The organism is Acidovorax sp. Root219, assembly GCF_001428665.1.
GTDB lineage: Bacteria > Pseudomonadota > Gammaproteobacteria > Burkholderiales > Burkholderiaceae_C > Acidovorax.
The window spans coordinates 36,700-125,044 of the sequence record NZ_LMIJ01000027.1; the positions used below are offsets into that span (position 1 = coordinate 36,700).

Here is an 88,345-nt window from a genome sequence, read left to right on the forward strand (position 1 = left end):
ACTCCTAGTGAAACCGGTGGTGGTCCAGCCGCCAGCGCCCCAGCACCCGGTAGGGGCCGCCCGAGCCCAGCCGGTTGTAGAGCAGCTGGAACTCGCGCACCGTCCAGCACAGCGGCTCCACGGGGTGCTCTGCCACGTCGCGGGGGCTGTAGTACAAGGTCATGTGGGGGGTGATGACCGGCGCGGCACGCACGGGGTGCGGGCCCGGCCAGGATGCTTGCAGCGCATCGTGCAGTGCCTGGTACAGCGCCAGAAAGCCGGCCACCCCTTCGCCGTCGCCGCACAGCACCTGCGGGCGATTGCCCCGGCGCCGGTGAAAGCTCAGGAAGCGGTCGAGCCGGATGTTGAAGGCCGGCATGTCCACCCCGCTTGCTGCACGCGCCGCCCACAGGGCCATGGCTTCAGAAAACTCTGCATGCCAATCCAGCGAGACCAGGGTCAGGTGCAGGCGCTCGGTGCGCACCTCGCTGCCGGCCAGTTGGTGGCGTGCGATCAGGTCGCGGCGCAGGCGGTCTGCACACCACGCGGCCGCAGGCTCGGCCAGCACCGCAAAGAAGAGGTGGTGGGGCCGCGCGCGCTGCTCTGGCGCGGGCCTGGAGGGCGGCCGGGAGGGACGTGGCTCGGCGGGTTCCACCCCTGGCAAGGACAGCTGGTGTGGCATGGCGTGGCTCCATGGACTGGTCACCACACTAGCGCTCGCGGGCCCGCTTGTCCAGTGCGGTGCAGGAACAGATGCAACCGTGCCATGGTCCCTCAGTCCATGCCGGCCTTTCCCGGCGCCCAGTACGCCTTGGACACGATGCGCGAGCCCGGCACGCCGCGCGCCTTGAGTGCCTGGCGTGCCTGCTGGATCGACTGCGCCCGGCCCGTGAGCACGAACAGCGTGCCGTCGCCGCTGCACTGCGACCAGAGTTCGCTGGCCGCCTGCATGCGCAGCGCCTCGTCGCGTCGCTCCACCAGCACTGCGGTCGCTACGCCCAGCGCCTGCAGCGCCAGTGCGGATTCAGCGCGGGACTCCACCTCGAACACGCAGCGGGGCCCCTCCCTGCCCGCCATGGCGGCCACCACAGCGGCGGCCAGACCGAACGAGGTTTCGTCGCCATGCAGCACCACCGGCCCCGCGAGATCACCCAGCGCCAGCGAGCGGTGCGGCCCGAAGACCTGGCAGGCATCGCCCACCTGCACGCGCCGCAGCCAGTCGCTGCCGGGACCGGCGCCGTGCGCATAGCCGAGCAGTCGCGTGCGCCCTCGCATCACATCGAACACGATGGGCGTGAAGGTGCGCGCCGTGAACGGCCCGGCCACCTTGACCTGCAGCTTGTGCCCAGGCGCCCAGGCCGCGCCCTTTAGCGCCTCGCCCTCCAGGTCGATGAGCCGAAAGCGCTCCGACACCTGCTGCACGGCAGCAACCCGCGTGTTGCGCAGCAGCAGCCGGTCGAAGGTGCGCTCCAGCAGGCCCGGCCTGCGCTCCTCCTCAGTAGAGGGCATGCCGCACCTCATGGTCATAGTGCGCGTTGATCTGCCACACCTGCTCGTCGCCGATCTGCGTGGTGGCACCACCCAGCCGCGTCAGCTCCGCCAGCATCTGCCCCACCGTGGGCACGCTGGCGCGGTCCACCTGCGAGGCCGGGGCCCACAGCTTGGCGCGGTTCACCGCCTTGCCGCAGTGCATGAGCACTTCGGTGATGGCCACCACGGTGGCAGTCTTGGGCGTGCGCCCCTGCTCCGCCAACTCGGCCAACAGCTCGGGGGCGGTGGACACCCTGCCGTGGCCGTTGATGCGCAGGAACACCTCCAGCCCCGGAAAGATGAAGAGCATGCCCACGCGGTCATCGCGCTCCAGGTTGCGCAGGGACTCGATGCGGTTGTTGCCGGGCCAGTCGGCAAAGGCCACCGTGTGTTCGTCGAGCACGTGCACGAAGCCCGGCGGCCCGCCGCGCGGCGAGGCATCGAGCCCCTGGGCGCTGCCCGTGGCCAGGCAGAAGAAGGTCGCGGCCTTGAGGTAGCTTTCGTGCGAACCGATGAGGCGGTCGAGCACCGCCTTCTGGATCATCTCGGACGGCGGCGAATACAGCGCATCGAGATCGGGGGCATCTGCCGCCACCGGCTCTGGCACAGGCGGCTCGACCAGGGCGCGCAACTGCGGGTCCCGCACCTCCAGCACGTCGAACAGCCCCAGCGCGCGCAGCGCCGGCGCCAATGCCCCGATGTCGTCCGCGGCGGCCGCGCGTGCCCCGGCGGATGCGCCGGGGTGTTGCAGCACCCGTGCATTGGCGAGGAAGGCCCCCACCGATCTCTTGCGGACGGTGACGCCGCCCACCTCCACTTCGTTGACATGGTGAAGCGCGGCGCGAAAACTCGACCGCTAGCGCTGCGATAAGTTTCCCTTGCTGCTGTTTCAACGAGCGTAAGGGAATTACAAGGGCGCCCAGAGCAGCGTCCTAGAAGCTATAGCCGGAGCTTGAAGCACCACCGCGACTGCCTGCGCCCTAGCGGTCTCCGTGCCAGCGCCAGGGCTTGACGATCCAGGTCCACCCCTTCAGGAATCGTGCTTCCGCTCTAGCTTGTAGCTTTGGCATTAGCAGGTCAGCGCGGGCCATGACCTCCTCAAGCGATTCAGCGGTTAGGCGGCACCGCAACTGAAATTCCACATCTGGCATGTCCTTGAAATGGCGATGCAAGATATCGACGGATATTGAGATCCCATTCAGCCTGGAATAGACATGAACCGTGTCTTCCACCAGCCCCACGCCAAGGAGGCCAACTTTTCCCACCGCCGCTTCCCAGACTGGCATCCCAGTCAACTCAATTGATCGGAAGCCCAGCGAATCCTTCTGCTTTGCAAGGCTCGCTTGTTCCCAGTCTTTCGCGGCATCGCGCACCGCATCAAACCCCTGACGGTACGCCCTCAGTTCGCCAAGAAGTGCCGCTGCCAATGCAGAACCATCCTTGAAACGCCTGAAGTTCTCTGCCACAAACTGCGTTAGATAGACGCCGAGGACGGCCACCAAGCCGCCCAACACAGCGGTGAACAATGCTCCTCCCAAAGCGAACGCTGCCGCGACCAGTGGATCTGTCATGGACCTCTCCTTCATTTTTTGCCGGGCTATGGTCGCACGAATTGCTTAGAACAGCCCTGCAGGCTCGGAAGTACGGTCCCAGCTGTAGATAACCAGTTCCCCCCGCTCCACCCGGTTGGCGCCGCCGCCCACGGTGTAGTCGATGCGCAGCTCCTCCATGTCGTAGGCGGCGAAGCACTGGCGGATGGCGGGGTGGTCGTTGATGCTGATCACGGCCTTGCCCTTTATGGTCTTGAGCCTGGCCGCCATCAGCTCGTACTGGGCCCAGGGGAATGGGACGCCATAGCCCTCGGTCTCCCAGTACGGGGGGTCGAGGTAGAACAGGGTGTGAGGGCGGTCGTAGCGGTCGACGCAGGCGGCCCAGTCGAGCTGCTCGATGTAGACGCCGTTCGCCAGGCGGAGGTGGGCGGCTGAGAGGTTCTCCTCGATGCGCAGCAAATTGATGCTGGGGGCGGTGGTGGCGGTACCCCAGGTCTGGCCGGACACGCGGCCGCCAAAGCTCTCCTGCTGGAGGTAGAAGAACCTGGCCGCGCGCTGGACGTCGGTCAGGGTCTCGGGGCGGGTCTCCTGCATCCATTTGAAGATCTGGCGGCTGGAGAGTGCCCACTTGAACTGGCGGACGAACTCCTCGAGGTGGTGGGTGACCACCCGGTACAGGTTGACCAGGTCGCCGTTGACGTCGTTGAGCACCTCGACCTCGGCGGGATGCCTGGTGAAGAACACCGCTGCGCCGCCCGCGAAGACCTCGACGTAGCAGCTGTGGGCGGGAAAGCGGCTGAGCAGCAGCTCAGCCAAGCGGCGTTTGCCGCCGATCCAGGGAATGATGGGGTTGGGGGCCATGAGAGGGTCCGTTTGGCGCTCTGTGGCGCTCGGGTGGGGGGCTCATGGCCCTCAATGTGTTGACAGCCCCGCAGCGGGGGCACTTGATGGTGAGGACGGTGTATTCGCCCTCGCCGAGCTTCTTGCGGCACTCGCCGCACCTTATTTCAGTCATTGCAAGCCGGTTTCTCTGGTTGAAACTTCCGATAGACTCGCCGCACTCTGTACAGGGTGGCGGGTCTTGCCGGGCTTGCAGGTCTACTCTGCGGGTTCGGGGCTCGGGCTGGTGTTAGCGCACCAGCACGGGTCGCCCGTCTTTTTTCTTCAGTAAGCCGCCTCCTCCCCTGCGGCCGCGAGCCACAGCAGCGAGCGGAAATGGCGGTCCTCGGCCGCGACGATCTGGTGCAGGGTGCATGGGTCCACGCGGTGGCCTTCAAGCTGGCCGCCTGCCTCGGTGCACACCTCAGAGCACGTGTCGCGCGAGGCCTTGTGGCGGAAGAGCCAGGCCACGAAGCCCAGGATCAGCTGCCAGTCGTACAGCGCCCCCTCCCGCCGCTTGAAATGCTGGGCGGCCGCCAGCGGATCGCGGCGGTACTTGACTAGGTCCCAATGGGCTGGGTCCAGCTTGATGCGCTTGAAGCGCACGCCCCCTCGGTGGCCAGGCCGGCGCGGCGACGTCGCCGGCAGGCGCTCCCAGGCCACGCTGCTGGCGCACCACAGGGCACCCGAGGCGTCTGGCTCGCAGGTGCCGTCGGGCATCAGGTGGTCCACGCCATCGCCGGGCTCGAACACCACCTCGTTGTGGCTGTAGTCGCCGTCCAGGCGCCAGCGGATCAGGCGGTTGGCGATGCCCTGCATGCCTGGGCGGATGGCTTTGTACGAGGCCAGCAGCATCACGCACCCCCTATGCCCAGCTGGGCGCGTACGGCGGCAACAAAGCCCGCCCAGGTAGCCATGGTCGCGGCCAGGCCGGCTGGCCCCAGCGCAGCCCGGGCTTGTTCCTTGCGCAGCAGGCGCTGCGCGCGGATCAGCTCCTGGGCGCCGCGCCACTGGGCAGCGACGGCCAGGACGTCATCGGCGGCGGCCTGGGCGGTCCAGCCCTTGGCGATGGCCCAGCTCTGGACCATGCCAGGCACAGGCGGCTCGTAGCCGGCATCGGCGAAGGTTTGCGCCTGGCGCTCAGCCATCTCGTACTCCGCCTGGCGAAGGCCGATGGCAGAACCGTAGATGGCGTCGACGTCGGCGTCGATGCGCGCCACGGCCGCCGCAATGGCTGCGGGCATGTCCACCAGCTGCAGGTCCCGGTCGGGATCGGCGTAGACCGTCTCCGAGGTTTCCCAGCCGCCCCTGTCGGTGCTGTAGGCCACAGGGCCGGTGCCGGTCACAACGGTGCTGCCGTCATTGGTTTGAAGCTGCCACATGATCACCTCCCCGGTCACGCCACGATGCCGAGGAGCACGGCAGACGTGCCCCCGGTGATGATGGCTTTGCAACCCACTGGCACCGACGAACGCCGGTCGAAGCTGGCGGCGGGCATGGTCTGGTTGGCGCGCCACCGGCCGGCGGTGGCAACGCTCACGGCCTGGCCGTCGCTGCCGGCCGTGATGGCCAGGCCCAGCAGCGATGCAGCCTGCGGCGCCAGGCGCCCATGCACGGACACGCCGGTGACGGCGGTAGAGCAAAAGGTGTAGGCCAGCAAGCCGCACGGCATCAACTCGGCCCACAGTCCGAAAGTGGTGGTGGTGGTCGCCTGCACGGTCAGCGCAGTGGCCTCGGCAGTCAGCGAGGCGTCCCATGCCATTGCCGAAACAGAGCCGGTACTGGATGAGTCGAAGTTGGTGTAGAAAAGCACGGGGCCAGTGGCGACGCGCTCGATCAGAAGCCCCTGGTTGCTGCCTGGGAGTGCTGTGGGCGCCGTCCCAGAAACCAACCGATTGCCGGCGTTGTCGTACTGCGCAATCAGGCCGTTAAAGGTTGCGATGTAGAAACCGCCGCCAGACTTGGCACGCGGCATGGTGTTGTTGGGACCCAAGCCTGAACCCAAGCCGGTGTTGTTGGTGACGGTGGCCAGAAACGTGCCGGCGCCGTCGTACAGGCGCACTGCAGACACTGTGCCTGTGGTCGGGTCCACCAGGGCCACGTTGCCATTGGAAAGCTCGATGGCGTAGTTTTCGGACAGCCCGGCGGTCAGGTTGGCGCTGCCTGTGAAAACGGTGGTCAGAGCACCCTGCAGCACGCCTGCCGCGTTGTACCGGGCGAACTTGTATGCAGCAGTCGCCGTGCTGCGGTAGTAGTAGACCCAGAAGCCACCAGCGGCCAGGGGCAGCACGCACACATAATCGGCGGCCACGGCGGCCTCCACGGTGGTCTCTGCCCCCTGCAACGCACCTGAGGCGTTGTACCGGCTGAAGAACATTCCGCCCGTGGCCGTCTTGTCATAAGCGAGCAGCAGATCGCCGTTGGCGAGCGCTGCAGCATTCCAGCGCGACATGGCGCCAGAGCCCAAGGTGGCCACAGTGATAGCCGCCGACACTACGGCGCCTGCATTGCTGTACACGGCCATTTTCAGCGCCGAGGTTTCCACCCAGCAAACAGCAAAGTTGTTGGCGCCGAGCTTGAACACCCGGAACACCGAGATGCTCGCCGCAGCCGTGACCGCAACGACTGCCACCTGGGCTTTGAGCGGGCTGTAGATTCGGCAAGTCAGTGCGTTGCTGGCGCTCGTGCCATCGCCCGCGTGCAGGCAAGCAACGTTGCCGTTGCCCAGCACAGCAAGCAGCCGGCCCGGCTGGACTGAACCGCCATAGTTGGTCGCTGCAACATGGGCTGTAGCGCCCAGGCCCGCCAGCGCAGTGACGCCCGTCCCGGTGTTCTGCGCCGCCAGAGACAGGCCGTCCACGGCGCGCCGGCCAGCGCCCGAGGCCTCCACGCGCACGTAGTCGCCCACGGTGACCGCGTCGCCCGTGATGGTGACGGCCAGGGGTTCGTGCAGCGCGGCTGCGGTCGTTGTGATGTTGCGTCCCATGGATGCTCCTTACTCCTCGAAACCGAAAGCCACGGCCGACACGCTGGCGGCCGAGGATTGAACGACCAGGTACTGCCCCGGACCGACCACGATGGCCGCCCGCTCCAGCACGCCAGCGGTGGGCAGATAAGCGTCGTACTCCAGCCACTCGGCTGCGGTGGGTGCTGCCGTAGCGGCCAGCGCCAGGCGCACCAGCGCACCGCTCGCGTTCCTGTTGACCACTGAAACGGTGACGGTCCCAGTGGCGCCCGTGGGGTTGTAGAGGGTGGTGTTTGTGTTGGCGGCGAGGTCCGCCGCGCCCAATCGTCCGTTGGCCATATGTCAGGCTCCTGCGTAGTAGAAAAGCTTGTTGCGTGGGAATCGGGCCGGTGGGCCGCTGACAGCCACGGTCCACTGCGAATAGGTGCCCGCGCCCTCTGTATGGGACACAAACACCTCGATGTCGCCGGTGGCGTTGTCATAGAACTGGATGCGCCCGTACATCACCTGGCCGCCGGGCGCGCTGATGGTCACGAACATGCCCGCACGCAGGTTCTTGTCGGCCTCGATCAGGAAAGCCGGCTCGCCCTGGGCGACGGTCATGCTGGTGGTGCTGGTGGCCAGGGTGCCTGGTGCGTTGATTGCGGTGATCGCGGCCGCCTGCGCGTCTTCTCTGGCAGCGACCGCCGTTACTGCGGCGGGCACTGCCACTTGGGCGGCAAGGTAGGACGCCTGGGCGTTGTGGTGGACGTTGGCGTTGGCTGCGTTCTGCAGGGGCACCTGCGCCACCACCTCGGCCACGTGCACGTCCGCCCGTTCGGCGAAGTTCACGGGGTTGGTGAGACTCGGGGGCGTCGACAGCGCCGGCAGCGCCGTGGGCTCAACAGGGGCGATCAGGTCGGAGAGTCCTGGCATGGTCACATTTCCTCGATTTCAAGGTCGGCAGAGGCGTACAGCTTGTTGCTGGGCCGGATGGGGAAGCGGCGGTAGATGCCGTACAGAAGGAACGCTTCGGCATAGGGGCTGTTGGGGTAGCGGGTCCACCCTGCCCAGAGCGCCGGCACGGCGTTGAGCTGCTCGCGCAGCCTGAGCATGCGGGGGACATTGGCCGCGTCGATCCGCACTCGCAGGTTGGCCTTGGGCACCGAGCGGCGGGCGATCAGCGTCACGTCGGGGGTCAGGGCGCCGTCGAAGTCGCGCTCGATGCGGCTGAAGTTGAGGGCGTCGTTCTCGGGGTTCCACTCCACTTCGCCCACGTTCACGCCCATGCCCACGGACAGCCGGCCGCAGGAGGCCACGCCCGAGGCGGGCTCGATGGTCACGGTGATCTTGGCGTCGCGGAACGGCGGCAGGTCCCACACCACCAGGCTGGGGCGCTGCTCGGGGTCGCCAGTGAAGTACTCGTACCAGTTCTGTACGGTGTGCTGGATCAGGCTCTGCTCGCGCTCGGTGATCAGCGTGGAGCCCTGGTGGACCTGGATCTTGGCCCGCGAGCCCACCAGGTTGAGTAGGCCCAAACTGTCGGCGCGCTGCCCGGGCTGCAGCACCACCGTGAGGGGCCCGCCCGACACCGTGGTCTGCGTAGACCTCAGGTGGTCGAACATGGCCCATTTGTTGGTGGGCCGGATGGCTTTCCAGTTGGCCGGGTCCAACTCGGGAGCCGTGGCCGTCGTGCCGGCAGTAATGCGGCGGTACACCAGGTGCGTTTCCACACGGTGGCACAGGTCGTCCTTGGCCCAGGCGGTGGCTGCAGCCCACACGGGCGATGGATCTTCCAGAGCCACTGTGGTGGACAGCAACATGGCCGGCGTGACGGTGAGGGATGGGAGGACGCGCATCATGATGTGGTCACCGAGAGCTTGAGTTCGCCCCGTGCTGCGGCTTCCATGACATCGCGCGTGCGACGGGCGGCATCGCGGGTCTGCAGGGCTGCGTCCGTGAGGGAGCCGATACCAGCGCCGAGCTGGTCGACGCTGCGGCCGAGGGTGGTGATGACCGAGGAGACTGCCGCCTCGCCGGCTGCACTGCCGCCCGACTGCTGCAGGCGCGCGCTGATGGCTTGTGCCCCCGTCCACATGCCGGGGTTGGCGTCGGGGTTGTACTTCTTGGGAACGACGCGCTCGCCCTCGTGAATCAGGGCCAGCATGTCGTGGGGCACGTAGTTGGTGCCGACGTCCAGCGAGGCCAGGCCGTTGGCCTTCGCCCAGTCGTTGATGGTGGTGGTGTTGCTGCCAGTCCACTCGGCCAGCATGGCGGCGGTGACGCCGTGGGCCTTGGCGATGTCGTACAGGTCCTTGGCCTGGCCGGCGTTGACCATGTCTATAGCCGCAGCGCCCAGGTCGGCGGCCAGGTAAGGCAGTCCCGTGCTGCCGGCGTAGAAGATGCCGCTGCTGCTGTCGTACTGGGCTCCGTTGGGGCCGTCGAGCACCGTTCGGGGCTTCGTGGCGCCGGGCTTGGTCGCCCCGCCCGGCGTCGCGACCGCAGCAGGCGCACCCTGATAGGGTGCGAGCTGGGCCAGGGCCGATGCAAAGTTGGCGGTGGCCTTGTCAATGTTCTTCAGCGAAAGGTCCATGCCGCGCGCCACGGCGAGCTGTTCCTCGGCGTTGCGCAGCTGGTCATCCAGTGCCTTGAGGCTCCTGTCGGTGCTCTGCTGGATGGCATCGATCTCCTCCTCCAGCAGCTTGGCCTGGTCCTCGGTCGCCTGCAGGTGGCGCTCGGCCACAGACTTTTGGCGCATGCCGAGCTGCTCGAGCTGGGCCAACTGGTTGGCCTGGTCGAGTTGGGCGATCTCCCAGTCGACGGCCGAGGCATAGCGCTGCTGGTCGTCGTTGGTGACCGATTCCAGGGCGCGGGACAGGGCATCAGCGTCAGGCATGGCGCCTGTGGCATTGGCGGCGACCAGGGCGTCAGCAATGAAGCGGCGGGCGGCGGCGAGGTCCTGCAGCTTGGTGCTTTCGACCTGGCCGCGCAGTGAACGCACAGCGCTGGCAAGCGTCTCGGTCATGGACGTGAGCGTCGACACAGCCTCGCTAGCAGCCTCGTGGGCTTTCTGCTGGGCTTGGCCCTCCTTGGTGAGGGCGTCGATGCGGGCCTGGGCGGCCTCGCTGATGGCGGTTTTCTGGGCGTCGATGGCGTTGCTCAGCACGCCCAATGCGGTGTCGGCCGCCGCTTCCTTGAGGTCGGACAGCGACGCGGCTGCTCGCAGCAGCGCCAGGCGGGTCGCGTCGGAGGTGGTGCCCATGGCGTGCACAGCCATCACCGCGCCCGCGATCTGGTCCTTGGAGGCACCGGCCAGCGCTGCGGCCGACACGTTGATGCCGGCGTCGGCCAGGCCGGCGCTCACGCCCTCATAAGCGAGCGCCTGGCGCTGCGCCGGGGTGCGGTACCGGTCGAGCACGGCCGGGGCTTCTGCAGCCACCTGCACGCGCGCCTCGGCGGCTTTGACCTGGTCCCACAGAGCGCGGTTGCTTTCATGGATGGCGTTGCGCTCCTTTTCGAGGAGCTGCACGCGGGTCATGGTCAGGGCGTCGAGCTGGTCCTGCAGGCCCTTGCGCTCGTCGGCAATGCGTTTGGCCTCGTCTGCTGCCTCGCGCTGCGCCTGGGTGCCATCCTTGGTCGCATCGGTATTGTCTTTGACGGCCTGGGTGTACTTCGGCACGTAGGTCAGGGCGGCGCCCGCGCTGCCCAGGGCACCGCCCACGCCGGTGCGGATCTGCTCCAGGGCCGCCTGGAAGCGCGGATCGTTAAACAGCGTGTTGAGGGCTGCGGCCTGCTCCGTCGCGCGCTGGATCACCCGGTCGATGGACTCCTGGCTCAGCAGCTCCGAAAGAGATGCCCCCGTGGTGATGGCGTCCAGCATCGGAGTGACGATGCCCTGGTTGACCGTGTCGAAGATCTTGCCCGCTGCATCGGTGTACAGGCTCTGCTCGACGCTGGCCACCAGGGTATCGGCAACGGCCTGGCCCGCCCCGGTTGCATCGCCTTTGGCAAGGCCTTCGGCGAACTGCTGCACCAGCTCGTCGCGAGAGGTGCCCACAGCCTCCAGCATCGCATTGGGATAGGCGGCCACGTCCTTGAGCAACTGCTCCAGTACCTTGGCGGTCTCATCCCCCGAAGTGTCGGCCGCCGCAATGATGCGGTTCGCCCATGCGGGCAGCTCTTTGGAGGATGCCTTGAACGTGTCGATGGTGGCATCGCTGATGGCGTCCAGGTATTGCTTCCAGCCCTCGTCACCATTGGCGAATTCCTTGGGCGCCCACTTGCTTGTCTGGGTGTCTTTCCAGTCAAGCACCTTGTTGCCAGCGGAGTCATCCACGCGGAAGCTTCCCCAGGCGCCGTCCTTGCTGATGTCGTCGGCAAAGGCCGTCTGCACCTTGAAGCCGGACTTCAGACCGAAAGCATCAAAAAAGCCGTCCAGCGTGCCGCCCACCGCCTTGGCGACCTCGTTGATAGCGGGCTGCGCGCTGGCCGCGTACTCGCGCGGGTCACCCATGTTGAAGCGGTCATAGGTGTAGTTTTCGCGGCCGCCGACCACCGTGCCGTTCTGGTAGATCGCGCCGGCTCCGGTGTGCGCTGTGGCTTGTATCCCCAGCTTCGACGCAATTTTGCCGATCAGGGCGCCGCCCGTGATGATGTTGGCCGAGCGCTCGCTGAATCCGATCTTCTCGAAGAAGCCGGTGAGCTTGTTCATCTGGGGAAAGATGAGCCCGTAGCTCTTGCGAATCGTGCTGTCCTCCAGGCGGTAGCCCTGGTCATAGGCGCTGCCCGACGCCATCATGCCCATGATGATTGCGCCAATGATGGGGACCATCTTCAAGCCAGCGCTGATCAAGGTAGGCGCGGTGGTGGCGGCGCCTCCTTCCGCAGCCGCAGCGGCCAACGTGCCCGCAGGCAGCGCAGGCGCGGTGCCTGGCGCCATGGCCGCCGCCGCATTGACAGCAGAAGTAGCAGAGGTGCCGAATGCGCCATTGGTAGCCAACAAGCCGTTGAGGCCCGTGCCCGTCGCATTGGCGTACACCGTGCCCGCCACGTTTGCCGAGGACATGCTGCCGCTCAACCACTGAGAGCCGAGCTGCCAAGCGGTCTTGCCAGCGCTGAGAAGGTTGACCGCTCCGGATGCCGTGCCAAGCGCACCCATGCCACCACCACCACCGCCGCCACCGGCCGCACCCATGATGGTCGCCAGGATGCCGCCCAGGCCCTCCATCACAGGCGTGAGCACGATCTCCCAGGCCTTGCGCTTGAGCATGTTGGTGATGTAGTTTTTCAGGCTGTCACCGCCCTGCATGGCGGCGTTGACCAGGCCCTGGGTGTACTGGTCCGTGGCGCGCTGCAGTTCGGCCTGCGCCTCCACCCCGGCCTTGCGGGCTGCGTTGGTGGTGTCGTTGCTGCCGATCTGGGCGGCCAGGCGGCGCCGGGCCTCGATCTCCTGGGTGGCCTGATTCCAGCCGTCGCTGCCCTCGTAGTACTTCGCCGCGCGCTGCTCTTCCAGGCGGGCGATGGTCACCAGCTCGATGGCCTGGGCGAGGCTGATGTTCTTGGCGGCGGCAAGGTCGGCCGCCTTCTGCTCATCGGCAAGCGAAGTGATGCGCTGCTCGATGCTGGCCAGGTTCTCGCGCTGGGCGGTCTGCTGCTGCTCCATCCACTGTTCGATGCCTTGAGTCTCCTGGCGGCGCGCCTGCATGCGCGCCTGGGCTGCGCGGGCCTGCAGCTCGGTCAGCTTGTCCTGGTAGTCGGACTCGATGGTCAGCTCGTTCTGAGCCAGCTTCGCCAGCTCCTGGCCGTACTTTTCCCGGGCCTTGGCCTTGTCGGCGGCCGACGCCTTGGAGGTTTCCACCGCTTCCAGTTCCAGCTCCACGATGGCCATCTGGTCGGTGTTGGCGTTGAGGGCCATCTGGCGCCGCTGGGCGTAGTACTGTGCCTCGCTGACCAGGCCGGCCTGGTGCTGGGCTTCGAGTTGCTTCGCCGCCCGGTCTGCGATGCCTGCGGCTTCCGTTTGCAGCTGCTCCAGCTCGGCGATCTCGGCGGAAATGGCCAGCTTGGCCGCAGACGGGCCTGTGCCCTTGTTGGCGTGCTTGGCCTTGATGGCGTCGGTGTCCGCCTTGTACTGCGCATCACTGACCTTGCCCTTGAACTCGGCGTCATAGGCCTTGAGCGCCTGGGCCATCTTGTCAGCCTGGTCCTTGTAGTCCGCCATGAACTTCTCGCGGGCTTCACGCGTCTTGTTCTTGGCGTCCTCGGTCATTGCATCCGCGAGGTCGGTGTACCGCTGGAAGGCCTGCCCCATTGCAACGCCTGCGCTCTTCAACAGGTCGGAACGGGCCGCAGCGGGCAGATTTGCAAACTGGCCCTCACCGTTCACGATGGATTGATAGCGGTTATAGGCGTCCGTGTACTGCTTCGCTGCATCCAGGGAGGTTTGATCCTCTGACTTGGGCAAAGGTGCGCCCGACAGGCGGTTTCGCTCGCGCAGCTTGGCGATCTGGGCGTCGATGCGTTTGATGATCTCCTCGTGGGACTCAGCCACCTGGGCTTGAACGGCCTTCTCGCTACTGGTGCCGGCCGCCTTCCAGGCAACCCATGCGGTGGCGGCAATACCCAGCGCGGTCACCACCAGCCCGATGGGGCCGCCGAGGGCCCCGGTGGCAACGTTCAGGGCGGTGGTGGCCGCCGCCGCCACGGTGGCCGAGCGGGAAATGGCGATGTAGGCGGTCGCAACCAGGCCGGCAGCAACCACTGCTGTGTCCATGTTGCGGGCTACGACGAGAAGCCCTTCCGCGAAGCCGCGGCTGATGCCGTTGGCCTGGTCGAACACGCCAATGGTCTGCATCAGGCTGTTGCTGATGACGGTGAAGGCCTGGCCGATGGTGGCGGGCAGCTGTGCGAACTCGCTGTCGATCTTGCCTTTCATGCGCTCAAGCGCGACGAAGATGGCGTCGGTGGTGATCTGGCCTTGCTCGGCCATGGCCTTGAGCGCGCCGACTGGCTTGCCGAGGCCTTCAGCAAGCGCCTGGGCCAGGCGGGGTGCCTGCTCCAACACGCTGTTGAGTTCGTCGCCGCGTAACGTTCCCGCCTGCAGTCCCTGCCCGAACTGCACCATTGCCGCCGATGCGCTGGCCGCGCTGCCGCCCGACAGCGTCATCGACTTGGACAAGGTCTCAGTGACGCCGAGCACCCGCTGCTGGCTGAAGCCCAGCTCTGCTCCTGCCTTGGACAGCACACCGTAGGTTTCCGCAAGACCGGTTACGTCCACACGCGCCTCGGCCGCGATGCGGGTCACCCCGGCCAGGCCGACCTGCGCGCTGCCGAGGCCTTGGCTTGCAAGGCCGATGCGTGCGGTCAGGTTTGTCCACCCATCCGCCAGCCCGGTGAGCTTGTTCACAGCAAACGCGCCGGCGGCAGCCTGGCCGAGGCGCAGCAGGTTGCCGTTGAGCCCATCCACCGCGCTGGTGGCCTTGCTGGCGCTTGAGGAGACTGCACCGCCCAGCTGCTCGGCCTGGCGGCTGGCGGCAAGCAATGCAGCGCCCGTGGCGCCCGCTGCAGCGGTGGTGGACGCAAGGGAAGTCCGAGACTGGTCCAACTGGCGGCCGAAGCCGGCCACGGCGGCCTGGGAGTTCTTGAACTGCGCTGCGACGCCCTGGAGCTGTTGCGGGATGACGCTGACTGCGCTGCTGGCCTGGCTGGCCGATTTGGCGGCCTGGTCGAGCGCCGAGGCGGCAGAGGTTGCACTGCCCGCAGCGGCACCAACGGCCTTCAACTGCCCGGCGACCGCGCCCAGGCTTGAGGACGCAGCCGTCGCGCTGGTGGACACCTGGGCGCTGAATGCCTGGTGCTCGGCGCCCGTGGCCTTGAGGTCGGCCACGTACTCGCCGCGCTCAAGCCGGAGAACAACCTTGACTTCTGACATGCCGCCCTATCTGTCGTTGAGAATCTCTGCCGCCTCGTCTTCGAGGACCTGGACCTGGGAGCGCACCGTGCGCCAGTCCTTGCGGGGCACCCCTTGAATGCGGAAGCTGGACTCCACTGCGGTGGCTTCCAGCCCTTGGAAATACACCCCACCCTGGCCGGCGATCACGCGCCACTGGCGGCCGCAATCGAGGAACACTTCCCAGGCCTGCTGGTGCTCGGGCCACAGCTCGAAATCACCCGTGGCGTTCTCGTCGCTGGTGGCGCTGGCGGTGGCCGCCAGGCGGGCCCCTTCTGCATCCACCCCCAGCAGCGCGAAGTCCGCCTCCATCTCCTCGCTGCTGGCCTGGCGCCTGCTGCCGCCCGTCAGGTGGTGGCGGGCAGCGCCTCGGAGTTTTTTTCCGCGTCCTTGAGCACCTGATCGGGATTGCGGTTCTTGAGGTACGAACGCGCAAAGGCGGTGTCCATGCCTGCGTAGTCGGCAAACAGCTGGTCGCGCGTCGCGGGGGTATAGGGAACGCTGCCGCCATGCGCGTCAGTCATGCCCTCCCAGTCCACCAGTACCTGGTTGACCAGCTCGGCGTCTGTGATGGCCGGCACGAACTCGGGAACAGGCTTCTTCGCAACCATGGCATCCACCTGGGCCTGCAGGCGCTCCTGGTTCAGGTGCAGGCGCTTGTCCAGGGCTTTGGATTCCTCGGTGTTGAGGCGCTTGAAGCGGGCCTTGAACTTGAACTCGCTCGGCTGGCCGGGCTCGTCGGGCAGCACCAGAAAGCAGTCCGCCCAGAATGCGGGCTTGCCAATGACTACGGACATGGATGGGTCTCCTTGGATGAAACGGGTTTGCAGGGAATGAAAGAAGAAGGCGGCCGGGGCCGCCTGGTGGTCAGACGGTGATGACCAGCTCGTCGTTGCCGGCGTCGCTCGGGATGAAGCGCAGCGGCAGCGTGACCATCTGGATGCCGTCCGCCTCCGCGAAGGTGGGCTTGCCGATCTGGGCCCGGGCCGCCTCGACCTTCACGGTGTTGGTGGCGGCCAGGCCGTGCACCAGCTCGAAGGGCACGGTCTTGTTCACCATGCCGACCCAGTCCTGGGTGCTTGCCAAGGTGTCGCGGATGGTGATCGAGCCCACAGACTTGCGGCCGGTGATCTCGGTCTCGTCGACCTCGGTCAAGTCTTGCTTGACCACCTCATTGCCCAGGTCGACGGTGAAGGCGTTGCAGGCCCAGTACGCGCTGTCCAGCTTGATGCGGGTGTTGGCCTTGTTCACGCCCAGCGGCAGCATGAATGCGGCCGTGTTCTGCGTGGGCATGGTGGGCACGGTCTCCACCGGTACGAAGGCCCCCGTGAACTCGAAATTCATCCACGGCAGCTGCTTGCCCGAGCCTTCGATCTTGCAGGTGCCGGCAGCGCCGGGCATCTTGTAGACGTTGCGGCCGACCACGGCATACAGCGACAGGCTCTCGATGGCATCGTCCACCGGCTCGAAGACGGTGTCCGTGCCCACGGTGTTGGTCACGCTCATGGCGCAGCCGCGCAGCAGCTTGGAGTAGCCGGGAATGGCACCGGCAGTGCCCACGCCGGCAAAACCCACGCGGAAGGCCATCTTGCGGTACTGGGTGACCAGCACGGACTCGACGGAACCAAAGTGCGCGCGCACGATGTCGTAGTCCACCTCATCGCCCTCAATGGGCGTGATGGTGACGTTGCTGACCTCAAGGGCGTCGGCCGCCACAGGGACCACAAAGGTGCCCTTGACGGTTTCGATGGCGGCCAGGACGGCCATCTTGCGCAAACGGATGACATCAGCCATTGGTGCTTTCTCCTTCGGTGGTGGTGCCGGCGTCCGTCAGGGGAACGCGTACGCCGTTGACACGGGTGTAGGCGCCGCCGCGACCGTGGTGCTGGTCGGGCGCTTTGGCCTGGCTGGCCGGCGCGGACTGAACCACGGTTCCGGCGCTATCGGCAGGGGCGGCAGCTGCGGTGCTGGTCTGCGCCCCGTCCGGGTGGGTGGAATTGGTGGCCGCAGGTGTTTGCTTGCCATTGGTTTTGCTCACGGGGTGCTCCTGTAGTAGCTCTTCACAAAAAACTCATCGGCCCACCACAGCTGGCCGGGTTTGAGGTCGACCAGCTCGCCGCCCAGGAACAGTACGGGCTCGCCCAGTTCCTCATCGGGCTCCCAACCCACCAGGGCTGCGCGGGTCTGGCGGCGGCACTCGACCAGGCCGGGCACGCCGGGCACGGGCTTGGGATGCACGACCTGGATCACGGCAAAGACCTGGTGCAGTTCTTGGTCGACGTCGCCCGTGTGGCGCATCTCGGCGCCGCGCTCGGACATCGGCACCACGAAGGCGGCCGGCGTTGCGCCCCGAAACTCCTGCATGACCTGTTCCAGACCCGCAGCAGAGTCGAGCAGCCGGAAGGCGGTGCTCTCGGCCTTGAGGCGGTCGAGGAAGGGCTGGACGTCCATGGCGGGCGATCAGCGGAAGGCGCGCAGCTCGCTGCGGCCGAAAACATTGGGAGCGCCATCAAAGCGCACGTCGGTGCTGCTGCCGGCGCCGGCACTTGTGGACGGGTCCTCTGCGCCCAGCTTGAGCTTGCCCTGGGCGACCTGGCCGAGCAGCCGCAGCGCGTCGCGGTAGTCGCGCACGACGGGGTCTTTGGACTCCTCGGACACGCGGTTGCGGTTGAGCAGGTAGCGGCTGATGGCGCGGGCCCAGGCGGTGAGCATGGTCTTGCCGGCGCTGCCCGACGACAGGTCCAGCGGCAGCGCGTAGCCGCCCTGGGCCAGGTGGCCATCGATCAGTGCGCCGGCTTCGGCCACGGCGTCCTGGACGCGGGCCAGCGCCGCATCAGCCCCCGCGACCTGGTCGGGCGCCCACGCGCTGCGGTCGGTGCCGCGCAGCGTGGCGTCCATGAGCGCGACTTCGACCAGGGGTTGCCCGTCGCTGCTGGCGACCTGGGACAGCTCCTGGGCGCCGGGGCGCTCGGCCAGTTCGAGGGGGGTGATGTAGGGCATGGGGCAGTTCAGGCAGTGCGGGCGGGGGCAGCGGCGCGCAGGCGTTGCGCCAGGTTGGCCATGCCTGCCTGGCTGACCACCAGGCGGGCGCCCTGGCGGGCTTGCGGCTGCGCTGGCACGCGCTCGGCGGCCGATGGATCACGCCAGCGCTGCTGGCCGAATGCGAGGAGCTTCTTTTTCATGGCGGGATCCAAGGTTGGGTTGATCAAACAGGCCGGGGCTTTCCTGCAGTGGTCCCGTTGTCCAGCCCCGGCGAGAGAGGTTGGCGGGGTGGGCGGCGCCCTTCGCTTCGCTGGTGGGAGTTCAGTCCTGCGCCTGGCTGGCGCCTTCGGCCGGCAGGTCGACCAGGTGGGTGACCAGGGCGGGCTCGGTGGTGAGGGCCCCGTATTGCTGGTCGTCCAGATCGGCCAGCGGGATGACGTCGCCCTCGGGGTTGTCGAAGGCGTAGCCCGCGCGACGGAAGCCCGGTCGCTTGGGCACCACCTTGAGGCCCTGGGCCTTGTCGGCCGTGGGTTTGGTGACGGGGACTGCAGTTGGCGCCTTGGCGGCCTGGCCGCGCTTGGTGGTGGTCTTGGTGGTTGCCATGGGTGATGGGCTCCGTTGGGTGGTGATGGGGCGACAGGCCTGGTCGGGTCAGGTCAGATCAGCCAGGGGCAGACGACGACCTTGGACAGGTTGCGCATGACGTTGGTGGCGCCGTTGGCCAGGCGCTCGGCCTGCACGACTTCCAGGGCCTCCTGCTCCAGGCTCGGTGGCACCCACAGCTCGGTGCTGCGGATCGCCAGCGGCTTGCCGTTGTCGCCCACCAGGCTCTGGTGCGCGGCGCGGGCGTCGGCGTAGGAGGTGGTGCTGAGCGTTTCCTTACTGCCGTAGCCCAGCTGCCACAGGCCCAGGCCCACGTTGCCCCGGCCGTCGGCACCCCAGACGAACTCGTTCTGCTTGAAGACGTTCTCGTCGCTCAGGTTGGTCTTGGACTGGAAGGCGTAGTCGCGGCGCTTCTGGTAGATCAGGGGCTTGAGCACCTTGGACGTGTCGAACAGGTACCAGGCCGTGCCGCTGCCGCCCTGGAAGTTGCTCACGCTGACCTGCTTGCCGGGCGGGCCCACGGGGTGGTCGGTGTCGAAGAAGTACTGGCCGTCGTAGCACGGGGTGGTGAAGGCGGCCTTGAGCAGGCTGAACACCAGCTCGTCGGGGTGCTCGGCGGCGTCCTGGCCCAACTGCTGGATGACGGGCTTGTAGATGCCGTAGTGGTCGTCTTCGATCTCGTCGCGGGTGACCGTGACGGTGTTTTCCCAGGTCTTGTTCTTGACCGCGTAGTCGTGCTGGGCCAGGTTCTGGTACTGGCGCTCGCCGATCCACTCGCGGAACTTGGTGAACTTGCCCAGCCAGGCGTACTTCTGCTCGGCCGTGGCGCTGGGCACTAGGGTGGCGATCTGGCCCCACATGGGCTGGGCGCCGCCCAGGCCGATCTGGAAGGCCGCGCTGAACGACTGGTTCAGGATGGAAAGGTTGGCTGCATTGAGGATCATTGCGTGCTCTCGGAAGTTGGGGGGTGCTGCGGGCGGGTCAGGCGAAGTTGACCCAGACGCCGTCGGCGTCCACGTCGGCCACCTGGCCGGCCACGCTGCGCGTGTTGCTGCCGTTGGTCTTGGCGACGGTCTGGTCGTCGACGATGAAGCAGTCGGCGCCCACGTCGGCCAGGGTGATGGCGTCACCCGAGGCGCTGTTGGCGAACTGGTGCCAGCCCTTGCGCAGCGGCACGCGGATGGCGCCAGCGGCGCCGCCCGTGTTGTCTGCCCGGGCCTCGGCCACGCCGGCCGCCTTGAGGGTGGTGGAGGTGGCCCCGGGCACGGCGTAGCCCGCCGCGTTGATGGCCACGAGGGCCCCGGCGTAGATCAGGGTGGCGGCCGCGACGGGCGGCTCCATCTGCTTGCCGTCGCGGCGCAGGGTGTTGCGGTCTTTGGCGAGTGCTGCCATGGGTGGTGCTCCTGGGAAGTGAGGGACTGGGCCGGCCTGGTCAGGCGGCGGCTGCGACGGCGGTGGCGCCGGCCTTGTACTGCTCGGGCGTCAGGCCCATGGCAGAGCACACGGCCAGTTCGGGGGCGCTCAGCTGGGCGTCGCCCTTGGCAAGGCCACCAGGTGGCAGGCCACCCGTCTGGGTGCCGGCCAGGGCCGCGATGGGCTGGGCTGCGGCCAGGTAGGCGCTGAGCTGGACGATGCTGGTCTTGCCCAGGTCGCGGGCCCAGGTCTCCATGGCGGGCAGCAGCCGGCCGTCCTGCAGCGCCTTGCCGACCAGGCTGTCGACGTCGGCCTGCTGCTGGCGGGCCGTGAGCGCGGTGATGTTGGTGCGCAGCGCGTCCACCACGGCGATGGGCACGTACTTGGCCGGGTCGGGGGCGCCGGTGCCGGCAGTGCGCAGGCTGGTGCAGGCGGCCGTGACGGCATCAGGGGAGGCATCGGCTGGCAGGGCGAGGGCCGAGCAGGCGGCAACAGCGCGGCCCTGCAGGGCGGTCAGCGGGCCGAGGGCCGTGAGCGCCGTGATGGCGTTGGCTTCGGTGGTGGTCTCGGGCAGGCCGAGGGAGGCCAGCAAGGCCTTGAGCAATGGGTTCACGAATGGCTCCTGTTGGGGCGGGACGATGAATGCGGCCGTGGCGGCCGCGAGGAGGGAAAGCGGCTCCATGCCGTGGATGGCCGGGGCGTTGGTGAGCGCGCCCATGTGCAGGGCCAGCACCTGGCCGGTGGCCTTGGAGTACTCGAAGACGGGCGAGAAGTAGAGGTACTCGCCGTTGGCGATGTAGTCCTGGGCGCGCTGGGTCAGCTCGGCGACCGCAAACAGGCCCTTGCCGTCGATCCAGCGCAGCTCACGGAACCAGCCTGCAGCGGGCGCGGGCTGGCCGTTGGCGGCCTTGTTGAGGGTCTGGTGCTCATAGTCCAGCACCAGTGGCTGGCTGGCGGTTGCTGCGGCAAAGCGCTGGATGACGGCCTGGGCGCTGGCCGCGTCGATGTTCCATGGCGGCGAATCCATCTCGCGGCCGTCGCTGGGCGCGAAGCTGCCGGACGGGGTTACCTGCAGGAGGATCTGGCCGCCCTGCAGGCGGGTCTTGGCGGGCACCTGGTAGGTACAGGCCTGGATGGCCACGGCCGTGGCCGCAGCGAGGGCCGAGCACACGGCGATGCCGGTGCGGCCGAGGCGGTTACAGGAGGTGGTGCGCTGATGCATGCCGCAATGGTCTGCGGCGAAGCGCTGCGGGTCTTGTTCCCGCGTCCACTATTTGGGAGATCGCGTCTCCCGGTGTGCTTACCTTCCCGGCAGCGGGCCCGCGTCTTCCCGCTTCCGCGACTCTGTCAGATTGAGCCCTCGCACAAGACCGTCATGAACCTTGTACTCTTCAGACTCGACAAAACCCTGAGTGGGATAGAAACATTTGAACTTCCATTCTTGATTGGTACCAAGGCGAAATCCAATGACCGAATTCTCGAAAAGAAATTTCAGGTGCTCGCTCAGGGAAGAGGGCTCGATGCTCTGATCGATCTTCTTAAGTTCGCGCTCAAGATCTTCGCGAACGAAATTTGTCGAACCATTGTGCTGGAGCGCCTGGAACAGCTTTTCAATGATGGGGCGCTGCACCTTCCACTCGTCGAGCAACTCTTCCTTGAGCCATTCCGAATATGCGGGTTCAGCTCTGTAGATGGCCTCGCATTCCAACAGCGGGTAGCTTGTCACTTCGTCGGAGAAGGGGTCTTTAGCCTCCTCTTTCATGGTCTGCACCGTTTTGTTCAGCAAAGAGATCAGATCTCTCGGCCGCATCATTGTCCGACGAAGTAAGTACTTGGAAGGCTTCAGACCCTGGCGCATTTCTGAGCGGTCGAAAAGCGCGTCAATTTCCGCAACCGGCAAGGCACCACGCGCTGAGGCGAAGTAATTGACTCTTCGCATGATCAAGTGCGAGATCGTCTCTCGGTTCCAGTGAAGAAGAGCGCCGCAATCTTCCCTGAGTTTGTTTTTATCGTTGAGACTAAGGGTCTCGAAAATGTCCTCCCGAAGAAAGACGATTGGACGGAGCATGCCCCCATACTGCGAGTTGACGGAATCGCTCGCAGAAACCAGTCCGGCGATCACTTTTCTTGACAGATCGAACGAGTCAGCGTCCCATGCCTCGTCCACGCGATCGAAACAAATGAAGACTGTTGGCCAAGAACCGCGGGTACTGGACAACGCTCTATCGAGGGACGAAATCAAGTTGTCGATATTTTCTGAGAGCTTCGCCCGAAGAGAATCGTCGCCTTTCACTTCGTCGAACGACACCTCGCCAACATCGGCGGCCAGTCCTTCGACGCCATCAGTGGAAAGGTCCAGCCCCGCGCTTGGCAACTTCAACTTTGCGATGGACAGGAGTTTGGCACCCACTACAGCAAGAAGACCTGGGATCGCATCTCCATAGATCTTCTTCACCAATTTCATTGCATTCGCGATTGGCTTAGGACGGGAAAGACCACTCGACTCATACCACCCGTCGATGGCGAGAAGGCTTTGGACAAGAATGACAAAGCGCCACGAATGCTTGTATCGCAAGGACTCGGCCTTTGTATTGTCCGAAAGCAGTGAGTGGATGTTCCAGTTGTAGTCGTCGAACGACAGCGCCACCGTCAAATGGGGGGCCTTAACGAACTTGCCGCTGTTAGCCGTGAAGTGGCGGAACACTGCAGTCTTTCCTGCGCCCTTCCGACCCAGCACCAAAAACGACGTAGGGCTGCCACTGACCTTGTCCAAAACACCATTGTCAAAGAAGTAACTGGACAGCAATGCATCGCGCTCAGCTGCCACAGTTCCAAACTCGATCCAGTCCAGTATCGACGTCATCTTTCGCCCCCGTCTTCGTTTTGAAGGGCACAGCATAGCGCGTCAGCTCCTACCCGCGCCCTGCTACCCAATCCAAGATGACTTGCCGGATCTCCTGATCATCCGCCTGGCTGATGCCCAGGTACGGCCGCGCTGGCATCACCACCTGGTGCTTACCGATGCTGACCTGGCGCTCGGTGGCGCGCTTTTGCTTGCGGCTGGCAAACAGCGTGCGGCCGGCCACGCTGCGATATCGCACGGTGGACTGGCGCGCCGGCATGTCGATGGTGCCCCCGAGCTGGTGGATCGCGGCGTAGGCCAGGTTGGCGCCCACGTCGACCGAGCTGTCGCTGGTGACCTGGTGGCGGATGCCGCTGCGCAGGTAGCCGCGCAGGGTGAGCACCTTGTCCTGGTTGTACTTTTTGCGCCTGGCGTAACGCGCTTTCAGCGGTTGCCACGGCGTGCCGTCCGGCGCGGTTTGGGTCTTGAAGCGGTCTTGCGTGGACGCCTGCAGGTACTCGCCGAGGCGGTTCATGATGTCGCTGCCGGGCGGCTGCGCCTGGCGGGCGAGCATGTCCAGGACCTCGCGGTCGTTGACCTCTGCAGTAATGCGGGTTCCTGCCATGGCTTCGATCTCCTACAATTGCGGCAACATCAGGCGAGACGGCCGCGCCAGGCCCACCGACCCTTGCCCAGATGGGGGCCAGCACTTGGCGCAGTGCTGGCTCTGTCGTTTCTGGGTCATCACTCCACCAGGCGCTGGTACAGCAGCACGCCGATGCGCCACTCGTCCTCGGGCTGTGAGACGCCGTGGAAGGTGGTGACACCGCTCCACCCGTCGGCCCCCAGCTCGAACACGGCCAGGGCCGGCGTCTCCTGCCCCTCGACGGGAAAGCGCGCCACGTAGCGGCGCCGCACCACGGCCTTGGCTTGGCTGTGCAGCCACTCCACTCGCGCCCAGATCTCGTCGGGGTCGACCAGCGCCCGGGCGAGCAGGCGCATGTACTGCTCGCGGCCGCGCTTGGTGACCTTGAGATTGCCCCGCGCGTCCCGAAACAGCTCCTCGCCCACCACCAGGCGCTCGCCGATGGGATCGCGCACGATGGCCGGAGCGCCTGGCTGCACGCCCAGGGTCTGCAGGTAGGCACCGACATACTCACGCTCGGTCAGGCCCTGGGGCAACAGCTCGGACGCCGGCAGCGGCCGGGGCGGCGGTAGCGGATCGAGCGGGCGGCGGTTTGGCAGGCCGGGCCCGCCCGCGCTGCCGTGCAGGGGCGGGTCGGGCCGCTCGGGCGGTATGGCGCTGCGCAGGCGTGCGCTACCGGGGGAATACTCAAACCCCGGGTCGATGCCCTCGGGCACCCGCACGGTGCGCGGACCGATGGCGCTGCGCTGGCCGATGACACGCTCCACCAGGTTGATCTCGGGCGCCTGGTCGGGCCCGGACTTGCCCAGGCGCTGCAGGTCGCGTGGCCACAGCCCCCGCACCTTGCAGTGGCACCCCCAGCCGTTGGGCGGGAAGTGGGTTTGCCAGAACGGATTGCCCTGCTCCAGCACCAGACCGTCCCAGCTCTGGTGCTCGGGCCGGGGGGTCTGCACCCAGTCCTGGTGGTCGTACTGCCACAGCGGCGCCGCCTGCAGCTGTTGCCAGCGCCCGGCCGCGTAGCTGGTGGCGAGGTTGGTGTCGTAGATGACGCGGCTGCGCCAGTTGCGGCCGCCGTTGTAGTCCCACCCATGCTTGGCGACGATGCTGTCGAAGTCTTTGCGGAAATCCTCCAACGTGGCGCCGTCGTCGATGGCCTTGGCGACGGCCGCGCGGAAGTCGGTGACGATGGCGTCGCGGTTGGCCCCGGCGACCACGAATGCCCAGTCATGCTCCCGGGTGTAGATGTCGGTCCAGCCGTCGGTCGGCAGGTTGACCTTGCGACGGAAAAATTCCGATTGCTCGGCGAAGGGCAGAGATCCGTGGGCAGCTTGGGACATTGAAAGGGCCGACGAGGCGTTTATAAACGGCGAGAAGCCGGGGAAGGCGGCGCCGACGTCCGAAGGCCGCACCCCTGGGGGTCAGGGGCCTTGTCGGCGGGCAGGATTTCAGCGGGGGGATGCGGCTTCATCGAGCACGTCCGACCGGCCTGCGAGCTGGGCCGCGCGCAGAGCCTCGGCCATGAGGGTGGCGTACTGGTCGAGCGTCATGCCGGGCAGCAGCTGCTCCAGGCCATCGCGGATGGCTTCGAGCGACGTGGCGCTCTCCACCAGGTTGCGGATGGGCTCGATCCAGGCCTGCAGGGCCGGGGCCATGTTGCGGGCCAGCTGCGGCTGCATGAGCACGGGCGGCGGGAGGTCGACGCCAGCACCGGGCAGCGTTGCCGTCGCGGCCGCCTGGCCCACGGGTGGCGGTGGCGGGGTTGGTGGTACCGGTGCGCCTGCAGGCGGTTCTGGGGGCGGTGGTGGGGCTGGTGCACCGAGCACTGCCTCGCCAGCCTGGGCCTGGGGAATGCCCAGCTTCTCGTGCGCCCAGGCCACCGTGGGCCGCACGCCGACTGCCACCAGCTTGGGCAATGCGTCGGCGTACGCCGTGAGGTCTTCGGGTTCCTGGGCGTTGAGCTGCATGCGTGGGGCGCGGCGCAGGCCACCAGGCGCCAGGCCATTGAGGGCGGCCATGGGGTAGACCAGGTCGCGCGACAGCGTGGTGTTGGCCTGGCGCACGTCGCCGTCGCGCAGATCCTTGCGCACCTCGTTATGCACGTTGCCCAGGGCGTTGGTGCTGCTCTTGCCATCGGCGCCGCTGGTGAGGGTGCCGCCCAGGATGACCTTGGACTGAGTGCGCTCGCACCAGCTGATCATCAGCTCGAAGGCGGCCGGGTCGCCCGTGGCCGCGTCGAGAAAGTCCAGCTCCATGCCTTCGGGGATGATGCCGGCCGCGTTGTGGCCGATGCCCACTAGGGCGCGCAGCAGCGTTGCTTTGTCCTTCTCGCTGGCGCTGGATGGGTACTTGCCCAGGCGCAGCGGGATGCCGTAGATCTCCAGGAACTCGGCCAGGTCGCCCACCGAGTAGTTTTTGAAGAGGTATGGCCAGACCAGGGTGCGGAACAGTGAGGCGCGCTCCAGGTAGCCGCTCTTGGCCTTATGAACATGGGTGATCCAGCCGAAGGGCTGCAGCGGGTCGCCCACGGCGCCTTCGACCACATTGTTGGTGCGCAGGCGCAGTTCCTGCCGGTAGCCCCGGTGCAGGGTGAACCAGCTTTGGGGGCGGTGGGTGATGGTTTTGGGGAGCCAGTAGCGCTCGACCCGGTGCCATTCGATTTCCAGGCACGCATAGCCCTTGCCGATGGCGTCGGTCAGGTCGAACACCATGTCCTCGAAGTCGGGGATCTCCAGCATCATTTCGCTCAACTGGTCGGTCGCCTTCTGCTCGGCGGCGCTGGCGTTGACGGGCGCGGCCAGCTCCCAGTCCAGCACGCAGGCGCGGCGGCGCTTGCTCATCTCGCTTGCGATGTGGCCGTCCTTCTCTTCCATGTCCTCGAACAGCTCGAACTGGCTGATGAGGTCGCCTTCCTCTGCCTGGTCGAGGATGCGCGCCAGGCGCGAGGGCGTCAGGCCGCGCGTGGGGTGCCGCTGCAGCTCGCGCTGCAGGTGGGTGAGCCGCGAGGTCTGCGGCTCTGCCAGGTCGGGCGTGGTGATGGGCTGGCCGTCTGGGCCGAGGATGCGTGAAGTAGCCATGGGGGTCACCAGGTAGCGGAGTGCTCGGGCATCTGCAGGTCGTCGTCCTGCCCGCCGTCGCGGATGTTGTCGAAGCCACGGGGGAGCTGGGGCACAGGGATGAACTCGATGGCGCCGCTCATATTCAGGGTGGCGAACCAGCCGAGGCACAGCATGACGGCCGAGTCCCCGTGCCGGAACAGGTCGGGGTCCTTGACGTCGGCACGGCGGGCCTTGGTCACCATGGCGATGCCGTCGACCTCTTCGATGGCACGCAAGTCGCCCGCGATATCGGGGTCGGCTGGGATGTCGATCGCCTCGTCGGCAAAGCCCTGGACCAGCTTGGGCATCCAGGTGCCGTACCAGGCACGAGTGAGCTTGACCTGGTGCACGTGCGAGCGGCCGAACTTGTCCGCAGTCTCTTCGGCCAGCGCCTCGCCCGAGCCGGTGGCGTCCATGGCGCCGCCGCATCGCCTTGGCAGGTGCTCGATGGCGTACCAGATGATCTGCTTTTGCTGGGCGTAGGGCACCTTGTGCATGTCGATGACCAGGGCCAGCTGGCGGCGTAAGCCGATGCCAATGCTGAGGGCGCCCCAGCTTGAAAAGTCGCGGTGCCGTGCATAGTCCTGCGCGAAGACGTGGCGCAGCTGTGGGTCGAGCCGGGCCAGGGCCGGTACCAGGTAGCGCTGGATCCAGTCGTCGACCCAGGAGATGCGCTCCTCGGGTGACATGCTGACGAAGTCGTCATCGAGCGCCAGGCGCAGCACGCGCTCTGGCTCCAGCTTGGCGGCCTGCTCGATCCAAATGCCTGGCAGACAGACGCCATTGCCATCACGGGGGATGGCGTCCAGCTCTTCGCGCATGGCGGCCTTGCGCACGCCATAGCCGTTGCGGATCTTGGAGTACCAGGCCTTTTTCGCCTCCTCAGTGGGTACGGTGCCGGCCATCAGGCACACACGCTCGAACAGGCCGTTGGCGACCGCGTCGTCGAAGGTGACGGTGTAGACGACCGCGTCGGTGCCGTATCGGCCTGCCTCAATGTCGCGGCAGAACTGGGCGAACGGATTGTTCTTGCCGTTGTGCGAGCTGATGACCGTGATCTGGCCGCCCCAGATCAGCAGAGCGGCCGCTGCATCGAGCACGCCCTGCACGTCAGGATGGAAGGCCGCCTCGTCGATCACTACATGGCCCTGCAACCCGCGGATATTCGCCGGGCGGCTGGACAGCGCGCAGACCTGGAAGCCCGAGGCGAAGCGCACGCGATAGGCGGTGATCTGGCGCGTCTTGCCGGTCACCGGGTCCTGGTCCTCGAACAGGAACTCTTCGATGCCCGAGACCTCGCCCTGGGCCTTGGCGATCAGGCGGGAGAACTTCGCCACGTAGCCGATGGCTTCGAGGCCCTTTTCCTTGGTGTCGCCGATGTAGAAGACGTTGGCGCCGCCGAACTCCTTGCGGGCTGCGGCCACCAGCGTCTTGCGCAGCATGGTGCCGTAGGTGATGCCGGTGCGCCGCCCCTTGGGGATGGCGATGATGGCGTGCGGCAGCGCGGCGGCCTCGCGCTGGTGGAGCATGAGCACGCCCTCGGCCAGCAGGTTGAGGTCGGCCGGAATGGACCGCACGCTGGCTGGGAGGTCATCCCATTCCAGCGTGCGCAGGGTGGTGCCGAGAGGCTGGATGAGCGAGGCCATCAGCTGGTGCCCCCTGCTGGCTTGATGCCCAGGAAGTCGCGCATCCAGAAGTCGAGCTGCTCCTTGCCCATCCCCTGGGCCTTGGCGATCTCCTGCAGGTTGGCCTGCTGCTCGGACAGCAGCTTGGCGCGCGCCTCGCGCTCCACCTTCGCCTGGAACTCTTTCAGGTTGATGCTCGACCTGGTCAGCGTGGCGATGTTCTTGGCGGCCTTGGACAGCAGCGCCACACGCTCGCCATGGTCGGCATCGGCCGCGTCTTCGTTAGCCTCCTGCATCGCCAGGATGGCCTCGAACAGCTCGGTCTGCACCATGGCCGTGAGGGCCTCGCTGCGGGCGTCCTTGTCGTCACCGGCATGCGCCTGGATGATCTTGGCGGCCTCGGTGCTGGCGCGGATGGCGGCCAGGCGGCGCTCCAGCTTCTGGCCATACCGGCCCACCGCGCTGCGGCTGGGAAGATCACCGGAGGCCGACTCGATGGGAAAGCGCTCGCGCAGGTCGGCAATCAGCTCGTCCAGGGTCTGCGAGCCGGTGGCGAGCATGGCCTGGATATACGCCTTGACGTCCTCGGGCAGGCGGTCGATGCTGCTTTTGCGGGCCATGGCTACCAGTACTTGGCCGGGCGAGCGATGCCGGGCTCGCAGTCGATGGTGTACTCGGCGATGTCGGTACCGAAGCGCGTCAGGTCGGCATGCCAGCGGCCGCTGGGCTGCTTGTCCAGCTTCACCAACTCGCGGCCGGCCAGGTAGTCCAGGTTCACGCGCAGCTCCAAAGGCGTTGCGTCTGGGTACTCGCTCTGGGCCACGGACAGGATGGGCCCCTCGAAGGCACCCATCGGCCGCGCATTATTGAGCGTGAGCAGGATGAGCCAGCGCAGTGCCTCGCGGCGGATGCGGGCGGTGTCGAGGCCGGTGTTCATTTCATGGTTCCCTGGTTGATGATTCCGCGCAGCTGGGCGTTCTCAAGCTTGCCCGCCAGGCCGTCGAGCTTGGCTTCGATGATGGATTGGCCTCGGATGTAGTCGTCGCGCATGACGTACTTCATGGGCATGTCGGCCACGAGCTTGAGCATCTCGCGCTCGACCCGTTGCCACTGCACGGTCTCCTCGCGGTTGACCTGCTCCAGCCCGTCCAGACGGGACGACAGCTGGGCGGCCTGCTCGGCGCGTGCCTTCTCCTGGGTGACGAAGCGCTCGTCCAGGTGCCGCTGCGACTGGTCGAGCAGCAGCTTGCCGGCGCCGGCTACGGCCGCCAGGAAAGCAGTTAGGAGGCCGACCAGGTTCCAAAAATCTACGGTGACGTTCATCGGTTCAATCTTTCAACGCGCTCCCGGCACGTCACACACAGTTGGCAACCCGGTACGGCGCGGCGGCGCACGGCCGGTATCTCTTCATCGCACTCGGCGCAGTGGTGGGCCGAGTCGGCGGGGGTCTTGCCGGTCAGGCCGGCGCGGCGGGCCTGGGCGGCCAGCGCATCGGCCAGGATCTCGGCCTCGCGCGCACTGGCGCGGTCTACGTCATCGCTCAATCGCTCGCCCCCTGCATGGCTGGCGCGCCGATAACGCGGTGGACGAAGTCCTGCAGGCCTACGACCTGGTCGCGGAGTCCGTCAGCCTCTGCTGCCAGCTGCGCATACGCTCCAGCGCTCTCGCCGAATAGCTCCCGGGCGGTGGTGGCTTCGACAGCGCAGGCGGCAAGGCCGGCGTCTCCTGCTGGGTAGGGATCAGGGCGGGCGTTGAGGCGGGCGACCTGATCGCGCAGGCCGCGCACAGCAGTGGCAGCAGCAGCATCGCGAGCCTGGCGCTCGGTTTCACGTTGGGCGGTTTCATGGGTGACTCTCTCGGCGTTGCGGAACTTGGCGACGTTGTCGGCGGCCGTGGCGGTGGTGCGCTCGGCCTCCTGGCGGTCCCAGGCGGCCTGGACGCGGCTGGCGCCCTGGGCGTCGCCCTTGGCGATGAGGTGGCCCTCCCAGGTCTTCACCCCGAAGATCGCCGCGCAGATGGCGACGGCGATCAGAATCAGTCGGTATTGCGCGCTCACAGGCCCGGCCCCCATGACAGGTAGCGGGGCTGCAAGACCACCAGGATGCGGTGGGGGTAGCCCAGGTTTTCACGGCAGTGCAAGGCTGCGCGGCGGGCTTTGCCGCATGCCTCATCGACCTGGACGCGCGTGGGCTGGGCCAGCCCGGTACTGGCGGCCTCCGCTTGCCAGTGGCCTAGCCCGCCGTTGTAGCTGCGCAGGGCGACCCACATGCGGTCACGCGGCGTGTAGTGGCCTGGGGTGCGGGCGTACAACCAGTGGTTGTACGCCGCCAGGGCCTGCAGAGCCCAGGCCGGGTTGAAGGGCTCAGGGTTCGCCAGGCTCGGCTGCACCGAGGGCATCCAGCGGGCCGTGGCGGGCATGAACTGGGCGAGGCCAGCCGCGCCCACGTGCGACACCGCATCGGGGTTCCAGGCGCTTTCCTGGTGGACCTGGGCGGCGAACACGGCGACAGGGGCGTTCAGGCCCCATTCCGCCTGGGCCACCTTGATCAGCAGGGCGCGGTATGGCAGTGCTGCTTCGGGCACCTGGGCGCGGCAGCTCTCGGCTGCGCCCAGGGCCAGCAAGCAAGCGAGCACGGCCCAGGCCAGGGGCTTGCGCAGCAAGCGGGCGATGACGGGGCTGCGCACGTCAGATGCCCGCAGCCACGCCGGAGATCACGGCGGCCACGATGACCGCCCGCCGCAGCATGGCCGCTGCGAAGGGGACCACGTAGCCAGGTGCGATGGGGTGGTCGGCGTCGCCCTCGGGCTCAGTAGAGCCGAGCCGCCAGTCGCGCACCAGGTAGCCGTCGGGGCGCGCATAGGGGAACAGGGCGCGGTCGAGCCAGTACGCCATGACGGCGGCCAGCGAGACCAAAGAGGCCTTGTAGATCGTGAGCCCGAACTTCTGCGGGGCGATGACCGCGATGACCGCGATAAGTGCCAGCGCCAGCACGAGCCAGGTGGACGTGCGCGGAACGCGCAGCCAGGCGGGAACGGTGTCTCTGAGTTGCATGGGCCCCTCCAAGGGCAGGACAGTGATGGAACAGACCCCGTGAGGGGTGAGCCATCAGTGTCTGCAGGAGGGGACGCGCGGTCTTGTGGACGAGGGAACTATTTGCCGCTCAAGCGCCGCGCTACGGGAGGAAGCGCTTCACGAGCACGGGCAGGAGCTGAACGAGAAAAATCGCAGAGACGACCCACATAACGATGCTGGTCTTGGCATCGGAGATTGATGCTTTGGTCAGAGCCAAGTCCTCTTTCGACGCCAGTTGGTCGACTTTCGCCTTGAGAAGCGCGAGGTCCTCTTTGGAGATCAACTGCTCCAACCGGGCTTTGGTCAGTGCGACGTCTTCTTTAAGCGCCACGTGGTCGAGCTTGGCCTTGATAAGCGCTGTGTCTTTTTCGATGGCGGCCAGGCGCTCACCGGTTTTCTCGGCGAGTGCTTCAAGCTTTGCGACACGGGCTTCCATGCCACCATTGTCGGGCGGTTCGCCGTCGCCCCGCAACTGGCGAACGACGGGGGAAATATCGACCACGTTACTCATCTAAGCCTCCACGCCCCGAGTCAGTCGCGGCGAGTATCACCCTCTTCACAGCGTCGATCATTCGCTTCTCAGAGTCCGCGCGATGATCTTTCCCAGTCTCCTGTTCAAAAAAAACCCTTAGGCTTTCCTGCAATCGTTCTACATCTACGGCTTTGGAGCGCGCGACCTCTTGGGTGAGGATGGCCACCACTCCCAGCAATTGCGTGGAGAGGGTGGTGAGACTGATTAGGGGGCTATCGGTCTCATTGGTCATAGGTGAACTCCTTTTCGATACTCAACTTGCCGGCCTTTCGGCACAGCAAAACATCAAACCGCGTCTTGTCACTGTGCTGCTGGACCGTGAGCCACTGCAGATTCTCGACATGGTCCGCGCCGCCCGCGCACAGCGGCACGATATGGTCGACTTGGTGGCCTGGACAGGGCCCGCGCCGGGCGGCGTTCACAGGGCACGGGTTCAAACGTTTGAACTCGGCCACCACGGCAGACGAGCGGGGGATACGAGCTTGCACGCCAGTGGAGAGGAGCACCCCGGCCCCAATAGCTAGCCACAGGCCGGCCTGCTTCACAAGTCCTTCTTGGCGTTGCGGCGTTTGAATTCGCTGAGCTTGAGCTGCCACGCGTCCTGGATCGGCGAGTCAATGAACAGAAAAGCGGACGAGTCCGAGGAGAGGAAGCGCATGCTCGAATCTTCAAACTTCCAAGAGACGCCCGGGTACTTGCCCCCCTCCGCGACTGGCGCGCCGTACTTTTCAACCAATGCCTGTTGCACATCGTGGGCGTGGAAGTCATAAAAAACAACGTTCCAAGATCCAAGCCTGCCTTCGTAAAACAGGAACTGTGTGTCTCTGGCTGCCTTCGTCGCCAGCGTGAACCCAGGCACGTTGCAGGTGCGACGAGGGGGGACGGAACTGTCCCAACTCTTGTCGCGTGCGGAAAAGTCGCACCTTGCCTTCGGATTCGCCTTTTTGAAGTCCGCCTCGCTCATGCCAATCTGAAGACCCTTGATCTCCAGCTTCTCAGGCCCCGCCCAAGCTGCAAGGCTGGCGTGGGAGACCACCAACGCGATGGCCAGATTGATTGCTTTCATAGCTCCCTCTACGGTTGACTTTCTTGTGCGCCCGATTTCAAAGCTCTACAGGAGCCACAGCATGCGCTCGAGGGCATGACCAAGTTGACGACAGTTATGGTGCCCCGATTACATCCCACCAGAACCGAGCCCTCTGCCTCGTTTTTCATCTTGACCTTCGGCTTTAACCCGTCGACCAACCGCAGCACCCACTCCCATTCGATCAATTTGTATCTCCCTTTGTTACATCCATTGTCAACAAAGGAGGGCAAAAAGCCATCTTGGGTTCACCCAAATGGGGGGAATTGAGTACTGATCACCCGTTTGGGTGATCGACCTCGAAAGCGGCTTAGCGCTTCCCGGTCTTGATGGTCCCGCCTGACTGGATTCCAACCTGCACTCCGCCCGGGCTGGTGTTGTGCATGGTGAGGTCGCGGATGCGATTGGGTGCTTGCGCTGATGGTCCTGCGCCGATCAACGCGCCCATCGCTGCACGGCGCACCTCCGGGGTGGCTTCTCTGAAGTAGCTGAGCAGGGTGGATTCCTCAGCCCCCAGCGCGGGCGGTGCCATAGAGCCAGTCACCACGTACTGCACATCGACGCCCAGGCCAGCAAGCGCAGCGAGTTGGGCCGCAGTCGGTGAGGACACCCCTTTCTCCCAGTCAATCAAGGTGCGCTTCTTCGCTCCAGCCACCTCCGCAAATGCTGGTTGGGTTAGGCCCAGACGTTCGCGCTCAGCACGCAGTCGATCTCCGATCACGCAAATATCCGCACCTTTCTATTGCAAGGTGCGGATATCCGCACCATAATCGCACCCATGCCAGCCAAGCACCACCTAACTCCACCGGCCAAGGCAAAAAAAGGACGGGCCCTAGCGAGTGCGCAGCAACGCACTCGGCCGCTACGACGCCGCCCTTATTCGTACACACCAATTAACACCATTTTGGCACGCCATGAACGCGAACCCGACCCCGCTTCGAACGCCTGAACAGGCCCGCGCCTGGCTGGATTACCAGGGCATCTCCATCTCGCAATGGAGCCGCGAGAACAACGTGCACCACAGCCTGGTGCGCGAGATCCTGGCGGGCCGCAAAAAGTGCCTGCGCGGCATGAGCCACAACATCGCCGTGCTGCTCGGGATGAAGGCCGGCGTGCTGACCACGCGCCCCGCCCGAGTGGCGCCTACACGCGCCCCGATGCAGGCCAGCCAGGCAGGTGCAGCAGCGTGAGCGCCACCGTGCACCGCCTCACGCCCGAAGTGCTGCGCGACGCGCACGGCAGCTACCTGCCCGGCGACCGTTCGGTGGCCTTGGCGCACGCCATCGCCGCCGACATTCGTCGCCGCGCACTCACTGAACCAGGCTATCTGGATCACTGGAAGACTGGCGCAGCTTCCGTGCCACTTCCGTCAGCCCAAAAAACCAGACCGGAGAGTCAGGAGCACGCTGTGCATGCGCCTCCAGCCGCTGGGCAAGCGCCTCAGCGTTCAGCACGCCTTGCGCAGCCAGCGCGCGCGCCAGCTCCAGCCACATCTGCTCGATCACGGCGAGTTGCGTGCCGTGTGTTTCAAGCTGCTGGCCGCTGTATTGCTGGCGCGTTGCAGCCATCTCGGCCGGGGTTGGGTTCATGGTCTCTCTCCTTGCAGGTTGCGATGGGTGGACTGTATGCCTCGCAGGCCCTGGCGCGGCCGATCCAAACCGGCATTTGTTTGGCGCTGGATGCTGGAGGTGCTCAGCCATGAGTTCCAAGCCCACCCGCAATTGGAAGCGCCTGCAGCCCACCAGCCTGCGCAACGCGCTGGAGCTGTGCAAGGACCACGGCCGCGAGAAGCTCAACAAGTCGGTGGAGAAGATCGCCGAGGAGATGGGCCTCACTGATCACTGGACGCTCTACAAGTGGTTCCAGACCGGCCGCATCCCCGCCAACCTGATTCGCCCCTATGAGGTGGCCTGCGGCATCGACTTCGTCACCCGCTGGATCGCTGCGAGCAGCGGTCGGCTGCTGGTGGACGTGGCCACAGGCCGCAACCTGACGCCCGCCGACATCGCGGAAATGCACGAGCACTTCGGCGGCACGGTGAAGCTGCTCAGCGCCTTCTATGCCCGCCCCGGTGACCCAGCCGAGACGCTGGCCGCGCTGACCAAGCACATGGAACACATGGCCTGGCACCGCAGCAACGTGGTGCAGCACGCCAACCCTCAACTGGAGCTGTAACCCATGCTGAAAGCCCAATACACCCGCACGACGAAGCACGCCCCCCTGGTGGTGCTGGAAGGCGGCCCCTTCAACGGCATGGAGGCCACGCCAGCCCAGCTGCGTGCGCTGGCCGAGCTGTTGAACAAGGTGGCCGCGCATGCCGAAGCCCGGCCATGCGTTGGCCGCATGTGGGCGCCCGCGACCGAGCGCTACGCCACCACCGCCTGGAGGGCCGGCGCATGAGCACCGACGACACCAAGACAGGCGCCCAGGCGATGCGCGCCCTGGACATGCTGGAGACCCTGTCCGGCCGCGTGCTGGACGGCATGTCCAACAAAGACCTTGCCGAGGCCATGCGCTGCCCGCCGCCCTACGTGACCCGCACGGCCGAGACCCTGATCCGCAAGGGTTGGGTCGAGAAAGACGAGAGCACCGGCCGCTTTCGGATCACCACCCGTTTCAGCCGCCTGACGTTCCGCGTCATGGCGGACTTCGACCGCGCGAAGACTGCCCTGGAGCAGTCGCAGCGCAACTACACCCTGAGCAACTGAAACCACCAACGACATGGCACGCACCCCCAACAAGACAACGCCTCCCGCCGAGGCTCCGAAGCTCAACGAGGCCGCTCTGGAGACCCTGGAAGCCGCCCCTGCCCAACTGGTGGCCCAGCAGCAAGCCATGGAAGAGGTCCTGGCCGCTGGCATTGACCTCGGCCGGCTGGAAGCCATGGATTTTGTGGCGACGGTCGCCAACTCCGCGATCATCGCCATCTACGAAAACGTAAAGAAATCAAAGGGTTGGCGCCTTCTTCGCGATCCCAGGTTTGGCGACGGTCGCCAATTTCAAAGCCTGGACGACTTCTGCGAAGTCAAGCTCGGCAAGTCGTACAAGCGCCTGCGCGAACTGACACTGAACCGCAACACCCTCGGCCAGGAAGCCTTCGAGCAAGCCGAGCGCCTGGGCCTGCACCAGCGCGACTACAACGCCATCAAGGCGCTGCCAGCCCCCGACCAGGAGCTGGTGCGCCGGGCCGTGGACGAGGCCGCCACCCGCGAGCAGGTGCTGGATGTGCTGCACGACCTGGCCGCGCGCACCGTGCAGCGTGAGGCAGCCCTGAAGGGCGAGCTGCAAGACGCCCGCGATCAGGCCGAGGATCTGGCCGCCACCAAGAAGGAGATGGAGAGCACGGTGGCCGACCTGCGCAAGCAGGCGCGACTACTCGCCAAGGCTACGCCCGACGAGGTGGCTGCACATCTGCGCAAACAGGCGCAGGAGGCCGTCGAAGAGGCCGAGGCGGCGCTGCTGGGCGAAGTGCGCGATGGTTTGGAAAAGCTCGCGGCGCACGGCAAGGAAGCCGGCCACAGCGAGCTGGCCTGGGTGAAGGGCCAGCTGGAGCAGCTGATGGAACGGGTGCGCAACATTGCCGGCCGGGTGGGTGTGGAGCTGGACGGCGGCAACGGCACGCCGACTTGGCTGGATGCCGCTGCCATCCCTGCTGCAGGCACCAACGGGGCCGCGCACTGATGATGGCCGCACCCAACCCCGCTTTGACACAGCGGCTGGTCCACTTCGGCCAGGCCGCAGCGGCCGCCGGCTGGGGCGGCAAGACCGCGATATACGAGGAGGCTGCGCGCGAGCTGGGCCTCTCGACGCAGACGGTGGTGCGCAAGATCGCCGAGGTGACGGTCAAGACCGCCAAGCCGCGCAAGCGCCGCAGCGATGCGGGCACGTCGGCCCTGACCCAGCGCGAGGCCTCGCTGATCGCGCTGGACGTGATGGAGCACATGCGCAAGAACGGCAAGCGCCTGATGAGCATGGAAGCGGCGGTGGCAGAGATGCGCGCCAATGGCTTGATCAAGGCCGAGCGCACGACGGCCGATGGCGAGATAGTGCCGCTGTCCACCACGGCCATCGTAGCCGCGCTGCGCAAGTACCAGATGCACCCGGATCAGCTGCTGGCACCGCCCCCGGCCATTCGCATGGCGAGCCTGCACCCGAACCACTGCTGGCAGATCGACGCCAGCCGGTGCGTGATGTACTACCTGCCCGCCCAGGGCAGGGACAGCGGCCTGCGCGTGGCCGACTGGACCGAGTACTACGACAACAAGCCGGCCAACGTGGCGCGCCAGGTGATGGACAGCCTGTGGCGCTATGTGGTGACGGACCACACCAGCGGTGCCATCTTCGTTTGGTACGTGATCGGCGGCGAGACGGGCGGCAACCTGGCCGAGGTGTTCATCCAGTCCATCCACCAGCGCGGCAGCGAGCCGTTCTACGGCGTGCCACGCATGGCGATGCTGGACCCTGGTGGCGCCAACACTTCGCCCCCGTTCCTGAACCTGTGCAAGGCGCTGCGCGTGCATGTGCAGATCAACAAGCCCAAGAACCCGCGCGCCAAGGGTCAGGTGGAAAAGGCCCAGGACATCGTGGAGCGCAGCCTGGAAGCGGCCTTCAAGCTGCTGACGCTGGAGACGCTGGAGCAGATCAACGCGGTGGCGCTGCAGTGGGCGCGGTGGTTCAACGCCACCCAGGTGCACACGCGCCACAACATGGTGCGCTTTTCGGCCTGGATGCGGATCAGCCCCGACCAGCTGGTGCTGCCGCCTGGCATCGAGCTGTGCCGCGAGCTGGCTGTGTCGGCCCCCGAGTCGCGCGTGGTGAATGACTTCCTGGAGGTGGAGTTCCGGGGCACGACCTGGGACGTGTCGGACGTTCCGGGCGTGATCGTGGGGCAGAAGCTGCAGATCGTGCGCAACGCCTGGCGCCAGGACTCGGCCCAGGCGGTGGGCGTGGACGCCGAGGGACGCGAGTGCTTCTACGTGCTGGAGGCCAAGGTCAAGAACGACTTCGGGTTCCACGAGGGCGCGGCGGTGATCGGCGAATCCTACAAGCGGCACGCCGACACGCCTGCCCAGCGCAACCTGGCCGAGATCGAGATGCTGGCGACCGGCACCAGCACGCCCACCGAGGCCAAGGAGGCCCGCAAGGCCATGGCGAGGGGCAAAGGCCCCCAGGTGCTGGGCGGTGCCATCGACCCGCTCAAGCGGATGCGCGACGCGGAGATCCCGACGTACCTGCCGCGAAAGGGCACGGCGCTGGAGGTGGCGAACCCGCTCGCCAACGCCGAGGTGCTCGACCAGGTCGACACCAGCGTCGCGCTGCAGCGTATCTCGAAGCTGATCGGGCGCCCCATCACGCGGGAAGAAAACCGTTTCATCAAGGGCCGCTGGCCCGATGCGATGCCGGCCGACCAGGTCGACGCCCTGGTGGCGCAGTTCACGCGCGGCGATGACGCTGCGCCCGTTGAAACCTTTGGCGGCCTGCGTGCCGTTGGCGGAATGTGAGGCCGCCCGAATGCTGAACCTGCAACTGATCACCAAGGAACTGGGCATCAACCAGGCCGACTTCGCGCGCCAGCTCAAGGTGAGCACGGCGACGGTGTCCCTGATCTTCAAACACAACCGCTGGCCGGTGAAAACAGGCATGGAGTTCCGCCTGAAACGCGCCGCCACGGACATCCTGCTTCAACGCGGCGTTGACCCTGACCGGGTGAAAACCGCATTTGAAGAGTGCGCCGGGCAGCGCGCCAACGCTGCCCAGCTCACTGAGGCCAATGCCTCGACTCCAAGCCCTCAAACCACTCTTTCAAACCGACTCAAGGACGAGGATATGTTACTTCGCAAGCACACGATCACCCAGGACGCGCGGGATTACTTCGCGCTGCCCCGCGACCCTTTCACCAATGAGATGCGCGGCGTGGCCGACGTTTTCCTCAACGACAACATCCGCAAGGTGCGCGCTGCGGTGCGCAATGTGGCCGAGCACGGCGGCATGCTGGCGGTGATTGCCGAGAGCGGCGCGGGCAAGTCGACCGTGCGCAAGGATCTGGCGAAGTGGATCCAGGGGCAGCAAAAGTCCATCGTGGTGATCGAGCCCGGTATCGAGGGCCTGGACAACCAGGACCGCAAGAGCCGGCCGCTCAAGGCCAGCGACCTGGTGGAGATCATCATCACCACCGTCACGCCTGGCGCGGCCATCCGCCAGAGCTACCAGGCGCGCCTAAACCAGATGCGCGATGCGCTGCGCGCCAGCGCCAGCGCGGGCAACAAGCATGTGATGGTGATCGAGGAGGCCCACCGCCTGGCCACGCAGACCCTCAAGCACCTGAAGAACTTCTACGAGATGGATGACGGCGCGTTCACTCCTCTGCTGGCGATCATCCTGATCGGCCAGACCGAGCTGGACTGGAAGCTCGACGAGAAGTCTTTCGAGGTGCGCGAAGTGGTGCAGCGCTGCGAGAAGCGGTTCATTGAGCCACTGGACAACGATGTCGAGGCCTATCTGCGGCACAAGTTCGCTCGGGTGGACGGGGACTTCGACAAGGTGTTTGCCGCCGACGCGGCCGAGGCCATCGTGGCCCGCCTGCGGGTGTCGGTGGAGACCAAGATCCGTGGACAGCGTTCGCTGGGCCCGCGCTCGCTGTGCTATCCGCTCGCGATCAACAACCTGGTGTCGGGCGCGATGAACCTGGCGCACCAGGGCGGCGAGGAGCACGTCACGGCCAAGCTGGTGGCCCAGGTGGGGCGGGAGGAGTGATGCGCCGCTACCTCGTACTCATCTGCATGAGCGACGGCTCCATGGGCCGGCTGCGCGGTGAATTCGCCTCGGACTGGGAAGCCATCGACACGGTGCTCGGCTCGTTTGGCGATGCCGTCTCCGTCGTCGCGCGCCGGGAGGTCTCGGCATGAAGCGCGCTCACCCGATGACCCAACTGGTGATCTGGCTGGCCGTGAGTCTGGCCGCCGTGCTGCTGACCATGGTCTATGTGGTCAGCGAGATGCACGTGAGCGACGCCCGCCTGGACGCGGCGCACCTGGCCGGCATGGCCCAGGGCGCCACCATGTGCCCGGGAGGCCGCTGATGGGCGCCGAGTTCGTTACCACGTGCGCCAGTTGCGGGGCCGAGGAGAGCATCGACGCGCTGCTGGGCCGCATGATCGACGACGAAGAGGCGCGCCACCTGGTGGCCGACGTCATCAGCATGTCGCTGCCGGTGGGCCGGGAGCTGCTGCGCTACCTGCGGCTGCACAAGCCCGAGAAGCAGCGCCTGCGCATGTCGCGTGCCAAAACGATCCTGGCCGAGCTGGTGCCGGACATCATGGCCACGGCCATCACGCGCGGCGGGCGCACTTTCCTGGTGACCATGGGCGACTGGCAAGCCGGGTTCCATGCCGTGTTCGCAGCTGTCGACAAGGGCACGCTGGCCGTTCCCTTGGCGCACAACAACTACCTCTACACCGTCGTCACTCGCACGGTCGACCGCTTGGAGGCCCAGGCCGAGGCCGACCAGGAGCTGCAGCGGCGTGTGGCGCCGCTGCGCGGCGTGGTGCAGGTCGACCAGAAGGCGCCGGTACAGGTGGGGGCGACGCTGCTGGCCCACCTGGATCCGGCGCTGCTGGACCTGCAGGAGCGGGACCGCCAGGCGGCAGGCCCTTCGGAAGAGGTGCGGGCCAAGATGGCGAAGCTGCTGGGCAAGGCGCCAGCGGGAGGGCCCAAGCCATGATGCCCGCCGAAATGCAGTCGCTGCGCGTCGTGTTGCTGGCATTGCTGCCGACCTACGGCCAGGCCGCTGCCACACCCGAGCTGGCCGCTGCCGCCAACTGCAGCCGCAGCGACGTCCACGACGCCTTGTACGAGCCGCTGGTGGCCCACCAGGTGCGTTACGACCTGATGGCCGACACCTATGCGGCCGTGAAGCAGGGAGACGCCCTGTGAAAGAGATCAAGCCAGGCCGCCCCGAGGCCGAGCGTTCGGGCTTCACTTCGAAGCCCGCCGCCGACCTGGTCAAGCCGCAGCAGTACGACCTGATGCGGGCGCCCGTGTGGACGCCCCCAGCCGCCGCGCCCGCACGGGCCGGATCTTTGAACCACAAGCGCATCGAGAGCCGTGGCTTTCGGTGCTGAGCAGGAGCAAACCATGCCAACACCAAACGATGCAGCGCGCCAAGCCAGCGGCGTCCATATGCCCGATGGCTTCATGCGCAATGCGCAGGGCCACCTGGTGCCCCTCGACCTGGTCAAGCCCGTAGACCAGGAGCGCGACCGCCTGGTGCGCGAGCTGGTGCAGATCGCGCAGGACCTGAATGCCAAGCTGGTGGAGGCCAAGGGCAAGATCTTCGGCGACGTTGCCGCCTTTGCGGAGCTGAGCGCCGAGCAGTACGGCGTGAAACGCGGCGGGCAGAAGGGCAATATCACGCTCCACACCTTCGATGCGGCCTTCAAGCTGCAGCTGGCCACCGCCGACACCATCACCTTCGACGAGCGCCTACAGGCCGCCCAGGCCTTGGTGGACGCGTGCATCAAGGACTGGGCTCAAGGCAGCCGGCCCGAGATCATTGCGCTGGTGCAGCAGGCCTTTCAAACCGACAAGGAGGGCAAGCTCAACGTGGGGAAGATCCTGGCGCTGCGCCGCCTGGAGATCACCGATCCGCGCTGGCTGCAGGCCATGACGGCCATCGGGGACTCCATCCAGGTGATCGGCACCAAGCAATACATCCGCTTCTACAAGCGCGTGGGCCAGTCGGACCGCTACGAGGCGATTCCGCTGGACATGGTGGCGGTATGAGCCCCTCTATCGACTGATCTCGCAGCGGGATAAGCGGAGGGTGCCCGGGCTCTACAGCGCCATCAACTTCCGCAGCGTGTGAGCGCGTTCTCCGCCCTTGCCCAGGGCTGCGCGGTGCAAGCCGGTTTCCGGTGTTCGTCAACACCGGGTTGTTGTTTCAACCATTCATCTACGGACTTCTCAGACATGAACAAGACAGAACTTATCGAACAGATGGCCGACAAGGCTGGCATCTCGAAGGCCGCTGCAGGAGCTGCCCTCGAGGCCGCTACCGAAGCGATCAAGACCACCCTCAAGAAGGGCGGCGCCGTCACGCTGGTGGGCTTCGGCTCTTTCTCTGTGACCAAGCGGGCGGCCCGCACTGGCCGCAACCCGAAGACCGGCGAGCCTCTGAAGATCAAGGCACGCAAGTCCCCCAAGTTCACCGCAGGCAAGGGCTTGAAGGACGCCCTGAACTGAGCCAGCCGGCTTTCTGAAGCCCCCGCCTGGGGGCTTTGGTGAGCCACCTGGAGCACATGACCATGACCGCAGCCACCGCCACCACCACCGCCGCCCACCGCGCTACGCTGATCAAGCTGATCCACGTGGCGAAGCGCGAGCTGGGCCAATCGCAGGGCCTGGACGAGGTGGCGTACCGGCAGATACTGCTGAGCGTTGGAAAGGACTCCTCGCTCAAGACGATGGCTGTTCCAGGAATGGTGGCTGTCTTGGAACACCTCAAGTCGAAGGGCTTCAAGGTTCGTCCAAAGGCCGGCGACCGGCGCCAGGCCGTCAACCCAGGCGCCAGCAAGGTGCGGGCGCTTTGGCTGTTCTTGCACCAGCTCGGCGAGGTACGCGATCCTAGCGAGAAGGCCCTCGCGGCCTACGTAAAACGGATTGCCCATGTCGATGATCTGCACTGGGCGGGCAGCAAGGCGACCGACCTGCTGATCGAGACCTTGAAGAAGTGGGCGATGCGCCTGCTGCCAGGCGCCATCAAGGCGCTGGCCGACGAGGTGCTGGTGCGCCATCGCGTCCAGCCATTCGACGCGCTGCAGCTGGCCGTGTTCCTGCGTGCAGCGAACGCCTCGGTCAACTATGAAGGCTTCGACCACCACCTGTGGGCCTGGCAAGACCTCATGGAGCTGCTCGGCAGGCCCGTGGGGGGCGTTGCCCAGGCCCTGGAGGCCCAGCGGTGATCCGTCCTGAGACGCGGACGTCCATCAGACGCCACGAGCTGCTGGCCGACCTGGTCGACGTCGTTGCGCGTCGGCTCAAGGATCACGAGATCAGCGCCACGGCGTCGGAGATAATCGCCAACGACCTGGCCGACCACCTGGCGAAGCACTGGGGCGGGCAGATCATTTCCTTCCCGAAGGATCTGCGTCGCGAGCTGGTGCGGCTGGAGCTGGAGATCTACGGCAAGTTCCTGGGTGACAACTACGACGAACTGGCCCGCCAGTACGACATGACCGTCAGTGGCATGCGCAAGCTCATTACTCGCATCCGCGCGAAGCTGGCAGCGGACACCCAGCACGACCTTTTCGACCCTGCCCGGGTCGCTTGAGCGGCCGCAGCCGCTCGTTACAGGTAAGCGGATGGCCATTCCATGTTGACCGAAGGCTCTAGCAGAAAGCTAGACTTCCGCTTTGGGCAAGACTGAAAGGCAGCCTTGGGCCCATTGCAGCCGGTCGCTGGAGCGAATAGCGGACGTTCAATTCAGGAAGTATGTGCGGCCGATGTTGAGAATCTTTAATGCCGTCTGCAGGCCCCAGCGTGGAGATGGAGTGCTGGCAGTGACATCGCCTTCAACGATTTTTAGCTGCAATGCGAGTACCCCATAGGGACGAACGCTACGCCATTTGCCGTTTGCGGAGGAGTCTTGGCGACAAACCCAAGGCGTTGATATACCGGAACCGCGAACAATGATGAGTTGACGGTAAAGTTGAGGTTTCCCGATAGAGCCTTTGCATGCTCCCAAAGTGCGCGAGAAAGACCTTGCCCTTGGGCATCCACTCTGACAAAGAGATGATAAAGATGTGAGCCGTCCCGCAGCGCAATAACGCCGCAAACGCCGACGGAGTCTTCCGCGACGTAATGGTTGAATTTGGATGAACCGATCCGCTCTGTAAAGGAAGCTGGAGTGAGTCCAGCCAAGAACGGCTTAACTTCAGGGGATGATGGATCTGCAAGGAAAAAATGAGCTAAGCCAGCAACTAAGCGGCTTATTGCTTCCGCATCAGATGCTGTTGCTTGGCGAATTACGAAATTCATTGATGAAAGCTCACGGAAAGCGTTCGTCTTACGCCTGGCTCAAAAGCCAACGAAGGCCAAGACGTTACATAGATGGTGGATTGATCCGCTCGCCCTGCAGCCTGCGAGTTATGGGGATGCTAGGCGTAGAGCCTCGCAGGGGTGGGCAATTATGGGAACAACGACAAGGACGTACATCCCTCGGCCCACGAACGGCGGCTCATGGCCGATAGCGGAAGTCTAGCAACATGCCAAGGCTTTTAGGCGGAAGGGTTCACCGCTCACTTCACTTGCCGTTACAGCCTCTGTAACGCAATTTCACCGACCGGTTTCGGCTGATCCCGTTCTGTCCCGGCAAATCCCGATTTATCGCGACGTTTTTGGGTTGTTTATCTCAACTCCCTTCAACATGGTCTGGAAGAACATCCTGTGCGCGCATGGTCTGGCTCCTGTTGATGCGATGCAAACAAGAATAAGATGCATTTACCTGGCGGCTGTAAACTGCATAAGCCATTTGATTGCTCGATACCGCCATTTACGCCACCACCAACGCCCCATGTCCGACCTGAAGCTCGACCTCGCCACCATCGACGCGCCCGACGGCCCGCTGGTCATCGCCCTCGCCGGCACGCAGGACGGCGAGCGCATGACCGAGCCGCACCAGCACGCGCGCGGCCAGCTCTTCGGCTCGCTGCGCGGGCTGATCTCGGTGAAGGTGCAGGATGCGGTATGGGTGGTGCCCGCCATCCATGCCGTGTGGCTGCCGCCGCACCACCTGCACGCGGCACAATCGCATGGCCCCTTCCATGGCTGGAGCGTGTATGTCGAGCCCGCCGCCTGCCAGGGCCTGCCCGCCAGGCCCTGCACACTGCGCACCTCGGGCCTGCTGCGCGAGGCCGTGCTGCGCGCTGCCGAGTGGCCGCTGGGCCCGCTGGATGAAGGCCAGTCGCGCGTGGCCGGGGTGATCCTGGACGAAATCCGCAGCCTGCCGGTCGAGCCCCTGGGCCTGCCCCTGCCCAAGGACGTGCGCCTGCAGCGCATTGCGCGTGCGCTCATCGCCGACCCGGCCGACGGACGCGACCTGGAGGCCTGGGCCCGGTGGGCGGCCCTGAGCTCGCGCACGCTGAGCCGGCGTTTCGTGGAGGAAACCGGCTTCAACTTCACCGCCTGGCGGCAGCGCGCGCGCCTCGTGCGCTCGCTGGAGATGCTGGCCGCCAATGTGCCCGTGAACAGCATCGCGCTGGACCTGGGCTACGCCACGGCCAGTGCCTTCATCACCCTGTTCAAGCGCACCTTCGGGGAGACCCCTGCGGCCTACCGGCAGCGGCTATGAGGAGCTTCAGACCTGCACCGTGAGGTACACGCCCTCACGCCCCACCACCGGGTCGCGCGTGGGCATGAAGATGGTGCAGCCGTCGCAGGGCGAGCGGATCTCCTTGTCGACATCCACGGCGATCAGCTCGCCCTTGGCAAAGGTCTCGAAGCCGATGACCGGCCGCGTGAAGGCGAATTGCGGTGTCTGCACCAGGTGCACCTCCAGCAGCCGAAAGCGCCGCGCGGGCGCGCTGTCGGCGGGTGCAGGCAGGGCGTCGATGAGCCCGTGGTGCGCCAGAAAGCGCAGCGTGACGTCTGTGGCCAGGTCGGCTGCCGACTGGCTGAAATGCTGGCCGCACTCCACCACCACCGCGCCCCGGCTGTCGCTGGCCGGGTCGCCGTGGCGGGCATAGGACATCACCCCCGTGCCTGGTGCCGCGCCCGGTGGCATCACCAGGTGCACCAGCGGGTTGCCCACGGCCAGGGTCAATGCAGCATTGCGCGCGAACTCCGGGTACACCCAGAAGGGCTGCACCGGCGCGCGGGTGGAGTGGATGTCGAGAATGCTGTCGGCCGCAGCCAGCACCGGGCGCAGCTCGCGCGCGCGGCGCAGCTCGGGGCTTTGCTCAGCACCGTCCAGCATCTCGGGCAACCAGATGCGGTTGAGGTTGTGCACCAGTTGGCGGTTCTCGTAAGGCCGGTCGATGTCGAAGGCCTCGTAGGCCTCGACGTTCGCAAAGCCCACCGTGAGCGTGCCGACCTTCGGGCGCACGCCGGTATCGAGCAGGTGCGTGGCGGCCACCATGCCGCAGATCTCGTTGCCGTGCGTGAGCGCGTTGATCAGCACGTGCGGGCCGGGCCGGCCCGACTCGAAACGGTGTACGTAATCGATGCCGGTGTTGCCCTGGCGGTAGGCCGAGAGGTCGCGCGGCAGCACCTCCAGGGGCGAATCGTCGGGGGCGAAGGCGGCTTGCTGGGGCATGTGCAGCTTACTCACCGCGGATGCCCAGGCGCTTGACCAGGTCGCCATACACCGCCAGGCGCTCTCCCATCATCGCGGTGAACTGGGCGGACGACAGGGCCTCGGGCACCAGCGCGCCGCGTGTTTGCAGCGCTTCGATCATCGCGGGCTGCTCGGCCACCGAGCGCACGGCCTTGTACAGCGCGGCCAGCACCTCGGGCGGGGTCTTGGCGGGCGCGGCCAGGCCGATCCACGAGGTGGCGTTGACCACGGGGTAGTCCAACTCGGCAAACGTGGGCACATCGGGCAGCACCGACAGGCGCGTGGGCGCGGCCACGGCCAGCGCACGCAGCTTGCCGGCCTGAATCTGGGGCAGGAAGGGCGCGAGATTGTCCAGGCCGAACTGCACCTCATTGGCCATCAGCGCCGTGACCAGCGGGCCACCGCCCCGGTAGGGCACGTGCACCGCGTCGAGCTGCGCGGCGTTCTTGAACAACTCGGCATTGAGCTGGCCCATGCTGCCCGGCCCGGCGCTGCAGAAGTTGAGCTTGCCAGGGTTGGCCTTCACGTGCGCGATGAATTCCTTGAGGTTCTTCGCCGGCACGGCCGGGTTGACCACCAGCACGTTGGGCGTGCGCGCCAGCTGCGCGATGGAGGCAAAGTCCTTGATCGGGTCGTAGCCCACGTTGGCCTGTGTGAGCGGGTTGGCCAGGTGCGAGCTTTGCGAGGACACGACCAGCGTGTAGCCATCGGCCTTGGCGCGCGCCACCTGGGCGCTGGCGATAGAGCCGCCGGCACCGGCCCGGTTGTCGACCACCACCGAAGTGCCCAGCGCCTTGGCCAGCGGCTCGGCATAGAGCCGCGCGATCAGGTCCACCGAGCCGCCCGCAGGGAACGGCACCACTAGCGTCACCGGGCGGGAGGGAAAGGCCTGCGCATAGGCCGCAAAAGGCAATGCGGCAGCGGCGGCAGCAAGGCCTGCACCCAGGAGCTCGCGGCGGCGCAGGGTGGAGGCAGGGGATGTGGAGTTCATGGGCTTCCTGGGGTGGTAGAGCAGTGGCATGGATAAATTTGAAGATATTCTTGCAGTTTGATTTCAATTTTGCAACAACATATGCAAAATGGACATTCGCCAGATCTGCGCACAATCCCATGGCCATGAACCTGAACCAACGCATCGCCAGCTACGGCAAGAAGCTCACCAAGAGCGAGCAGCGCCTGGTCGCCGAGCTGCAGGCCCAGCACCCGCAGGGGCTGCTCGAATCGGCCACCCAGCTCGCGCGCAAGGTGAACACCAGCGCCTCCACCGTGGTGCGCCTGCTCGTCAAGCTGGGCTACGAAAGCTATGCCCAGGCGCAGATGGAAGCCCGCTCTGAGGTGACGGCCCTGCTTGCCACACCCGGCACGCGGGCCAGCGCCGTGATCGGCGACGACATCTCCATCCGCTCGTGCCTGGACAACGTGCTGCTGCACGACCAGCACAACCTGGCCACCACCTTCGCCGCGCTGGACGTGGCGGCCTTCGAGGCCACGGTGCGCCTGCTCACCCAGCGCAAGGCGCGCGTGCATGTGCTGGGCCAGCGCCACGGCGCCCCCATTGCCAGCCACCTGGCCCTGCACCTGAACCTGTGCCTGCCCGACGTGCGGTTGATGGCCGCGACCACCCCCCTGTTCGTGGAGGATGAAATGCTCTGGATCGGCGAGCACGACGTGCTGCTGGCCCCCACCTTCCGCCGCCACTCACTGGCCATCACGCGCGCCGCAAAATACTTCAAGGAGCAAGGCGCCCAGGTGGTGGTGATGACCGATGCGCCCACCGCGCCGCCCGTGGCCTCGGCGCACCAGGTGCTGCTGGTGCGCACCTCCAGCGCATCGCCGTTCGACTCTTACACCGCAGCCCTGTCGGTCTGCAACGCACTCATCATGGCCGTGGCCCAGCGCCGCAAGAAGGAACTGGGCGCGGCGCTGGAGCGCGGCGAGGCCCTATGGGCCAAGCACTGGAAGGAAAACCCGGGCTGACGGCACCTGTGCGGGAACTCGCGCCCCGCCCTGCGCTCACACGGCGATGCACACCACGCCAGCGCCCACCACCACCGCCCTGCCCCGGCGCACCGTCGCCGCGGCCCTGGTAGTCGCCCCTGCGCTCTGGCTGGGTGCCCGCGCGCAGCCTGCAGCGGCGCGCATCGCCACCCCATCGCAGACCGAGGGGCCTTTCTATCCCGTGCGCCTGCCCGACGATGCCGACCACGACCTGCTGCGCAACGGCCAGCTCAGCTACCGGGGCGGCCAACCGGCCTGGGTCGAGGGCACGGTGACCGACCTGGCCGGCAAGCCCGTGCGCGGCGCGCAGGTCGAGATCTGGCAGTGCGATGAACACGGCCACTACCACCACCCGGGTGACGGCGACAAGGCCGACGCGGCCTTCCAGGGCTTTGGCAAGGTCACCGTGGGGGGCGACGGCAGCTACCGCTTTCGCACCATCCGCCCCGTGCCCTACAGCGGGCGCACGCCTCACGTGCACTTCAAGGTGCGCCTGGCCCCGCGTGAGCTGCTGACCACGCAGCTCTACGTGGCCGGCGATGCAGGCAATGCGCGCGATTTTCTGTGGCGCAATCTGCCCGAGGCGGGGCGCGATGCGCTCACGGTGCCGTTCACGCGCGGTGCGGATGGGCTGCAGGCTCGCTTCCCCATCGTGGTGGCCGCCTGATACCGATTTGCCTTCAAACGTATAAAGTCGTTGACTCGCCTTGCCGTGCTAAAGCACTGTCCGCGGCTCCCCGCCTAGTTAACCGATTGAATGCAAATCCGTATGAGAGAGATGCTTCAGGCGCTACAGCACACGTGCAGCGCTAGCAGTGCCGAGGCAGGGGTCTTGGCGCCTCCCGCGATCAAGCCACCATGGCTCGCCGCACGACTTTCTGCTCCGCAGCCTGGGCGCCGGTGAAGGCCGGCGTTCCATAGTGCGCGCCCCAGGCGCATTAGGCGCTCGGTGTGCTGGACAGGGTCCACCCAACCCTCATGCGCCAGCGCCACCCGTTCTGGTACGCAGCGCAGCGCGTGCCTTCACTTCGGCATCACTTGCAACCTGTCCAGAGGCAATCTGCGCACGCGCCGTCTCGACTTTGGTGCGCAAAAACGCGTCGGACTCACGGGCCTGCCGTTGGCGCTCGATGAACTCGCGCATCAGTTCGCGCACCACCTGCGACGCCGGGCGGTGGCTGGCCTCGGCCTCTGCCATGAAGGCGTCGCGCAACTCCGGCTCCAGTTTCATGGTGAACACGGCTTCTTTGGACATGCCCGGCTCCGCAAACGTTGGTATCCATAAAGTATATACAACGTCAATACCAGCGTTCCACCTGTGACATTGCTTTGCCGATAGTGGGCCGACGCCAACAAGCAGCGCATCAACCTGAGCGGTTTTGCCACGCACGTGTATGGCAGTTCGCGCAATGCGTGGGTGAAGGCGAGCTACACGTTCTGCACCCGAGGCTGCGGGCTTGCAGGGTGATCGCCCAGAAGATCAGGCAGCACAATTTCTCGATTGTCATGAACTGGCGCAGCGCAATACGGGCCCATACCACCACCGACCCGCGCACTGGCCTCTAACCCCATACCCGAGCATCCGCTTCGGCGACTCCGGCTACGACAGGTATGCCGCCCCGCNCTCCAGGCTGGCGGCAGTGGTGAAGGTCGACAGCGTTGCCGGGTCGTCCAGCAGGCACAGGTGATTGGCCTTGCGCACCAGCGCCACACGCGTCCAGACCGGGGCCAACAAATGGCCGTATGGGAAGGCTTGGGTGTTGCCCCAGAACACCGCCAGTCCTGCCCCGGCCTCCGAGCGTTGCGGCTGGAACCAGAAGCTGCGGCGGCTGGAGGCTCTCGTGTCCGAAGCAACACCCTCGCCATCGCATTGCCCATTGGGGTAATTCACAGTGCCCACGTTCACGTCAACCGACGACCAACCCTCGCCCCGAATTGAAAGGCGCCAAAGGTCTCGCACGCCGCCACTGGCCGAGGCCTGGCACCGGTCCTGCTGCCATTCGCCGTCCGGCATCATGGCCAGCGGCGCACACCGCACCGCCACCGTGTTCACCGCAGCAGCGGCCACCACGCCAGAACCATTGCGCACCACGCAACCCGAGCCAACGGGGTGTTGGTGCCGATCCAATCTTGACCAGCTAAACCGCAAAGTGCCAATCCAATATTGACCAGGGTGTTCCACTGACCTGCTGAGAATTTCAGCAGGGATTCAAGGTGATCACCATGGACATGATTGGCAAGGTCAGGCGCATGAGGCTGCGCGACAAACTCTCTCTCAGCGAGATCGCAAAGCGCACGGGCCTGTCGCGCAACACGGTCAAGAAGTGGCTCAAGGCGCCGAGCGATGTTGTGCCGAAGTACGAGCGGGTGAAGCTCGATGGCAAGCTCACGGCGTTCGAGCCGGCCCTGCACCAGGCGCTCACGACCGACAGCCATCGTCCCAAGCAGGGACGGCGCAGCGGCCGAGCCTTGTTTGCTCAGATACAGGCCCAGGGATACCGCGGCGGGTACAGCGCCGTCACCGACTACATCCGTCGCTGGCGGGTAGAGTCGGCAGCCAGTCCGGCCAAGGCGTTCGTTCCGATGAGCTTCGAGCTGGGTGAGGCCTTCCAGTTCGACTGGAGCGTCGAAGCCATGGTCGTCGGCGGCGTGTTCTACAACGTGCAAGTGGCGCACCTGAAGCTGTGCGCCAGCCGGGCCTTCTGGCTGGTGGCCTATCCCAGCCAGGGCCACGAGATGCTGTTCGATGCCCACACTCGCTCGTTCCAGGCCCTGGGCGGCGTCACCCGGCGCGGCATCTACGACAACATGCGCACTGCCGTGGACAAGGTGCAACGCGGCAAGCAGCGCACGGTCAACGGGCGCTTCGCAGCCATGTGCAGTCACTACCTGTTCGACCCCGACTTCTGCAACGTCGCCTCCGGCTGGGAGAAGGGGGTGGTGGAAAAGAACGTGCAGGACAGCCGCAGGCGCATCTGGATCGAAGCCGCGACCCGTCGCTTCGGCTCGTTCATCGAACTCAATGCCTGGCTGAGCGAGCGGTGTCGTTCGGTGTGGAGCGACACCACGCATCCGATCCACCGACAGTTCACCGTGGCCGAGATGTGGGAGTTGGAGAAGCCTCACCTCATGTCCATGCCGGCCCCCTTCAACGGCTACGTCGAGCGGCTGGCCCGGGTCAGCAGCACCTGCCTGGTGGCCGCCGCGCGCAACCGTTACTCCGTGCCGTGCGAGTGGGCCGGCCACATCGTCAGCACCCGCGTCTATCCCGAACGAATCGATGTGGCGGCCGCGGACGCCGTCGTCGCGAGTCACGCCCGGCTGCCGGGCAGCGGCCAGACCAGCTACGACTGGCAGCACTACATCGAGTTGGTGCAGCGCAAGCCGGGCGCATTGCGCAACGGCACGCCGTTCCTGGACCTGCCGGCGCCGTTGCTGCGCTTGCGCCAGTCGCTGCTCAGGCACCCTGGAGGAGACCGGGTCATGGCACAGGTGCTGGCCGTGGTGCCGCAGGCTGGGCTGGATGCGGTGCTGGTGGCCGTCGAGTTGGTGCTCGAAGGCATGGCTCCCAGCGGCAGCATCAGCGTGGAGCACGTGCGCAACGTGCTGGCCCGCTTGAACAACCCGGCCACACCGGCACAGGCGCAGACGTCCTTGCGCCTCACCCAGGCGCCCAAGGCCGACACCGCGCGTTATGACCGGCTGCGCCCCACCCACCAAGATCATCTGGACGGACAGGAGGTCGGCCATGCGTGAGACCTCCATCAATGTACAGGCCCAACTGAAGGCGCTGCGGCTCAACGGCATGGCCACGGCCTGGGCCGACCTGACGGAGCAAGGCGGCGATACGACCCTGGCCGCATCACGATGGCTGGTGGAGCACCTGCTGCAGGCTGAAGATGCTGATCGGGCGATGCGCTCCATCGCCCACCAGATGAAGGCGGCACGCTTCCCGATGCACCGCGACCTGGCTGGGTTCGACTTCACCGTCGCGCAGGTCGACCGCGCGTTGATCCAGAAACTGGCGGACCTCTCGTTCACGCAGGATGCGCAGAACGTGGTGCTGGTCGGCGGCCCTGGCACTGGCAAGACCCACTTGGCCACGGCGCTGGGAATTGCCGGGCTCACTCGGCACGCCAAGCGAGTGCGGTTCTACTCCACGGTCGATCTGGTCAATGCCCTGGAGCATGAGAAGAGTCAGGGCCGTGCCGGACGCATCGCCATGAGTCTGGCGCGCATGGACCTGGTCGTGCTCGACGAGTTAGGTTACCTGCCCTTCAGCCAGGCCGGTGGTGCCTTGTTGTTCCACCTTCTGTCCAAGCTGTACGAGCACACCAGCGTGATGATCACCACCAACCTGACGTTCGCGGAGTGGTCCACGGTGTTCGGCGATGCCAAGATGACCACCGCGCTGCTGGACCGCCTGACCCATCACTGCCACATCATCGAGACCGGCAACGACTCCTACCGCTTCCGCCACAGCACGCACGAGGCCAAGGGGCGCATCAAGACCCGTGAGCAAACCAGGAAGGCAGCAGCGGCCCAGTTGAGCGAGGACTCGCAGGAGGGGCCCTCACCTGACGGCTCGGGAATACCAACTACCAGTTCAAAAAAAGGAGGACCTACCGAAGCATCCAACCTATAGTTATCCACAGCTGGCTTCTAATGGAACCAGCTCCAGCCCCTGGTCAATGTTCGACTGGCACTGCTGATCACGATTGCACTGGCGCTAACACCAACGGGGGCCATCTTCACCGTCACCGAGTAGCTTGCACCGTTCGCCAGCGGCCTGGCGAAGGTGAACGCACCGTCGGCAGCAACGGCAAGGTCTTCACCGCCCGCCGTGGTGAGCACCACGGCTTGGCCACCGGGCACGCCGCTCACCGTGCCACCCAGCGTGAAGCCGGCGCCTGCGCTCACACAGTCGACCCGTACGTTTGTGGGCATTGCCGCCAAGGTGCCCGTGCCCTGCCCAACGGTGCATTGCTGGCCAGCGGGCTGGGTCTTGACGGCCACGGCATAGGGTGCACCAGGCGCCACCGCGTGCGCGAACGCAAATGCGCCGTTGGCGCTGAGTGCCAGGTCATCACTACCGTTGTTCTGCAAGACCAGGGACTTGCCCTGCTCCAGGCCGGACAGCACCCCAGTTACAGAACCCAAGCCGCCGGAGGGATCGTCTCCACCTCCCCCGCCGCATGCCGCGAGCACACAGGCCGACAGGGCGCACAGCGCGGTGAGAGAAAGACGTGCAGGGGCGTGCTGGATCATGGGAGGCAGAGTGAAATGGATGAAGCGTTGTCTATCTGGGTGGGTGAAGGGCGAAACGGCGATACCGACCGCGTTCATTCACTCAGCAACGGTTCGCCGCGCGCAGCAAGGCGTTGCACGACGCGGGAGCGGGAGCAGGAGCAGCGCCACCCCCACCCTGCCCTGCCATGGCCGTGCAGATCGCATCCGACTGCGGAGTCTGGCCGAACGTCATCGCCTTCGTGAACTGCGAGGGCGAATACATGTAGCAGGAATAGCTGGCGCCCTCGCGCGTGCGAACGCGGTAGTTGATGCGGCCGTTGCTGCCTTCTTCCTTCTGCTGGTCGCTGATGGTGAAGGTGCCGACTTCGCGGCCAATGGCTTGCGACGTGCGCTGCTCGATGCCTTGCTGCGTGACGGTAGTGCCGCAGCCGCACAGTACCAGGAGGGATGCGGCGCAAGCAGAGGAAATTCGCGGAAAGGTCACGGGCATGATGTGGGAGGTAGAGATGGAGAATGGGCAGTTGCATTGCGCACTGCCCTGCGCGAGCGAGAGCAACACGGTCCAGGCCATTGTGGAAGCGCATCGCGGGCTCGGGAACCCTACTGAGGTATGGTTGCGTCGGTGGTTAGCATCCGTGCTGGAGATGTGCAAGCGGCTGCTTGTGTGCCTTGGTCGAACCCGTGCTTCGAAAGCCAGTGCCCGATCGATACCTTGTCTGACGTGTGCCTCTGACACCTCGCCCGCTCACAGTCGTGCGCGAAGTTAAGGACACGCAAAAGAGCTTGCTGCTGCGCGAAATATCAGCCCATTTCTTCGGCCCGCGCGTGGCCGCACGATCGCGTGTGGGCTTGGCGCCTTCAAGCCGGAGGCCGACGACGTGCGCGAAGCCCCTGGAGCGTGTTGGTGGCCGACCAACTGACCGCCGACGCTATCCCTACTCGAAAAGGCGAGACCGCTTGACGCTGTAGCCCGATGGCTTCGTCTGCTTCTCGATCATGCCTTCGTCGATAAGACGCTTCAACCACGCCTTCGCCTGAACGGTGGACACGTCTAGAGCAGCAGCAACCTCGGTGTCCTTCTTCGGTGACACCAACAACAGTTGGATCACGCCTCGGACAGTCGCGAACAGCGTATCCGCGGGTGTCGAGAGCGGTGTCACCATTGGGTCGGTTGCTTCGGAGGTGGCCTCAGGTGCCGGCGCGGCCGAGAGGATGGGCCCTGGCGTGAGTTCAATCCGTTCGTCGACGGGTGCACCGGCGGATGGCGGCACCCGCGCCGCCTCTATCGCTGGTGTTGTCTCGGGGAGCGAAGGCGCAACGCATGACGGACCGTCTTCGGAAGACAGTGCAAGGCCTGACTGCGGAGACGGCATCTGGGTGGGCGTAGCGGCCTCGAACACAGCTTCGAAAGCATCGATGTCTTGTGGGTTCGGCCAGATGAGCCCCCCCTTACTGCGCAGGGCGTCTAGTCCGGGAGACGAATCTCCCGGCGATCGAACGTACACGGGCACAAACGTGAGCTTTTCAAGCTGCTCGACGGCACCATTCCAGGTGCCGCCCTTGTTCAGATCGGAGCTGACAACCAGGGATGCATCGGAAAGCGCATAGATCAGCTTGTTACGCTGCATGGCGTTGCCGACGTTGAACCCTGCACTCGGGTCGTAGGGCGAAATCAGAACCAATTGACCATCGAGCAGCAGATTGCGGTGCTCGCGGTTCATAGTAGTCTTTTCGAGACTATCCGCGAGCACGCCACTGACCTTGCCGCCTGCTCCGAGCGCACCGCGCATGGCGGCCTGATCGATGCCCTTGGCGCCGCCCGATACGACCGTCCTCCCAGCCTGAGCCGCCAACCGACCCACCGCCATTGTGTAATCGATCAACGCGTCGTCCACATGGCGAGAGCCGACCACGGCGAGACCGCCTGACTCCAGTAAGGCCATGTCTCCACAGCCATAGATTACCGCCGGGGCGTCTTCGCGCAGGCGCACTTTCAGGCGGCGGGGGTACACGGCATCCGCGCGGCTGACTACCCAAATAGCGCGCGCTTGCCAGCGTTCGACGACTTGGCTCAGAAGAAAGCCTCGCCCCAGGAGGCGCTGCAGTCGAGCCTCATCGATCACAGGTTGGCAGGCTCGCATGAGATCAGACGAATCGGGTGACACGAAATCCGCGGGCTGGCGTTGCATCTCCCGCAGGTGACGGGCAAGGCGCTTGTATTCGCCAGGCGACAACAGGTCCGAGGAAGATGGGCCGCGTCCAACAATCAGCGGTGCCGTGAGCAGCAGGATCGCCTGGGTGTTGGGGGAAAGGGCGGGCGTCATTCGTCGTGTCCTGTTTGGGAGAGCGCCATGGGGTAGACCTCACCGCTACCGCTCTTGCGCAGTAGCCACGCGGCCACGGTCAACGTCCAGCGTGAGTCCACCATGTCATCGACAAGGATCACTGGCCCGGAGGGCACCTGCTGATCGTTGAGTGCCAGCGAGCCGTCAATGTTGCGTGCCTGCTGTGTGCTGTTTGCCATTGTTTTCTGTTCAGGCCTGTCGTCAGTTTTCTCGATGACCTTATGAAACGGCAAGCCCAGAGCTGCGGCCAAGCGATTCGCAAAGTTGAGGACGAGGTCGGGATGACGCAGCGAGGGCACACAGGTCACCCAGGTCGGGTTGGGCTGGGGGGACCATTCGCGAACCATCTTCGCGCACGCCCCAACTAGGTCGTCGGCAAACTTGCCATCGTGGTACTTGCCTCGCCGGACCAAGCCGCCCCACCCAGCGTCACCCCAGACGCAAAGGGCTTTGCCGGGCTGCGCTTGATGCCCAGACGCTATCAAGCCCTTGACGCCATACTGAGGCATGCCCCCATCAGGCCACTTCCTGCGGGGTTCGATGGGTAGGCTGGTTCGACGTAGGAATGCAATGGCTTCCCGAACCAGCGCCTCATCCACATCAGTTGGCAATGGAGGCAGCACAGGCCGAATGATGGTGCTGGGATTGCCGTCGAGCGCGTGGATCAAAAAGCCCATGTGATCACCAAATGGCAGATTGACATAGTCCTTCATTTGTTGATGCTCGTCACGCCGCAAGGCGGTGAGTCGCTCGGCACGCGCCCAGAAGCCCTCGCTCAGTGTTGCGGCCGTAAGCTGCCACTTAGTGCCTTGTTTGGCGATGGGCGCTGGTGCCTCGAGGGAAAGCAGCGCAATCGTCTTGTCGACGCGGCCCTTACTCAGGTTGACACGACTAAGCAGTTCGGGGACGGACAGGCCGTTCTCTTCTTCCTCCAATGCGCCCAAGACTTCGGCGACTTCTTGCCGGGTCGGGAACGCGCTTCGGATGAACCAGTCGGTGATGTCCGACTCTTCTTGGCCGCTGAGCAGTACGCCGTAGGCGGAGTCAAGTGCACGCCCTGCACGGCCCACTTGCTGGTAATAGGCGACAACCGAGCCCGGCATCTGGTAGTGGATGACGAAAGCAAGATCGGGCTTGTCGTAGCCCATGCCTAGCGCCGTCGTCGCAACTAGTGCCTTGACCCTATTGTTGAGCAGCGCCTGTTCTAGCGCTTCCCGCCGGTCGCCTGTTTCGCCGGTGTAGGCCTCGACGTTGAAGCCGCGGGTCTTGAGCCAGTCGGCTACCTGGTTGGCGTCGCGCACAGTGAGCGTGTAGATGATGCCGTGGCCTTGCAGCACAGCCATTTGCTGCGCCAACCAAGCCAAGCGCTCGGCTTGGCTGGGCAAGCGGATCGTTTGCAGGGAAAGCGAGGTCCGATTCAAGTCGCCACGCGAAACGTCCAGTTTCGGACCGAGCACAGCAGCAAGATCCTCCATCACGCGGTTGTTCGCTGTTGCCGTCGTAGCGAGGAGCCGCAGGTTGGGCGGCAGCGTCTTGACAATCCGCTCCAGCAGCCGGTAGTGAGGCCGGAAGTCGTGGCCCCAGTCGGAGATGCAGTGCGCCTCGTCAATGACCAGCATCGAAATCTGGGCGGCGATGCTTGCCAGAACCTGCGTGCGGAAGCGCTCGTTTGCCAGGCGCTCGGGTGAGATCAAGAGGATGTCGACTTCGCCCCGATTGAGCTTGGCCTCGACTTGGGTCCATTCGTCGACGTTATCGGAGTTGATTGTGACGGCGCGAACTCCCATGCGCTCTGCCGCAGCTACCTGGTTGCGCATCAACGCGAGCAACGGGGAGATCAGCAGTGCGGGACCGCTGCCCCCTTCGCGCAGCAGCTTCGTCGCGATGAAATAGACGAAGCTCTTCCCCCACCCGGTCTTCTGAACGACGAGAAGGCGGCCTCGCCCGTCCACAATGTGCCCGATCGCGTTTTCTTGACCCTCACGGAACGTGGCGTTCGAACTGCCAGAGCCGATCCGGAGTAACTCCAGTGCGCGTTGCGGGTTGTAAGTCATATCAATGATTTTCAATCTTCTCGGCTGTCCAGACACACACTTGCCCCTCAAAGGTCAGCGACATTTTGCAGTCTCGAACCTTCAGCCACAACTCGCACAAGGCGTCTACCTTGAGGGCAACCTGTGACTCTAGAGAGGCTCCGTGACGCCGGCCAGAGGTTGGTTTGGAAGCGTCTAGGTTGTTCAACTAAATTTTTTACTTTCGACACCACGCGCCTAACAGCGGTGGTGGCGCTGAAGCTGGCAAGCGGGACGCGGACGCAGCGCGACTCGGATTCGCCTAAACCAGGCGCAAACTTGGAACGACTCTCGATGTTGGCTCCATCTCGGCAGTTCCCGCAATCACCGACAACTTGGTTAGTTGGAAGGTAAGCGCATTGATCTCATCAACGCTGAGACTCAGACTCTCCGCAATTTCACGGCGTCCCTGCTTGCGGCTATGCAGGATGTCAAGTACCTTAGTCAGCAACTGCGAAGTCTCTCTCTCCATCGGTTCCGGCTCGTTCGTGCGGTATCCGCTCTTGGCAATCTCGATACACAGGCTTCGGTAGTTCCACTCACTAACCAGCCCCAAAGAGTTGAACCGATAAGCCAGAGCAGCCAGCGATACCCCCCAATAGTGCTTTAGCTTCATCAGGTACTTAATGGTGTACACCGGCGGCTGGTTGGCCACCACGCTTTCCTTCGGCATGAGAAACGCCGAGGCGAACGCATCAGCCTGCCGCTCCATCTCCGGTGCATGCGCCAAGCCGTGTTGCATTGTGTGGGTGTCTCTCACCAGGTGGCCCAGTTCGTGAGCAGCATCGAAGCGGCTGCGCTCAGCTGACTTGACAGTATTGAGGAAGATGAATGGCTTGCCTTCGTGCCAGGTACAGAAGGCGTCCACCTCACGCGTCTCCTCCGCCAGGGAAAAGACCCGAATACCTTTGGACTCCAGCAGATGGACCATATTGGGGATCGGGGCATTACCCAAGCCCCACAACCTACGCAGCGTCGCAGCAGCCTCCTCGGGAGCCAGATCGCCGAGGTCAGGCAGATCAGCCTGAGGCAGGCTGAAACGAACTTCAATCCATTGGTTGACCTTGAAGGCGATCGCGCCAGCAGCAAATGCGCACGCCTTCATAGCATCCGTCATTTTTGAGAGCTTACGGAAACTCACTGCATGCTCCCTGATCTCCGGCATATCTTCTTCAATGAAAAAAAACTGCTGAGGGAATTTCAGCAGTTTCGCGATACGGGCCAGAAGTTCAAGGTCAGGAGCAGATGCTCCAGTCTCGTAGTTTTGCAGGCTACGGCTGGTCACACCAAGCTCCTTGGCTAACTGCGCCTTGGTCAGGCGCCTTCTCACCCTGGCAAACGTGATCTGCTTGGGGTTGATTTCGGACATAGTCAACTATTCAAAACGTACCCGTCCTCGGCTCAACCTCCACCGTGGCAGGCGCGTTGGGCTCGTCCTTTCGGATGGTGAAGTCAGCCGGGTTGTTCGGGATGCTGCCCAAGATAAGGCGAACACCCCACTCCGTGATCTTCTTGTTGTCAAAACCCGTGGGCAGCGACAGCTCGAAACGGACCTCGTTCAGCACCTTGTCGTAGTGATACAGCAGCGCCCAGACCTGAGTCTCTTTCTGCTTCTCTTTGGCGAGGTTGAATGAGTCGCGGTTGAAGAGCTCCAACTGACTGTTCTGCTGAACAAAGTTTTCAGCCACAGCCCCCTTCTCAGCTTGGTTCGTGGGGTCTTCGAAGCCGTTCTTCCCCGTCTCGTTGCTCCCGGTCATCACGACAATGGAGATAGAGCGGTCTGGCGAACTGATGAAAGGACAGTTCTGCTGCTCGTGGATATGCCACCGAAGCGCAGCCAACAACGTTCTCAGATCCTCAACGGTCTTCAGCCACTGCTGCACACCAGCAGCTGTCGGAGCCGATGCTCGGGTTACATCATTGCGCCCGCCCAAGCCGCCTTTGATGGCATCGTGAAAGAGAGTAGCCTTCAAGTCTGGATTAAGCTCCTGAAGCCGTACTTGCACTAGCACCGGATCATCGATGATCGCGGCCCGGCGAATAAAGGCATTGGGGGCTGTTAGCTCAAATTTTCGCACGAAGTGTCCTTTGATTTTCCGCAAATTCTACCTCAAGTTGAGGTGAATAAAGCGGAAATTCAAAGTGCAGGGATCTTCTATCAGTCAACATGACAGAGAGACGCTCACCAACGAGGTTCCGCTGTTAGCCCACAAGAACTAAGCACCCCCCTCATTGACTCCTGTCACCCAATGCAGTTGGCCGAAAGTGCCCATGCATCGCCCGGAAGCGATCGGCGACACATGGGCCGAGAACAATCATCCAATTGACCAGCAACGCAGCGGAAGCGAATTTCGTCGACCACCGGACGCTCCACTACATGCGCGCTTGATTTCATGCCACTGGAGGCGCGACTCTGGTCACGCAATCAACAAGTTAGGTTGAGGGTTCCATGCTCTCCGATAAGGTCCCCTCACTCCCACTCAATCGTCGCCGGCGGCTTGCTGCTCACGTCGTACGTCACGCGGTTGATGCCCCGCACTTCGTTGATGATGCGCCCCGACACCTTCTTGAGAAGCGCATACGGCAGCTCGGCCCAGTCGGCAGTCATGAAGTCGCTGGTCTGCACGGCGCGCAGGGCGACCACGTAGTCGTAGGTGCGGCCATCGCCCATCACGCCCACGCTCTTGACCGGCAGGAAGACGGTGAAGGCCTGGCTGGTGAGGTCGTACCAGTTCTTGCCGGTGGCTTCGTCGACGTGGTTGCGCAGTTCTTCGATGAAGATGGCGTCGGCGCGGCGCAGCAGGTCGGCGTACTCTTTCTTCACCTCGCCCAGAATGCGCACGCCCAGGCCGGGGCCGGGGAAGGGGTGGCGGTAGACCATTTCGGGCGGCAGGCCCAGGGCCACGCCGAGCTCGCGCACTTCGTCCTTGAACAAATCGCGCAGGGGCTCCAGCAGTTTCAGGCCCAGCTGTTCGGGCAGGCCGCCCACGTTGTGGTGGCTCTTGATGGTGACGGCCTTCTTGCTCTTGGCGCCGCCGGATTCGATGACGTCGGGGTAGATGGTGCCTTGGGCCAGGAAGGTGGCGCCTTTGTGGCCGCCGTCGCCGGCCTTGAGCTTGGCGGCTTCGGCCTTGAACACGTCGACGAACAGGCCGCCAATGATCTTGCGCTTGGCTTCGGGCTCGCTCACGCCGGCCAGCTTGCCCAGGAACATGTCGCTCGCGTCTACGCGGATGACCTTGGCCTGCAGCTTGCCGACGAACATGTCCATGACCATGTCGCCTTCGTTCAGGCGCAGCAGGCCGTGGTCGACGAACACGCAGGTGAGCTGGTCGCCGATGGCGCGGTGAATAAGCGCTGCGGCCACGGACGAGTCGACGCCGCCGGAGAGGCCGAGGATCACTTCTTCATTGCCCACCTGCTGGCGGATAAGTTCCACAGCTTCGGCAATGTGGTCGCGCATGACCCAGTCGGGGCTGGTGCCGCAGATGCCGAGCACGAAGCGGTCGAGCAGCGCCCTGCCCTGCACGGTGTGCGTGACTTCGGGGTGGAATTGCAGGGCGTAGAAGCGGCGCTCTTCGTCGGCCATGCCGGCGATGGGGCAGCTGTCGGTGCTGGCCATGAGCTTGAAGCCCGGGGGCAGCTCGGTGACCTTGTCGCCGTGGCTCATCCACACGTTGAGCATGCCGTGGCCTTCGGGGGTGGTGAAGTCGGCAATGTCCTTGAGCAGTGCGGTGTGGCCGCGGGCGCGCACTGCCGCAAAGCCGAATTCCCGCTTGTGACCGCCCTCGACCTTGCCGCCCAGCTGGTGGGCCATGGTCTGCATGCCGTAGCAGATGCCGAGCACGGGCAGGCCGAGCGTAAACACGGCTTCGGGCGCCTTGTCGGTGGTGTCTTCGTACACGCTGGCGTGGCTGCCGGAGAGGATGATGCCCTTGAGCGAGCCGTCCTTGGCGTAGTCGCGCACCCACTCGTCCGTCACGTCGCAGGGGTGCACTTCGCAGTACACGTTGGCTTCGCGCACGCGGCGGGCGATGAGCTGGGTGACTTGCGAGCCGAAATCGAGGATGAGGATTTTCTGGTGTTGCATGGCGGTGGGTGGCGTCGAGGGGATGAAAAAGAAACGGGGCTGATCGAGGGGCTGCGGTCAGAGGGTGGACAGGTCCAGCAGTTGCACGCCACTACGCTTTGCGGCTGCGGCCTGCGCGGCATCGAACGTGGCAAGGGGCAGGCGCAGGGAGCGGGCGAGCCACAGGTAGGCGGCGTCGAAGGTGGGCAGGCCGGTGTCGAGCGCCACGTCGAGCACGGCTTTGTGCTGGGCGGGGGCCAGTTCGTGCAACTCCACGCGGTGGCGTATGGCTTCGAGCACGCCCCACAGGCCTTCGACCGATGCGGGCGGTATGCGGCCGCTGTGCACGCCGCTGCTGATGAGGTTGCTGCACTCCCACTGCCAGAGGTTGGGGGCCTGGGGCTCGACCTCGTCGCGGCGGATCAGGGTGTACAGGCGGCGCGTGTGCTCGCTGGCGGCGTCGGGCAGCAGCCAGGCGGCGGTGACGGAGGCGTCGAGGACGAAGGCGGTCATGCTGCTGCGGCCCTGCCCTTGCGGCGCAAGGTGTCGGGGGCGGCGGTAGTGGCGGCCTCGCTTGCGGGGCGGATGCTCGCGTGCAGGGCATCCATCTGGCCCAGCTCGCGGGCGATCTGCTCGTCGGTGATGACGGGGCGGCGGCGCACGGGCAGCAGGCGCACCACCTCTTTGCCGTGGCGGGTGATGCGCACCTCTTCACCCTGCTCGACCAACTCGATCAGGGCGGAGAACCTGCTCTTGGCTTCGTAGATACCGACGGACTGCATGGATGCGCGGACTCCAAAAAGAAAAAGTCTGGCCTGAATGGTGAATTCAGACCAGACTATATCATTCTGACCAGATATTTTCAATCAGGCCAGATTGCATCCACAACGATCAATCAGCGCGGTAGTTGGGCGCTTCCTTGGTGATCTGCACGTCGTGCACGTGGCTTTCGCGGATGCCGGCGGTGGTGATCTCGACGAACTCGGCCTTGTTGTTCATGTCGTCAATGGTGGCGCAACCGCAGTAGCCCATGGCGGCACGCACGCCACCCGCCATCTGGAACACGATGGAGACCATGGAGCCCTTGTAGGGCACGCGGCCTTCGATGCCTTCGGGCACGAGCTTGTCGGCGTTGGGGTTGCCGGTGGTCGACTCCTGGAAGTAGCGGTCGGCACTGCCCTGCTGCATGGCGCCGATGCTGCCCATGCCGCGGTAGCTCTTGTAGCTGCGGCCCTGGAACAGGATGACTTCGCCGGGTGCCTCTTCGGTGCCTGCGAACATGCCGCCCATCATGATGGTGCTGGCGCCTGCGGCGAGGGCCTTGGCGATGTCGCCGCTGTAGCGCACGCCGCCGTCCGCGATCAGCGGCACGCCGGTGCCCTGGAGGGCGGTGGCCACGCTGTCGATGGCCATGATCTGGGGCACGCCCACACCGGCGACGATGCGCGTGGTGCAGATGGAGCCGGGGCCAATGCCGACCTTGACCGCGTCGGCACCGGCCTCGACCAATGCCAGCGCTGCGGCGCCGGTGGCGATGTTGCCGCCGATGACGTCGATCTGCGGGTAGTTCTGCTTGACCCAGCGCACGCGCTCGATCACGCCGCGGCTGTGGCCGTGGGCGGTGTCGACCACGATGGCGTCGACACCGGCGCGCACCAGCGCTTCGACACGCTCTTCGGTGCCTTCGCCTACCCCTACCGCCGCGCCCACGCGCAGGCGGCCGGCGCTGTCGCGCGCGGCGTTGGGGAAGCTGGTCTGCTTGGTGATGTCCTTGACGGTGATCACGCCCTTGAGCTCGAAGTCGTCGTTGACGACCAGGATGCGCTCGAGCTTGAACTTGTTGAGCAGCGCCTTGGCTTCGGCCGGCGTGGTGCCGTCCTTTTCATTGACGGTGACCAGCTTTTCGCGAGGGGTCATGATCTGGTGGACCTTGACGTCGTAGCGCGTTTCAAAGCGCAGGTCGCGGCCGGTGACGATGCCCACCACCTTGCCGCCGTCGCACACCGGGAAGCCGGAGATGCCCAGTTGCTCGGACAGCTGCAGCACCTGCAGCACGGTGTGCTCGGGGGTGATGACCACGGGGTCGCGCAGCACGCCGGATTCGTAGCGCTTGACCTTGGCCACCTGGGCGGCCTGCTCTTGCGCCGTGAGGTTCTTGTGCACGATGCCGATGCCGCCCTCCTGGGCAATGGCAATGGCCAGGCGTGCTTCGGTCACGGTGTCCATGGCGGCGGACACGAGAGGCAGGTTCAGCTGGATGTTACGGGAGAGTTTCGTCGCGAGGGACGTGTCCTTGGGCAGGACCTGGGAGTACGCTGGCACCAGCAACACATCGTCGAAGGTGAGCGCTTTTCCAAGAAGGCGCATGAGAAGGCTCCAAAAGACGGATTGTACCCGCGTCCGTGCGACACTGCAGGGCGCGGGCGCCCTGCCTGGGCGTCGCCGCAGCGCACCCGGTGGTCCGGGCGCACTGGCGGCGGACTTGTTGCACGGCTAAACTTGTCTGCATGAAATTGCACAAGATTGTTTTACTGGCCGTCGCCTGCACTTGGGCCCTGGGTGCTGCCGCGCAATGGCAGTGGATCGACAAGGACGGCCGCAAGGTCTTCAGCGACCGCCCGCCGCCGCAGGACATTCCGGAAAAGAACATGCTCAAGCAGCCGAGCTTTGGGGCACCGCGCGTGACCACGCCGGCCAGCGCACCGGCCGCTGCAGCCGCACAGGCACCGGCCGGCGCCACGGCGGCGGCCCCTGGCGCAGCCGCCGCCCCCGCAGCAGCGGCCAGCGCCGCCAGCGGCAAGGACAAGGAGTTGGAGAAGCGCAAGGCCGAAGCCGAGGCCGCCGAAGCCGCCAAGAAGAAGGCCGAAGAAGACAAGGTGGCCAAGGCCAAGGCAGAAAACTGTGCCCGCGCCAAAGCATCCAAGACCATGTTCGAGTCGGGCACACCGCTCAGGCAGACCAATGCCCAGGGCGAGCGCATCTTCCTCGACGAGGCCCAGCGCAATGCCGAGGTCAAGCGCATAGACGCGGTGATTGCCTCCGACTGCAAGCGCTGAGCCCGCCAAAAGCCCATTCGTGGCAAAAAAACGGCGCCTTGGGCGCCGTTTTTGTTTCATTTAGTATCCTGATTTGCCGCCCGGCCGCTGCCGGGCAAAGAGGCCGGTGGCGCGTGCACCCTGGCGCGCAAAGCGCTCGCGGCGCGCCACCTTGGGGTCGACCTTCAGGCCCCGGTACAGCTCCACCCGATCCTGGTCCTTGAGCACGGTGGTCTCGGGCTGCACCCGGCCCCAGATGCCGCACACCATGCCCTCGCGCTGCGCAGCCATGGGCCCGGCGGCCTGCAGGGCGTCGACCAGGGTGCTGCCGGGGGGCAACTGCACCGTGCATTCGCTTACCTGCCGGGGCGCCAGCGAGACCACTACGGTGATTTGCAGGGCTGCCGCAGCCGCCGGTGCGGCACCTGCGCCATCAGCCATACACCTGCTCCGCGCGCTTCACGAAGGCGTCGACCATGCTGCCCGCGATGCGGTCGAACACGGGGCCCACCAGCGCGGCCAGGGCGGCGTTGTCAAAGCCGTAGTTCAGGCCCAGCTCGACCTTGCAGGCGCGCTGGCTGCCGTCGCCCACGGGGTGAAAGTGCCAATCGCCGTCGAGCTGCGAGAACGGGCCCTTGACCAGGCGCATCTGCACGCGCCGGCCTGCCTCGTGCGTGTTGCGGGTGACAAAGGTCTTGTGGATGCCGCCAAAGGCAATGCCCACCTCGGCCGTCATGCCCTCGTCCGACTTCTCCAGCACGGTGGCACTGTCGCACCAGGGCAGGAACTCGGGGTATTTTTCGACCCCCGTGACCAGGGCGAACATTTCTTCGGGGCTGTACCAGATGAGGACGGACTTGTTGACGGTTTTCATGCAGGAAAAGGGCTTTGGCCACGATCGTCGCCACATGCGGTGGCATGGGCCAAAGAAGATCGAGGACACACCCTAAAATGACAGGTGCGAGACACAAGCATTGTAGGGAGGCCTTTTATCTCCTCGTTTGCGCCTCAATTAATAACTCATGGCCAAGAAACCCGATCCAACCGCCCGCATTGCCGATAACAAGAAGGCGGCCTACAACTATTTCTTCGAAGAACGCCACGAGGCAGGCATGGTCCTGTACGGCTGGGAAGTGAAGGCGCTGCGCGAAGGCAAGGTGCAGCTGACCGACGGCTACGTGCTGATCCGCGATGGCGAGCTGTTCTTGCTGGGCTGCCAGATCAACCCGCTCAAGACCGCTTCGACCCACGTGAGCCCCGATGCCATACGCACCAAGAAGCTGCTGCTCAAGAAGGATGACATCAAGCACCTGATCATCAAGGTGGAGCAAAAGGGCTACACGCTGGTGCCGCTGAACCTGCACTGGAAGAACGGCTACGTGAAGTGCGAGGTCGCCCTGGCCAAGGGCAAGGCCGAGCACGACAAGCGCGACACCATCAAGGACCGCGAAGGCAAGCGCGAGGTGGAACGTGCGATGAAAAGTCGCAACCGCTGACGCCTGGCGGGCAGGCTCAACTTTTTTCATGCGCGGTGGAATAAACCACTGCGCCCCGGTGTTTGTGGAGGTGCAAGGCGGCATTTGCCGGTGCCTGCAACCCCCTTCTTCCACTTGGAGAAACCATGAAAAAGACCCTGTTGTCCATCGCCGCGTTCGTTGCCATTGCCGGCTGCTCCACCATGGCCGCCGATGGCCCCGTGAAAACCATGGACGGCGTGCTCGTGGGTGCCGGCGGCATGACGCTATACACCTTTGACCGCGACACCGCCGGCAGCGGCAAGTCGGTGTGCAACGGCCCCTGCGCCACCAACTGGCCGCCGCTGATGGCCGACAAAGCCCCTGGCAGCGACTACAGCGTGGTCACCCGTGACGACGGCAAGATGCAACTGGCCTACAAGGGCAAGCCGCTGTACTACTGGGTCAAGGATGCCAAGCCCGGCGACAAGACGGGCGACGGCGTGAACCAGGTGTGGCGCACGGCACGCCCCTGATCGCTACCCCGCCCCCTCGGCATGAACCGCACCCAGGTCGTCGAACAGCTGCCCGCACTGCGCCGCTATGCGCGCGTACTCACCGGCGATGCATGGGCGGCCGACGACCTGGTGCAGGACACGCTGGAGCGGGCCTGCAGCAAGTGGCTGCTGTGGCGCACGGGCAGCGACCTGCGCGCCTGGCTGTTCACGCTGATGCACAACCTGTACCTCAACCAGCTGCGCAGCCAGCCCCCGCTGCCGCACCTGGACCTGGATGACCTGCACGACAGCCTGCAGGGCAGCGCCGGCATGGGCGACGATGCGCTGGACCTGGAGCGCTGCCTGCAGCGCCTGCCGCCCGAGCAGCGCGCCGTGCTGCTGCTGGTGACGCTGGAGGACATCGACTATGGCGACACGGCGCGCATTCTGGGCATCCCCGTGGGCACGGTGATGTCGCGCCTGTCGCGCGCACGCAGCCGCCTGCGCCTGCTGATGGAGCGTGCGCCTGCCGCCTCGGCCACAGCGCCCCTGGCAGCCACCGAGAACCCCCCGGACCACGGTGCACCCGCCGGCCAGCCAACCACCTTGCGCCGCCTCAAATGATGAAGCCCGAGCGCCAGCCCGCCATGGACAAGCACCACCACCCTGCCCCACCCACCGACGACGAAGCCGCATGGCATGCGCTGGCGGATGGCCGCCTGTCGCCTGCGGATGAAACCGCCCTGCGCCACCGGCTTGAAGGCCAGGCCGGCGCGCAAGAGACCCTGGTGCACTGGCAGCAGCAGCGCCAGCAACTGCGCGCCCTGCACCAAGGCATGCTGGCCGAGCCGGTACCCGAGGCCCTGGTGGCCGCCGCACTGCGCACGTCGGCCCGCGGGGAGCGGCAGGACCAATGGTGGCGCTGGGGGGGCATGGCGGCGTCTGTGCTGCTGGCGTTTGCCCTGGGCTGGACCGGGCGCAGCCTGTGGCCCGCCACGGGCCGCACCGACAGCCAGGCCCTGGTGCTGGCCGCCACGGGGCAGCGCTTTGCCCAGCAGGCCGCCGTGGCGCATGCCGTGTACCAGCCCGAGGTGCGCCACCCCGTGGAGGTGCCTGCCGCGCAGCAGGAGCACCTGGTGCAGTGGCTGTCCAAGCGGCTGGGCCGCCCGCTCAAGCTGCCCGTGCTGGCCGATGAAGGCTATGAGCTGGTGGGTGGCCGCCTGCTGCCCGGTGATGCGGGCGCACGCGCGCAGTTCATGTACCAGAACACCAAGGGCGAGCGCATCACCCTGTACCTGGGCGCCATCGCGCGGCCCGGCGCCCCGGCAGCCCCCGTTGCTGCCAAGCCCGGTGCGCCAGCACCGCCCAGTGCGGCAGAGACCGCCTTCCAGTTCACCAGCGATGGCCCTGTGCCCGGCTTCTACTGGGTTGACCAGGGCTTTGGCTATGCCTTGAGCGGCCAGCTCTCGCGCCAGGAGTTGCTTACGCTGGCAGCGGCGGTGCACCGGCAGCTGTAGCCCTCACCCGATCCGCCGATCTGGCTCGGCTTCACCCCGCTTTTCCGGCGACCGGCCGGCACGGGTCCCCATCAGACTGTTGCGCGCAGCAAGCAACACTACCGATGGATCAATTCGCCATGACGACAGCACACAGCACCCGTTCTTCGGCCCCCACGCTGGAGCGCGCCGCCAGCCCATCGGGCCGTGAGCAGGTGCGGGCAGCCGACACACAGGCGGCACGTGCGCCTGCGCATACCGGGCTGACCAACGAAAAACTCGAGTCGATGCTGCTGCGCATGCATGCGCAGGCGCCAAAGGCCGTCGCAGCAGGGGCCTGACGGGAACCCGCTGACGAGGTCAGCGGGCCACGTTCTGGGTCACACCAAGGCTGCCAATGGATGCGAGTGCGCGGGCCAGGGGCTGGCGAAGAACGGTGCCACCATTGCGGGCGTGACGTCTTCGATGCGTGCGGGGTTCCACTTCGGCGCATGGTCCTTGTCCACGGCCAGGGCGCGGATGCCCTCCACCGTTTCGCTCTGGCCGGGGCGCAGGTAAAAGCAGTGGCGCACCATGTCGCGCTCCATGCGCAGGTCGTCGGCCAGGCCCATGCCGCGCGCGCGGCGGATCTGTTCGAGCACCACGTGCAGCATCAGCGGCGAGCGCTTGCGCAGCGTGGCGACGGTGGCACGCGCCCAGTCGGAATCAGCGGCTTCGAGGGCGCGCACGATCTCACCCACGGTGGGCAGCGCGAAGTAGGTATCCGCCTGGGCCAGTTCTGCCGCAACAGCCTGGTTCTTGGGCAGCAGGCGCGCCACGACAAAGGCCTTGACGGCTTCGGCATCGGCAAACTGCTGCGTGCCCAGGGCTTCCCACACGGGGGCCTGCTGGTCTACCGGGATGCAGCCATCGGCCAGGTTGCAGGCCACGGCCGCATCGGCACCGATGGTGTCGCCCGTGAGCGCCAGCCATTCGCCCGCGCTGCCGGGGCAGCGGGCCAGGAAGTAGCCACCACCCACGTCGGGGAACAGGCCGATGGCCGTCTCGGGCATGGCCATCTTCGTGCGCTCGGTCACCACGCGCAGCGCGGCGCCCTGGCTGATGCCCATGCCCCCGCCCATGACGATGCCGTCCATGAAGGCGATGTAGGGCTTGGCGTAGTTGTGGATCAGGTGGTTGAGGGCGTATTCCTCGGTGAAGAAGTCCTCGAGCTGCGGGTTGCCCTGGCTGCCGGCCTGGTGCAAAAAGCGGATGTCGCCACCGGCGCAGAAGGCGCCGAAGGGGCCTTCCTTGTTGCTGCCGCGGATGGCCACAGCCAGCACTGCATCGTCGTGCTGCCACGCGAGCAGGATGGCCATGAGGTCGCGCACCATGCCCAGCGACAGCGCATTGAGCGCGCGCGGGCGGTTCAGCGTGATGAAGCCCACCTGGCCGCGCACTTCGCTCAGCACTTCGGCAGCGGCAGCAGGCGCCGCCGTATTGGTTGCAGTCATGGTCGTCTCCGTCATTGTTGTTCCTTGAAAGCCAGTAATTCGTTGAAAACCAGCGCGCCGATCACCAGCGCGCCACCCGTCAGCACGGCGGCGGCGGGCTCTTCGCCCGCACCCAGCCATGCCAGCAAAATACCAAAGATCACTTCGAGCAGGCTCAGCAGAGCCAGTTCGGGGGCCTTGAGCACCTGTCCGCAGCGCACTGCCAGCACGCAGGGGATGGCCAATTGCACCACGCCCAGCAGGGCCAGCAGCCCAAGGTCATGCGCCGAGGCCTGGAACGGCAGCGCCAGGGGCAGCGTGGTCAGCACCGATATGACCGCCCCCACCAGCACGGCGGGCGCCAGGTCCACCGCATGGCCGTGGCGCTGCGCGTGCTGCACCACCGTCCAGTTGATGGCAGCGGCGACGGGCACGCACAAGGCCACCAGCGTGCCCACCACGGGCAGCCCGGCCATTTGCGAGCCGTACATCCAGGCGATACCCAAGCCTGCCACACCGATGGCGGCCCAGGTGCGCGGGGCGATGCGGTGGCCGATGAACACGCGCGCGAACAGCGCGGTGAGCAGGGGCCCTGCCGCCATGGTGACCAGCACGTTGGCCACCGGCATGAGCAGAATGGCCACCATGAAGGCGGTGAACATCACGCTCCAGCACAGGCCCGAGATCCACAGCGCCCGCCCGCTCTGGCGCATGGAGGCGAACACCGCGCGCCCCTGCAGCGCAGGCAGTATGACCAGCAGCGCAGCCAGCGTGAACAGGCTGCGCCAGAAGGTCACCTCGAAGCTGCGCGCCTGCTCCAGGTGGCGCGTGACCACGCCGGCGATGGACCACATCAGGGTCACGGCGACCATCAGGGCCACGGCCTTTGAGTGGGTGAGCTTCACCGGGTTACCGCCATCGCCTGCATCCTCGTCCATAAGCAGCCCCATGCAACGCGCCCAGCCCGAAGGCCTGGGCGCAGCGACGGCGCCGAAAGAGTTCTTTTAACCGCTCTTGACGACAAAAGGGCCACAGCATGGTGACTGTGGCCCTTTGGCAAGCCTTTCAGCCTGGTGTCGTCATTCCCCTCTCCAGCAAGGATAGGGAACGCCGCGCGATCAGCGGCCCGCGCGCTTGCGGTCGCTTTCCTTCAGGTGGCGCTTGCGGATGCGGATGGACTTGGGCGTGATTTCGACCAGTTCGTCGTCTTCGATGAATTCCACGGCGTATTCGAGCGTGGCATCGATGGGCGGCGTGATCTTGATCGCGTCTTCCTTGCCGGACACGCGGAAGTTGGTCAACTGCTTGGTACGCGTGGCGTTCACCACCAGGTCGTTGTCGCGGCTGTGGATGCCGACGATCATGCCTTCGTACACGGGATCGTTGGCCTTGACGAACATGCGGCCACGGTCGTCGAGCTTGCCCAGGGCGTAGGTGAAGATTTCACCGTCGTCCATGGAGATCAGCACACCGTTCTTGCGGCCGCCGATGTCGCCCTTGTGCGGCTCGTAGCTGTCGAAGATGTTGCTGATGAGGCCCGAGCCACGCGTCAGGTTCAGGAATTCGTTGGTGAAGCCGATCAGGCCCCGCGCAGGAATGCGGTACTCCAGGCGCACGCGGCCACGGCCGTCCGGCTCCATGTTCACCAGCTCGCCCTTGCGCTCGCCCAGCGCCTGCATCACGCCGCCCTGGTGGCCTTCTTCGATGTCGGCCGTCACCAGTTCGATAGGCTCGTGCTTTTCGCCGTTCACGTCGCGGAACACGACGCGGGGCTTGGACACGGCCATTTCGTAGCCTTCGCGGCGCATGTTTTCGAGCAGGATGGTCAGGTGCAATTCACCACGGCCCATCACTTCGAAGATGCCTTCTTCGTCGGTTTCCTTCACGCGCAGGGCGACGTTGTGCTGCAGTTCCTTTTGCAGGCGGTCCCAGATCTGGCGGCTGGTCACGAACTTGCCTTCGCGGCCGGCCAGTGGCGAGGTGTTCACGCAGAAGTTCATGGTCAGCGTGGGCTCGTCCACCTTGAGCATGGGCAGCGGCGCGGGGTTGGCAGGGTCGGTGATGGTCACGCCGATGCCGATGTCTTCGATGCCGTTGATCAGCACGATGTCGCCGGGGCCGGCCGAAGGCGTCTGCATGCGATCGAGACCCTGGAAGGTCAGCACCTGGTTGACGCGGCCCTTGACGGCCTTGCCATCGGGGCCTTCCATGACGACCACGTCCATCATGGGCTTGATGGTGCCCTGGCTGATGCGGCCCACGCCGATGCGGCCCACGAAGGTGGAGAAGTCCAGCGCCGAGATCTGCAGCTGCAGCGGAGCGGCCGGGTCACCCGTGTTCGGGGGAACGTGGCTCAGGATGGTGTTGAACAGGGCCGACATGTCGGGGCCCCACTGCTCGCCAGGAGCGCCTTCCACCAGCGACGACCAGCCGTTGATGCCCGAGGCATACACCACGGGGAAGTCGAGTTGCTCATCGGTGGCACCGAGCTTGTCGAACAGGTCGAACGCGGCGTTCACGACCTTGTCGGGGTTGGCACCGGGCTTGTCCACCTTGTTCACCACCAGGATGGGGCGCAGGCCCAGGGCCAGGGCCTTCTTGGTCACGAAACGCGTCTGGGGCATGGGGCCCTCTTGCGCGTCGATCAGCAGCACCACGCTGTCGACCATGGACAGGGCACGCTCCACTTCACCGCCGAAGTCCGCGTGACCAGGGGTATCCACGATGTTGATGTGGGTGCCTTCCCAGCTCACGGCGCAGTTCTTGGCCAGAATCGTGATGCCACGCTCTTTTTCAATCGCGTTGTTGTCCATCACGGTGTCGACGACCTTTTCGTGGTCGGCGAAGGTGCCGGACTGGCGCAGCAATTGGTCCACCATGGTGGTCTTGCCATGGTCAACGTGGGCGATGATGGCGATGTTGCGGATCTGTTTAGTCATAGTTTTTCCAATGTGCCGCTGGCTTGCAGGTGCGGCGTACCTTCCAAAATTTGTTGAATTTCCAGCGGACTCAGGAGCCTGTCGGGCACCAGCTCCCCGCCCACGATGTGGCCCACCCCCAGCAGCGCCGGGGGATTGTCGCCAAACACCGCCACGGCCCCGGCATCGGGCCAGGTGCCTCGGCGGCGTACGCCCGACAGGAAGCGAGCAGCATTCTCGCTGTCCAGCGTGACACGCACGTGTTGCGCCAGCAGGGACTCGGGCGGCTCCAGCTGCGCCAGGCGCGCCCCCTCCTCCATGGCTTCGAGCTGCGCCAGCGTGACACAGCGCTCCACCCCGATACCCCCGGTATCGATGCGGCGCAAAAAGGTAAGGTGGGCACCGAAACCCAGCGCCGCGCCCACATCCTCACCCAGCGTGCGGATGTAGGTGCCTTTGCTGCACTGCACCACCATTTTAACGGCGATGGCATCCGGATTGTCCGCCAGCAGCGTGAGGGAAAGCGAATGGATCACCACGTCGCGTGCGGGCCGGTCCACCTCGATGCCGGCGCGCGCGTATTCGTACAGGGCCTTGCCGTCCTTCTTGAGGGCGCTGTACATCGGCGGCACCTGCTGGAGGGGGCCGGTGAACTGCAGCTGCACGGCGGCCAGGCGCTCGGGCGTGAGCTCGGCCAGCACCACGGGGCGGCGTTCGATCACGTCGCCCTCGGCATCGCCGGTGGTGGTGGTCACGCCCAGCAGGGCCACGGCCTCATAGGTCTTGGGGGCATCGAGCTGCAACTGGCTGAACTTGGTGGCCGCGCCAAAGCACAGCGGCAGCACGCCGCTGGCCAGCGGATCAAGCGTGCCGGTATGGCCCGCTTTTTCGGCGCGCAGCAGCCATTTGGCCTTTTGCAAGGCGTCGTTGCTCGACAGGCCGAGCGGTTTGTCCAGCAGCAACACCCCATGCACAGGGCGCCGCTGCACCCTGGTGCGAGGCGAGTGCATGGACTACTCCTCTTGGGCGCGCGAAGAGACGGCCTTGGCGATCAAGGCGTTCATGTCGGCCGCACGCTCGGAGGTGCGGTCGTACACGAAGTGCAGCGTGGGCACCGTGTGGATGTGCAGGCGCTTGAACAGGCCGTTGCGCAGGAACCCAGCCGCCTGGTTGAGCGCCGCCTGTGTTTCCACAGGGTCGCCCACCAGCAGGCTGAAGAACACCTTGGCGTGCGCGTAGTCGGGAGTCACCTCCACACCCTGCAGCGTCACCATGCCCACGCGCGGGTCTTTCAACTCGCGCGCGATCAGCTCCGTCAGATCGCGCTGGATCTGATCGGCGACCTTGAAGGCGCGGTTCGGGGTGGAGGACTTCTTCTTCGCAGCCATCGTTTACAGCGTCCGCGCGATTTCCTTGATATCAAAGAATTCGAGTTGATCGCCTTCCTTGATGTCGTTGTAGTTCTTGAGCTTGATACCGCACTCGAAGCCTTCCTTGACTTCCTTGACGTCGTCCTTGAGGCGCTTGACCGAGTCGACTTCGCCCGTGTAGACCACCACGTTGTCGCGCAGCAGGCGGAAGCGTGCATTGCGATGGACCATGCCCGAGGTGATGTACGAACCGGCAATCGTACCGATCTTGGTCGCCACGAACACCGTGCGGATCTCGGCCGTACCGATGATCTCTTCGCGCTGCTCGGGAGCCAGCATGCCCGACATGGCCACGCGCAACTCGTCCACAGCGTCATAGATGATGCTGTAGTAGTGCAGATCGACGCCATTGCTCTCGGCCAGCTTGCGTGCACCGGCATCGGCACGCACGTTGAAACCGATCACGATGGCCTTGGAGGCGATCGCCAGGTTGATGTCCGACTCGCTGATGGCGCCCACTGCGGCGTACACCAGCTGCACCTTGACCTCGTCGGTCGAGAGCTTGAGCAGCGACTGCGACAGCGCTTCCTGCGAACCCTGCACGTCGGACTTGACGATGATGGGCAGCATCTTCACTTCGCCTGCCGTCATGTCGGCAAACATGTTCTCGAGCTTCGCAGCCTGCTGCTTGGCCAGCTTGGTGTTGCGGAACTTGCCGGCACGGTAGGTGGCGATTTCGCGGGCACGGCGTTCGTCCGTAAGCACCATGAATTCGTCGCCAGCCTGGGGCACTTCGGTCAGACCCTGGATTTCCACCGGGATCGATGGGCCTGCGGTCTTGGCGGTCTTGCCGTTTTCGTCCAGCATGGCGCGCACGCGGCCGTAGGTCTGGCCTGCAAGCACCACATCGCCGACCTTGAGCGTACCGGACTGCACCAGCACCGTGGCCACAGGGCCGCGGCCCTTGTCCAGTTGGGCTTCGATCACCAGGCCCTTGGCCAGCGAGTCGACCGGTGCCTTCAGCTCCAGCACTTCGGCCTGCAGCAGCACCTGTTCGAGCAGGTCGTCGATGCCCTGGCCGGTCTTGGCCGACACCGAGACGAATGGCGACTCGCCACCGTACTCTTCAGGCACGACGGACTCGACCACCAGCTCCTGCTTGACGCGATCGGCGTTGGCATCGGGCTTGTCGATCTTGTTGACCGCCACCACGATGGGAACACCAGCCGCCTTGGCGTGCTTGATGGCTTCCTTGGTCTGGGGCATGACACCGTCGTCCGCTGCTACCACCAGGATCACGATGTCGGTGGCCTGTGCACCACGGGCACGCATGGCGGTGAACGCCTCGTGGCCAGGGGTGTCCAGGAACGAGATCATGCCGCGCGGCGTTTCCACGTGGTAGGCACCGATGTGCTGCGTGATGCCGCCGGCTTCGCCCGAGGCGACCTTGGCACGGCGGATGTAGTCGAGCAGCGAGGTCTTGCCATGGTCCACGTGGCCCATGACGGTGACCACAGGTGCGCGTGGCAGCAGTTCGACGTCCTTTTGCAAGGTGTCGTCGTCGGTGAAGGCTTCCGGGTCGTCCAGAGCCGCCACCACGGCCTTGTGGCCCATTTCTTCCACCATGATCATGGCGGTGTCCTGGTCCAGCGGCTGGTTGATGGTGACCATCTGGCCCATCTTCATCAGGGCCTTGATGACTTCGTTGGCCTTGATCGACATCTTGTGCGCCAGCTCTGCCACCGTGATGGTTTCGGGCACGTGCACTTCGATGATGCGCGCCTCCACCGGAGCGGATTGCTGGTGGTGGTCGTCACGGTGGTCGCGGTCATTGCCACGGCGGCCACGCGGGCCTCCGCGCCAGTTGTTGCGCCCCACGCCCCCGCTGCTGTCGCCGCGGGTCTTGATTTCCTTCTTCTTGGCCGTGTCGCCCGCCCAGCTGGAGGACAGCTTGGCCGACTTCACTTCCTTGCCGGCGGCCGCGCCAGGCGCTGCCGCCGTGGCAGGTGCGCCAGGGCGTGCCGGACCGGTGCCCGTGCCCACTGCGGGCTTGTGCAGCGTGCCCTTCTTGGCATCGCCAGCCAGCGCGGGCTTGGCCACGGGCTTGGGTTCTTCGGGCTTCTTGGCCACCATGACCGCCTTCTTGGGCGTGGCCATCATGGAGCGGATGGCGGCTGCCTCGGCTTCGGCCTTGCGGCGGCGTGCGTCGAGGTCGGCGGCGCGGGCCACTTCCTCGTCGGAGCGGGCCTTGGACTCGGCTGCAGCCTTTTCACGGGCTTCGGTCTGGGCAGCGTTGCGTGCGGCGGCCTCGGCGGCCTGCTCACGTGTGGCTTCCTGCTTGACGGCAGAGGCCTGGGCTTTCTTTTCGGCTTCCTGGGCAGCGTAGGCGGCAGCGCGCTCTTCGGCTTCGCGCTCGCGCTGTTCGCGGGCTTCGCGCTCGGCACGCTTTTCGGCGAGTTCGGTTTCCTGGCGGCGGATCAGCTCGGCCTGACGGCGTGCTTCTTCCTCGCGGCGCGTCAGCTCGAGCTCTTCGCTCGAGATCGGTGTCTCTTCCACCACGGCGTCTTCGGACTCGGCAGAGCCCTCCACGCCATCATCGCGCTTGATGAAGGTGCGCTTCTTGCGCACTTCCACCTGGATCGTGCGCGCCTTGCCCGTGGCATCGGCCTGCTTGATCTCGCTGGTGGACTTCTTCGTCAACGTGATCTTCTTGCGGTCGACCGCGGCGGTGCCGTGGCTGTTTTGCAGGTACACGAGCAGCTTTTGCTTGTCGGACTCGGTCAACGCGTCCGACGGGGCGGCCTTGCCCACGCCGGCAGCCTTGAGCTGGTCGAGCAGGGTTTCAGGCGATTTTTTGAGTTCGGTTGCAAACTCGGCGACAGTATTACTGGACATATGTGGTTCGTGCCTCCCTGACCCTTACTCTTGCTGCCCCGCGAACCAGTGTTCGCGCGCCTTCATGATCAAGGCTTTGGCATCGTCTGCAGACTGTCCGGTCAGGTCGGTCAGCTCATCAATGGCCAGATCGGCCAGGTCGTCACGTGTGTGCACACCGCCTTCGGCCAATTTTGCAATCAGCTCCGGGGTCAGGCCTTCGAGGTCGCGCAGGTCCTGGGAGACCTCTTCCACGCTTTCCTCACGGGCGATTTCCATGGTGAGCAGCGCATCCTTGGCACGGGCACGCAGCTCATTGACGGTGTCTTCGTCGAAGCTTTCGATTTCCAGCATTTCCTGCAGCGGCACATAGGCCACTTCTTCCAGGCTGGCGAAACCTTCGGAGATCAGGATGTCGGCGATTTCCTCGTCCACATCGAGCTTTTCCATGAACAGCTTGCGGGCCGTGTCGGACTCGTTGGCCTGCTTTTGCGCCGACTCGGCGGCGTCCATGATGTTGATCTTCCAGCCGGTCAGGTCGGACGCCAGGCGCACGTTCTGACCACCGCGGCCGATGGCGATGGCGAGGTTTTCCTCGTCCACCACCACGTCCATGGCGTGCTTTTCTTCATCGACCACGATGGAGGAGACGTTGGCCGGGGCCAGCGCACCAATCACGAACTGGGCCGGGTCTTCGGACCACAGCACGATGTCCACGCGCTCGCCGGCGAGCTCGTTGGTCACCGCATTCACGCGGGTGCCGCGCACGCCGACGCAGGTGCCGATGGGGTCCACGCGCTTGTCGTGCGAGAGCACGGCGATCTTGGCGCGCGAACCGGAGTCACGGGCGCAGCTCTTGATCTCCAGCAGGCCCTGTTCGATCTCGGGCACTTCCTGGCGGAACAGCTCGATCATGAACTCGGGCGCCGAGCGCGACAGGATGATGGGCGCGCCGCGCAGCGTCAGGTCCACTTCCATGATCATGGCGCGCACACGGTCACCGCTGCGCAGGTTTTCCTTGGAGATCATCTCGCTGCGGCGCAGGCGGCCTTCCACCCGGCCGGACTCGACGATGATGTCGCCCTTGTCCATGCGCTTGACGGTGCCGGTGAAGATGCGCTCGCCGCGCGACATGAAGTCGTTGAGCAGCATTTCGCGCTCCGCGTCGCGGATCTTCTGCAGGATGACCTGCTTGGCTGCCATGGCGCCGATGCGGCCGATGGGCACGGATTCGACGCCTTCTTCGATGTACTCGCCGACTTCGATGTCGGCAATGCGATCTTTCGCATCCATCAGCAGTTCTTCGGCTTCCGGGTTCTGCAGGCCTGCATCGTCAGGCACCACCAGCCAGCGGCGGAAAGTCTCATAGTTGCCGCTGTCGCGATCGACGGACACGCGAATGTCCACCTCGCCCTGGTACAGCTTCTTGGTAGCCTGGGCCAGGGCCGACTCCACGGCGCCCAGGACCACGTCCAGCTCCACGTTCTTTTCGCGCGAAATGGCCTCAACCAACATCAACAATTCGCGATTCATGCGACGACTCTCCTAGTTCAATCACCCGATAAGCAAAGGCTGCACGCGGCGGCCATCTGCCCAATTCATTCAGCAGCCTGCTTGCAACTCAGGCGGGCTCGGCCCCTGGCTTGTTGCTGCGCCCCTTGAAATCGACAATGGGCGCCAGACGGACTTCCCGTGTTTCATCCAGGGTGAAGCCCAGCGCCTGCAACGGGGCGGGCACGCGCTTCTTGCTGATTCTTTGACCCGGCTTGACAGCGGGCTCTTCGCTCCAGACGATCTGCCAACCCCCTGCCTCGGCCCGCTCCAGCGTGCCGCGAAATTTCTTGCGCGTGGCATTCACCTGCCCCGCTCCTGCCGCGCCGATGGGCGCCCTCAATGTGATGTCGATGATCGAGCCTTCGAAACGCACGAAGTCCTGCTCGTGGCGCAAGGGTCGATCGATTCCGGGAGAAGACACTTCCAGGCGCTTGTATTCAACGCCATCGACCTCCAGCGCAAACTGCAGCTGGCGGGTGACCTTCTCGCAATCTTCGACCGTGACGTACTGCTCTACGGCCGGCGCGGGCGCATCGGCGGCAGGCTGTACCCAGGGCAAGTCGATGGTGATGCGCAGCAGACCACCAGCGGAGCGTTCGATCTCCACCAGGTCATACCCCAGGCCAATCACAATTTGTTCAACGACTTGCTGCAGTGCCACGTGTTCTATTCAATCCCGGAAAAACAAAAAACCCGATAACCCCCAGAGGCTTCGAGCTCCAAAAGCAAACGACCAAAAAAAACGGGCGGTTGGTACCCGCCCGCTTGGTCGTGAGAAACGTATTGTAGCCCGTAAAGCGTTGATTTGCCAAGACGCGGGGCCACGAGCACGCCGCAAACACCCTGCATGTGCGGCAGAACAACGCCCGGCGCGGGTTTGCGCGGAAAAACGCCTTTGCCAGCCCCTGTTGGCTACGGCAGCGAGAGCGGCTGCAGCAGCTCGGCGAGGTCGCTTTCGGTGAAAAGCGGCTGCTTTCGCCCCGCCGCACCCTGGTAAAGACTTTCGGCCAGCTGGGCTTTTTTCTCCTGCAGGGCCAGTATGCGCTCTTCGATGGTGCCGCGCGCCACCAACTTAACCACCCACACGCTCTGCGTCTGCCCGATGCGGTGGGCACGGTCGGTGGCCTGGGCCTCCACGGCGGGGTTCCACCAGGGGTCGTAGTGGATCACGGTGTCGGCCTGGGGCAGGTTCAGCCCCACCCCGCCGGCCTTCAGGCTGATGAGGAACAGCGGCACCTCGCCGCTGGTGAACCGGTCGATGATGGCGTCGCGCTTCTGACTCTGGCCCGTGAGCTTGACCCAGGGCAGGCCGTGTTTGGACAGCTCGGCCTCGATCAGCGCCAGCATGCTCGTGAACTGCGAGAACAGCAGGATGCGCCGGCCTTCGGCCAGCATCTCGGGCAGCATCTCCATCAGTTGCGCGAGCTTGGCCGAGGTGTGCACCTTTCGCGCGGCCTCCAGCGGCACGAGCTGCGGGTCGCAGCACACCTGGCGCAGCTTGAGCAGCGCGTCGAGGATGGTGATCTGCGAGCGCGCCAGGCCCTTGGCCTGCAGCGCCTCGCGCACGGTCTTTTCCATGCCCAGGCGGATGGTCTCGTACAGGTCGGCCTGGCCACCCGAAAGGTCCACCGGCATCACCGTCTCGATCTTGGGCGGCAGCTCGTGCGCCACCACCGACTTGGCCCGGCGCAGCATGAAGGGGGTGATGCGCGCGCGCAACTGCGCCAGCCGCTCGGTGCTGCCCTGGCGCTCGATGGGGTTGCGAAACAGGTCGCGAAAGCGCTGCTGGCTGCCCAGAAAACCCGGCATCAGGAAGTGGAACAGGCTCCAGATCTCGCCCAGGTGGTTTTCCATGGGCGTGCCCGACAGGCACAGCCGGTGGTTGGCCTGCAACTGCGCCACCACCTGCGCGGCGTTGGTGGTGGCGTTCTTGATGTTCTGCGCTTCGTCGAGCACCACGATGTGCCAGCGCGCCTCCAGCCAGCGCTCGCGGTCGCGCTGCAGCAGCGAATAGGGGGCGATCACCAGGTCGTGCTCGGCCATGGATTCGGCCAGGGCGTGGCGCTCCTTGCCGTGCAGCACCACGCTGCGCAGGCCGGGGGTGAAGCGCGCGGCCTCGCGCTCCCAGTTGCCCATCAGGCTCACGGGCGCCACGATGAGTGCGGGCTGCACCAGGCGGCCGGCATCCTTCTCGACCTGGATGTGCGCCAGTGTCTGCAAGGTCTTGCCCAGACCCATGTCGTCGGCCAGCACGCCCGCCAGGCCGTTGGCACGCAGGAACTGCAGCCAGTTGAGCCCTTGCTGCTGGTACGGCCGCAGCTGCGCCTGCACTCCCGCAGGCACCGGCACCTCGGGCAGTTGGCCCTGCCCCTGCAGTTGCTGCACCAGGGCGTGCAGGCTGGCCGCCCCTTCCCACGCCACCCCATCGCCCAGCGAGGCACTGGTGCGCAGCGCCTCCAGGCGCGACAGGCGCAGGCTCTCGCCCGAAAAATCGTGTGCTCGGTCGCCCGCCAGGTCAAGCAGCGCCGCCAGCCAGGGCTTCAGGGTGTCGGTGGGCAGGCGCACGAAGCCATGGCCGCTGGGCGCCGGAAGGTACAGAAACGGAGGCAGCGCCAGCCCCTTGGCACCGCCACCGGGCTCGCCGGAGTCGGGCGCCGCCGAGGCGGCCGCCGCGATCAGGTCGGGCAGCCAGGGCAGGATGTTGTGGCGCTGGCCATCGATCTCGATGCCCAGCGACAGCTCGAACCAGGGGGATGGATTGGGGTCGCCACCATCGCCGTGTGCGCTGGCGCCACCACCCGGCTCTGCGCCGTCCGCACCGTCGTCCAGCCCGAACGCATCGTCCTCCCCATCGCCCTCAGCCCCCTCTGGGCCCAGGTGCACGTGGATGGTCTGCGCGTGCGTGATCCAGCCATCGAGCTCGGGCGCCACGGTGAGCGCAAAGCCGGCCTCGCGCAGCGCGGCGAAGCCTTCGTCGGCCCAGAGCATCCAGGCGCCCTGCGGACGCTCGCCCGGGATGCCGAACAAACCCTCGTCCACGCCCAACAGGCCCAGGTCCATGAGGCGCGAGACGGCGTCGATCTCGGCACGGCCATCGCGCCGCAGCAGCACCTTGCCGCCTTCACCACCCAGGCCATCCACCAGCACCGACAGGGGCTGCCCCGCCCACCAGCCCACATGGCCCAGGTAGTCGAAGCGCAACTGCGCCGTGATGAGCCCCATGTAGGCCACCCCGGCCGCCGGTGTCGGCACCAGGTGCAGGCGCGCCACGGGGGCCACACCGTCGAGCCGGGTCAAGCCCTGCAGCACGGGCGGCAGCGGCACGGGGCCCAGGCGCCGGGCCACGTCGGCCTGGTATTTTTGCAGCGCAGCAGCACTCAGGGTGGGCGCGTGCAGCAGCACCTCCAGCTGCGCGGGCTCCATGCCCGGTGCATGCGCCAGACCGCACAGGCCGGCGGCGGCATCGAGGTACATCGGCGGGTTGTTATGGCACAGCGTGGCGCCCGCCTGGGGCAGGCGCGCCTGCAACGCCCAGCCGCTGTCCTGCGCCTGTGCGCCGGCCGCACCGCCCGAGACGGCCTGCCAGGCCCACTCGATGGGCAGCAGCTCGCCCCACCGCAGGGGCGCCCCCACCGTGGAGCCGCCCGCATCGGCGAACAGGCGCCCGGTGGTGGCGGCCTGCTGCACGGCCAGCAGGCCGATCTGCCCCTCCAGCACCGCGCAGGGCGCGCCACTGTAGGCGGAGTAATAGTTCTGGTGGCGCGGCAGCGCCCGCAGCAGTTGCAGTACCTGGCGGTCGGTGTCGCCGGCACGGTCGAACACCGCCTGGCCCTTGCCCGGCTGGGTACGCACCAGCTTGGGCTTGGCCCAGCCGCCGGTGACCTTGGGGTAGGACACCACGGCCTCCAGTTGCAGCAGCGGTGCCGCCCGCGGCGCCCCCACCACAGACAACAGGTAGACATATTGTTCAGGGCGGTCCGCCGCGCCGCCGGCACCTGCTGGCGCATCGCCATCGGCAAGGCCTGCGGCCTTGTCCAATGCCAGCAGCCAGTTCATGAGGCGCGCCTCCGACTCCATGCGGTGCACCTCGGCCATGCGCTGCTGCACGTCGCTGCGGGCCGGTGGCGGGCGGTTCAGCCCGGCAGCGGGCAAGGCCAGGCCCCTGGCCCGGTCCAATTCGCTCGGCCCCTGGCGCGCCGCCTGGTGCATGAGCGCCACGCCGTGCTTGCACTGCAGGCCCACGGGGCAACTGCACTGGCTGCGCCAGTAGTCCACCGCTCCATCGGGCATGAGCGCCATCGAGACGGACAGCTGGTAAGGCGCCAACTGGGTGCCCTGCACGTCGCCTTCGAGGCGCCAGTGGTCGCCCTGGGCGCTGACGGCCAGCCGCCGCACGGCACGCGCCTTGAACAGCGCCGTGCCCCGCGCCCACACACCATCGTCGCACAGCGCACGCAATGACTCAGGCTCGAACCAGAACTCCAGGGACATGGAAAAATTCAATACACAAACAGGAGGGCGACAAGGGCTATCGGAGGGGAGCGACAGCGGCTATCGGTTCATGGTACTGTACAAACTGCTATTCAAAAAATAGCAGATCAGAGCCCCCACCTGCCCCATGGAGGTGGCCGCTAGTGCAATGTTTCATGCTTGATGGCACAAATAAAAAGGGCGGATTTTTGGTCCTGGCAAGGCGCAAACCACAGCGATACCGGGCGTATCGCGAGGATTTGCAACGCGGCCAGGGCCGAAAAGACGACTTTTTATGTGCCAGATAGCGTGAAACACTGCACTAGACCCCTACCTCAGCCCCCGCGTGCCGCACGCACGCGCTCGAACACCTCTTGCGCATCACCGCCCGCCGCCGGCCCGCCCTGCACCGCCTGCAGGCTGGAGAGCAGCCGCGCCAGCACAGGCGCCTGGGGCAGCAGAGGCCCAAGAAAGCGCGCGCTTGTGCCATCGGCGATCAGCAGGGTGGGAAAGGTCTCCACATCCAGATCGCCCGCCAGTTCGGACTCGTCCTCGATGTCCACCCACTCGAAACGCACCTCCGGGTGGGCCAGGGCCAGGGTGTCAAAGATGGCACGGTAGTCGCGGCAGGTGCCGCACCAGTTGGCGCACAGGCACACGGCCCACCAGCCCCCGGGGGTGCTGGCGGTGGGCGTGGCGTTGGGCGAGGCGGCCGGGCTGTGCATCTGCGAAATCCTTCGGGGCTGTGGCGTGCCACTGTACAACGGCTTGTGCCCGGGCATCTGGACTGTTCTGCCCATACCCAATACCGGTGCCAGGGAACTGGCCACCTGGGCCAGAATGCGCACAGATCCACCCGCCTGCAACGCCCAACCCATGCTCAAATCGCTGACGCCCCTGTTGTACATCGCAATATCACCCGAGCGCCTGAGCGTGCGCAACCCGAAAACGGGCGCCACCTGGGACGAGGTGCCCGAGATTGCCCTGCAGGACCAGCCAAAGCCGCTCATCCTGGCCGTAGGCAACCGGGCCCGCGAGGCAGCAGCCCAGACCGGCGCGCGCATCGCGACCCCGCTGGCCCACCCGCGCTCCCTGGTGTCGGACTTCGTGCTCGCACAGCAGCTGCTGAAGCACAGCGTGCGCACCGTGCTGGACGAGGGATCGTTCTGGCGCTTCCTGCCATCGCCCCACATCGTGTTGCACCTGCCCGCGAACCCCGAAGGCCGCTACACCCACGCGGAGCTGCGGACGCTCAAGGAGCTGGCCCTGGGCTGCGGCGCCAACCGGGCCATGCTCTGGCAAGGCCCGCCGCTCACTGATGGCGAACTGCTCTCGGGCCAGTATCCGGCCACAGGCCATATCCTGGAATGAACACGCCGCGCGGTGGCTGGACGACAATGCCTGCATCCCGCCCACCCACGCACATCCCATGAGCCATCGCCCCGACACCCTTGCGCTGAACATGCCGATCCCCAGCGGCGACCAACTCAAGGCCGCGCGCACGGCCGCCGGATTGAGCCAGGCGCAGGCGGCAGAGCTGCTGGGCTATCCGCTGCAGACCGGCAGCCGGGGCGGCCTGCAGTCACGCACTTGGCAGGCCCTGGAGAGCACGACCGACGAACGCAGCATGCAGGGCCCCGTGTTCGCCATGTTCCTGCTGCTGACCGGCCAGCACCCCGAGTTCCGACTGGAACGCAGGCCGCCAGCAGGCAGTGTGCAAGACACAGCGAGCGACGGCGAGGAAGCCATTTCCCCCGAGTAGAGGCGCCGCGCCGCCCAACCGTTCGATCAGTCCACCTTGATGTTGGCGGCCTTGATCACCTGGGCCCATTTCTCGACCTCGGCCTTCTGGAAGGCGGCAATCTGCCCCACGTTCAGATCGGCCGGCTCCATGCCGAAGCCTGCCAGGCGCTTTTGCATGTCCGGCTGCCCGAGGATCTTGCGGATCTCGTCGTGCAGGCGACCCACCACCGGCGCGGGCGTGCCGGCGGGCACGAAGATGGCCTGCCAGGACTGGACCTGGAAGTCCTCGAGGCCCTTGATGCCCGACTCCGCCACCGTGGGCACGTCGGGCATGGAGGCCAGGCGCTTGGGCGAGGTGACAGCAATGGCGCGCAGCTTGCCGCTTTGCACATGCGGTGCAGCCACCACGGTGGTGTCGAACATCATGTCCACCTGGCCTCCTATCACGTCCTGGATCGCCGGGCCGCTGCCCTTGTAGGGGATGTGCGTGAACTTCACGCCCGACTTGAAGCCCAGCAGCTCCACTGCCAGGTGCTGCGAGCTGCCCGTGCCGGCCGAGGCGGAGGACAGGCCGCCCTCCTTGGTCTTTGCGGCGGCCAGCACGTCCTTGAGCGTCTTGTAGGGGCTGTTGGCGGCCACCACCAGCACCACGGGGTTGGTGCCGATCAGCGTGACCGGGCTGAACGACTTGATGGCGTCGTAACCCAGCTTGGGGTACAGGCTGGCATTGATCGCATGCGAACTCACAGTGCCGCCCAGCAAGGTGTAGCCGTCGGGTGCCGCGCGCGCCACCGCCTCCGAGCCCACGCTGCCCGCCGCGCCGGCCTTGTTCTCGACCACCACGGTGGTGCCCAGCGCCGTGCCCAGTTGCTGGCCAATCATGCGGCCCAGCGTATCGGTGGTGCCGCCTGCGGCAAAGGGCACCACATAGCTGATGGTCTTGCCCGTGGGCCAGGTGCCCTGGGCAGCGGCGGGCAGCCCGATGAAGCAACTGACAGCGGCAAAGGCCGCCGCCGGGATGAAGGTTCTGCGTTGCATGGTGTTTGTCTCCTGATGGTGAAAAGCGGACGAAGAGCAGTGCTCAGGGGAAGTCGACGATCTCGACCCAGTTGGGGTTCTTGCCGGCGGGCACGCGGGTGGGCGCGCCCGGGATGCCCGTGGCCGCATCGATGGGGTGCAGCGAGAGGCTGTGCGACTCCTGCCCCGCCGCGATCAGGAAGCGGCCCGAGGAATCCACCGCAAAGCCGCGCGGCGATTTTTCGGTGGGCACCTGGCCCAGGGGCTGCAGCTGGCCCGTGGAGGCGTCGACGCGGAAGCTGCTGATCGTGCTCGACGTGCGCTCGGACGCATACAGCGTGCGGCCGTCGGGCGACAGGTGCAGGTCGGCCGCCCAGGGCTTGCCGGCAAAGCCGGCGGGCAGCGCCGTGGTGCGCTGCACGGACCGCAGTGTGCCGCGCGCGGCGTCGTAGGCCATCACGTGCACGGCGGCATCGAGCTCGTTGAGCACATACATATGGCGTTGCGCACGGTCCCAGACGAAGTGGCGCGGGCCCGATTTCTCGGGCGCGACGGTGGTCAGCGCCGGCTCGTGGGCCGTGAGCCGCCCCGTCTCGGCATCGAAGCGCCAGGCCGAAAGGTTGTCGCCCCCCAGGCTGGTGGCGAACACATGGCGGTTGGCCGCATCGGCATGGATGGCGTGCGCGTTGGGCGCCGTGGGGATGAGCTGCTGCACGGCGCCCACGGCCCCGTCCTTGCCGATGCTGTTGACCGTGATCTTGTGGCCCGGGTACGAGGCGGCGAACAGCCAGCGGCCCGTGGCATCGGTGTCGATGTTGGCCATGCTGTCGGCAAGCGGCGCCTCGCCCAGCTTGCGCAACTTGCCGCTGGCGGGGTCGATGGCCAGGCTGACCACCCGGAACGGCTGGGAGCGCAGCGCCACATAGAGCACGCGCTTGTCGGGACTGACCGCCATGGGCATGGCCATGCCGGCCAGGGGCACCGTCTCCACAGGCTTGAGCGTGCCGGCACTGCGGTCGAGTTCCAGCACGGACAGATCCTGGCTGTCGGCATTGGACACATACACCCAGGTAGCGGCCGTTGCAGCGGACCATGCGCCCAGCCACAGGGCGCTGGCAGCCAGGGGCAGCACCAGGCCGCGCCAACGAATTACACGGGTCATCAGTATTTCCTTTCAACAGGGGGAGACCGCACAGGCGGCGGATACAGGCATGCGGGCGACACGACGCAGAAGGGTCCCCGCTTCCATGAAAAGGACTGCATGTCATATGTCGTCATACAACATTGCGGATTGTGGAGCCGCACAGCGCATCTGACCAAAGGGATTACCCGAACCCGATTGCATGCTCCCTTGGCTTGCAGTGCATGCAGCGAAGAAACTGCCGCCGACCAGCCATCCCCATAGGAGAATGCGGTGCCATCTACGCCCCTCCGACAACAGGCACGGGCGATCGACTCCGCAGCCGCAGGGCATCCGGCACCCCAGGCGGCCACCTCATCGGCACTTTAATGCGCTCTTTTTTTGTAAGGGCAATTGTTTTTCTGCGCACTTGGTTGTACGATGACTAGCAACAACAGTGAAACCAGGAGACAACACATGACACTCACCCGCCGCGACGCCATCCTGGCGTGCACCGCCGCCCTTGCCGCCACCACCGCCACGGCCCAGACCGCCGCAGAATGGCAACCCACCAAGACCCTGAAGCTGATCGTGCCCTACCCTCCCGGCGGCAGCTCGGACATCATTGCCCGCTCCATCAGCCAGCCCCTGTCGGAAGCCCTCAAGCAGACCGTGATCGTGGAGAACAAGCCCGGTGCCAACGGCAACCTGGGCGCGGACTTCGTGGCCAAGGCCGATCCGGACGGCTACACCATGCTGCTGTGCGACGTCGGCGCCCTGGCCATCAGCCCCTCGGTCTACACCAAGCTGTCGTTCGACCCTTCCAAGGACCTGCGCGGCGTGACCATGCTGGCTTACTCGCCCCACCTGCTGGTGGTGCACCCCTCGGTCAAGGCCAACAACCTCAAGGAACTGATCGCACTGTCCAAGACAGCGGACCTGAACTTCGCCGTCACCGCCACCGGCAGCGCACCGCACCTGGCCGGTGTGGCGCTGGAGCGTGCCAGCGGCGCGCGCTGGCAGTACATCCCCTACAAGGGCGGGGTCACGGCCATCCAGGACACCGTGGCCGGCCAGACCCAGGTGCTGATGAACGGCATGCTGGCCACCCTGCCCCAGGTGCAGAACGGCAAGCTCAAGGTGCTGGGCGTGTCCAAGTCCACGCGCATGCCGTTGATCGGCGACGTGCCCACCATCGCCGAGCAAGGCGTGCCCGGCTACGAGTCCGGCACCTGGCAAGGCATTCTGCTGCCCCGCGGCACGCCAGAAGCCGTGGTGCAGCGGCTGAACAAGGCGTTGATCACCGCCATCCGCTCGCCCGACATCCGCTCGCGCCTGGCCGGCCAGGGCGCCGAGGTGGTGACCATGACCCCCACCGAACAGGACCAGTTCTTCGCCAAGGAGCGTGCGCGCTGGGCCTCCGTGGTGAAGGCCGCCAATATCAAGCTCGACTGAGCATCCGCCTCTTTTTTCACATCACCAGCCCCGCCACCACCATGAACCCGCAAGACCTCAAATCCATCATGGGCTCCGGCCTGCT

General features: G+C 65.6%; 100 protein-coding genes. 30 read left to right on the forward strand and 70 right to left on the reverse strand.

From position 1 onward, the window contains the following. Nucleotides 1-4: 4 nt before the first annotated feature. The 41 genes from ASE28_RS23955 to ASE28_RS24150 form a co-directional block, all read right to left on the reverse strand. The gene (locus ASE28_RS23955; RefSeq protein WP_057268745.1) at nucleotides 5-661 is read right to left on the reverse strand and encodes a 2'-5' RNA ligase family protein; all 657 of its coding nucleotides are present in this window, start codon (nucleotides 659-661) and stop codon (nucleotides 5-7) included. Between the two features lie 92 nt (nucleotides 662-753). Continuing rightward, nucleotides 754-1,488, reverse strand: coding sequence for a siderophore-interacting protein (locus tag ASE28_RS23960; protein WP_057268746.1), 735 nt, complete (start codon nucleotides 1,486-1,488; stop codon nucleotides 754-756). Continuing rightward, nucleotides 1,475-2,131, reverse strand: coding sequence for an MSMEG_1061 family FMN-dependent PPOX-type flavoprotein (locus ASE28_RS23965; RefSeq protein ID WP_082608234.1), 657 nt, complete (start codon nucleotides 2,129-2,131; stop codon nucleotides 1,475-1,477). Before ASE28_RS23965 ends, ASE28_RS23960 begins: the two co-directional genes overlap by 14 nt. Before the next feature lie 358 nt (nucleotides 2,132-2,489). Next, nucleotides 2,490-3,080, reverse strand: a complete 591-nt coding sequence (locus tag ASE28_RS23970) for a hypothetical protein (protein WP_157422099.1) — start codon at nucleotides 3,078-3,080, stop codon at nucleotides 2,490-2,492. A 45-nt stretch (nucleotides 3,081-3,125) separates the two neighbouring features. After that, nucleotides 3,126-3,920: a DNA adenine methylase gene (locus ASE28_RS23975; RefSeq protein ID WP_057268748.1), complete on the reverse strand. Its 795-nt coding sequence runs from the start codon at nucleotides 3,918-3,920 to the stop codon at nucleotides 3,126-3,128. Continuing rightward, nucleotides 3,868-4,074: a Com family DNA-binding transcriptional regulator gene (locus ASE28_RS31620; RefSeq protein WP_082608226.1), complete on the reverse strand. Its 207-nt coding sequence runs from the start codon at nucleotides 4,072-4,074 to the stop codon at nucleotides 3,868-3,870. The genes ASE28_RS23975 and ASE28_RS31620 overlap by 53 nt, the downstream gene beginning before the upstream one ends. Nucleotides 4,075-4,223: 149 nt before the next feature. Further along, nucleotides 4,224-4,793 (reverse strand): hypothetical protein, encoded by a 570-nt coding sequence (locus ASE28_RS23980; RefSeq protein ID WP_057268749.1) that lies wholly within the window; start codon nucleotides 4,791-4,793, stop codon nucleotides 4,224-4,226. Beyond that, nucleotides 4,793-5,320, reverse strand: coding sequence for a hypothetical protein (locus ASE28_RS23985; protein ID WP_157422100.1), 528 nt, complete (start codon nucleotides 5,318-5,320; stop codon nucleotides 4,793-4,795). Before ASE28_RS23985 ends, ASE28_RS23980 begins: the two co-directional genes overlap by 1 nt. Before the next feature lie 14 nt (nucleotides 5,321-5,334). Next, on the reverse strand, nucleotides 5,335-6,924 hold the full coding sequence (locus tag ASE28_RS23990) for a hypothetical protein (RefSeq protein WP_057268751.1): 1,590 nt from the start codon (nucleotides 6,922-6,924) through the stop codon (nucleotides 5,335-5,337). Between the two features lie 9 nt (nucleotides 6,925-6,933). After that, nucleotides 6,934-7,242 (reverse strand): hypothetical protein, encoded by a 309-nt coding sequence (locus ASE28_RS23995; RefSeq protein ID WP_157422101.1) that lies wholly within the window; start codon nucleotides 7,240-7,242, stop codon nucleotides 6,934-6,936. Between the two features lie 3 nt (nucleotides 7,243-7,245). Next, nucleotides 7,246-7,818, reverse strand: coding sequence for a hypothetical protein (locus ASE28_RS24000; protein ID WP_057268753.1), 573 nt, complete (start codon nucleotides 7,816-7,818; stop codon nucleotides 7,246-7,248). A gap of 2 nt (nucleotides 7,819-7,820) precedes the next feature. Next, nucleotides 7,821-8,744 carry a hypothetical protein gene (locus ASE28_RS24005; RefSeq protein ID WP_157422102.1) on the reverse strand — a complete coding sequence of 308 codons (924 nt, stop codon included), beginning with the start codon at nucleotides 8,742-8,744 and terminating at the stop codon, nucleotides 7,821-7,823. Next, nucleotides 8,741-14,809 carry a tape measure protein gene (locus tag ASE28_RS24010; RefSeq protein ID WP_082608227.1) on the reverse strand — a complete coding sequence of 2,023 codons (6,069 nt, stop codon included), beginning with the start codon at nucleotides 14,807-14,809 and terminating at the stop codon, nucleotides 8,741-8,743. The genes ASE28_RS24005 and ASE28_RS24010 overlap by 4 nt, the downstream gene beginning before the upstream one ends. A 6-nt stretch (nucleotides 14,810-14,815) precedes the next feature. Beyond that, a complete protein-coding gene (locus tag ASE28_RS24015) occupies nucleotides 14,816-15,139 on the reverse strand; it encodes a DUF1799 domain-containing protein (protein WP_057268756.1) in 324 nt (107 codons plus the stop codon). 35 nt (nucleotides 15,140-15,174) lie between these two features. After that, on the reverse strand, nucleotides 15,175-15,624 hold the full coding sequence (locus ASE28_RS24020) for a hypothetical protein (RefSeq protein ID WP_057268757.1): 450 nt from the start codon (nucleotides 15,622-15,624) through the stop codon (nucleotides 15,175-15,177). Nucleotides 15,625-15,694: 70 nt separating this feature from the next. Next, on the reverse strand, nucleotides 15,695-16,621 hold the full coding sequence (locus ASE28_RS24025; RefSeq protein WP_057268758.1) for a hypothetical protein: 927 nt from the start codon (nucleotides 16,619-16,621) through the stop codon (nucleotides 15,695-15,697). After that, nucleotides 16,614-16,865, reverse strand: a complete 252-nt coding sequence (locus ASE28_RS24030) for a hypothetical protein (RefSeq protein WP_057268759.1) — start codon at nucleotides 16,863-16,865, stop codon at nucleotides 16,614-16,616. The genes ASE28_RS24025 and ASE28_RS24030 overlap by 8 nt, the downstream gene beginning before the upstream one ends. Further along, complete coding sequence (locus ASE28_RS24035) at nucleotides 16,862-17,278, reverse strand: hypothetical protein (RefSeq protein WP_057268760.1); 417 nt, start codon at nucleotides 17,276-17,278, stop codon at nucleotides 16,862-16,864. Before ASE28_RS24035 ends, ASE28_RS24030 begins: the two co-directional genes overlap by 4 nt. A 9-nt stretch (nucleotides 17,279-17,287) precedes the next feature. After that, nucleotides 17,288-17,827: a DUF1320 domain-containing protein gene (locus tag ASE28_RS24040; RefSeq protein WP_057268761.1), complete on the reverse strand. Its 540-nt coding sequence runs from the start codon at nucleotides 17,825-17,827 to the stop codon at nucleotides 17,288-17,290. Nucleotides 17,828-17,835: 8 nt separating this feature from the next. Next, complete coding sequence (locus ASE28_RS24045) at nucleotides 17,836-18,009, reverse strand: hypothetical protein (protein WP_157422103.1); 174 nt, start codon at nucleotides 18,007-18,009, stop codon at nucleotides 17,836-17,838. A gap of 121 nt (nucleotides 18,010-18,130) precedes the next feature. Further along, a complete protein-coding gene (locus tag ASE28_RS24050) occupies nucleotides 18,131-18,412 on the reverse strand; it encodes a hypothetical protein (RefSeq protein ID WP_057268763.1) in 282 nt (93 codons plus the stop codon). Between the two features lie 53 nt (nucleotides 18,413-18,465). Then, a complete protein-coding gene (locus tag ASE28_RS24055; protein WP_057268764.1) occupies nucleotides 18,466-19,356 on the reverse strand; it encodes a Mu-like prophage major head subunit gpT family protein in 891 nt (296 codons plus the stop codon). Nucleotides 19,357-19,393: 37 nt separating this feature from the next. Beyond that, entirely contained in the window at nucleotides 19,394-19,804 is a 411-nt protein-coding gene (locus ASE28_RS24060) for a hypothetical protein (RefSeq protein WP_057268765.1), read from the reverse strand. A gap of 40 nt (nucleotides 19,805-19,844) precedes the next feature. Beyond that, complete coding sequence (locus ASE28_RS24065) at nucleotides 19,845-21,047, reverse strand: phage protease (RefSeq protein ID WP_082608228.1); 1,203 nt, start codon at nucleotides 21,045-21,047, stop codon at nucleotides 19,845-19,847. 78 nt (nucleotides 21,048-21,125) lie between these two features. After that, nucleotides 21,126-22,688 carry a P-loop ATPase, Sll1717 family gene (locus tag ASE28_RS24070; RefSeq protein ID WP_057268766.1) on the reverse strand — a complete coding sequence of 521 codons (1,563 nt, stop codon included), beginning with the start codon at nucleotides 22,686-22,688 and terminating at the stop codon, nucleotides 21,126-21,128. Between the two features lie 49 nt (nucleotides 22,689-22,737). Further along, a complete protein-coding gene (locus ASE28_RS24075; RefSeq protein ID WP_057268767.1) occupies nucleotides 22,738-23,292 on the reverse strand; it encodes a phage virion morphogenesis protein in 555 nt (184 codons plus the stop codon). A 119-nt stretch (nucleotides 23,293-23,411) separates the two neighbouring features. Next, nucleotides 23,412-24,650 (reverse strand): PBECR2 nuclease fold domain-containing protein, encoded by a 1,239-nt coding sequence (locus ASE28_RS24080; RefSeq protein WP_057268768.1) that lies wholly within the window; start codon nucleotides 24,648-24,650, stop codon nucleotides 23,412-23,414. 108 nt (nucleotides 24,651-24,758) lie between these two features. Further along, complete coding sequence (locus ASE28_RS24085) at nucleotides 24,759-26,387, reverse strand: DUF935 domain-containing protein (protein WP_057268769.1); 1,629 nt, start codon at nucleotides 26,385-26,387, stop codon at nucleotides 24,759-24,761. A gap of 5 nt (nucleotides 26,388-26,392) precedes the next feature. Next, nucleotides 26,393-28,054 (reverse strand): hypothetical protein, encoded by a 1,662-nt coding sequence (locus ASE28_RS24090; RefSeq protein ID WP_057268770.1) that lies wholly within the window; start codon nucleotides 28,052-28,054, stop codon nucleotides 26,393-26,395. Further along, nucleotides 28,054-28,653: a DUF3486 family protein gene (locus ASE28_RS24095; protein ID WP_057268771.1), complete on the reverse strand. Its 600-nt coding sequence runs from the start codon at nucleotides 28,651-28,653 to the stop codon at nucleotides 28,054-28,056. The genes ASE28_RS24090 and ASE28_RS24095 overlap by 1 nt, the downstream gene beginning before the upstream one ends. A gap of 2 nt (nucleotides 28,654-28,655) precedes the next feature. Then, entirely contained in the window at nucleotides 28,656-28,970 is a 315-nt protein-coding gene (locus ASE28_RS24100; protein ID WP_057268772.1) for a hypothetical protein, read from the reverse strand. Then, nucleotides 28,967-29,356: a hypothetical protein gene (locus ASE28_RS24105; RefSeq protein WP_057268773.1), complete on the reverse strand. Its 390-nt coding sequence runs from the start codon at nucleotides 29,354-29,356 to the stop codon at nucleotides 28,967-28,969. The genes ASE28_RS24100 and ASE28_RS24105 overlap by 4 nt, the downstream gene beginning before the upstream one ends. Next, nucleotides 29,353-29,577, reverse strand: a complete 225-nt coding sequence (locus tag ASE28_RS24110; protein WP_057268774.1) for a TraR/DksA C4-type zinc finger protein — start codon at nucleotides 29,575-29,577, stop codon at nucleotides 29,353-29,355. The genes ASE28_RS24105 and ASE28_RS24110 overlap by 4 nt, the downstream gene beginning before the upstream one ends. Further along, a complete protein-coding gene (locus ASE28_RS24115; RefSeq protein WP_235516206.1) occupies nucleotides 29,574-30,089 on the reverse strand; it encodes a hypothetical protein in 516 nt (171 codons plus the stop codon). Before ASE28_RS24115 ends, ASE28_RS24110 begins: the two co-directional genes overlap by 4 nt. After that, nucleotides 30,086-30,718: a transglycosylase SLT domain-containing protein gene (locus tag ASE28_RS24120; RefSeq protein WP_235516207.1), complete on the reverse strand. Its 633-nt coding sequence runs from the start codon at nucleotides 30,716-30,718 to the stop codon at nucleotides 30,086-30,088. Before ASE28_RS24120 ends, ASE28_RS24115 begins: the two co-directional genes overlap by 4 nt. 1 nt (nucleotide 30,719) lies before the next feature. Further along, nucleotides 30,720-31,085 (reverse strand): putative holin, encoded by a 366-nt coding sequence (locus ASE28_RS24125; protein WP_057268776.1) that lies wholly within the window; start codon nucleotides 31,083-31,085, stop codon nucleotides 30,720-30,722. 121 nt (nucleotides 31,086-31,206) lie between these two features. After that, nucleotides 31,207-31,617, reverse strand: coding sequence for a hypothetical protein (locus ASE28_RS24130; protein ID WP_157422104.1), 411 nt, complete (start codon nucleotides 31,615-31,617; stop codon nucleotides 31,207-31,209). Continuing rightward, nucleotides 31,610-31,870 carry a hypothetical protein gene (locus ASE28_RS24135; RefSeq protein ID WP_057268778.1) on the reverse strand — a complete coding sequence of 87 codons (261 nt, stop codon included), beginning with the start codon at nucleotides 31,868-31,870 and terminating at the stop codon, nucleotides 31,610-31,612. The genes ASE28_RS24130 and ASE28_RS24135 overlap by 8 nt, the downstream gene beginning before the upstream one ends. Beyond that, the gene (locus ASE28_RS24140) at nucleotides 31,860-32,183 is read right to left on the reverse strand and encodes an HNH endonuclease signature motif containing protein (protein WP_200963991.1); all 324 of its coding nucleotides are present in this window, start codon (nucleotides 32,181-32,183) and stop codon (nucleotides 31,860-31,862) included. Before ASE28_RS24140 ends, ASE28_RS24135 begins: the two co-directional genes overlap by 11 nt. After that, the gene (locus ASE28_RS24145; protein ID WP_057268779.1) at nucleotides 32,180-32,704 is read right to left on the reverse strand and encodes a hypothetical protein; all 525 of its coding nucleotides are present in this window, start codon (nucleotides 32,702-32,704) and stop codon (nucleotides 32,180-32,182) included. The genes ASE28_RS24140 and ASE28_RS24145 overlap by 4 nt, the downstream gene beginning before the upstream one ends. A gap of 328 nt (nucleotides 32,705-33,032) precedes the next feature. Continuing rightward, on the reverse strand, nucleotides 33,033-33,443 hold the full coding sequence (locus ASE28_RS24150; protein ID WP_082608229.1) for a helix-turn-helix transcriptional regulator: 411 nt from the start codon (nucleotides 33,441-33,443) through the stop codon (nucleotides 33,033-33,035). Between the two features lie 193 nt (nucleotides 33,444-33,636). On the opposite strand from ASE28_RS24150, the gene ASE28_RS24155 reads away from it, so the two are divergent. Next, nucleotides 33,637-33,912 (forward strand): DNA-binding protein, encoded by a 276-nt coding sequence (locus ASE28_RS24155; protein ID WP_057268781.1) that lies wholly within the window; start codon nucleotides 33,637-33,639, stop codon nucleotides 33,910-33,912. Nucleotides 33,913-34,032: 120 nt separating this feature from the next. Here the strand turns inward: ASE28_RS24155 and ASE28_RS24160 are convergent, their stop codons facing one another. Beyond that, nucleotides 34,033-34,311, reverse strand: coding sequence for a hypothetical protein (locus ASE28_RS24160; protein ID WP_057268782.1), 279 nt, complete (start codon nucleotides 34,309-34,311; stop codon nucleotides 34,033-34,035). Between the two features lie 109 nt (nucleotides 34,312-34,420). Here ASE28_RS24160 and ASE28_RS24165 point away from each other — a divergent pair, with 109 nt between their 5' ends. The 15 genes from ASE28_RS24165 (at nucleotide 34,421) to ASE28_RS24225 (ending at nucleotide 43,048) form a co-directional block, all read left to right on the forward strand. After that, nucleotides 34,421-34,897: a hypothetical protein gene (locus ASE28_RS24165; RefSeq protein WP_057268783.1), complete on the forward strand. Its 477-nt coding sequence runs from the start codon at nucleotides 34,421-34,423 to the stop codon at nucleotides 34,895-34,897. A 3-nt stretch (nucleotides 34,898-34,900) separates the two neighbouring features. Next, nucleotides 34,901-35,122: a hypothetical protein gene (locus ASE28_RS24170; protein ID WP_057268784.1), complete on the forward strand. Its 222-nt coding sequence runs from the start codon at nucleotides 34,901-34,903 to the stop codon at nucleotides 35,120-35,122. Continuing rightward, nucleotides 35,119-35,430 (forward strand): MarR family transcriptional regulator, encoded by a 312-nt coding sequence (locus tag ASE28_RS24175; RefSeq protein WP_057268785.1) that lies wholly within the window; start codon nucleotides 35,119-35,121, stop codon nucleotides 35,428-35,430. The genes ASE28_RS24170 and ASE28_RS24175 overlap by 4 nt, the downstream gene beginning before the upstream one ends. A 13-nt stretch (nucleotides 35,431-35,443) precedes the next feature. Further along, nucleotides 35,444-36,403, forward strand: coding sequence for a hypothetical protein (locus ASE28_RS24180; RefSeq protein WP_057268786.1), 960 nt, complete (start codon nucleotides 35,444-35,446; stop codon nucleotides 36,401-36,403). Nucleotides 36,404-36,405: 2 nt separating this feature from the next. After that, nucleotides 36,406-38,223, forward strand: a complete 1,818-nt coding sequence (locus ASE28_RS24185) for a DDE-type integrase/transposase/recombinase (protein WP_082608237.1) — start codon at nucleotides 36,406-36,408, stop codon at nucleotides 38,221-38,223. A 10-nt stretch (nucleotides 38,224-38,233) separates the two neighbouring features. Next, complete coding sequence (locus tag ASE28_RS24190; protein WP_057268787.1) at nucleotides 38,234-39,475, forward strand: ExeA family protein; 1,242 nt, start codon at nucleotides 38,234-38,236, stop codon at nucleotides 39,473-39,475. After that, nucleotides 39,475-39,627, forward strand: a complete 153-nt coding sequence (locus ASE28_RS32305) for a hypothetical protein (protein ID WP_157422105.1) — start codon at nucleotides 39,475-39,477, stop codon at nucleotides 39,625-39,627. The genes ASE28_RS24190 and ASE28_RS32305 overlap by 1 nt, the downstream gene beginning before the upstream one ends. Beyond that, the gene (locus ASE28_RS32310) at nucleotides 39,624-39,800 is read left to right on the forward strand and encodes a hypothetical protein (RefSeq protein ID WP_157422106.1); all 177 of its coding nucleotides are present in this window, start codon (nucleotides 39,624-39,626) and stop codon (nucleotides 39,798-39,800) included. The genes ASE28_RS32305 and ASE28_RS32310 overlap by 4 nt, the downstream gene beginning before the upstream one ends. Then, the gene (locus tag ASE28_RS24195; RefSeq protein ID WP_057268788.1) at nucleotides 39,800-40,441 is read left to right on the forward strand and encodes a hypothetical protein; all 642 of its coding nucleotides are present in this window, start codon (nucleotides 39,800-39,802) and stop codon (nucleotides 40,439-40,441) included. Before ASE28_RS32310 ends, ASE28_RS24195 begins: the two co-directional genes overlap by 1 nt. Then, on the forward strand, nucleotides 40,438-40,653 hold the full coding sequence (locus ASE28_RS24200) for a hypothetical protein (RefSeq protein ID WP_057268789.1): 216 nt from the start codon (nucleotides 40,438-40,440) through the stop codon (nucleotides 40,651-40,653). Before ASE28_RS24195 ends, ASE28_RS24200 begins: the two co-directional genes overlap by 4 nt. Next, nucleotides 40,650-40,841 carry a hypothetical protein gene (locus ASE28_RS24205; RefSeq protein WP_057268790.1) on the forward strand — a complete coding sequence of 64 codons (192 nt, stop codon included), beginning with the start codon at nucleotides 40,650-40,652 and terminating at the stop codon, nucleotides 40,839-40,841. Before ASE28_RS24200 ends, ASE28_RS24205 begins: the two co-directional genes overlap by 4 nt. A gap of 13 nt (nucleotides 40,842-40,854) precedes the next feature. Further along, nucleotides 40,855-41,502 carry a DUF3164 family protein gene (locus ASE28_RS24210; protein WP_082608239.1) on the forward strand — a complete coding sequence of 216 codons (648 nt, stop codon included), beginning with the start codon at nucleotides 40,855-40,857 and terminating at the stop codon, nucleotides 41,500-41,502. A 186-nt stretch (nucleotides 41,503-41,688) separates the two neighbouring features. Further along, entirely contained in the window at nucleotides 41,689-41,961 is a 273-nt protein-coding gene (locus ASE28_RS24215; RefSeq protein ID WP_057268792.1) for an HU family DNA-binding protein, read from the forward strand. A 62-nt stretch (nucleotides 41,962-42,023) separates the two neighbouring features. After that, nucleotides 42,024-42,680 carry a gp16 family protein gene (locus ASE28_RS24220; protein WP_162262275.1) on the forward strand — a complete coding sequence of 219 codons (657 nt, stop codon included), beginning with the start codon at nucleotides 42,024-42,026 and terminating at the stop codon, nucleotides 42,678-42,680. Next, nucleotides 42,677-43,048 (forward strand): Mor transcription activator family protein, encoded by a 372-nt coding sequence (locus ASE28_RS24225; protein ID WP_057268794.1) that lies wholly within the window; start codon nucleotides 42,677-42,679, stop codon nucleotides 43,046-43,048. The genes ASE28_RS24220 and ASE28_RS24225 overlap by 4 nt, the downstream gene beginning before the upstream one ends. Nucleotides 43,049-43,299: 251 nt before the next feature. On the opposite strand, the gene ASE28_RS31625 is transcribed toward ASE28_RS24225, so the two are convergent. After that, nucleotides 43,300-43,755, reverse strand: a complete 456-nt coding sequence (locus tag ASE28_RS31625) for a GNAT family N-acetyltransferase (RefSeq protein WP_082608232.1) — start codon at nucleotides 43,753-43,755, stop codon at nucleotides 43,300-43,302. A 535-nt stretch (nucleotides 43,756-44,290) separates the two neighbouring features. Between ASE28_RS31625 and ASE28_RS24230 the strand changes: the two genes are divergently transcribed. Beyond that, nucleotides 44,291-45,067: a helix-turn-helix domain-containing protein gene (locus ASE28_RS24230; protein ID WP_057268795.1), complete on the forward strand. Its 777-nt coding sequence runs from the start codon at nucleotides 44,291-44,293 to the stop codon at nucleotides 45,065-45,067. 6 nt (nucleotides 45,068-45,073) lie between these two features. Here the strand turns inward: ASE28_RS24230 and ASE28_RS24235 are convergent, their stop codons facing one another. Then, a complete protein-coding gene (locus tag ASE28_RS24235; RefSeq protein WP_057268796.1) occupies nucleotides 45,074-46,030 on the reverse strand; it encodes a succinylglutamate desuccinylase/aspartoacylase family protein in 957 nt (318 codons plus the stop codon). Nucleotides 46,031-46,037: 7 nt separating this feature from the next. Further along, nucleotides 46,038-47,042: a tripartite tricarboxylate transporter substrate binding protein gene (locus ASE28_RS24240; RefSeq protein WP_057268828.1), complete on the reverse strand. Its 1,005-nt coding sequence runs from the start codon at nucleotides 47,040-47,042 to the stop codon at nucleotides 46,038-46,040. A 125-nt stretch (nucleotides 47,043-47,167) separates the two neighbouring features. Between ASE28_RS24240 and ASE28_RS24245 the strand changes: the two genes are divergently transcribed. Next, entirely contained in the window at nucleotides 47,168-48,028 is an 861-nt protein-coding gene (locus tag ASE28_RS24245) for a MurR/RpiR family transcriptional regulator (RefSeq protein WP_057268829.1), read from the forward strand. A 46-nt stretch (nucleotides 48,029-48,074) separates the two neighbouring features. After that, a complete protein-coding gene (locus tag ASE28_RS24250; RefSeq protein WP_235516208.1) occupies nucleotides 48,075-48,716 on the forward strand; it encodes a protocatechuate 3,4-dioxygenase in 642 nt (213 codons plus the stop codon). Nucleotides 48,717-49,025: 309 nt separating this feature from the next. On the opposite strand, the gene ASE28_RS24255 is transcribed toward ASE28_RS24250, so the two are convergent. Further along, entirely contained in the window at nucleotides 49,026-49,304 is a 279-nt protein-coding gene (locus tag ASE28_RS24255) for a hypothetical protein (protein ID WP_057268797.1), read from the reverse strand. Nucleotides 49,305-50,272: 968 nt separating this feature from the next. Here ASE28_RS24255 and istA point away from each other — a divergent pair. Both istA and istB read left to right on the forward strand, forming a co-directional pair. Further along, on the forward strand, nucleotides 50,273-51,805 hold the full coding sequence (gene istA / locus ASE28_RS24265) for an IS21 family transposase (RefSeq protein WP_057268831.1): 1,533 nt from the start codon (nucleotides 50,273-50,275) through the stop codon (nucleotides 51,803-51,805). Further along, nucleotides 51,798-52,694, forward strand: coding sequence for an IS21-like element helper ATPase IstB (gene istB, locus ASE28_RS24270; RefSeq protein ID WP_057268799.1), 897 nt, complete (start codon nucleotides 51,798-51,800; stop codon nucleotides 52,692-52,694). Before istA ends, istB begins: the two co-directional genes overlap by 8 nt. Nucleotides 52,695-52,711: 17 nt before the next feature. On the opposite strand, the gene ASE28_RS24275 is transcribed toward istB, so the two are convergent. From ASE28_RS24275 to guaB, 10 genes are all read right to left on the reverse strand, one after another. Further along, complete coding sequence (locus ASE28_RS24275) at nucleotides 52,712-53,317, reverse strand: hypothetical protein (protein WP_157422108.1); 606 nt, start codon at nucleotides 53,315-53,317, stop codon at nucleotides 52,712-52,714. 82 nt (nucleotides 53,318-53,399) lie between these two features. Further along, nucleotides 53,400-53,870 (reverse strand): hypothetical protein, encoded by a 471-nt coding sequence (locus tag ASE28_RS24280; protein ID WP_057268801.1) that lies wholly within the window; start codon nucleotides 53,868-53,870, stop codon nucleotides 53,400-53,402. 364 nt (nucleotides 53,871-54,234) lie between these two features. Next, nucleotides 54,235-55,623, reverse strand: coding sequence for a DNA-processing protein DprA (locus ASE28_RS24285; protein ID WP_057268802.1), 1,389 nt, complete (start codon nucleotides 55,621-55,623; stop codon nucleotides 54,235-54,237). Then, nucleotides 55,620-57,698 carry a RecQ family ATP-dependent DNA helicase gene (locus ASE28_RS24290; RefSeq protein WP_057268803.1) on the reverse strand — a complete coding sequence of 693 codons (2,079 nt, stop codon included), beginning with the start codon at nucleotides 57,696-57,698 and terminating at the stop codon, nucleotides 55,620-55,622. The genes ASE28_RS24285 and ASE28_RS24290 overlap by 4 nt, the downstream gene beginning before the upstream one ends. A gap of 280 nt (nucleotides 57,699-57,978) precedes the next feature. Further along, complete coding sequence (locus tag ASE28_RS24295; protein ID WP_057268804.1) at nucleotides 57,979-59,085, reverse strand: XRE family transcriptional regulator; 1,107 nt, start codon at nucleotides 59,083-59,085, stop codon at nucleotides 57,979-57,981. Nucleotides 59,086-59,095: 10 nt separating this feature from the next. Next, nucleotides 59,096-59,794 (reverse strand): hypothetical protein, encoded by a 699-nt coding sequence (locus ASE28_RS24300; RefSeq protein ID WP_057268832.1) that lies wholly within the window; start codon nucleotides 59,792-59,794, stop codon nucleotides 59,096-59,098. A 392-nt stretch (nucleotides 59,795-60,186) separates the two neighbouring features. After that, on the reverse strand, nucleotides 60,187-61,806 hold the full coding sequence (gene guaA / locus ASE28_RS24305) for a glutamine-hydrolyzing GMP synthase (protein WP_057268805.1): 1,620 nt from the start codon (nucleotides 61,804-61,806) through the stop codon (nucleotides 60,187-60,189). 57 nt (nucleotides 61,807-61,863) lie between these two features. Beyond that, on the reverse strand, nucleotides 61,864-62,298 hold the full coding sequence (locus ASE28_RS24310; RefSeq protein WP_057268806.1) for a type II toxin-antitoxin system VapC family toxin: 435 nt from the start codon (nucleotides 62,296-62,298) through the stop codon (nucleotides 61,864-61,866). Beyond that, nucleotides 62,295-62,567 carry a type II toxin-antitoxin system Phd/YefM family antitoxin gene (locus ASE28_RS24315; protein WP_057268807.1) on the reverse strand — a complete coding sequence of 91 codons (273 nt, stop codon included), beginning with the start codon at nucleotides 62,565-62,567 and terminating at the stop codon, nucleotides 62,295-62,297. The genes ASE28_RS24310 and ASE28_RS24315 overlap by 4 nt, the downstream gene beginning before the upstream one ends. Nucleotides 62,568-62,676: 109 nt before the next feature. Beyond that, the gene (gene guaB / locus ASE28_RS24320; protein WP_057268808.1) at nucleotides 62,677-64,152 is read right to left on the reverse strand and encodes an IMP dehydrogenase; all 1,476 of its coding nucleotides are present in this window, start codon (nucleotides 64,150-64,152) and stop codon (nucleotides 62,677-62,679) included. Nucleotides 64,153-64,292: 140 nt separating this feature from the next. Between guaB and ASE28_RS24325 the strand changes: the two genes are divergently transcribed. Continuing rightward, nucleotides 64,293-64,841 (forward strand): DUF4124 domain-containing protein, encoded by a 549-nt coding sequence (locus ASE28_RS24325; protein WP_057268809.1) that lies wholly within the window; start codon nucleotides 64,293-64,295, stop codon nucleotides 64,839-64,841. Between the two features lie 60 nt (nucleotides 64,842-64,901). Here ASE28_RS24325 and ASE28_RS24330 read toward each other — a convergent pair whose 3' ends face one another. Both ASE28_RS24330 and ASE28_RS24335 read right to left on the reverse strand, forming a co-directional pair. Beyond that, complete coding sequence (locus tag ASE28_RS24330; RefSeq protein WP_057268810.1) at nucleotides 64,902-65,261, reverse strand: RnfH family protein; 360 nt, start codon at nucleotides 65,259-65,261, stop codon at nucleotides 64,902-64,904. After that, entirely contained in the window at nucleotides 65,254-65,694 is a 441-nt protein-coding gene (locus ASE28_RS24335; protein ID WP_057268811.1) for a type II toxin-antitoxin system RatA family toxin, read from the reverse strand. Before ASE28_RS24335 ends, ASE28_RS24330 begins: the two co-directional genes overlap by 8 nt. Nucleotides 65,695-65,842: 148 nt before the next feature. Here ASE28_RS24335 and smpB point away from each other — a divergent pair, with 148 nt between their 5' ends. The 5 genes from smpB to ASE28_RS24360 all read left to right on the forward strand — a co-directional run bounded on the left by smpB (nucleotide 65,843) and on the right by ASE28_RS24360 (nucleotide 68,608). After that, on the forward strand, nucleotides 65,843-66,316 hold the full coding sequence (gene smpB / locus ASE28_RS24340; protein ID WP_057268812.1) for an SsrA-binding protein SmpB: 474 nt from the start codon (nucleotides 65,843-65,845) through the stop codon (nucleotides 66,314-66,316). A gap of 125 nt (nucleotides 66,317-66,441) precedes the next feature. Further along, nucleotides 66,442-66,810, forward strand: coding sequence for a hypothetical protein (locus tag ASE28_RS24345; RefSeq protein WP_057268813.1), 369 nt, complete (start codon nucleotides 66,442-66,444; stop codon nucleotides 66,808-66,810). 21 nt (nucleotides 66,811-66,831) lie between these two features. Further along, nucleotides 66,832-67,395: an RNA polymerase sigma factor gene (locus ASE28_RS24350; protein WP_057268814.1), complete on the forward strand. Its 564-nt coding sequence runs from the start codon at nucleotides 66,832-66,834 to the stop codon at nucleotides 67,393-67,395. Beyond that, nucleotides 67,395-68,288, forward strand: a complete 894-nt coding sequence (locus ASE28_RS24355; protein WP_057268833.1) for an anti-sigma factor — start codon at nucleotides 67,395-67,397, stop codon at nucleotides 68,286-68,288. The genes ASE28_RS24350 and ASE28_RS24355 overlap by 1 nt, the downstream gene beginning before the upstream one ends. Before the next feature lie 119 nt (nucleotides 68,289-68,407). Continuing rightward, entirely contained in the window at nucleotides 68,408-68,608 is a 201-nt protein-coding gene (locus ASE28_RS24360) for a hypothetical protein (protein WP_157422109.1), read from the forward strand. 39 nt (nucleotides 68,609-68,647) lie between these two features. Here the strand turns inward: ASE28_RS24360 and ASE28_RS24365 are convergent, their stop codons facing one another. From ASE28_RS24365 to ASE28_RS24410, 10 genes are all read right to left on the reverse strand, one after another. Beyond that, entirely contained in the window at nucleotides 68,648-69,760 is a 1,113-nt protein-coding gene (locus ASE28_RS24365; RefSeq protein ID WP_057268834.1) for an enoyl-CoA hydratase/isomerase family protein, read from the reverse strand. An 11-nt stretch (nucleotides 69,761-69,771) separates the two neighbouring features. After that, nucleotides 69,772-70,677: a DMT family transporter gene (locus tag ASE28_RS24370; RefSeq protein WP_057268816.1), complete on the reverse strand. Its 906-nt coding sequence runs from the start codon at nucleotides 70,675-70,677 to the stop codon at nucleotides 69,772-69,774. A 180-nt stretch (nucleotides 70,678-70,857) separates the two neighbouring features. Further along, entirely contained in the window at nucleotides 70,858-72,678 is a 1,821-nt protein-coding gene (gene typA, locus ASE28_RS24375) for a translational GTPase TypA (RefSeq protein ID WP_057268817.1), read from the reverse strand. After that, nucleotides 72,675-73,667 (reverse strand): tRNA pseudouridine(55) synthase TruB, encoded by a 993-nt coding sequence (gene truB / locus ASE28_RS24380; RefSeq protein WP_057268818.1) that lies wholly within the window; start codon nucleotides 73,665-73,667, stop codon nucleotides 72,675-72,677. The genes typA and truB overlap by 4 nt, the downstream gene beginning before the upstream one ends. Before the next feature lie 3 nt (nucleotides 73,668-73,670). After that, the gene (rbfA, locus tag ASE28_RS24385) at nucleotides 73,671-74,045 is read right to left on the reverse strand and encodes a 30S ribosome-binding factor RbfA (RefSeq protein WP_057203714.1); all 375 of its coding nucleotides are present in this window, start codon (nucleotides 74,043-74,045) and stop codon (nucleotides 73,671-73,673) included. Nucleotides 74,046-74,048: 3 nt separating this feature from the next. Continuing rightward, entirely contained in the window at nucleotides 74,049-76,922 is a 2,874-nt protein-coding gene (gene infB, locus ASE28_RS24390) for a translation initiation factor IF-2 (protein WP_057203715.1), read from the reverse strand. Nucleotides 76,923-76,946: 24 nt separating this feature from the next. Next, entirely contained in the window at nucleotides 76,947-78,434 is a 1,488-nt protein-coding gene (gene nusA / locus ASE28_RS24395) for a transcription termination factor NusA (RefSeq protein WP_057203716.1), read from the reverse strand. A gap of 88 nt (nucleotides 78,435-78,522) precedes the next feature. Then, on the reverse strand, nucleotides 78,523-79,116 hold the full coding sequence (gene rimP, locus ASE28_RS24400; RefSeq protein WP_057203717.1) for a ribosome maturation factor RimP: 594 nt from the start codon (nucleotides 79,114-79,116) through the stop codon (nucleotides 78,523-78,525). Nucleotides 79,117-79,367: 251 nt separating this feature from the next. Further along, nucleotides 79,368-82,946, reverse strand: coding sequence for a DEAD/DEAH box helicase (locus ASE28_RS24405; RefSeq protein ID WP_057268819.1), 3,579 nt, complete (start codon nucleotides 82,944-82,946; stop codon nucleotides 79,368-79,370). A gap of 314 nt (nucleotides 82,947-83,260) precedes the next feature. Next, the gene (locus tag ASE28_RS24410) at nucleotides 83,261-83,650 is read right to left on the reverse strand and encodes a thioredoxin family protein (protein WP_057268820.1); all 390 of its coding nucleotides are present in this window, start codon (nucleotides 83,648-83,650) and stop codon (nucleotides 83,261-83,263) included. A gap of 151 nt (nucleotides 83,651-83,801) precedes the next feature. On the opposite strand from ASE28_RS24410, the gene ASE28_RS24415 reads away from it, so the two are divergent. Both ASE28_RS24415 and ASE28_RS24420 read left to right on the forward strand, forming a co-directional pair. Beyond that, complete coding sequence (locus tag ASE28_RS24415) at nucleotides 83,802-84,296, forward strand: rod shape-determining protein (RefSeq protein ID WP_057268835.1); 495 nt, start codon at nucleotides 83,802-83,804, stop codon at nucleotides 84,294-84,296. 58 nt (nucleotides 84,297-84,354) lie between these two features. After that, a complete protein-coding gene (locus ASE28_RS24420; protein ID WP_057268821.1) occupies nucleotides 84,355-84,687 on the forward strand; it encodes a DNA-binding transcriptional regulator in 333 nt (110 codons plus the stop codon). 26 nt (nucleotides 84,688-84,713) lie between these two features. Here ASE28_RS24420 and ASE28_RS24425 read toward each other — a convergent pair whose 3' ends face one another. Together ASE28_RS24425 and ASE28_RS24430 are read right to left on the reverse strand one after the other, a co-directional pair. After that, the gene (locus ASE28_RS24425) at nucleotides 84,714-85,706 is read right to left on the reverse strand and encodes a tripartite tricarboxylate transporter substrate binding protein (RefSeq protein ID WP_057268822.1); all 993 of its coding nucleotides are present in this window, start codon (nucleotides 85,704-85,706) and stop codon (nucleotides 84,714-84,716) included. Nucleotides 85,707-85,749: 43 nt separating this feature from the next. Continuing rightward, on the reverse strand, nucleotides 85,750-86,847 hold the full coding sequence (locus tag ASE28_RS24430) for a beta-propeller fold lactonase family protein (RefSeq protein WP_057268823.1): 1,098 nt from the start codon (nucleotides 86,845-86,847) through the stop codon (nucleotides 85,750-85,752). A gap of 435 nt (nucleotides 86,848-87,282) precedes the next feature. Here ASE28_RS24430 and ASE28_RS24435 point away from each other — a divergent pair, with 435 nt between their 5' ends. Beyond that, nucleotides 87,283-88,260: a tripartite tricarboxylate transporter substrate binding protein gene (locus ASE28_RS24435; RefSeq protein WP_007857619.1), complete on the forward strand. Its 978-nt coding sequence runs from the start codon at nucleotides 87,283-87,285 to the stop codon at nucleotides 88,258-88,260. The last annotated feature ends 85 nt before the right edge of the window (nucleotides 88,261-88,345 follow it).

Coding starts and splice junctions, on each gene's coding strand:
- ASE28_RS23955 (WP_057268745.1), bottom strand. CDS start 661: ATGCCACACCAGCTGTCCTTGCCAGGGGTGGAACCCGCCGAGCCACGT.
- ASE28_RS24215 (WP_057268792.1), top strand. CDS start 41,689: ATGAACAAGACAGAACTTATCGAACAGATGGCCGACAAGGCTGGCATC.
- ASE28_RS24420 (WP_057268821.1), top strand. CDS start 84,355: ATGAGCCATCGCCCCGACACCCTTGCGCTGAACATGCCGATCCCCAGC.
- ASE28_RS24235 (WP_057268796.1), bottom strand. CDS start 46,030: ATGCCCCAGCAAGCCGCCTTCGCCCCCGACGATTCGCCCCTGGAGGTG.
- nusA (WP_057203716.1), bottom strand. CDS start 78,434: ATGAATCGCGAATTGTTGATGTTGGTTGAGGCCATTTCGCGCGAAAAG.
- ASE28_RS24125 (WP_057268776.1), bottom strand. CDS start 31,085: ATGCAACTCAGAGACACCGTTCCCGCCTGGCTGCGCGTTCCGCGCACG.
- ASE28_RS23960 (WP_057268746.1), bottom strand. CDS start 1,488: ATGCCCTCTACTGAGGAGGAGCGCAGGCCGGGCCTGCTGGAGCGCACC.
- ASE28_RS24325 (WP_057268809.1), top strand. CDS start 64,293: ATGAAATTGCACAAGATTGTTTTACTGGCCGTCGCCTGCACTTGGGCC.
- ASE28_RS24220 (WP_162262275.1), top strand. CDS start 42,024: ATGACCGCAGCCACCGCCACCACCACCGCCGCCCACCGCGCTACGCTG.
- ASE28_RS24105 (WP_057268773.1), bottom strand. CDS start 29,356: ATGAACGTCACCGTAGATTTTTGGAACCTGGTCGGCCTCCTAACTGCT.
- ASE28_RS24200 (WP_057268789.1), top strand. CDS start 40,438: ATGATGCCCGCCGAAATGCAGTCGCTGCGCGTCGTGTTGCTGGCATTG.
- ASE28_RS24365 (WP_057268834.1), bottom strand. CDS start 69,760: ATGACTGCAACCAATACGGCGGCGCCTGCTGCCGCTGCCGAAGTGCTG.
- ASE28_RS24180 (WP_057268786.1), top strand. CDS start 35,444: ATGGCACGCACCCCCAACAAGACAACGCCTCCCGCCGAGGCTCCGAAG.
- ASE28_RS24415 (WP_057268835.1), top strand. CDS start 83,802: ATGCTCAAATCGCTGACGCCCCTGTTGTACATCGCAATATCACCCGAG.
- ASE28_RS23980 (WP_057268749.1), bottom strand. CDS start 4,793: ATGCTGCTGGCCTCGTACAAAGCCATCCGCCCAGGCATGCAGGGCATC.
- infB (WP_057203715.1), bottom strand. CDS start 76,922: ATGTCCAGTAATACTGTCGCCGAGTTTGCAACCGAACTCAAAAAATCG.
- ASE28_RS24060 (WP_057268765.1), bottom strand. CDS start 19,804: ATGGCAGCACTCGCCAAAGACCGCAACACCCTGCGCCGCGACGGCAAG.
- ASE28_RS24025 (WP_057268758.1), bottom strand. CDS start 16,621: ATGGCTGATGTCATCCGTTTGCGCAAGATGGCCGTCCTGGCCGCCATC.
- ASE28_RS24255 (WP_057268797.1), bottom strand. CDS start 49,304: ATGTCCAAAGAAGCCGTGTTCACCATGAAACTGGAGCCGGAGTTGCGC.
- ASE28_RS24245 (WP_057268829.1), top strand. CDS start 47,168: ATGAACCTGAACCAACGCATCGCCAGCTACGGCAAGAAGCTCACCAAG.
- ASE28_RS24100 (WP_057268772.1), bottom strand. CDS start 28,970: ATGAACACCGGCCTCGACACCGCCCGCATCCGCCGCGAGGCACTGCGC.
- ASE28_RS24095 (WP_057268771.1), bottom strand. CDS start 28,653: ATGGCCCGCAAAAGCAGCATCGACCGCCTGCCCGAGGACGTCAAGGCG.
- ASE28_RS32305 (WP_157422105.1), top strand. CDS start 39,475: ATGCGCCGCTACCTCGTACTCATCTGCATGAGCGACGGCTCCATGGGC.
- ASE28_RS23975 (WP_057268748.1), bottom strand. CDS start 3,920: ATGGCCCCCAACCCCATCATTCCCTGGATCGGCGGCAAACGCCGCTTG.
- ASE28_RS32310 (WP_157422106.1), top strand. CDS start 39,624: ATGAAGCGCGCTCACCCGATGACCCAACTGGTGATCTGGCTGGCCGTG.
- ASE28_RS23990 (WP_057268751.1), bottom strand. CDS start 6,924: ATGGGACGCAACATCACAACGACCGCAGCCGCGCTGCACGAACCCCTG.
- ASE28_RS24065 (WP_082608228.1), bottom strand. CDS start 21,047: ATGCATCAGCGCACCACCTCCTGTAACCGCCTCGGCCGCACCGGCATC.
- ASE28_RS23985 (WP_157422100.1), bottom strand. CDS start 5,320: ATGTGGCAGCTTCAAACCAATGACGGCAGCACCGTTGTGACCGGCACC.
- ASE28_RS24085 (WP_057268769.1), bottom strand. CDS start 26,387: ATGGCTACTTCACGCATCCTCGGCCCAGACGGCCAGCCCATCACCACG.
- ASE28_RS24000 (WP_057268753.1), bottom strand. CDS start 7,818: ATGCCAGGACTCTCCGACCTGATCGCCCCTGTTGAGCCCACGGCGCTG.
- ASE28_RS24315 (WP_057268807.1), bottom strand. CDS start 62,567: ATGCAGTCCGTCGGTATCTACGAAGCCAAGAGCAGGTTCTCCGCCCTG.
- ASE28_RS24035 (WP_057268760.1), bottom strand. CDS start 17,278: ATGGACGTCCAGCCCTTCCTCGACCGCCTCAAGGCCGAGAGCACCGCC.
- ASE28_RS23995 (WP_157422101.1), bottom strand. CDS start 7,242: ATGGCCAACGGACGATTGGGCGCGGCGGACCTCGCCGCCAACACAAAC.
- ASE28_RS24090 (WP_057268770.1), bottom strand. CDS start 28,054: ATGGCCTCGCTCATCCAGCCTCTCGGCACCACCCTGCGCACGCTGGAA.
- ASE28_RS24160 (WP_057268782.1), bottom strand. CDS start 34,311: ATGAACCCAACCCCGGCCGAGATGGCTGCAACGCGCCAGCAATACAGC.
- ASE28_RS24010 (WP_082608227.1), bottom strand. CDS start 14,809: ATGTCAGAAGTCAAGGTTGTTCTCCGGCTTGAGCGCGGCGAGTACGTG.
- ASE28_RS24370 (WP_057268816.1), bottom strand. CDS start 70,677: ATGGACGAGGATGCAGGCGATGGCGGTAACCCGGTGAAGCTCACCCAC.
- ASE28_RS24295 (WP_057268804.1), bottom strand. CDS start 59,085: ATGTCCGAAATCAACCCCAAGCAGATCACGTTTGCCAGGGTGAGAAGG.
- ASE28_RS24430 (WP_057268823.1), bottom strand. CDS start 86,847: ATGACCCGTGTAATTCGTTGGCGCGGCCTGGTGCTGCCCCTGGCTGCC.
- ASE28_RS24015 (WP_057268756.1), bottom strand. CDS start 15,139: ATGGAGGCGGACTTCGCGCTGCTGGGGGTGGATGCAGAAGGGGCCCGC.
- ASE28_RS24435 (WP_007857619.1), top strand. CDS start 87,283: ATGACACTCACCCGCCGCGACGCCATCCTGGCGTGCACCGCCGCCCTT.
- ASE28_RS24155 (WP_057268781.1), top strand. CDS start 33,637: ATGAACGCGAACCCGACCCCGCTTCGAACGCCTGAACAGGCCCGCGCC.
- ASE28_RS24285 (WP_057268802.1), bottom strand. CDS start 55,623: ATGACGCCCGCCCTTTCCCCCAACACCCAGGCGATCCTGCTGCTCACG.
- ASE28_RS24425 (WP_057268822.1), bottom strand. CDS start 85,706: ATGCAACGCAGAACCTTCATCCCGGCGGCGGCCTTTGCCGCTGTCAGT.
- ASE28_RS24075 (WP_057268767.1), bottom strand. CDS start 23,292: ATGGCAGGAACCCGCATTACTGCAGAGGTCAACGACCGCGAGGTCCTG.
- ASE28_RS24240 (WP_057268828.1), bottom strand. CDS start 47,042: ATGAACTCCACATCCCCTGCCTCCACCCTGCGCCGCCGCGAGCTCCTG.
- truB (WP_057268818.1), bottom strand. CDS start 73,667: ATGCACTCGCCTCGCACCAGGGTGCAGCGGCGCCCTGTGCATGGGGTG.
- istA (WP_057268831.1), top strand. CDS start 50,273: ATGGACATGATTGGCAAGGTCAGGCGCATGAGGCTGCGCGACAAACTC.
- typA (WP_057268817.1), bottom strand. CDS start 72,678: ATGACTAAACAGATCCGCAACATCGCCATCATCGCCCACGTTGACCAT.
- ASE28_RS23970 (WP_157422099.1), bottom strand. CDS start 3,080: ATGACAGATCCACTGGTCGCGGCAGCGTTCGCTTTGGGAGGAGCATTG.
- ASE28_RS24275 (WP_157422108.1), bottom strand. CDS start 53,317: ATGATCCAGCACGCCCCTGCACGTCTTTCTCTCACCGCGCTGTGCGCC.
- guaA (WP_057268805.1), bottom strand. CDS start 61,806: ATGCAACACCAGAAAATCCTCATCCTCGATTTCGGCTCGCAAGTCACC.
- ASE28_RS24410 (WP_057268820.1), bottom strand. CDS start 83,650: ATGCACAGCCCGGCCGCCTCGCCCAACGCCACGCCCACCGCCAGCACC.
- ASE28_RS24135 (WP_057268778.1), bottom strand. CDS start 31,870: ATGACCAATGAGACCGATAGCCCCCTAATCAGTCTCACCACCCTCTCC.
- ASE28_RS24165 (WP_057268783.1), top strand. CDS start 34,421: ATGAGTTCCAAGCCCACCCGCAATTGGAAGCGCCTGCAGCCCACCAGC.
- ASE28_RS24230 (WP_057268795.1), top strand. CDS start 44,291: ATGTCCGACCTGAAGCTCGACCTCGCCACCATCGACGCGCCCGACGGC.
- ASE28_RS24020 (WP_057268757.1), bottom strand. CDS start 15,624: ATGTCCGTAGTCATTGGCAAGCCCGCATTCTGGGCGGACTGCTTTCTG.
- ASE28_RS24210 (WP_082608239.1), top strand. CDS start 40,855: ATGCCAACACCAAACGATGCAGCGCGCCAAGCCAGCGGCGTCCATATG.
- ASE28_RS24055 (WP_057268764.1), bottom strand. CDS start 19,356: ATGATCCTCAATGCAGCCAACCTTTCCATCCTGAACCAGTCGTTCAGC.
- ASE28_RS24250 (WP_235516208.1), top strand. CDS start 48,075: ATGCACACCACGCCAGCGCCCACCACCACCGCCCTGCCCCGGCGCACC.
- istB (WP_057268799.1), top strand. CDS start 51,798: ATGCGTGAGACCTCCATCAATGTACAGGCCCAACTGAAGGCGCTGCGG.
- guaB (WP_057268808.1), bottom strand. CDS start 64,152: ATGCGCCTTCTTGGAAAAGCGCTCACCTTCGACGATGTGTTGCTGGTG.
- ASE28_RS24145 (WP_057268779.1), bottom strand. CDS start 32,704: ATGAAAGCAATCAATCTGGCCATCGCGTTGGTGGTCTCCCACGCCAGC.
- ASE28_RS24080 (WP_057268768.1), bottom strand. CDS start 24,650: ATGTCCCAAGCTGCCCACGGATCTCTGCCCTTCGCCGAGCAATCGGAA.
- ASE28_RS24040 (WP_057268761.1), bottom strand. CDS start 17,827: ATGCCCTACATCACCCCCCTCGAACTGGCCGAGCGCCCCGGCGCCCAG.
- ASE28_RS24405 (WP_057268819.1), bottom strand. CDS start 82,946: ATGTCCCTGGAGTTCTGGTTCGAGCCTGAGTCATTGCGTGCGCTGTGC.
- ASE28_RS31620 (WP_082608226.1), bottom strand. CDS start 4,074: ATGACTGAAATAAGGTGCGGCGAGTGCCGCAAGAAGCTCGGCGAGGGC.
- ASE28_RS24280 (WP_057268801.1), bottom strand. CDS start 53,870: ATGGCCTGGACCGTGTTGCTCTCGCTCGCGCAGGGCAGTGCGCAATGC.
- ASE28_RS24345 (WP_057268813.1), top strand. CDS start 66,442: ATGAAAAAGACCCTGTTGTCCATCGCCGCGTTCGTTGCCATTGCCGGC.
- ASE28_RS24360 (WP_157422109.1), top strand. CDS start 68,408: ATGACGACAGCACACAGCACCCGTTCTTCGGCCCCCACGCTGGAGCGC.
- ASE28_RS24195 (WP_057268788.1), top strand. CDS start 39,800: ATGGGCGCCGAGTTCGTTACCACGTGCGCCAGTTGCGGGGCCGAGGAG.
- ASE28_RS24185 (WP_082608237.1), top strand. CDS start 36,406: ATGGCCGCACCCAACCCCGCTTTGACACAGCGGCTGGTCCACTTCGGC.
- ASE28_RS24175 (WP_057268785.1), top strand. CDS start 35,119: ATGAGCACCGACGACACCAAGACAGGCGCCCAGGCGATGCGCGCCCTG.
- ASE28_RS24050 (WP_057268763.1), bottom strand. CDS start 18,412: ATGGCAACCACCAAGACCACCACCAAGCGCGGCCAGGCCGCCAAGGCG.
- ASE28_RS24130 (WP_157422104.1), bottom strand. CDS start 31,617: ATGAGTAACGTGGTCGATATTTCCCCCGTCGTTCGCCAGTTGCGGGGC.
- ASE28_RS31625 (WP_082608232.1), bottom strand. CDS start 43,755: ATGAATTTCGTAATTCGCCAAGCAACAGCATCTGATGCGGAAGCAATA.
- ASE28_RS24170 (WP_057268784.1), top strand. CDS start 34,901: ATGCTGAAAGCCCAATACACCCGCACGACGAAGCACGCCCCCCTGGTG.
- smpB (WP_057268812.1), top strand. CDS start 65,843: ATGGCCAAGAAACCCGATCCAACCGCCCGCATTGCCGATAACAAGAAG.
- ASE28_RS24335 (WP_057268811.1), bottom strand. CDS start 65,694: ATGAAAACCGTCAACAAGTCCGTCCTCATCTGGTACAGCCCCGAAGAA.
- ASE28_RS24350 (WP_057268814.1), top strand. CDS start 66,832: ATGAACCGCACCCAGGTCGTCGAACAGCTGCCCGCACTGCGCCGCTAT.
- ASE28_RS24290 (WP_057268803.1), bottom strand. CDS start 57,698: ATGACTTACAACCCGCAACGCGCACTGGAGTTACTCCGGATCGGCTCT.
- ASE28_RS24355 (WP_057268833.1), top strand. CDS start 67,395: ATGAAGCCCGAGCGCCAGCCCGCCATGGACAAGCACCACCACCCTGCC.
- ASE28_RS24005 (WP_157422102.1), bottom strand. CDS start 8,744: ATGATGCGCGTCCTCCCATCCCTCACCGTCACGCCGGCCATGTTGCTG.
- ASE28_RS24070 (WP_057268766.1), bottom strand. CDS start 22,688: ATGACGTCGATACTGGACTGGATCGAGTTTGGAACTGTGGCAGCTGAG.
- rbfA (WP_057203714.1), bottom strand. CDS start 74,045: ATGGCTGCGAAGAAGAAGTCCTCCACCCCGAACCGCGCCTTCAAGGTC.
- ASE28_RS24045 (WP_157422103.1), bottom strand. CDS start 18,009: ATGAAAAAGAAGCTCCTCGCATTCGGCCAGCAGCGCTGGCGTGATCCA.
- ASE28_RS24310 (WP_057268806.1), bottom strand. CDS start 62,298: ATGACCGCCTTCGTCCTCGACGCCTCCGTCACCGCCGCCTGGCTGCTG.
- ASE28_RS24190 (WP_057268787.1), top strand. CDS start 38,234: ATGCTGAACCTGCAACTGATCACCAAGGAACTGGGCATCAACCAGGCC.
- ASE28_RS24330 (WP_057268810.1), bottom strand. CDS start 65,261: ATGGCTGATGGCGCAGGTGCCGCACCGGCGGCTGCGGCAGCCCTGCAA.